The sequence below is a fragment of the Modicisalibacter muralis genome (genome assembly GCF_900102945.1).
GTDB lineage: Bacteria > Pseudomonadota > Gammaproteobacteria > Pseudomonadales > Halomonadaceae > Modicisalibacter > Modicisalibacter muralis.
Window position 1 is genome coordinate 55471 of the sequence record NZ_FNGI01000003.1, and the last position, 115343, is coordinate 170813.

General features: G+C 63.3%; 99 protein-coding genes, 3 tRNA genes and 1 pseudogene (1 of these 103 running past the window's edge). 39 read left to right on the plus strand and 64 right to left on the minus strand.

The annotated features are described in order from the left end of the window. The first annotated feature begins 250 nt into the window (after positions 1-250). On the plus strand, positions 251-418 hold the full coding sequence (locus BLR92_RS19690) for a hypothetical protein (protein WP_175488750.1): 168 nt from the start codon (positions 251-253) through the stop codon (positions 416-418). A gap of 58 nt (positions 419-476) precedes the next feature. Continuing rightward, positions 477-638 carry an IclR family transcriptional regulator domain-containing protein gene (locus tag BLR92_RS07390; RefSeq protein WP_370659221.1) on the plus strand — a complete coding sequence of 54 codons (162 nt, stop codon included), beginning with the start codon at positions 477-479 and terminating at the stop codon, positions 636-638. 13 nt (positions 639-651) lie between these two features. Here BLR92_RS07390 and BLR92_RS07395 read toward each other — a convergent pair whose 3' ends face one another. Further along, complete coding sequence (locus BLR92_RS07395; RefSeq protein ID WP_089727092.1) at positions 652-1353, minus strand: FMN-dependent NADH-azoreductase; 702 nt, start codon at positions 1351-1353, stop codon at positions 652-654. A gap of 143 nt (positions 1354-1496) precedes the next feature. On the opposite strand from BLR92_RS07395, the gene BLR92_RS07400 reads away from it, so the two are divergent. Then, complete coding sequence (locus BLR92_RS07400; protein WP_089727094.1) at positions 1497-2429, plus strand: LysR substrate-binding domain-containing protein; 933 nt, start codon at positions 1497-1499, stop codon at positions 2427-2429. On the opposite strand, the gene BLR92_RS07405 is transcribed toward BLR92_RS07400, so the two are convergent. Together BLR92_RS07405 and BLR92_RS07410 are read right to left on the minus strand one after the other, a co-directional pair. After that, positions 2384-6709, minus strand: a complete 4326-nt coding sequence (locus tag BLR92_RS07405; RefSeq protein WP_089727095.1) for a DEAD/DEAH box helicase — start codon at positions 6707-6709, stop codon at positions 2384-2386. The genes BLR92_RS07400 and BLR92_RS07405 overlap by 46 nt on opposite strands. Positions 6710-6731: 22 nt before the next feature. Continuing rightward, the gene (locus BLR92_RS07410; protein ID WP_089727097.1) at positions 6732-7133 is read right to left on the minus strand and encodes a cupin domain-containing protein; all 402 of its coding nucleotides are present in this window, start codon (positions 7131-7133) and stop codon (positions 6732-6734) included. Positions 7134-7322: 189 nt separating this feature from the next. On the opposite strand from BLR92_RS07410, the gene BLR92_RS07415 reads away from it, so the two are divergent. From BLR92_RS07415 to ftsH, 4 genes are all read left to right on the plus strand, one after another. Further along, positions 7323-8096, plus strand: a complete 774-nt coding sequence (locus tag BLR92_RS07415; RefSeq protein WP_089727099.1) for an ABC transporter ATP-binding protein — start codon at positions 7323-7325, stop codon at positions 8094-8096. Beyond that, positions 8093-9076 carry an ABC transporter substrate-binding protein gene (locus BLR92_RS07420; RefSeq protein WP_089727101.1) on the plus strand — a complete coding sequence of 328 codons (984 nt, stop codon included), beginning with the start codon at positions 8093-8095 and terminating at the stop codon, positions 9074-9076. Before BLR92_RS07415 ends, BLR92_RS07420 begins: the two co-directional genes overlap by 4 nt. Positions 9077-9145: 69 nt before the next feature. Next, on the plus strand, positions 9146-9913 hold the full coding sequence (locus BLR92_RS07425) for an ABC transporter permease (protein ID WP_089727102.1): 768 nt from the start codon (positions 9146-9148) through the stop codon (positions 9911-9913). A gap of 182 nt (positions 9914-10095) precedes the next feature. Beyond that, positions 10096-12033, plus strand: coding sequence for an ATP-dependent zinc metalloprotease FtsH (ftsH, locus tag BLR92_RS07430; protein WP_217636549.1), 1938 nt, complete (start codon positions 10096-10098; stop codon positions 12031-12033). A 47-nt stretch (positions 12034-12080) separates the two neighbouring features. Here ftsH and BLR92_RS07435 read toward each other — a convergent pair whose 3' ends face one another. After that, on the minus strand, positions 12081-12578 hold the full coding sequence (locus BLR92_RS07435) for a DUF3291 domain-containing protein (protein WP_089727107.1): 498 nt from the start codon (positions 12576-12578) through the stop codon (positions 12081-12083). Positions 12579-12751: 173 nt separating this feature from the next. Between BLR92_RS07435 and BLR92_RS07440 the strand changes: the two genes are divergently transcribed. The 4 genes from BLR92_RS07440 (at position 12752) to BLR92_RS07455 (ending at position 17735) form a co-directional block, all read left to right on the plus strand. Continuing rightward, the gene (locus tag BLR92_RS07440) at positions 12752-13468 is read left to right on the plus strand and encodes a YebC/PmpR family DNA-binding transcriptional regulator (RefSeq protein WP_089727109.1); all 717 of its coding nucleotides are present in this window, start codon (positions 12752-12754) and stop codon (positions 13466-13468) included. A gap of 550 nt (positions 13469-14018) precedes the next feature. Next, complete coding sequence (dctP, locus tag BLR92_RS07445) at positions 14019-15173, plus strand: TRAP transporter substrate-binding protein DctP (RefSeq protein ID WP_089727111.1); 1155 nt, start codon at positions 14019-14021, stop codon at positions 15171-15173. Between the two features lie 78 nt (positions 15174-15251). Next, a complete protein-coding gene (locus BLR92_RS19925) occupies positions 15252-16364 on the plus strand; it encodes a TRAP transporter small permease subunit (protein WP_089727112.1) in 1113 nt (370 codons plus the stop codon). A 3-nt stretch (positions 16365-16367) separates the two neighbouring features. Further along, positions 16368-17735, plus strand: coding sequence for a TRAP transporter large permease (locus tag BLR92_RS07455; RefSeq protein ID WP_089727114.1), 1368 nt, complete (start codon positions 16368-16370; stop codon positions 17733-17735). A 27-nt stretch (positions 17736-17762) separates the two neighbouring features. On the opposite strand, the gene BLR92_RS07460 is transcribed toward BLR92_RS07455, so the two are convergent. Together BLR92_RS07460 and BLR92_RS07465 are read right to left on the minus strand one after the other, a co-directional pair. Then, positions 17763-18032 (minus strand): hypothetical protein, encoded by a 270-nt coding sequence (locus BLR92_RS07460; protein ID WP_089727116.1) that lies wholly within the window; start codon positions 18030-18032, stop codon positions 17763-17765. Between the two features lie 44 nt (positions 18033-18076). Beyond that, positions 18077-19396 (minus strand): PQQ-dependent sugar dehydrogenase, encoded by a 1320-nt coding sequence (locus tag BLR92_RS07465; protein ID WP_089727118.1) that lies wholly within the window; start codon positions 19394-19396, stop codon positions 18077-18079. 201 nt (positions 19397-19597) lie between these two features. Between BLR92_RS07465 and BLR92_RS07470 the strand changes: the two genes are divergently transcribed. Continuing rightward, complete coding sequence (locus BLR92_RS07470) at positions 19598-19906, plus strand: hypothetical protein (protein ID WP_089727120.1); 309 nt, start codon at positions 19598-19600, stop codon at positions 19904-19906. Between the two features lie 154 nt (positions 19907-20060). Here BLR92_RS07470 and BLR92_RS07475 read toward each other — a convergent pair whose 3' ends face one another. From BLR92_RS07475 to BLR92_RS07490, 4 genes are all read right to left on the minus strand, one after another. Continuing rightward, a complete protein-coding gene (locus BLR92_RS07475; protein ID WP_089727122.1) occupies positions 20061-21515 on the minus strand; it encodes a catalase in 1455 nt (484 codons plus the stop codon). 427 nt (positions 21516-21942) lie between these two features. Further along, positions 21943-22737 carry a type II toxin-antitoxin system death-on-curing family toxin gene (gene rhuM / locus BLR92_RS07480; RefSeq protein ID WP_217636550.1) on the minus strand — a complete coding sequence of 265 codons (795 nt, stop codon included), beginning with the start codon at positions 22735-22737 and terminating at the stop codon, positions 21943-21945. 395 nt (positions 22738-23132) lie between these two features. After that, positions 23133-23984: a putative RNA methyltransferase gene (locus BLR92_RS07485; RefSeq protein ID WP_089727126.1), complete on the minus strand. Its 852-nt coding sequence runs from the start codon at positions 23982-23984 to the stop codon at positions 23133-23135. A 70-nt stretch (positions 23985-24054) separates the two neighbouring features. Continuing rightward, entirely contained in the window at positions 24055-25035 is a 981-nt protein-coding gene (locus BLR92_RS07490) for an AraC family transcriptional regulator (RefSeq protein ID WP_089727128.1), read from the minus strand. A 168-nt stretch (positions 25036-25203) separates the two neighbouring features. Between BLR92_RS07490 and BLR92_RS07495 the strand changes: the two genes are divergently transcribed. Continuing rightward, positions 25204-26541 (plus strand): tetratricopeptide repeat protein, encoded by a 1338-nt coding sequence (locus BLR92_RS07495; protein WP_089727130.1) that lies wholly within the window; start codon positions 25204-25206, stop codon positions 26539-26541. 249 nt (positions 26542-26790) lie between these two features. Here BLR92_RS07495 and BLR92_RS07500 read toward each other — a convergent pair whose 3' ends face one another. Then, the gene (locus BLR92_RS07500; RefSeq protein ID WP_089727132.1) at positions 26791-27243 is read right to left on the minus strand and encodes a DUF2846 domain-containing protein; all 453 of its coding nucleotides are present in this window, start codon (positions 27241-27243) and stop codon (positions 26791-26793) included. 247 nt (positions 27244-27490) lie between these two features. Beyond that, positions 27491-28363 (minus strand): glutathione-dependent disulfide-bond oxidoreductase, encoded by an 873-nt coding sequence (yghU, locus tag BLR92_RS07505; protein ID WP_089727134.1) that lies wholly within the window; start codon positions 28361-28363, stop codon positions 27491-27493. 260 nt (positions 28364-28623) lie between these two features. On the opposite strand from yghU, the gene BLR92_RS07510 reads away from it, so the two are divergent. Beyond that, on the plus strand, positions 28624-29850 hold the full coding sequence (locus tag BLR92_RS07510; protein WP_089727136.1) for an MFS transporter: 1227 nt from the start codon (positions 28624-28626) through the stop codon (positions 29848-29850). 74 nt (positions 29851-29924) lie between these two features. Here the strand turns inward: BLR92_RS07510 and BLR92_RS07515 are convergent, their stop codons facing one another. Next, entirely contained in the window at positions 29925-30143 is a 219-nt protein-coding gene (locus BLR92_RS07515; protein ID WP_089727138.1) for a tautomerase family protein, read from the minus strand. 55 nt (positions 30144-30198) lie between these two features. Next, a complete protein-coding gene (locus BLR92_RS07520; RefSeq protein WP_089727140.1) occupies positions 30199-30939 on the minus strand; it encodes an SDR family oxidoreductase in 741 nt (246 codons plus the stop codon). 112 nt (positions 30940-31051) lie between these two features. Between BLR92_RS07520 and BLR92_RS07525 the strand changes: the two genes are divergently transcribed. Continuing rightward, positions 31052-32008, plus strand: a complete 957-nt coding sequence (locus BLR92_RS07525) for a LysR family transcriptional regulator (RefSeq protein ID WP_089727142.1) — start codon at positions 31052-31054, stop codon at positions 32006-32008. A gap of 123 nt (positions 32009-32131) precedes the next feature. Here the strand turns inward: BLR92_RS07525 and BLR92_RS07530 are convergent, their stop codons facing one another. Further along, the gene (locus BLR92_RS07530; protein ID WP_089727144.1) at positions 32132-33841 is read right to left on the minus strand and encodes a mechanosensitive ion channel family protein; all 1710 of its coding nucleotides are present in this window, start codon (positions 33839-33841) and stop codon (positions 32132-32134) included. A 212-nt stretch (positions 33842-34053) separates the two neighbouring features. Then, positions 34054-34950: a LysR family transcriptional regulator gene (locus BLR92_RS07535; protein ID WP_089727146.1), complete on the minus strand. Its 897-nt coding sequence runs from the start codon at positions 34948-34950 to the stop codon at positions 34054-34056. 112 nt (positions 34951-35062) lie between these two features. On the opposite strand from BLR92_RS07535, the gene BLR92_RS07540 reads away from it, so the two are divergent. The 3 genes from BLR92_RS07540 (at position 35063) to BLR92_RS07545 (ending at position 37150) form a co-directional block, all read left to right on the plus strand. Further along, positions 35063-35974: an NmrA/HSCARG family protein gene (locus tag BLR92_RS07540; RefSeq protein WP_089727148.1), complete on the plus strand. Its 912-nt coding sequence runs from the start codon at positions 35063-35065 to the stop codon at positions 35972-35974. Between the two features lie 11 nt (positions 35975-35985). Then, positions 35986-36147, plus strand: a complete 162-nt coding sequence (locus BLR92_RS19550; RefSeq protein ID WP_175488751.1) for a hypothetical protein — start codon at positions 35986-35988, stop codon at positions 36145-36147. A 112-nt stretch (positions 36148-36259) separates the two neighbouring features. Further along, positions 36260-37150 carry a LysR family transcriptional regulator gene (locus tag BLR92_RS07545; RefSeq protein ID WP_089727150.1) on the plus strand — a complete coding sequence of 297 codons (891 nt, stop codon included), beginning with the start codon at positions 36260-36262 and terminating at the stop codon, positions 37148-37150. 11 nt (positions 37151-37161) lie between these two features. Here the strand turns inward: BLR92_RS07545 and BLR92_RS07550 are convergent, their stop codons facing one another. Beyond that, positions 37162-37563 carry a RidA family protein gene (locus BLR92_RS07550; protein ID WP_089727152.1) on the minus strand — a complete coding sequence of 134 codons (402 nt, stop codon included), beginning with the start codon at positions 37561-37563 and terminating at the stop codon, positions 37162-37164. A 481-nt stretch (positions 37564-38044) separates the two neighbouring features. Between BLR92_RS07550 and BLR92_RS07560 the strand changes: the two genes are divergently transcribed. Continuing rightward, the gene (locus BLR92_RS07560) at positions 38045-41992 is read left to right on the plus strand and encodes an NACHT domain-containing protein (RefSeq protein WP_089727156.1); all 3948 of its coding nucleotides are present in this window, start codon (positions 38045-38047) and stop codon (positions 41990-41992) included. 150 nt (positions 41993-42142) lie between these two features. Here BLR92_RS07560 and guaA read toward each other — a convergent pair whose 3' ends face one another. Together guaA and guaB are read right to left on the minus strand one after the other, a co-directional pair. Beyond that, positions 42143-43720: a glutamine-hydrolyzing GMP synthase gene (gene guaA / locus BLR92_RS07565; protein WP_089727158.1), complete on the minus strand. Its 1578-nt coding sequence runs from the start codon at positions 43718-43720 to the stop codon at positions 42143-42145. Positions 43721-43895: 175 nt separating this feature from the next. Beyond that, positions 43896-45365 (minus strand): IMP dehydrogenase, encoded by a 1470-nt coding sequence (guaB, locus tag BLR92_RS07570; protein ID WP_089727160.1) that lies wholly within the window; start codon positions 45363-45365, stop codon positions 43896-43898. A 193-nt stretch (positions 45366-45558) separates the two neighbouring features. On the opposite strand from guaB, the gene xseA reads away from it, so the two are divergent. Next, entirely contained in the window at positions 45559-46899 is a 1341-nt protein-coding gene (xseA, locus tag BLR92_RS07575) for an exodeoxyribonuclease VII large subunit (protein ID WP_089727162.1), read from the plus strand. Between the two features lie 34 nt (positions 46900-46933). Here the strand turns inward: xseA and BLR92_RS07580 are convergent, their stop codons facing one another. Then, a complete protein-coding gene (locus BLR92_RS07580; protein ID WP_340148215.1) occupies positions 46934-47557 on the minus strand; it encodes a CGNR zinc finger domain-containing protein in 624 nt (207 codons plus the stop codon). Positions 47558-47656: 99 nt separating this feature from the next. Here BLR92_RS07580 and BLR92_RS07585 point away from each other — a divergent pair, with 99 nt between their 5' ends. Beyond that, positions 47657-48565 carry an alpha/beta fold hydrolase gene (locus tag BLR92_RS07585; protein ID WP_089727165.1) on the plus strand — a complete coding sequence of 303 codons (909 nt, stop codon included), beginning with the start codon at positions 47657-47659 and terminating at the stop codon, positions 48563-48565. A gap of 77 nt (positions 48566-48642) precedes the next feature. On the opposite strand, the gene glrR is transcribed toward BLR92_RS07585, so the two are convergent. The 6 genes from glrR to BLR92_RS07615 form a co-directional block, all read right to left on the minus strand. Beyond that, positions 48643-50010 (minus strand): two-component system response regulator GlrR, encoded by a 1368-nt coding sequence (glrR, locus tag BLR92_RS07590; RefSeq protein WP_089727167.1) that lies wholly within the window; start codon positions 50008-50010, stop codon positions 48643-48645. Between the two features lie 30 nt (positions 50011-50040). Beyond that, positions 50041-50568 (minus strand): hypothetical protein, encoded by a 528-nt coding sequence (locus BLR92_RS07595; RefSeq protein WP_089727169.1) that lies wholly within the window; start codon positions 50566-50568, stop codon positions 50041-50043. A gap of 5 nt (positions 50569-50573) precedes the next feature. After that, complete coding sequence (locus BLR92_RS07600) at positions 50574-52070, minus strand: sensor histidine kinase (RefSeq protein WP_089727171.1); 1497 nt, start codon at positions 52068-52070, stop codon at positions 50574-50576. A gap of 826 nt (positions 52071-52896) precedes the next feature. Continuing rightward, entirely contained in the window at positions 52897-54210 is a 1314-nt protein-coding gene (argA, locus tag BLR92_RS07605) for an amino-acid N-acetyltransferase (RefSeq protein ID WP_089727173.1), read from the minus strand. A gap of 125 nt (positions 54211-54335) precedes the next feature. Then, on the minus strand, positions 54336-55604 hold the full coding sequence (locus BLR92_RS07610; RefSeq protein WP_089727175.1) for an inorganic phosphate transporter: 1269 nt from the start codon (positions 55602-55604) through the stop codon (positions 54336-54338). Between the two features lie 55 nt (positions 55605-55659). After that, a complete protein-coding gene (locus BLR92_RS07615) occupies positions 55660-56340 on the minus strand; it encodes a TIGR00153 family protein (protein WP_089727177.1) in 681 nt (226 codons plus the stop codon). Between the two features lie 101 nt (positions 56341-56441). Here BLR92_RS07615 and BLR92_RS07620 point away from each other — a divergent pair, with 101 nt between their 5' ends. Both BLR92_RS07620 and BLR92_RS07625 read left to right on the plus strand, forming a co-directional pair. Beyond that, positions 56442-57335, plus strand: a complete 894-nt coding sequence (locus BLR92_RS07620; RefSeq protein WP_089727179.1) for a CYTH domain-containing protein — start codon at positions 56442-56444, stop codon at positions 57333-57335. A 26-nt stretch (positions 57336-57361) separates the two neighbouring features. Further along, the gene (locus tag BLR92_RS07625; protein WP_245704135.1) at positions 57362-58249 is read left to right on the plus strand and encodes an ion transporter; all 888 of its coding nucleotides are present in this window, start codon (positions 57362-57364) and stop codon (positions 58247-58249) included. Between the two features lie 55 nt (positions 58250-58304). On the opposite strand, the gene BLR92_RS07630 is transcribed toward BLR92_RS07625, so the two are convergent. From BLR92_RS07630 to BLR92_RS07640, 3 genes are all read right to left on the minus strand, one after another. Continuing rightward, positions 58305-60587 (minus strand): CehA/McbA family metallohydrolase, encoded by a 2283-nt coding sequence (locus tag BLR92_RS07630; protein WP_217636552.1) that lies wholly within the window; start codon positions 60585-60587, stop codon positions 58305-58307. A 160-nt stretch (positions 60588-60747) separates the two neighbouring features. Next, positions 60748-61371, minus strand: coding sequence for an L-threonylcarbamoyladenylate synthase (locus tag BLR92_RS07635; protein ID WP_089727183.1), 624 nt, complete (start codon positions 61369-61371; stop codon positions 60748-60750). 27 nt (positions 61372-61398) lie between these two features. Further along, positions 61399-62280, minus strand: a complete 882-nt coding sequence (locus BLR92_RS07640; protein ID WP_089727186.1) for a PHP domain-containing protein — start codon at positions 62278-62280, stop codon at positions 61399-61401. Between the two features lie 97 nt (positions 62281-62377). Here BLR92_RS07640 and BLR92_RS07645 point away from each other — a divergent pair, with 97 nt between their 5' ends. The 3 genes from BLR92_RS07645 to mnmC are packed head-to-tail and all read left to right on the plus strand — an operon-like array spanning position 62378 to position 65296. Beyond that, positions 62378-62920, plus strand: coding sequence for a septation protein A (locus BLR92_RS07645; RefSeq protein ID WP_089727188.1), 543 nt, complete (start codon positions 62378-62380; stop codon positions 62918-62920). Between the two features lie 28 nt (positions 62921-62948). Then, complete coding sequence (locus BLR92_RS07650; RefSeq protein WP_089727190.1) at positions 62949-63248, plus strand: YciI family protein; 300 nt, start codon at positions 62949-62951, stop codon at positions 63246-63248. Between the two features lie 50 nt (positions 63249-63298). Beyond that, entirely contained in the window at positions 63299-65296 is a 1998-nt protein-coding gene (gene mnmC, locus BLR92_RS07655) for a bifunctional tRNA (5-methylaminomethyl-2-thiouridine)(34)-methyltransferase MnmC2/FAD-dependent 5-carboxymethylaminomethyl-2-thiouridine(34) oxidoreductase MnmC1 (protein WP_089727192.1), read from the plus strand. 19 nt (positions 65297-65315) lie between these two features. Here mnmC and BLR92_RS07660 read toward each other — a convergent pair whose 3' ends face one another. The 15 genes from BLR92_RS07660 to ccmA all read right to left on the minus strand — a co-directional run bounded on the left by BLR92_RS07660 (position 65316) and on the right by ccmA (position 82236). Then, positions 65316-66119: a 3-hydroxybutyrate dehydrogenase gene (locus tag BLR92_RS07660; protein ID WP_089727194.1), complete on the minus strand. Its 804-nt coding sequence runs from the start codon at positions 66117-66119 to the stop codon at positions 65316-65318. A gap of 63 nt (positions 66120-66182) precedes the next feature. Beyond that, entirely contained in the window at positions 66183-67358 is a 1176-nt protein-coding gene (locus tag BLR92_RS07665) for a patatin-like phospholipase family protein (RefSeq protein WP_089727196.1), read from the minus strand. A gap of 148 nt (positions 67359-67506) precedes the next feature. Then, a complete protein-coding gene (locus BLR92_RS07670) occupies positions 67507-67776 on the minus strand; it encodes a YheU family protein (RefSeq protein WP_089727198.1) in 270 nt (89 codons plus the stop codon). After that, positions 67773-69836 carry an NAD-dependent DNA ligase LigA gene (ligA, locus tag BLR92_RS07675; RefSeq protein WP_089727200.1) on the minus strand — a complete coding sequence of 688 codons (2064 nt, stop codon included), beginning with the start codon at positions 69834-69836 and terminating at the stop codon, positions 67773-67775. Before ligA ends, BLR92_RS07670 begins: the two co-directional genes overlap by 4 nt. A gap of 108 nt (positions 69837-69944) precedes the next feature. After that, positions 69945-71357, minus strand: coding sequence for a cell division protein ZipA C-terminal FtsZ-binding domain-containing protein (locus BLR92_RS07680; RefSeq protein WP_089727201.1), 1413 nt, complete (start codon positions 71355-71357; stop codon positions 69945-69947). Between the two features lie 194 nt (positions 71358-71551). Beyond that, positions 71552-75061, minus strand: coding sequence for a chromosome segregation protein SMC (gene smc, locus BLR92_RS07685; protein WP_089727205.1), 3510 nt, complete (start codon positions 75059-75061; stop codon positions 71552-71554). A gap of 4 nt (positions 75062-75065) precedes the next feature. Beyond that, on the minus strand, positions 75066-76307 hold the full coding sequence (gene ccmI, locus BLR92_RS07690; RefSeq protein ID WP_089727207.1) for a c-type cytochrome biogenesis protein CcmI: 1242 nt from the start codon (positions 76305-76307) through the stop codon (positions 75066-75068). Further along, positions 76304-76843: a cytochrome c-type biogenesis protein gene (locus tag BLR92_RS07695; protein WP_245704136.1), complete on the minus strand. Its 540-nt coding sequence runs from the start codon at positions 76841-76843 to the stop codon at positions 76304-76306. Before BLR92_RS07695 ends, ccmI begins: the two co-directional genes overlap by 4 nt. Next, positions 76828-77361 carry a DsbE family thiol:disulfide interchange protein gene (locus BLR92_RS07700; protein ID WP_089727212.1) on the minus strand — a complete coding sequence of 178 codons (534 nt, stop codon included), beginning with the start codon at positions 77359-77361 and terminating at the stop codon, positions 76828-76830. The genes BLR92_RS07695 and BLR92_RS07700 overlap by 16 nt, the downstream gene beginning before the upstream one ends. Continuing rightward, complete coding sequence (locus BLR92_RS07705; RefSeq protein ID WP_089727214.1) at positions 77358-79361, minus strand: heme lyase CcmF/NrfE family subunit; 2004 nt, start codon at positions 79359-79361, stop codon at positions 77358-77360. Before BLR92_RS07705 ends, BLR92_RS07700 begins: the two co-directional genes overlap by 4 nt. A 12-nt stretch (positions 79362-79373) precedes the next feature. After that, positions 79374-79898, minus strand: a complete 525-nt coding sequence (ccmE, locus tag BLR92_RS07710; protein WP_089727216.1) for a cytochrome c maturation protein CcmE — start codon at positions 79896-79898, stop codon at positions 79374-79376. Beyond that, positions 79888-80115: a heme exporter protein CcmD gene (gene ccmD / locus BLR92_RS07715; protein WP_089727218.1), complete on the minus strand. Its 228-nt coding sequence runs from the start codon at positions 80113-80115 to the stop codon at positions 79888-79890. Before ccmD ends, ccmE begins: the two co-directional genes overlap by 11 nt. After that, positions 80115-80867 (minus strand): heme ABC transporter permease, encoded by a 753-nt coding sequence (locus tag BLR92_RS07720; RefSeq protein ID WP_089727220.1) that lies wholly within the window; start codon positions 80865-80867, stop codon positions 80115-80117. Before BLR92_RS07720 ends, ccmD begins: the two co-directional genes overlap by 1 nt. Before the next feature lie 9 nt (positions 80868-80876). Continuing rightward, a complete protein-coding gene (gene ccmB / locus BLR92_RS07725) occupies positions 80877-81575 on the minus strand; it encodes a heme exporter protein CcmB (protein WP_089727222.1) in 699 nt (232 codons plus the stop codon). Continuing rightward, on the minus strand, positions 81562-82236 hold the full coding sequence (gene ccmA / locus BLR92_RS07730; protein WP_089727224.1) for a cytochrome c biogenesis heme-transporting ATPase CcmA: 675 nt from the start codon (positions 82234-82236) through the stop codon (positions 81562-81564). Before ccmA ends, ccmB begins: the two co-directional genes overlap by 14 nt. Before the next feature lie 189 nt (positions 82237-82425). Here ccmA and BLR92_RS07735 point away from each other — a divergent pair, with 189 nt between their 5' ends. Next, positions 82426-82899 (plus strand): LexA family protein, encoded by a 474-nt coding sequence (locus BLR92_RS07735; RefSeq protein WP_089727226.1) that lies wholly within the window; start codon positions 82426-82428, stop codon positions 82897-82899. Further along, the gene (locus BLR92_RS07740) at positions 82899-83513 is read left to right on the plus strand and encodes an IMPACT family protein (protein WP_089727228.1); all 615 of its coding nucleotides are present in this window, start codon (positions 82899-82901) and stop codon (positions 83511-83513) included. The genes BLR92_RS07735 and BLR92_RS07740 overlap by 1 nt, the downstream gene beginning before the upstream one ends. Positions 83514-83518: 5 nt before the next feature. On the opposite strand, the gene BLR92_RS07745 is transcribed toward BLR92_RS07740, so the two are convergent. Continuing rightward, entirely contained in the window at positions 83519-84199 is a 681-nt protein-coding gene (locus BLR92_RS07745) for a GntR family transcriptional regulator (protein WP_089727230.1), read from the minus strand. A 134-nt stretch (positions 84200-84333) separates the two neighbouring features. Here BLR92_RS07745 and BLR92_RS07750 point away from each other — a divergent pair, with 134 nt between their 5' ends. The 6 genes from BLR92_RS07750 (at position 84334) to BLR92_RS07775 (ending at position 90382) form a co-directional block, all read left to right on the plus strand. Further along, entirely contained in the window at positions 84334-85965 is a 1632-nt protein-coding gene (locus BLR92_RS07750; RefSeq protein WP_089727232.1) for a gamma-glutamyltransferase family protein, read from the plus strand. A gap of 2 nt (positions 85966-85967) precedes the next feature. After that, a complete protein-coding gene (locus BLR92_RS07755; RefSeq protein WP_089727511.1) occupies positions 85968-86540 on the plus strand; it encodes a chromate transporter in 573 nt (190 codons plus the stop codon). After that, positions 86537-87067, plus strand: a complete 531-nt coding sequence (locus BLR92_RS07760) for a chromate transporter (protein WP_089727234.1) — start codon at positions 86537-86539, stop codon at positions 87065-87067. The genes BLR92_RS07755 and BLR92_RS07760 overlap by 4 nt, the downstream gene beginning before the upstream one ends. Before the next feature lie 241 nt (positions 87068-87308). Further along, on the plus strand, positions 87309-88301 hold the full coding sequence (locus BLR92_RS07765; protein WP_089727236.1) for a Bug family tripartite tricarboxylate transporter substrate binding protein: 993 nt from the start codon (positions 87309-87311) through the stop codon (positions 88299-88301). A gap of 71 nt (positions 88302-88372) precedes the next feature. Further along, a complete protein-coding gene (locus BLR92_RS07770) occupies positions 88373-88840 on the plus strand; it encodes a tripartite tricarboxylate transporter TctB family protein (protein WP_175488752.1) in 468 nt (155 codons plus the stop codon). Between the two features lie 36 nt (positions 88841-88876). Further along, positions 88877-90382, plus strand: a complete 1506-nt coding sequence (locus BLR92_RS07775) for a tripartite tricarboxylate transporter permease (protein WP_245704137.1) — start codon at positions 88877-88879, stop codon at positions 90380-90382. Positions 90383-90424: 42 nt separating this feature from the next. Here the strand turns inward: BLR92_RS07775 and BLR92_RS07780 are convergent. After that, positions 90425-91822: pseudogene (locus tag BLR92_RS07780) on the minus strand (pyruvate carboxylase subunit B); the annotation flags it as partial. Positions 91823-91974: 152 nt separating this feature from the next. Here BLR92_RS07780 and BLR92_RS07785 point away from each other — a divergent pair. The 4 genes from BLR92_RS07785 (at position 91975) to BLR92_RS07800 (ending at position 96797) form a co-directional block, all read left to right on the plus strand. Next, positions 91975-92955 carry a tRNA dihydrouridine synthase gene (locus BLR92_RS07785; protein ID WP_089727242.1) on the plus strand — a complete coding sequence of 327 codons (981 nt, stop codon included), beginning with the start codon at positions 91975-91977 and terminating at the stop codon, positions 92953-92955. Between the two features lie 211 nt (positions 92956-93166). Further along, complete coding sequence (locus BLR92_RS07790) at positions 93167-94285, plus strand: TAXI family TRAP transporter solute-binding subunit (RefSeq protein ID WP_089727244.1); 1119 nt, start codon at positions 93167-93169, stop codon at positions 94283-94285. Positions 94286-94290: 5 nt separating this feature from the next. Next, entirely contained in the window at positions 94291-94809 is a 519-nt protein-coding gene (locus tag BLR92_RS07795; RefSeq protein ID WP_089727246.1) for a hypothetical protein, read from the plus strand. Further along, entirely contained in the window at positions 94806-96797 is a 1992-nt protein-coding gene (locus BLR92_RS07800) for a TRAP transporter permease (protein ID WP_089727248.1), read from the plus strand. Before BLR92_RS07795 ends, BLR92_RS07800 begins: the two co-directional genes overlap by 4 nt. A gap of 67 nt (positions 96798-96864) precedes the next feature. Here BLR92_RS07800 and BLR92_RS07805 read toward each other — a convergent pair. The 11 genes from BLR92_RS07805 to pobA all read right to left on the minus strand — a co-directional run bounded on the left by BLR92_RS07805 (position 96865) and on the right by pobA (position 108066). After that, positions 96865-96941 (minus strand) — tRNA-Arg (locus BLR92_RS07805). A 75-nt stretch (positions 96942-97016) separates the two neighbouring features. Further along, a tRNA-Arg gene (locus BLR92_RS07810) sits at positions 97017-97093 on the minus strand. Positions 97094-97144: 51 nt separating this feature from the next. Next, positions 97145-97237, minus strand: a tRNA-Ser gene (locus BLR92_RS07815). 75 nt (positions 97238-97312) lie between these two features. Then, positions 97313-97507, minus strand: coding sequence for a carbon storage regulator CsrA (csrA, locus tag BLR92_RS07820; RefSeq protein ID WP_089727250.1), 195 nt, complete (start codon positions 97505-97507; stop codon positions 97313-97315). Positions 97508-97705: 198 nt separating this feature from the next. After that, the gene (locus BLR92_RS07825) at positions 97706-98956 is read right to left on the minus strand and encodes an aspartate kinase (protein ID WP_089727251.1); all 1251 of its coding nucleotides are present in this window, start codon (positions 98954-98956) and stop codon (positions 97706-97708) included. Positions 98957-99042: 86 nt separating this feature from the next. Then, positions 99043-101646 carry an alanine--tRNA ligase gene (alaS, locus tag BLR92_RS07830; protein ID WP_089727253.1) on the minus strand — a complete coding sequence of 868 codons (2604 nt, stop codon included), beginning with the start codon at positions 101644-101646 and terminating at the stop codon, positions 99043-99045. A gap of 168 nt (positions 101647-101814) precedes the next feature. Next, positions 101815-102291 carry a regulatory protein RecX gene (locus tag BLR92_RS07835; protein ID WP_089727255.1) on the minus strand — a complete coding sequence of 159 codons (477 nt, stop codon included), beginning with the start codon at positions 102289-102291 and terminating at the stop codon, positions 101815-101817. 3 nt (positions 102292-102294) lie between these two features. Further along, a complete protein-coding gene (recA, locus tag BLR92_RS07840) occupies positions 102295-103356 on the minus strand; it encodes a recombinase RecA (protein WP_089727257.1) in 1062 nt (353 codons plus the stop codon). A 193-nt stretch (positions 103357-103549) separates the two neighbouring features. Beyond that, entirely contained in the window at positions 103550-104062 is a 513-nt protein-coding gene (locus BLR92_RS07845; RefSeq protein ID WP_089727515.1) for a CinA family protein, read from the minus strand. Positions 104063-104156: 94 nt separating this feature from the next. Next, entirely contained in the window at positions 104157-106685 is a 2529-nt protein-coding gene (locus BLR92_RS07850; protein ID WP_089727259.1) for an AsmA family protein, read from the minus strand. 199 nt (positions 106686-106884) lie between these two features. Beyond that, positions 106885-108066, minus strand: a complete 1182-nt coding sequence (pobA, locus tag BLR92_RS07855) for a 4-hydroxybenzoate 3-monooxygenase (protein ID WP_089727261.1) — start codon at positions 108064-108066, stop codon at positions 106885-106887. A gap of 181 nt (positions 108067-108247) precedes the next feature. On the opposite strand from pobA, the gene BLR92_RS07860 reads away from it, so the two are divergent. Continuing rightward, positions 108248-109129 carry a helix-turn-helix domain-containing protein gene (locus BLR92_RS07860; RefSeq protein ID WP_089727263.1) on the plus strand — a complete coding sequence of 294 codons (882 nt, stop codon included), beginning with the start codon at positions 108248-108250 and terminating at the stop codon, positions 109127-109129. Between the two features lie 58 nt (positions 109130-109187). On the opposite strand, the gene pcaG is transcribed toward BLR92_RS07860, so the two are convergent. The 7 genes from pcaG to pcaDC all read right to left on the minus strand — a co-directional run. Continuing rightward, positions 109188-109823 carry a protocatechuate 3,4-dioxygenase subunit alpha gene (gene pcaG, locus BLR92_RS07865; RefSeq protein WP_089727265.1) on the minus strand — a complete coding sequence of 212 codons (636 nt, stop codon included), beginning with the start codon at positions 109821-109823 and terminating at the stop codon, positions 109188-109190. 15 nt (positions 109824-109838) lie between these two features. Then, entirely contained in the window at positions 109839-110588 is a 750-nt protein-coding gene (gene pcaH / locus BLR92_RS07870; protein WP_089727267.1) for a protocatechuate 3,4-dioxygenase subunit beta, read from the minus strand. Positions 110589-110684: 96 nt separating this feature from the next. Beyond that, positions 110685-111608, minus strand: coding sequence for a pca operon transcription factor PcaQ (pcaQ, locus tag BLR92_RS07875; protein WP_089727269.1), 924 nt, complete (start codon positions 111606-111608; stop codon positions 110685-110687). A gap of 18 nt (positions 111609-111626) precedes the next feature. Next, positions 111627-112919: a TRAP transporter large permease gene (locus BLR92_RS07880; protein ID WP_089727271.1), complete on the minus strand. Its 1293-nt coding sequence runs from the start codon at positions 112917-112919 to the stop codon at positions 111627-111629. After that, the gene (locus BLR92_RS07885; protein ID WP_089727273.1) at positions 112912-113433 is read right to left on the minus strand and encodes a TRAP transporter small permease; all 522 of its coding nucleotides are present in this window, start codon (positions 113431-113433) and stop codon (positions 112912-112914) included. The genes BLR92_RS07880 and BLR92_RS07885 overlap by 8 nt, the downstream gene beginning before the upstream one ends. 14 nt (positions 113434-113447) lie before the next feature. Continuing rightward, positions 113448-114470, minus strand: coding sequence for a TRAP transporter substrate-binding protein (locus BLR92_RS07890; protein WP_089727275.1), 1023 nt, complete (start codon positions 114468-114470; stop codon positions 113448-113450). 320 nt (positions 114471-114790) lie between these two features. Next, positions 114791-115343, minus strand: the end of a protein-coding gene (gene pcaDC / locus BLR92_RS07895) for a bifunctional 3-oxoadipate enol-lactonase/4-carboxymuconolactone decarboxylase PcaDC (RefSeq protein ID WP_089727277.1). Its footprint extends 635 nt past the window's final position; 553 of the gene's 1188 nt are visible here — the last part of the coding sequence; the start codon falls outside the window, past its right edge; the stop codon is at positions 114791-114793.

The window sequence follows — 115343 nt, forward strand, 5'->3', positions numbered from 1 at the left end:
CGAACATAGGTTTGTGATACGAACAAAACTAATCGGGATCGCACCCGTCGTCAAACCCCAAAACAAGCCAAAAGTCGGCCACGAACCCGCCCGATGTCTGCCTGGTCAGCGCTAACGCCATGAAAGACAAGACGTTACGGTCTATTTCAGCGTCCTTGGTGCACGCTAGACTTGGGCATGCCTGCTACCAAGGTATAAGGAAATATCGATGAGGAAAGAATTACGCACAGGCGTTCGCAAGGCGAACACTGTGCTAGAGTCATTGCGTGCATTCGAGCAACGCAACCATTGGGGCGCCACCGCCATGACGACGCAGATGGAGGAAGACATTCTCACGCCTGACGATCGGGACTTCGTGACCGCCCTCGCCGGCGGCCTGGAAGTGATCCTGGCCTTCGACAGCGACAACCGCGCATGACGCTCAGCGAGGTCGCCGCCAGGGTTATTGCATCGTCGATCAGGAGCTCGATCCCGGCCTGCGCTCGCTGGCGGTGCCGACCTTCGACGCCAACGGCAAACTGTTGGGTGCGATCAACGTCAGCACCAACGCCGCGCGCATCGACCTGGCCACGCTGACCGACAAGTTCCTGCCGCTGCTACAGGAGGAAACCCGCCAGATTGCCACGCAGGTCAGCTAGCATCGCGCCGGGCCTATGCCGGCAACGGTGCCTGTGCAGAGGCCGTCTGCGCCAGCAAACGCTCGACCAGACGTTCCACATCCACCAGCGCATCGTTAATGGAGCGGGCCAGGCGATCGCCGCCCTCTTCCTGATATTCGATGGCGATGTCGTGGAAATGGCGGATGCCGATAAATTCCAGGGCCGTGCGCACGCTGGGTTCCAGGTGATTCATGTGCGCCAGCGGGCCGCCCGGCCCGAGGCCGAAGCCGCCTCGGGAGGATAGGATCACCGCGTGGCGGGGCCGGTCCGCCAGTAGCGGCGTGAACGGATCCTCATGGTTCGCCGGGTCGAAACCGACGGTGCGATCCAGGCGCACGATGTTGTCGATCCACGCCTTGAAGGCGGCCGGATAACTGAAGTTGTAGAGGGGCACGCCCAGCACCAGCACGTCCGCCTGGATCAGCTCGTCGACCAGGGCGTCGCTTTCGGCGAGCACGTCGCGCATCCAGGGCTGTTGCTTTTCGGCGGAGGCGAAGGCGGCTTCGATCCACGCCACGCTGGTGAGCGCCGGGGGCGTCAGGCCCAGGTCGCGATGGACGATGGCATCCCCGGGCCGGGCAGCCTGCCATTGCGATACGAAGTGATGGGTCAGCCGGCGAGTGTGGGAGCCGTGTTCGTGGGTGCCGGAACGGCCGGGGCGCGGGCTGGCATCGAGGTGCAGTAGTCGGGTCATGGGATTGTCCTTTCCTGAACGAACTTGAATGAGTTGACATCATCTAGACTTGATGAGCTCATTAAAGCCAAAGGCCCCACATAGCGACAAACGACGATTCTTTCCCGAAAACGAAAAATTAAACTCATCCATTCGAGCTCCATATGACGCCGCGCCGACTGCCCTCCCTATCCGCCCTGCGCGCCTTCGAGGCGACGGCACGCCATCTCAGCGCCAAGGCCGCCGCCGAGGAGCTGTCGGTGACGCCCACGGCGGTCAGCCACCAGATCCGCAAGCTGGAGGAATACCTCGGCGTCGTCCTGTTCGTGCGCAAGCCCCGCCAGTTGGTGCTCACCGGCGCTGGCAAGACGCTGCTGGCGGCATCCAGCGACGCCTTCGACACCCTGGGAGACGCGGTGGCCCGCCTGTACCACGCGCCGGAACAACCGAGCGTGACGCTCTCCACCACCCCGGCGGTGGCCGCCCGCTGGCTACTGCCCTGGGTATGCCTGCTGCGCGAACGTCATCCGGACTTGAACCTGAATATTCAGGTGTCCTACGACTGGGTGGCGTTGGATGGCGTGGCCGCCGACATGGCGATCCGCTACGGTGACGGCCATTGGCCGGGCCTGGTGACGGAGAAGCTGTTCGACAACGTCTTCGTTCCCGCCTGCAGCCCGGCACTCGGCATCAGTCGTCACGCGGACCTGCACCACCACACCCTGCTGCACTATCGGCCGCCGAGCCGCAAGGGCTCGCTACTGAGCTGGCTGTCGTGGCAGAAACTGGCCAACGTGGCGGGGCTGGATATCGACGCCGGCCTGATGTTCTCCGACGAGACGCACACCATCGGCGCCGCGCTGGATGGCCAGGGTGTCGCGCTGATGAGCAAGGCGCTAATCGCCAGCGAACTCAGCGGCGGTCGCCTGGTTCAACCGTTCGGGCCCGACATGCCCGCCGAGCCGTTTCATCTGGTGTATCCGCAAGAGCGCCTGCGGGAGCCGGCGTTCGCGGCGGTGAGGGAGTGGGTGCTGGGGTTGGCGGATCGAGCTCACGCCAGGTCGGACGTCCGCGCCTCCAACGATGCCGGCCGATAGCCGGCGTCGCGCCGTAGCAGTTCCGTCACCTCCCACAGTATCGCGGCGGATAGCGGCTCCAGCGCATGCACCTCGCCATTTTGCAGCACCGCCTCGGGCACGCCGTCGCGGTAGAGCAGGCGATTGCCCGGCACCGCCGGCAGGCGCGAGCCAGGCACCAGGATGCCCAGTAGGTTGAGTGGGTCGGCGGCCGCGACGACGACGCGCGTGCCGTCCGCCTCGCGTTTGCGCAGCGCCTTGAGCGCGCCCACCGCCTCAGGTAGCGCGAACTGCTCGCCGGCGAACTGCTGAACGAAACGCCCGCCGCGGATCTCGCCACGCGCTTCCAGGCGATGGTAGACGTAAAGCAGCTCCCGCCACGGCGGCAGCGCCGGCTCACGCTCCAGCACGCGGCGGAAGACCACGCCGTAGCGGCGCAGCAGCACCCAGGCGATATGCTCGAGGCTCGCCATGTCGGTGGTGATGCGGCGTTTCTCGGCCGGCGCCTCGCGCGGCGGCGAGGATAACCACGACCAGCGCCCCGCCGCGTCCACGCCCGGCGCGTGGCGACGACGACGCCTGCCAGAAGATGACACCGGTGGACGCTTGCTGGCCGGGGCGATCAGCGCACGCAGGCCGTTGAAGGTATCCGAGGTGACCAGTCCCCAGGCCGCCAGCTCGCCCAGCGCCTCCTCGACCTGGGTACGCAGCATGCCGCTCGCCGCCACCAGATCGGTGAAGAACATCGCACCGCCGTCCCGCAGCGCCTCGAGTGCCCGTTGCGCGCCGCCCGATAGCGCAATCTCCGCCGGGGCCGGGCTCGGCGCGACCTCGCGCCAATGGCCCAGCGCGCCGCGCTCGACCAGCGCGATGGGCGTATTGCGCAGCGGCCCCGGCCGGCGCTGGCCACCCTCGGTAGCCGCGCGTGGCGCGACCAGACGCAGCCAGACGAAGTGGCCGCTGGTGAGCAGTTGGTCGAGCCGATCCGGGGCGTAGTCCGCCACCCGCGCCGGCAGCACGTCCCGCTCCCAGGTACCCGCCGCCAGCGGGAAGCCTTCCAGTAGTTCCATCGCCCCGGCCAGCGCCTCCGGGCCTTCCGGTCGCTCAGTCAGGCCGTGCCAGTCGAGCAGGAAGCGCAGGTAATCCTGCACGCTGACCGGCTCGATTTCGGCACGCCGGCGGTCGACGGCGTAACGGTGCATGCGCGCCAGCAACCGCCGTTCGCACCACTCGACCTCGCTCGGGCTGCCGGTGAAGTCACCGCGCAGCACGAAGCCCTCCGTCTCCAAACGCGCCAGCGCCATCGTCGCCCAGGCCAGCGGCACGTCCAGCGAAGCGGCCAGCGCCGCGGCGGTGGTCGGCCCCAGCGCTTCAAGGCGTGAGCGCAGCAGCTCGACCAAGGCCTCGTCGCGGTCGGCGGGCGTCGGTCCCACCGCCTCGATGGACGGCTCGATAGCCGCGTCCGGGTGCAACTGGCGCAGTTCGGCGAGGCGTTCCGCGGCCACCCACAGCGTGGCGTCGGCCACGTTCATCGCCGTAGCGCGTCGCTCGGCAGCCAAGGTGGCGAACCATTCGCGCCAGGCATCGCCCTCGGCGTCGGTGACGAAACCGCACAGCACCAAAGCGTCGTGGAGTTCGTCGGCGTCACGCGGCTCGGGCCAGGCCTCGTCGCGCACCCGCTGGACGATCTCGGGTGCGTAGCGCGCCGATGCCGCCGCTTCCGCCAGGTCCAGCCCCCCGCCGCTGCGCACGCTCAGGGTGCGCCGCTCCTCCTGGGCGCCGTCGTCGAGGAAGGCGTAGGGACGCGCGTTGACAACTTCCTCCGCCAGCGGCGAGGGCACGGCGAGATCGCGCCCACTGACCATGACCGTGCCTTGCGCCAGACGCGCGAGCAGGCGCTCCAGCCCGGCCACGTCCATGGCATCGAGCAGGCAGTCATGCAGGGTCTGGGCGACCAGCGGATGATCGGGAATCTCGCGCGCGCCGGCCAGGTTCTCGGCGCACGCAAGCTGATCGGGAAACACCAGTGAGAGCAGGTCCTCGGAATCCTGGCGCTGAAGCTGCGGCGGGCGCCGGCGGCCGTTGCGACTACGCGGCACGGCCAGGCCGATGGAGGCGTTCCAGCGCCAGCGCAGGCCGAACATCGGCGCGTCGAGCAAGGCCTGGATCAGCACCTCGCGCACCGTGCGGTCGTTGAGGTACTGCCATACCTCGTCCAGCGGGAAGCTGTGGGTGGGGCCCAGCGACAGCACGATGGTGTCCTCCAGCGCCGCCGCCTGCAGCTCGAAGTTGAACTTGCGGCAGAAGCGCTTGCGCAGCGCCAGGCCCCAGGCCCGGTTGAGGCGCGAGCCGAACGGCGCGTGCAGCACCAAATGCATGTCGCCGGCCTCGTCGAAGAAGCGCTCAAGCACCAGGTGGTTTTGGCTGGGCACCACGCCCAGCGCCGTGCGCGCCACGGCGAGGTAGCGGGCGAGCTGCGCGGCGGCACTCGGCGACAGGGCGTAGTCCCGTTCCAGCCAGGCCCGGGCCGTGTCTTCATCGCCCTGCGCCAGTTGCGCATCGATACCGGCGCGCAGTCGCGAGACCGCCGCGGAGAGCTCGTCACTGCGTCCCGGCGCCTCGCCGAGCCAGAACGGCACGCTGGGCGGCGCGCCCTTGGCGTTCTCGACGAACACCCGGCCGGTCTCCACCTTGAGGATACGGTAGGCCATGTTGCCGAGCTGGAAGACGTCGCCGGGCATGCTCTCGAAGGCGAAGTCCTCGTTGACCGTGCCGACCTTGAGCCCTTCGGGCTGCATCACCACGTCGTAGTCGAACTGGTCGGGAATTGCCCCGCCGTTGGTCAGCGCCACCAGTCGCGCACTGCGCCGCGGGCGCAGGCGGCCGTTGACCCGGTCGCGGTGCAGGTAGGCGCCGCGTCGGCCACGCCGCGTGACGTAGCCATCGGCGAGCATCTGCACCACGCCGTCGAAGGCCTCCCAGGTGAGCTTGCGGTACGGCCAGGCCGCGCTCAGGCTTCGATACAGCCCGCCTTCGTCGCACTCCTCGGCGGCGGCGACCTCGGCGACGATCTGCTGCGCCAGCACGTCGCGCGCGCCTTCGGGAATCTTCAGGCGGTCGAGCTCGCCGCGACCCACCGCCTCGAGCAGCGCCGTGCACTCCACCAGATCGTCGCGGGTCAGCGGGAACAGCCGCCCCTTGGGCAGCCGGCCGACACCGTGGCCGGAGCGCCCCACGCGCTGCACGAAGGCCGACATCGAGCGGGGCGAGCCGAGCTGGCAGACCAGGTCGACGTCGCCGATATCGATGCCCAGCTCCAGCGACGCCGTGGCTACCAGGGCGCGCAGCTCGCCGTGCTTGAGGCGTCGTTCCGCGTCCAGCCGGTGTTCGCGGGCAAGGCTGCCGTGGTGCGAGGTCACCGCCGTCTCGCCCAGGCGGTCGGCCAGGTGGCGCGCCACGCGCTCGCACACGCGCCGCGTATTGGCGAAGATCAGCGTGGTGCGGTGCGCGTCGACCAGCGCCGCCAGGCGATCGTAGACCTCGTCCCAGACCTCGTTGGCCATCACCGCGGTGAGCGGCGCGCCGGGCACCTCGACGGCCAGGTCGCGCTCGCGCACGTGGCCGGTGTCGATCACCCGACAATCGCCGCCACCGGTCAGGAAGTCGGCGACCGCCGCCACCGGCTTCTGCGTAGCGGAGAGCCCGATACGTTGCGGCGGGCGCTCGGTCAGCCCAGCCAGGCGCTCCAGCGACAGCGCCAGGTGCGAGCCGCGCTTGCTGGCGGCGACGGCGTGGATCTCATCGACGATCACCGTGCGCACGCTCTTCAACATGGCGCGCCCCGAGGCCGAGGTGAGCAGGATATACAGCGACTCCGGCGTGGTGACCACGATATGCGGCGGGCGCTTGCGCATGCGTTCGCGCTCGCTGGCCGGGGTATCGCCGGTACGCACCCAGGCGCGAATCTCCGGCGTCGGCAGGTCCTGCGCCGCCAGCTGCTCGGCGATGCCGGCCAGAGGCACCTGCAGGTTGCGCTGGATGTCGTTGGACAACGCGCGCAGCGGCGAGACGTAGAGCACCGCCGTCTCGTCGGCCAGTCCGGTCTCTAGCCCCTCGCGTACCAGTCCATCGATAGCGGCGAGAAACGCCGCCAGCGTCTTTCCCGAGCCGGTGGGCGCGGCGATCAGCACATGGCCGCCATCGCCGATCGCCGGCCAGGCACGCGCCTGAACCTCGGTCGGCATACCCAGGTCGCGCCGGAACCAGGCCTGTACGGCGGGATGAAAGGGCGTAAGTGGCATAGGCGCGGAGTGACCTCGACGATCAATCGATGGGACGGTGCTGGGTGTCTTCGCCAGCGGTGATGAACAGCATGCGTGCCGGCTCGCTCACCGTGGCGGTATGCCACGTTCCCTGCGGCACGATGGCGAAGTCGCCACTCGTCTGGAGCTCGAGGGTCTCGGTACCGCCCTCGCGCTCAAGAAGAAACGTCACTGCGCCCGACAGCAGGCAGACGATCTCGTCGCCGTTGGGATGCATCTCCCACATCGTCCAATCGGTCTCGAATGCATGGGAGGTGACGAGGTACTCGTTATGAAAGTTCCCGAGCTGTCCATCGATCAGGCGCTGCCAGAAGCGCTCATCCACGCCGAGCGGCTCGACCGACGCATCGGGGCGCAGGCGCAGATAGGTGGAATCGAGCGTATAGGGGCCGGGATTCGGCATGGCGGGTCTCCGTCGAGTGGTGGAAGTGAAGGAATCGTTGCCCTCAAGTGTAGCTTTCGCGCCGCAGCCTGCCGCCGCACCGATCCAAAACGCGATTGATCATTCGCATGCTTTCTTTTTCAAGAGAAAAGTTATAAGATTTTTAATATCTATTCTTTTATAGAATATAAACTTATTCGGGATGGGCATATGGAGCTGCGTTTCGACCGGGTTGCCAAGACCTTCGGCAGCCTCGAAGTCATCAAGCAATTCGACAACACGATCCACAGCGGCGAAATCGTCGCCCTAGTGGGTCCATCCGGCTGTGGCAAGTCGACGCTGCTGCATATGGTCGCCGGGCTGCAGACGCCGACATCGGGCAGCTTGAGCGCCGATGCCGCGACCATCGAGTCGCCCTCTCCGCAGCGCACCCTGGTCTTTCAGGAACATGCGCTCTACCCCTGGCTGACACTGGTCGACAACGTCGCCCTGGCGCTGGAATTCCAGAACCGGCCACGGGCGGTCGCCAAGAGCGAGGCCCGGCAGTGGCTATCACGCGTTCAGCTCGATGGCTTCGAAGGCTACTACCCTCACCAGGTTTCCGGTGGCATGCGCCAGCGTGCGGCACTGGCTCGCGCGTTTATCGCCCGCCCCCAGGTGCTGTTGCTGGACGAGCCGTTCGGCGCGCTGGATGCGTTGACCCGCATGACCCTGCAGAGCGTGCTCAAGGAGCTTATTTCCGAAGAGTGCCCGACCGTGCTGCTGGTCACCCACGATGTCGACGAAGCGCTCTATCTTGCCGACCGCGTACTGGTCTTCAGTCAGCGCCCTGCCAGCGTGCTCAAGGAAGTTCAACTGGGGCACATTCCCAAGACCCATGATCTCTCCGACTTCGCCGCCGAGCGCCGGGAAGTTCTCGAACTGCTGGGCATCGATGCCGGTTCCAAAGCAAAAAACACCAACGTTGAAGGAGTGAACCTATGAAGCGCTGGATTCTGGCCCCTCTGCTAGCTCTGTTGACCATCCCCGCTTTTGCCGCGGAAGACTTCCGCGTCGGTTATGTCCGGGTCATGGACGATGCTCAGGTCATGCTCGCTTATGAAGCCGGGCTTTATGAAAAATATGGCCTGAATGCCGATCTGATCGAGTTCAGTTCCGGCACCGACCTGATCAAGGCGATCGTCGGCGGCGGCCTGGATATCGGCGTGCTGGGTTTTTCCAATGCCTTCACCTGGGCCTCGCGCGGCGCCGATCTCAAGATCGTCGGCGGCGCCCAGCGCGGTTATCACTCACTGCTGGTGCGTAACGATTCCGGCATAGAGGAAGTCGCCGGTCTGGAGGGCAAGAGCCTGGCCTCGCAGAAGCAGGGCAGCACGGCGGATATCGTGCTCAAGGGTGTGATGCTGGCCGACGCCGGGCTCGAGCCGTCCGATCTCAACATCATGGGCGTGGCGCCGGCCGTCGCCGTGCAATCATTGGTCGGTGGGCGCGTCGATGCCGCCTTCCTGTTCGAGCCCTATGATCGCATCGCACAACTCGTGGCACCGGTCGAACAGATCTACGAGATTGGCGAGGTCTGGCCGTTCCCGTGCATGGTCGTGATTACTTCGGGCGAAACGCTGGAAAAACGCGAAAAAGCCGTTTGGGCAGCACTCGATGCTCAGCGCGACGCCATCCGCATGCTCGAAGAAAAGCCCGCCGAGGCGGCGCCGCTGATTACCGAATACTTTATCGCCGAGCCGACGCTGCAAACACTCGAGCAGGGCGAGGTCTCCAGTGAGGCCGTGATCGAACAGGCCATTACCACCCAGGACTTCAGCTCGAAACTGACCGATCAGGACATCGCGCGAATGAAGGAGCTTGCCGCGATCATGCAGGAGCAGGGCATCCTGCCGGCCAGCGACGAGCCGTTCGATGTCGATGCCCTGCTGGACCTTTCCTGGCAGCAGGCACGCACACTCTAGCCCACCGTTAGCCGGCTCGGTCATAACGCGCCGGCGTTGATTCACTAATCTGAAGGGTTATTCCGATTCATGAGTGCTCAAGCGAGTGGTGTGCGCAGTAAAAGCGCTTACCTGGTCGCCATCGTCATCATCCTGTTCTTCTGGCAGGTGGCGGCGTGGTTCCTGCCCGACTTCCTGATGCCCAACGTGCCCGCGGCTTTCGTCCGGCTATGGCAGGAGCTCAACAGCAGCGAATTCTACGAGGGCCTGGCCAATAGCATGAGTCGGTTGGGTATCGGTTACGGCCTGGCCCTGCTGTTCGGCATCGTCCTGGGCCTGCTGGGCGGCACGCTGAATGCCGTGCGCAGTCCGCTCAAGGCGGCCATCATCATCCTGCAGTCAATCCCCTCGATCGCCTGGGTGCCGCTGTTCCTGATCCTGATGGGCTTCGGCAACCTGCCGATCATCGTCGTGGTCGCCATCGGTGCCTTCTTCCCCACCGCGCTGAGCGTGATGAACGCCACCGAGAGCGTCGAGAAGGTGCACATCTCGGCCGCACGCGTGATGGGCGCTTCACGCTCGCAACTGTTGCGCCGGGTCTACTTCCCGGCGGTGACACCGGAACTGATCACCGGCGCGCAACTGGCCTTCGGCAACGCCTGGCGCGCGCTGATCTCCGCCGAGATGATCGTCGGTTTCAGTGCCGGGCTCGGGCGTTCGCTGGCCTACTCGGGCGAGATCGCCGATATGACCGGGGTCATGACCAACATCCTGGTCATCGCCGTGCTCGCCGCCGTGATCGATCAGGTAATCCTGGAGAGCATCAAGCATCGCTTGCTGCGCTACCAGTACCTCTAGCCATAGTTCCACGCAGCGGGCCGAACACCGGCCCGCTCAGTCTTTCCCATCGCTCAGAATTGCAAGTGGATCTTGCCGTAATGCCGCCCCGTTTCTTCGCGACGACAGGCCTCGCCGCTCACTTGTAATAAGCCGGGCAAGCGACCATGGTCAAAGGACACCCGACGTTACACAGGGGTCTCATGACGCGACGCAAGGACAGGCAGCAACCAGGGAAGCAGCAAACGCAATCCGAACAGCCCTCGCGATGGTCGGCGCCGCAGCAGGCTCCGCAGGGCGGCCCCCGCCAGTGGGCCGTATTTCTCTGGTTCGCGCTGGGGATCCTGCTGCTCTTCTACTACGCCGACACGCTACGCCAGCCTCAAGTCACCCAACTCACCTACAGCGAATTCCTCCAGGCCGTCGACAGCGGCCAGGTCAGCGAGGTGACTCTCCAGGGTCAGCGAGTCGACGGCACGCTCAACGAACAGGGACGCCAGGCCTACGACGACGTGGGCGAGACCGGGGCCTTCGAGACCGTGCGCCCGATCGACACCGGCGAGAGACTGCTGCGACGGCTCGAGAACAACGGCATCGACATCATCGCCGAGCCGGTCGACCCGCCGTGGTGGCAGCGTATCCTGGTCGGCGCCCTGCCGTGGATTTTGATGCTCGCCCTGCTGTTCTGGTTCTGGAACCGCATGCAGCAGCGGGCGATGTCGGGCGGCGGCCCGTTCGGCATGGGCCAGTCGAAGGCCAAAAGAGTCCAGCGCGAGGACACCAGCACGCGCATGGGCGACGTCGCCGGCTCGGAAAATGCCAAGCAGGAGATCAGCGAGGTGGTGGAATTCCTCAGGCGGCCCGAGCGCTTTCGCCAGCTCGGTGCCCGGATTCCCCGCGGCATCCTGATGATGGGGCCACCCGGCACCGGCAAGACACTCATGGCTCGAGCCGTCGCCGGCGAGGCCGAGGTGCCCTTCTTCAGCATCAGCGGCTCGGATTTCATCGAGATGTTCGTCGGCGTCGGCGCCTCGCGGGTACGCGATCTGTTCAAGCAGGCACGCGAGGCATCCCCGGCGGTGATCTTCATCGACGAACTCGATGCCATCGGCCGCTCTCGCGGCGCCGGCATGGGTGGCGGGCACGATGAGCGCGAGCAGACGTTGAACCAGATCCTCTCGCAGATGGATGGTTTCGAGGTCGACGAATCGGTAGTGGTGCTGGCCGCCACCAACCGCCCGGACGTGCTCGACCCGGCCCTGCTGCGCCCCGGCCGCTTCGATCGCAAGATCACCCTGGACCTGCCCCACCGCGAGGCGCGGCGCGCGATTCTCAAGGTCCACACCGAAAGCGTCCCGCTGACTGACGACGTCGAGCTGGCGCGCCTGGCCGAGATCACCATCGGCTTTTCCGGCGCCGATCTTGCCAACCTGGTCAACGAGGCGGCGCTGCTGGCTGGGCGGCGCGAACGCACGGAAGTCGACTGGGCCTGTTTCACCGACGCCCGCGACCGCCTGCTGCTAGGCGAGGTGCGCGAGGCCGGGTTGGTCGAACGCGAGCGGCACGTGGTCGCCTATCACGAATCGGGCCATGCCCTGCTGGCCTACCTGCTACCCCACGCCGACCCGCTGGAAAAGGTCACGGTGATTCCCCGCGGCCGCGCCCTGGGAGTCACCGCCCAGGTGCCCGACGAGGAACGCTACAACTTCCACGAGTCCTATCTCAAGGATCGCATCGGCGTGATGTTCGGCGGCCGCCTGGCCGAGTCCATTGTCTTCGGCGAGGTCAGCAGCGGCGCCGAGGACGACCTGCGCCAGGCCACCCAGCTCGCCCGGCGCATGATCGCCCACTGGGGCATGAACGAACACATCGGCCCGGCCGCCTTCCCACAGAGCGAGCAGCACGTCTTCCTGGGCAAGGAAATCAGCCAGGGGCGCGAGCACAGCGAAGCCACGGCCGCCATCATCGACGCAGAGATCCGCAAGCTGCTCGGTGCCATCGAGGCGCATGCCCGAGAGTTGCTCGAGCGCCATCGAGATCGTCTCGATGCCCTCGCCGCCACGCTGGAGGAGCGCGAGACACTGGAGATCGACGAGATTCAGCGCATCCTCGATGCCCCCGTGAAATCGCACGAGACGTGAGCGGGTGACGGTCGGGGCAATCGCCACTGCTGCACTCCGGCCAGACGTCACGGCGCCGGACAGGGCTCCCCCATATCCGTCGTGCGTTGCACATCGGCCGCGTCCGGCGAGGGAAACGTCGTCTTGAATGTGAAAGCCTGGGCCGTCGGTCCATGTTCGCGTAGCTGGCGCAGTTTCGCCTCGGCTTCCTCGACCGACGGATAATGCCCTGCGGGCACCCACCATAAGACCATGTGCGCTTCGCGCATCTTATGGAACCACTCTTTCTTCCGGCGCATGATTTCGACATGCACGGATCGATAGACGTAATCGTGCAGGGACTCGACATCGTCCCAGACCGTCATGTTGACGATGACGTCGTTACCGAAGTAATCGATGGCGGTGGCGTCACCGTCGTCGGTCTGGAGACGCCAGACGAACCCAGGCGAGCGTTCCGCGAGCGTATTGATGCGATCGAGATTGGCAACGAAATCCGCCAGGGCGGGTGAATCGATAGGCGCCACCAGGTGGGCGATGTTCAGTTGGGCCAGCTTGAAAGAAGACACGTCGCGACTCCCGGTTGTCATGACCGATGCCTGCCAAGTCCAGGCACCATTCAGGGTGTTACTTATCGCGCATTCCAGTACCGGCCTGCAACAGCGCGGCGAATTAACCCTGTTACCGCCCTGCGTTGTTCAGTAAAATTCGTGCTTCGATAACGATTCGATGGGATAGCGACATGGGTAGGGCCTTCCAGAACCGCAAGGAATCCATGGCCAAGACGGCCGATGCCAAAGCCAAGGTTTACAGCAAATACGGCCGCGAAATCTATGTGTGCGCCAAGGCTGGCGGTGTCGACCCGGGAGGCAACCTGACGCTGCGGGGTCTGATCGAGCGCGCCAAGAAGGATCAGGTGCCGTCGCATGTCATCGAAAAGGCCCTCGACAAGGCCAAGGGCGGCGGCGGCGAGGACTTCTCCGTGGCGCGCTACGAAGGCTTCGGCCCCGGCAATTGCATGGTGATCGTCGACTGCCTCACCGACAACCCCAACCGCACCTTCGGCGATGTGCGCTCCTGCTTCACCAAGACCAAGAGCAAGATCGGCACGCCGGGCAGCGTCAGCCATATGTTCGATCATTGCGCGATCCTGTCCTTTGATGGCGAAGACGAAGATGGCGTGCTCGAGGCGCTGATGGAAGCCGATGTCGATGTCACCGATATCGAAAGCGAAAATGCCCAGATCACCGTGTTCGCGCCGCACACCGAATACGCCAAGGCCAAGCAAGCCTTGATCGATGCCTTCGGCGAGATCGATTTCGAGGTCGATGAAATACAGTTTTTGCCGCAGACCACCACACCCATCGAAGGCGACGACGTGGCGATGTTCGAGAAATTTCTCGACATGCTCAACGATCTGGATGATGTGCAGAACGTTTATCACAACGCAGAGGCATAATGGCGCACCGGTAACGCATTAAAAGATGCGTGAATTCGACAAGACTCAATTGTCGGCCCGTGTAATTAATTATAAGGACCCGACAACTCATCCATGAGCCAGCATCTAACCTTCTGGCTCATACTCCCGCCATTACCCCTCGCCCTGTGCCGTCTTGCGGTTATTTTCCCCTTGCTTGCGCTTCCCACACTTAGAAACTATACCGAACTAGAGTTGCCGATCAGACTCGCTCGCCATAACGCGAGTGGCAACGGCCTGATAATAACGACAAGAGTTCAGGAGATACCGTCACGCAAGGGTGAATACACACTTTCCGTCCGATTGTGAAACCGGCTTGAATCGCCGCGTTCGCGCGCGCCGGCACTCGGCATAACGCCGTTGCCGCCAATAGGAAAGCCCTGATTTCACTACCCTGGACAGCCTGTTGTTACAGCGCCATGAAAGTGGCCGGGGACGGTAGCGAAGGAACTCGGCTGGGTGGCTGCGTGCCACGCCTGCGGCCTTCGTGCCAAGTCGCACGATCACCGCCTCGACACAAGAGGACGGCAAGATGAGCGAACGTAAAAAGACCAATCCGACAGACGCAGCCGCGCCCACGGACAATCCCGGCAATACCGGGCGGCGCAAGTTACTCAAGGCCGGTGCCGCATTGGGCGCCACCGCGGCACTTGGCTTCCCCTACATCGGCAATGCCCAGACCGGCAAGACCACGACCTGGAAGATCCAGACCTCGTGGCCGGGTGGCATCGGCCTGAAAATATTCGAGGACTGGTGCAAGACCATCGTCGAAAAGACCGGTGGTGAGCTGGCCTTCCAGGGCTTCGGCGCCAAGGCCATCGTAGGTGACTTCCAGCTCTTCGACGCAGTCAAGAATGGCGTGCTCGACGCCATGAACCCGTTCACCCTGTACTGGGCCGGGCGCATGCCTGCTTCCGTGTTCCTGAGTTCCTACCCGTTGGGGCTGCGCAAGCCTTCGGAATGGGACACCTTCTTCTACAGCCTGGGCGGACTGGAAATCGCGCGAGAGCTGTTCGCGGAGCAGGGCATGTACTATGTGGGTCCGATCCAGCACGACGCCAATATCATTCACTCCAAGGTTCCGATCCGCTCGATCGACGATTTCCGAGGGCGCAAGATGCGCGTACCCGGCGGCATGGTGGCGGAGGTATTTCAGGCCGCCGGCGCCAGGACCACCCTGTTGCCCGGCAGCGAGATATTCCCGGCCCTGGAGAAAGGCACCATCGATGTTGCCGACTACACCGGTCCGGCGGTCAACTACGCCCTCGGCTTCCACGAGGTGACCGACTTCATCGTCACCGGCCCACCCGGTTTCCTGTCGATCTATCAACCGGTCGACCTGATGGACCTGACCGTGGGCATGCGGCAGTGGAATGCGCTATCCGACGAGATGAAACAGTTCGTCGAGATGGAAGTGCATGCCTACTCGGATATCCACCACGCCAAGATCCAGAAAGCGGACATGGAGGCCTGGGTCAAGTTCCAGGAAGCCGGTACCATCGTCACGCGCCTGGGCGCCGAGGACGTGGTGGAATTCACCAAACTCGCCGTGCCGCGCTGGTACGCCTGGGCCAACAAGAGCAAGGCCGCGGCCCGTATCTTCCAGATCCAACTCGACTACATGCTATCCCCACAGACCGGCTATGTGACGCCGGACATGATCAAGGGCCAGTCCTTGAACGTGTGACGTGGCATCCATGCATAATATTCCAGGACACCCGACCCCGGCACTGCCGGGGCCGGGCTCGGTGGAGAGTCGTGCGCCATGCCCAACCTGACTTTCGAGCTGCCCCACTGGATATACTGGGTGGGGCTGATCGTATTCCCGCTGATCGCGCTTTACCTGGTGCACAGGCGTGCCCGGCCCGAAAACGCGCCAAGCGTCACCAAGGGTGTTGCCTATCTATTGCTGGTCACCGGCGGTTTCGTGGGCCTGCACCGCTTCTATCTGCGCAGCGCGCTGGGTGTCGTATTCATTCCACTGTTCCTGGTCATCTTGCTGGCCAATGCCCAGGATCGCGAAGCACGCATCGACGTTTCAGCGGCGCGCAACCAGATCGATATCGCCGAGTTCATGGTGGAGCGCTACGAGGCCAGCGCGGCCACGGGCGATGAGGCCGCCGTGCAACTGGCCGAACAGGCCCGCAGCGAACTTGCCAGCGCCCAGTCCACCCTGGAGCGTAGCACTACCGAATACCGCCGCTGGCATTGGATCGCCAGCGTTTGCGCTGTGATTATCCTGCTGCTGCTGCTGGTGGACGCGGTCAGACTGCCGGGTATGGTGCGCCGCCGAGCCGCTCGCGAGCAGCCTCTGCAGGACCCTGGCTCGGATCGCGAAAGCTACGCAGCCGGGGAGCCGCGCATTCCCGGCGTCAATACGGTTTCGCCGTTCGCCGACCGAATAGACCGCATGAATAGCGTAGTCGGCGAGTTCGTGGCGCTATGGTCGGTCATCGCCGTGTTCGCCTACTACTACGAAGTCATCGCCCGTTACGTGTTCAACTCGCCCACCAATTGGGTACACGAGAGCATGTTTCTGATGTTCGGCATGCAGTACCTGCTCTCCGGCGCCTATGCGCTGCGTGAAGGCTCGCATGTGCGCGTGGACGTGCTCTACAACTACCTTTCGCTGCGCGCCCGAGCCGTCATGGACGTAGTCACGTCGGTTTTCTTCTTTATCTTCGTCGGTACGTTGCTGTGGACGGGCTGGACGTTCTTCCACGACTCGTTCGGCGCGAGCGAAGTGTCGTTCACCGAGTGGGGCATTCAATACTGGCCGGTAAAACTGGCCATACCCATTGGCGCGGCCCTGATCCTACTGCAGGGGCTGGCGGACCTGGTGCGCAATGTCCTGATGCTCAAGCGCGGGGAGGGCTAGCCCATGGGTTGGGAAATCGGTATCGAGTGGCTCACCCTGTGGATGTCGCTGTCGCTGATCGTCGTACTCATGGCCGGCTTGCCGCTGGGGTTCGCCACCGGCGGCCTCGGCTGCATCTTCCTGTTCCTGTTCGGCGATTGGGCGATGCTCAACATCCTGCCCTCGCGCATCTTCCCGATGATGACCAACTACCAGCTTTCGGCGGTACCGCTGTTCATTTTCATGGCGACCATGCTGGAACGAGCGGGAGTGATAGAAGAGCTGTTCGACATGGTCTACAAGCTGCTCGGCGGGCTGCGCGGCGGGCTGGCCACGGCGGCGGTGGTGGCCTCGACCATCATGGCGGCGATGGCCGGCGTGATCGGCGCCACCGAGGTCACCATGGGCATCATCGCCCTGCCCGCCATGCTCAAACGCTTTTACTCGCCGACCCTGGCGTGCGGTGCGATTCTCGCCGGCGGCACGCTAGGCATTCTGATTCCACCGTCCATACTGGCCATCCTGTACGCGGTCATCGCGCAGCAATCGGTGGGCCAGCTCTTCATCGGCGCGGTCATTCCCGGCCTTCTGCTGTCCAGTTTGTACGTCATCTATATCACCATCCGCTGCACGATCAACCCGAGCCTCGGCCCTCCATTGCCGGTCGAGGAACGGGTCAGCGTGCGCGAGAAAGTTCGCCTGCTGCGCGGCATGATCGCGCCGATCTTTCTGGTGACGCTGGTGCTGGGCGTGATCTTCACCGGTATCGCGACCCCGGTGGAAGCGGCGGGCATCGGCACCTTCGGCGCCCTGGTGGTGGCGGCGTTGCACCGGCGCTTGAACCTCATTGCGGTTCGCGATGCCGCGCTGACCACGCTCAAGGCCACCGCCATGGTGCTGTGGATCGTGTTCGGCGCCACCATATTCGTGGGGTTCTACATTCTCAGCGGTGGCCAGGAATTCGTCGCCGACATGCTGCTGAGCACCGACCTTGGGTCCTACGGCATCCTTCTCATCATGATGTTCATACTGGTCCTTCTGGGCATGTTCCTGGATTGGGTGGGCATCCTGTTGCTGACGGTGCCCATCTTCGTGCCATTGATCACCTCGCTGCCCTTCAACGGCGTGTTCGGCCTGCCCGGCGTGGCGCCGGAAGAGGTAGCCCTGTGGTACGGCGTGGTCTACATGGTCAATCTGCAGATCTCGTTCCTGAGCCCACCGTTCGGTTATTCGCTGTTCTACCTCAAGAGCGTGGCACCGCCGGAAGTCACCATGGCCACCATTTACCGCTCCAGCCTGCCGTTCATTGCCCTGCAGGCCACGGGGCTGGCATTGTGCATCGTCTTCCCGGAAATCGCCCTGTGGCTGCCGCGCCAGATCTACAGCGGATAGATGGCATAGATGGCCCGCAAACCAGGGTCACTCCCGATACGGCGCATGAGTGCGCGGGGCGTTCGGCAGTTGTTCATCGAGGGATTGGCGATAGCGGATACAGCCCCGCATGAACTCGGGCCATTCGGGCACCACCGGCGCCAGGTCGCTCGTGTCGGGTAGCAGGGCCCACAGTTGGGGGTGATGCCAGCAGAGATCGTGCCCGCTGCAGTCCCGGTGCTGCCGAATCGCCTCGCGCAGGGCCGTCACCTCCGAGATGAGTTCCTCGCGGGTCATGCCTTTCAAGTCTTCGTCCATTTCCCCACCCCTTTCTACCGCCCTGCCGCCTCGCCATGAAGCGCTCAGCGCGCTCCACTCACCCGCCAGATGATATTGCCGACATCGTCCGCCACCAGCAGTGCGCCGTCCTCGGCAATGGCCACACCCACCGGCCTGCCGAGCGCTTCGCCATCCTCGTTGACGAACCCGGTCAGCACATCGATCGGCTCACCGGCAGGCATGCCACCTTCGAACGGCACGAAGATCACCTTGTAGCCGCTGCGTGGCTTACGATTCCAGGAGCCGTGCTGGCCGACGAACATGCCGCTGGCGAAGCGTTCGGGCAAGGTGTTGCCCTCGGCCGACGTCAGCCCCAGCGAGGCGGTATGCGGCCCGAGGGCATAATCGGGGACGATGGCGCGCTCGACCAGTTCGGGGCGTTGCGGCTCGACCCGCTCGTCCACGTGCTGGCCGAAATAGCTGTACGGCCAGCCGTAGAAGCCGCCCTCCTGAACCGAGGTCATGTAATCCGGCACCAGATCGCTGCCCAGCATATCGCGCTCGTTGACCGCCACCCACAGCTCGCCGCTTTCTTCATCGTTCTCGGTCTGCCAGGCCATGCCGACCGGATTGCGCAGCCCCGAGGCATAAATGCGATGCTCGCCGGTGTCGGGATCGATTTCCCAAATGGCGGCGCGTCCCCGTTCGTTTTCCATGCCGTTTTCGCCCACATTGCTGTTCGAACCCACCCCCACATAGAGCTTGCTGCCGTCGGGGCTGGCGACCAGGCTCTTGGTCCAGTGGTGGTTGATCGGGCCGGCGGGCAGCTCGACGACCGTTTCGCCCGGCGCGGTGATCCGGGTCTGGCCCTCCTCGTAGGGAAAGCGCACCACGGCATCGGTATTGGCCACGTAGAAATCGTTGCCGACCAGCGCCATGCCGAAGGGCGAATGCAAGTCATCGAGGAATACCGAGCGCTGATCGGCCACGCCATCGGCGTCGGTATCGCGCAGCAGGGTGATGCGGTCGGCGCTCTTGCCGCCGGCACCGGCCTTCTTCATGAACCAGCCCATGACCCAGGCCTTGAGCCCGCCCGACTCCTTGGGTGGGCGATTGGTTTCGGCCACCAGCACATCGCCGTTGGGCAGCACATACAGCCAGCGCGGGTGATCGAGCCCATCGGCGAACGCCACCACTTCGGTGCCCGGCGCGGCCCGTGGCTTGCCGCCTTCGGGCCAGCCCGTGGCCGGGGCTATGTTCACCGTCGGGATCAATGACGTATTGGGCGGCGGCAATACGGGATCGGGACCGGTCCCGGCGGATATCGGTAGACGGGCCATATCGCCACAGGCGGTCAAGGTTAGCGCGAGGAATGTGAAAGCAGCCGGACGGTGCAGGGTCATAGCGATATCCTTTTCAAATCATCGTAGCACTCAACTCAGCTTACGTTAGCCGCTGGTGCCCATTGACCCGTCGCTTGAATACGCCCCAAGAACAGACCTGTCCCAGCGGCTGAAATCTTGTATGATCACCTTGTAACATTTCCACATTCGGAGCAGACAACACGATCGATCATTCTTACCAAGCCAGCACGGGAGGTTCTCATGAAGGTATACAGACCCGAATGGCAGTGCACGTTTAACGTAAACGAAGGCGTGGAAGAATCAGCCAGCTTCAAAGAGCGCATCGCCTGGCTTATCCGGGCATTCGCCGACAAGCTGGACGGTAGCGGAAGAACGATCACGATCGATTGCAACGTAACCCCTCAAGTCAGCCGCCAGGATGTCGATATCTGCCTGGGAAAAGGCTTTGAAGTAACCCAGAACCTGCTCACGCAATTCGCCCATCAGGCTGCCTGCGAATACGTTATGCGTGACGCCAAGGCAGAGCTTTTCGAAGAAGAGCAATGGTAATCGGGAATTGACGCACCTGTAGCGACCGTTAAAACGCTCCATCCGGCCCATTGGCGGATGGAGCGTTTTTAGTCAGGCAGGGCAAATTTCAAGTCATAAGACAAAGCCGGCCCGCCAACACCTCGGTTAGCGGGCCGGCGATGAGGCGATACGATCAGCCTTCTTTCACTCCCCTCTCGATCCGTGCACCGATCTCCGGATCGATATTCTTCCAGTACTCGAAGGCCCGCGACAGCACCGGCTCCTTAACGCCGCCCTTGAGGTGGCCGACGACGTTGGAAACCAAGCGAGCGCGCGCGTCCTCGTCCATGACCTTGTTGATCATCGTGTTGGCCTGGCCGAAGTCATCGTCATCCTGTCGCAGGGTGTAGGCGGCACGAACCATGTCGCCACTGGTTTCCCAGGTCGAATCGGCCGGGTAGCGCTCGCCATCGGCGCTCGGGCCGCCCTTGGAGTTGGGCGCGTACACCGGGTCCGAGACGTTGTTGATCCGCATCGCCCCGTCCTTGCTGTAGCTGTGCACCGGCACCTTGGGCGAGTTCACCGGGATCTGCTTGTAGTTGACGCCCAGGCGGTGGCGGTGGGCATCGGCGTAGGAGAAGACACGCCCGATCAGCATCTTGTCGGGGCTGATGCCGATACCCGGCACGAGGTTGTTGGGCTCGAATGCCGCCTGTTCGATCTCGGCATGGTAGTCCGTCGGGTTACGGTCCAGGGTCAGTCTGCCGACCTTGATCAGCGGGTAGTCGCCATGCGGCCACACCTTGGTCAGGTCGAACGGGTTGAAGCGATAGGTTTCGGCTTCCTTGAACGGCATGATCTGCATGTACAGCGTCCAGCTCGGGTGGTCGCCGCGCTCGATCGCATCATACAGGTCACGGGTATGGTAGTCGCCGTCTTCACCGGCCAGCCGGTCGGCCTCTTCCTGGGTGAGGCACTCGACGCCCTGATCGGTCTTGAAGTGGTACTTGACCCAGAACTTCTCGCCCTGCGCATTCGCCCACATGTAGGTATGGCTGGAATAGCCGTTCATGTGGCGCCAGGTCTTGGGAATGCCGCGATCGCCCATCAGCCAGGTGACCTGATGCGACGACTCCGGCGACAGCGTCCAGAAATCCCATTGCATGTCGTGGTCGCGCAGGTGATTATCCGCGCGGCGCTTCTGGGAACGAATGAAATGCTGGAACTTCATCGGATCGCGGACGAAGAACACCGGCGTGTTGTTGCCCACCATGTCGTAGTTGCCCTCGGACGTATAGAACTTGAGGGCAAAGCCGCGTGGATCGCGCCAGGTGTCGGGGCTGCCGCGCTCGCCGGCAACGGTGGAGAAGCGAATCACCGTCTCCGTCTTGGTGCCCGGCTGGAACACCGCAGCCTTGGTGTACTGGCTGACATCGTCGGTGACCTCGAAGTGGCCGAAGGCGCCGCCACCCTTGGCGTGGGGCTGGCGCTCGGGAATGCGCTCGCGGTTGAACATCGCCATCTGCTCGATCAGGTAGTGGTCGTGCAGAAGCAATGGGCCGTCGGGGCCGATGGATAGGGAATGTTCGTCGCTCGCGACCGGAATCCCGGCGTCGGTCGTCGTTGGCTTGCGATTGTCGCTCGTCACGGTGATCTCTCCCTGTGATGGCGTGGTGACAGGGCCACGCGCATTTTTCAAGCTGGCAGGTCGCGACCACGCAATCCGTTTGCGGCCTTGCGTGGCTGACGTTCACGGCGCATGCCTGAATAAACACTCACAGGAATATATAGTTAGAAAACACGATGACTGTCCAACGGCCGGCGGCGCGGATAAGGCGTCCGCTGCCCGCCCTGCATTGCGATACTTCGTGCCCAAGCCACGGCGCAAGAGCCGCAAGGCCCGTGTCATGGGAGCCTGCCGCTGACGGCCCGGCATCGTCATTCGATGGGCCATAGGGTCGGGTTATCCGACCCATCGGTAAATTTCATCGGGTTTCGAGACTCAAGAACGAGCAAGAATAAAAAGGCCAGCCGGTGGGTTTCAGGGCGAGAATCAGTTAAATGGGCTCTCGGTCTCATTCATCGTGGGTCTCGCTGGCCAGCATATTCATGATCAGGCGAATCATCGTCTCCTTGTTGGCCGGGTCGGACTCGGCCACCAGCAGAGTCAACGCCGCGAGCCCCACATCGTTGATTACCTGCCCACCCAGCGCATCGAACAGTCGATCATTGCGATACAGGAAGTCCACGAACAGCAAGGCCGCGCTGCGCTTGTTGCCATCGGCGAAAGGATGATTCTTGACCACGAAATAAAGCAGATGCGCCGCCTTGGATTCCACGCTGGGATAAGCCGGCTCGCCGAATACCGTTTGCTCGAGGTTACCCAGTAACGCATCGAAGCCATCGCCGCGTTCGCGGGCAAACAGCTCCGTGGCTTCACCACGTGCCATCAGTTCGGCCTTGAGTGTCGCCAGCGCCTTTCTCGCCTCGTCAATGCCTGGCAACTGACCGCCCGCTTGGACCTCCGGCTCGGTGAGCAGGCCTTCATCATAGCGTTGCAACAACAGAAAAGTCTGCGCATAACGGGCCACGATATCTACCAGCCCACGCCCGCTGTCGGTATCCAGCGCCGGGCTTTGCGCCGCCTTGCGCACCAGTGCCATGGCCGCTTCCAGCTCGTGGGCGTTGGCTTCGAAGCGTTGCCGGTCGAGCGTCCAGCCCTGGGTCAGGTGCTCGCGCAGGATGCGTGTAGCCCATTGGCGGAAACGGGTACCCTGGTGTGACTTGACTCGGTAACCTACGGATATAATCACATCCAGGCTATAGAGCTCGACCGGTTTGTCTGATTTTGCAATATGCATTTTTTGCATATTGCTTTCTCGCTCGAGTTCTCCCTCCTTAAAAACCTTGCCAAGGTGCCTAGAGATAACTGACTGATCTCGCCCGAATAACTGCACCATTTGGGATTGTGTCAGCCACACCGTATCCCGGCCCGCATCCAGCCGCACATCTACCGACCTGTCGGCATCCTCGTAAATGATAATGGGGTTGCCGCTATCTATAGTCATTCAACTCTCTCCTCCTTGAGCGCCAATCCAATTCAGTGTGGGCATGTGCTGTCTATTTCCGAATCGAGTGCTGAACAAGGATTGGTGCTGTATATAATTACAGCAGTATACATAGACTGGCATCGGCTTGCATCGTGTTCTGTAAAGCAGACAAACCGCCTCGGCTGGTTCTTGAGAACTAAAAAGCTCACGCTGACTCAACCAACCGTATCGCGCACCAAGTGTGTCACTCGCACATCCACGCTGACCGTTAGCGACTCCAATGACGCCACCCTCGCCCGCCCCTCGGCATTGGCGCGGTAGAGATGCGGTGTCATGCTCAGCAGATCGGCAATCTGCTGCGCACCGGTGAGTTCCAGTGGATAGCGAACGGTGTCGGTGGAAAGATGCGTGAAGCCCTGCGGTACCTGGGCATCGCCAGTGCGCTCCGGCTTCAAGGTGGGATAGATAATTTCGCGCAGCTCGCGCAGGTGATCCGGCCCGGCATCGACCTGTAGCAGCAAGCCACCCGGCTTCAGCACGCGGGCAAACTCGCTATATACAGGGAAGCCGAACAGGCACAGCAGGCGGTCGAGCGTACCCGGCTGCACCGGCAGGTTGGCGTTGCTGCCCACCACCCAGCTGGCGCGCTTGTCCTGCTTGGCCGCACAGAGCACCGCCCACTTGGAGATATCCAGCCCCAGCAGAGCCAGTGATTGCCCATCACGGGTCGCTTTCGCCAGCTCACGCAGGTAGTAGCCTTCCCCACAACCGGCATCGAGGCAGTTGGCCGTAGTATCGGCAGGTAGACCTGCCAGCACTGCCCGACTGAGCGCTTCGGCGATCGGCCGGTAATGGCCGGCATTGAGAAAGCGCTGACGCGCCGCCACCATCTCCTTGCTGTCACCCGGATCGCGTGAGCGCTTGTTCTGTACCGGCAACAGGTGCGTGTAGCCCTGGCGGGCGATATCGAAACTGTGGCCGGCGCTGCAGCGCCACACTGTGCCGCTTTGCTGCAACGGATCGCCGTCCAGCGGGCAGGCCAGCGCCTGAAAGGGTGTGATGCTCATGGTCGCCTTATTGGCTTGGGATGGATTTGGCACGCTCCGGTCGCTTGCCCTGGTACTGAATGCGCCGATGTCAGTCGGCCATGGGGGAGTCTGGTGGGTGACGCTGCTCCCTCCGCCAAGTCGCCGGCGGCGCGCCGAAGACGCGCTTGAATGCCTTGTTGAAGGAGGCCTCCGACTCATACCCCGCTTCCAGCGCGACTCGGGAAATGGAGGTCAACGACTCGCGCAAACGGCGTGCCGCCATCTTCATACGTAGCCTGGCCAGATAACGCATCGGAGGAATGCCCACCAGTTCCGTGAAACGCTCGGCGAAGGCCGACCGGGACAACCCGACCTGGCGCGCCAGCATTTCCGTCGTCCAGTGTTGCTCGGGATGGTCGTGCAGATGGGTCAACGCACGACTGACGAACGGATCGCGCAATCCGCCTAACCAGGCACGTTCCTCGGGCGGCAAGCCGGCAAGATAGCGCTGCACGGCCTCGATGAAGAGCAGTTCGGCAAGCCTGGCGAGAAAAGCCGGTGATCGCACATTCCCGGCGGCCAATTCATCGGCGGCAAAGCGGAAGGTGCTCTCGATCCACGACCCCGCCGCGCCCTCCGTCACATCGAACGTCATTACACTGGGCAGGATACCGATCAAGCTATCGCCCAGCATCTCGCTATGCAGGAAACCGCACAGCAGCCGCGTGGTTTCGCCACCACCACCGTATACGATTCGCCCCAGTTCACCGCCGATCATCGGTTGTATCAGGTGATCGACGCTGACAGGGGGACAGCCCATTTCACTACACAGGACATGCGGATCGTTACGCGGCAGGACCACGATGTGCCCCGCCGACGCCATCACCGGCACGTCCTGGTCCACCTGCAGCAGTAGCCGGCCGGCGCTGACGTAATGGTAAGCGAGGATTCTCTCGGGCATTGGGGTGAATGGCCGGCAGTCTTCTGGAGTGACCTGCGCCGCCACACACCACGGCGCCGTGAATTCTGCGTCGAGAAAGACGCCGCCAGTGAAGCGGATCATGCGCAGCACATCGAGCGCAGCATCCATCGATCAATACCTCCATCGCGGCGGATCGGACAACAACGCCGGCGCCTCAACCATTATCGCCCACCGCTCATCCAAGTAGTTTAGCAGCTTGATGAGTGGCCAGACCGCCGCCAGGCGTTCGACACCTCGTCGCCGTCACCCAACTCAAACGTACTGTGGAGTTCTGCCATGCTGACCGACCGTCAAGGAAATCCCCTTCCCGGCGCCACCGCCGAGACCCTGGAGCTTTACAACCGCTCTGTCGATGCCTTCAACCTTTACCGCGGCGACCCTGTCACGCCGCTGGATCAGGCCATCGAGGCAACCCCCGAATTCACCATGGCACGCATCGTCAGGGCCTATCTGCTTGCCCTGGCCACCGAGCCTAACGCCGCCGAGGCAGCCAGGGCCGACGTCGGTATCGCCAAAAACGCACGCCTGAATGACCGGGAGGCCTCTCATGTCGCCGCCCTCGACCACCTGCTGGCCGGCGAGTGGACTGCAGCAGGGATCGCGCTGGATCACCACAATATGCGCTACCCGCACGACCTGATGGCCCTGCAGGCAGGGCACCTGACGGACTTCTACCGAGCCAACACCCGCAATCTACGCGACCGCATCACTCGCGTGCTGCCCAAGTGGTCGCCCGACCTGCCGGCCTATTCGATCGTGCTGGGCCTGTACGCCTTCGGGCTGGAAGAGACCGGTGCCTATGCCCGGGCCGAGGACACCGGCCGGCAGGCACTGGAGCTCCAGCCACTGGACAGCTGGGCGCATCACGCCGTTGCCCACGTCATGGAGATGCAGGGCCGTGCCGAAGACGGTATCGGCTGGATGACGGTGCGTGAGCCCTACTGGTCGGGCGAGGACAATTTTTTCAAGGTCCACAACTGGTGGCACCTTGCCCTCTGCCACCTCGACCTGGGGCAAACACGCGACGCCCTGGCCCTCTATGACGGACCGATCCGACAGGACCGCAGCAGCATGGCGCTGGATATGGCCGACGCCTCGGCCCTGCTCTGGCGGCTGAGCCTAACCGGCCTGGATGTCGGCCAGCGCTGGCAGGAACTGGCGGAAGCCTGGGACAGACATGCCGACGGTAAGCTCTACCCCTTCAACGACTGGCACGCTGTCATGGCCTACCTGGGCGCCGGACGTGACGATCAAGTGGAGCGGTTGCTGACGCTGCTGCGCGATGCCGGTAGCGCCACGGAAACCTCGGCATGGGCCCGGCGTATCGGCCTGCCCCTGTCGGAAGGATTCACTGCATTCTGGCGCGGCGATTACGCCACCGCGATCGACCGCCTGCATCCGGCTCGCTTCATCGCCAACGGTTTCGGCGGTAGCCACGCCCAGCGAGACATCATCGACTGGACGCTGACGGAAGCCGCCCTGCGTGGCGGTTATCCTGACCTGGCCGAGGCATTGGCGAACGAGCGCCTGGCGATCAAGCCGCACAGTCCCCTGAACCGGGCATTTCTGAACCGGGCCAGTACCCCTGACCCCATTGGAAGACAGGTCGCATGAGGTGATGACTCCTAAAGCGACGAGTTGAAGCGCCCCAGCGACTGCTGAGGGAGGGGCCGTCGATAGGGGCAATGCCTCACCTGGAAGGCGTGGCATTGTCCTTATAGTGGATTCTCAAGCATGTAATCCCAGTTGGTGGCCAGGGAGCGGCGGGAGGTGGGAATGACGAGATGAGGGGACGGGCTTTCGCCCCGTCCCGGCAGGCCCGAGAAACGCCCGCCGGGTGGCACTGCCCGGCGGACATTGGGCCTACTGCGAAGCAGCCAAACGACAGCACTCGCGCACCGCGTTCATGCCCTCAGCTTCGTTAACCATCTCCAAACCTGCGCCACCGACGAATACGCCCATCTTGATGTATTGCTCGACGAAGTAATTCTCGCCGGCGTCGGCCACAAACGAGAGCGAGTTATCACTGAACTCAGACTCCGTCGACAAGCTGTGCTCACCCGGTTCGACCACTTCGTAGAAATAAACACCATTGGCTGTTTCACCGAGAAGCTTGCCATCCAGGGAAATCGTTTTCTTCAGTGCCTTTCCCATGAAACTGTCACGGTAAACATACAACCCGGCCATATCCTGCGGCGGCGTGGGGAACTTCTTCAGTGCCAGATCCTCTTCGCTGGACCCCATCGGTACCGAAGCGCATCCCGAGACGACCAGCGCCGCCAACAGCAAGATCCCTGCGATCACATTCCTGAACATCAAAGGTTTCCTTTATTCGTTTTAGTCATTTCTTGTAACGCGTTGCGGCGCACCCGTTGCGGCACGCCACATTGAGGTATCGGCAAGGAGCGAAGGTTATTTAGTAAATTTGAATTATAAAAACAAGTGATTGACTACGGCCTGTATGGCAAGCCGAGTGGGGCCTAGCTGACGCTGGGCCTAGAAAAACAAAAGCCCGACGGTATCGAGGCAATCGATTAACCGCCGGGCCTTGGGGAGTGAAACCTTACTTCTGTGATTCGAGCTTATCCTGCGTCCGCAACTCGAAGTCGCTGGCGTCGTGGCGCTCGTGCAACTGTTCATGCGGCTCGCCGAAGGTGCGATTGACCATGCGCCCGCGCTTCACCGCCGGGCGAGCATCGATCTCGTTGGCCCAGCGCTGCACGTTTTCGTAGGTCTGCACCTGCAGGAACTCGGCGGCATCGTAGAGCCGGCCCAGCGCCAGCTGGCCGTACCAGGCCCAGTTGGCGATATCCGCGATGGTATATTCGTCGCCGGCCAGATAGCGCGTCTCGGCCAGGCGCCGGTCGAGCACGTCGAGCTGGCGCTTGGTCTCCATGGTGAAGCGGTCGATGGGGTACTCCATCTTCTCGGGCGCATAGGCGTAGAAGTGGCCGAACCCGCCACCGAGATACGGAGCGCTACCCATCTGCCAGAACAGCCAGTTGAGCGCTTCGGTGCGTGCGGCGTGGTCACGCGGCAGAAAGGCGCCAAACTTCTCGGCGAGATATAAAAGAATCGCGCCGGACTCGAACACCCGCGTCGGCTCGGGCGTGCCGTGGTCCATCAGCGCCGGAATCTTGGAGTTGGGGTTGACCCCGACGAAGCCGCTGCCGAACTGATCGCCGTCGCCGATTCTGATCGGCCAGGCGTCGTATTCGGCATCGAATCCCTGGGCGAGCAGCTCCTCGAACATCACGCCGACCTTCACGCCATTGGGCGTGGCCAGCGAGTAGAGCTGGAACGGATGCTTGCCGACCGGCAGTTCCTTGTCGTGGGTCGGCCCGGCGACGGGGCGGTTGATGCTGGCGAACTGGCCACCGCTCTCCTTCTCCCAGGTCCAGACCTTTGGGGGTGTGTAGTCGCTATCCTGACTCATGCAGCCTCCTGAACGGATCGATGGCGGGCGGGCCGAGACATGCCGGTGACGCTCGGCCGGCGCGCGTGCCAGGAAAAGATAGCGTGTTAAAGATTCAAGTTCGAGGATAAGGTATCGTGTTATCCAGGAACTCGATGAGACAAGGAACCCGGCTGGATCCCCATGATCGTCATTCACCGCGACACTCACACCACTCAGCCAGCGATCCGCTCCCAAGCTCGTGACAGCGGCTCACCCGCTAGCCGGGCGCCTCGCCACGCATGAGCGACACCCGCCTTTTCCGCTCGTTGCGGATCTATAACTACCGAGTGTGGGCTGCCGGCGCGCTGGTCTCCAATATCGGCACCTGGATGCAGCGCGTCGCCCAGGACTGGCTGGTGCTGACCGTACTCACCGATCACAATGCCAGTGCCGTCGGTATCACCATGGCGTTGCAGTTCGGACCGCAATTGCTACTGCTACCGCTGACCGGCTATGCCGCCGATCATTGCGATCGCCGCCGCCTGATCATGCTGACTCAGGCGCTGCTCGGCCTGCTGGCGTTGGGGCTCGGGCTGGTGACCGTGACCGGCGTGGTCACGCTGTGGCAGGTCTATGCCTTCGCGCTGGGGCTGGGTTGCGTCACCGCCTTCGATGCCCCGGCGCGTCAGACATTCGTCAACGACCTGGTTGGCGAGAGGCACCTGTCCAATGCGGTGGCGCTCAACTCCACCTCGTTCAACAGCGCCCGCATGGTCGGCCCCGCCGTGGCCGGCCTGCTGATCGCCGCCATCGGCACCGGCTGGGTGTTTCTGATCAATGCCGTGTCCTTCGCCACCGTGCTCGGGTCGCTGTGCCTGTTGCGCGTCCAGGAGCTGCACACCACGCTACGCCCGGCACGCAAAGCCGGCGGCCTGACCGAAGGCTTCCGCTACGTGTGGCGGCGTCGCGACTTGAAGGCCATTTTGCTAATGCTCTTCCTGATCGGGACCTTCGGCTTCAATTTCCCGATTTATATCTCCACCATGTCGGTGAGTGTCTTCCATGGCGATGCCGGTCAGTATGGCTTGCTGACCTCCTGCCTGGCGGTCGGCTCGGTGATCGGAGCGTTAATGGCCGCCAAACGCGACCGCCCGCACATGCGGCTGCTGTGCCTCTCGACCCTATGCTTCGGCACCTTCTGCGGATTGGCCGCACTCGCCCCCAACGAAGTTTGGTTTGCCGTTGCACTGATGCTGACCGGCCTTTCCGCGCTGACGTTCAACACCGCCGCCACGGCGCTCATGCAGCTCTCCACGGAACCGACGATGCGCGGTCGCATCATGGCCCTGCGCATCGCCATCACCATGGGCGGCACGCCCATCGGCGCCCCCATCGTCGGTTGGCTTGCCGATTACGCCGGTCCGCGCTGGGCCATGGCCGTCGCCGCCGCGTCCGGCATCGGCGCCGCTGCAGTCGCCGCGCGGCTGATGATCCGGCAGCGTCGGGCGCGCTCCCGCGACGAGTAACTTGGCAGGCCCTCTACACTCCTATAAGAACGCCGCCGGTTTCTGCCGGCGGCGTGGACTTACCTGGGAGCGGGTCACGTTCTCTTAGGCGGCAACCCCATCTTCTCCAGCGTCAGCGTTTCATCGGCGCGCCCCCAGCCGCCATCGGCGACTTCCTCCACCAACACCACGGTGTAGGGGCGCACCTCCTCGCCGAAATACTCGACGAACATGGCGGTGGTGCGATGGATGATCTCTTCCTTGCGGGCATGATCGAGAATGCCCTCGGGGAATTTGTAGTTGGCAAATGGCATGAATCTCTCCTCGGCTCGAAGCGTTCGGGCACAAGCGGTTGCAGGTCGGGTGCGCTTATACCATGCCGCCGTTGACGCGCAGGATCTGACCATTGACCCAACGACCCTGCGATCCGGCCAGAAACGCCACGGCATCGGCGATCTCCTCGGGTTGGCCCAGGCGCTCGAACGGTGACATAGCGGCGATCTTCGCGACCTGCTCATCGCTTTTTCCCGCGAAGAACAGCTCGGTGGCGACCGGGCCCGGCGCCACGGCGTTGACGGTGATCTCGCGGCCACGCAGCTCGTTGGCCAGTACCTTGACCAGCCCTTCGACGCCCGCCTTGCTGGCGATATAGGCCCCGTAACCGGGGAACGACTTGCCCAACACCGACGACGAGAGCGCGATGATGCGCCCGCCCTCGCCCAGAGTCTCGGCAGCTTTTGCCATCACCAGCCAGCTACCGCGCAGATTGGTCGAAAGCGTGCGATCAAAAGATTCGAGGTTGTCGGTCGTGATATTTGCCATCTGCATGACACCGGCGCTATTGACCACCACATCGAGGCGCCCGAAGGCTTCCCGCGTGGCAGTAAACAGATGCTCGACTGCCGCCGCATCGGCGACGTCACCCTGCACCGCCAGCGCGCGGCCGCCAGTGGCCTCGATCTCGGCCACCGTCTCGTTGGCGCGCTCGGTGTTACCGGCGTAGTTGACGGTGATAGCGAAACCATCGGCCGCCAGTTTCAGGGCAACGGCACGACCGATCCCGCGGGATGCACCGGTGACGATGGCGACTCTTTCATTGGCTTGACGCATGTCTTGGTTCCTTCTCGATGGGGTGGGATGCGGGAGCCAGTATCGCGATTCATTTGGGATAAATAATCACTGCTATACTGACAACACCATTCAACCAGCCATAACAATAGCTATGGACCGCTTCGATGCACTGACGCTCTTTACCCGGATCGTCGAGACCAGCAGCTTCACCCGCGCCGCCAACGGCCTGAACATTCCCCGAGCCACCGCCACGCTGGCAATTCAGCAGATGGAAGCACGACTGGGCGCACGGCTGCTGGCGCGCACGACCCGCCAGGTGCATCCGACGCCAGAGGGCCAGGCCTTTTACGAGCGCTGCGTGCAGGTACTGGCCGACCTGGAAGAGGCCGAAGCGGTGCTCAAACCCGTAGCCGCCAATCCGAGCGGGGTATTACGGGTCGAGCTACACGGCGCACACGCCCAACGGATCGTGCTGCCGCGCATCCGCGAATTTCGTAGCCGCTATCCTGAACTCGAGCTGGTGATCACCAGCGGCGATCGGCGAGTCGACCTGGTGGGCGAAGGCATCGACTGTGCGCTTCGCGGAGGCACACCCAATGACTCCAGCCTGGTCGCGCGCAAGCTGGTCGATCTGCCCCAGGTCATCTGCGCCAGCCCCGACTACCTCAGCCGCTTTGGCACGCCCCGGCACCCCGAAGAACTCGGCGAGCATCAGGTAGTGCGCTTCTTCTCCGGCAACACAGCGGTGGACAGCACGCTGGACGTGATGGTGGATGGATCGCCGCAAGCCTTCGCTACCGGCGGCTGGATGACGGTCAACGATGCCACGAGCTACGTCGTCTGCGCGCAGCAAGGGTGTGGGCTGATTCAGCTACCGCGCTTTCATGTGGAGGCGGCGCTGAACAGGGGCGAACTGGTGGAAGTGCTGCCCGAATGGGACAAGCCGACGCTGCCGCTGTGGGTGGTCTACCCGCAGCGGCGACAGCTCTCGCCGCGGGTGCGCGTGTTCATCGACTGGGTAGCAGCGGTTTATGAAGCGCGATTTGGCACCAACCGCCCAACGGCCTCCGCGCCGCGCGTCACACCCGCCTCGCGGAAATCACGCTAACTCTGGTGATGGCCTGGCGCGACAACTCGGCGATCGCCTAGTGCTTACCGTCGACAAGGGCTTATCGGCCCTGATCGCGCTCAACGAATCGTCTCCGTGGAAAGGGGCGATCGCTGGTGGCCTTCATTGGGGCTCACCGGCACCGTTGTCGAGTGGATGTTTGGGCCTTTCGCCGCGCGCGATATCGTGTTCGCTGATGACCGTTACCTCTCTCGGCCACCACTCAGGGTGGTTGTCCCGAATGAAGACCATCAGCCTCTCCCGGACATTCATTTCAGCGACCCAGCCGGCGAAGGGATCCGATGTCATGAGATAGCAAACGACCATCTGGGCTCTCTCGGTTTGCCCCGTTACATAACACGACAGCTTGTGGTGTTCGATGACGTTGTCTTCTTCCTTCGCATACTCCAGGAACTTTCCTCTCAGGCACTGGATATCGGCGCTCAAGTGAAGGGTCATCTCCAGGCTTCTGTACTCCTTCGTACTCTTGATTGACAGGTTCTCGAAGGGTCTGGAGACGAAGTACGTGACCGGCACGATCAAGCGCCGTTCATTCCAGGCTCGCAAGCGGATGAACGTATAGAAGATGCCCTCCACATAGCACCATTGACCTTCGAACATCACCAGGTCGCCAATGCGTATGGACTTCGCCAACGACAACTGAAACGAAGAGAGGATATTACCCAGTACGGCCTGGCCTGCAATCCCCACCAGCACCGTCAGGACACTGGCCGACGCCAGGAGGGATATCCCCAGCGTCTCGAAGAGCTGGATCTGACTCAGCACATATATCGAAACCGCGGTCACCGTGACCAGGATGATGAGCCGACGTGCCGCGTAGAGTGTCGTCAGTAACCTACGCTCGTCCTGGGGCTTGGTGTCATCGATCTGCCCCAAAAGACGCCGCGTCAGTCTCAGCATGAGGGTGTCCACGAGGCGAAGCGCGATCGTACCGGCTCCCCAGGCCAGAATGGCAATCAACAGCACCCGGAAGGAGGTGGTTGCCACGGCCGAGAAGGATACCGCATAGCCGAGCACCGCCTGGGTCACCAGTGACATGACCACGAGCACCACGGGCCCCCTGATCCGGCCGACGAAAATGCTGGGTGCACCGGAAGGCAGCCAGTGTGTCGTCCACCCGACCAGCCAGTAGATTCCCCACCCCATCAGACCAATCACCAGCAGGAAAATCGGAATGGCTAACCATTCCCAGATCTTGAGCATCCCGAACGAGCCCTTGAAACGCTCCGGGATATATTTCTCCAATAACGAGGGACCATATTCCTCATAGAGCACTGGGATAAACGACACGCTGTCCGACATGATCAGCCAGACCGGCTCCTGACCGCCCACCCGATACCGGCCCAGACGAATGTCATAGGTTTCGCCCTTGGCCGTGAGCGATGCCAGCTTGAGGTTCCGGCGCGGCTCTCCTACCTGGGGGTGCTGACCCGACGGGTCTTCGATGGCGGCATCCTGGCGTCCCGAGAGACTGGAAGCGTTGAGCCACTCGCCACGCTTGAGGATTTCGGACAATTGCCTGGCCAACTGGCCCCCTCGCTCTCGCTGCTCCGCCGGGGTCAGCTCGGAAAGGTTGAGAACATGCGCCGCCGCCGCGAAGTCCTTGTTTTCGGTTAGCTCCAGGAAACTTCGGATCGTCTCCCTGGGCGTTATTCGCTTGACCGTCTCGGGGGCCTCGCCCAACCCTGCGTTAAGCGATTCGACGGAGAACCAGCGCGTCTCGTCGCCCTGCGTTTGCGCCACACACAGACTGCAAAACGTGAACGCTACTGCGGCCACCAGCCACAGTCGCCATGAGCCAATTTTCTTCATATGTCCGTTACCGATTCAGTGGGTCATCCATGTATTCCACTACCACCGGATCGATCCCGATCCGGCCGGGCCTGCCCCTGACATCAGGCTACCGGGTCAGTGGCTGCTCGCAGTACAGCGTACCCGCTATTGGCTCGTCCAGTTCTTGGGAATGGTGGCAGGACGGGCCGCACCGCTTAACGACCGCAATTTTCGCAAAAGCGTCTTTAAAGCTATTGTTGCGGATGTTCTGAAACAGACAGACTTTGTGTCATTGATCCCCGTAGAGCCTCCAGCAAGATTCTTGTTATCGCTGATTGGTGCCGGATACGGGGATAAAGCAGAACAATGGGTACTTCCCGCAATGGGTAGTGTTCAAGTACACGAACTAGCTCACCATTATCGATGTACGGCCTTGCCATCCGTTCTGGAACCGAACAGATGCCCAGGCCCTGCAGACAAGCTCCCAGACTGGCATTGATGCTGCCTGCTGCAATCCGCCAACTGCAGCGATAAACCGTTCCGTCCGCAAAATGCCAATGGTTGCGTCGAGCAGCGGCAACGATCGTGGGAAATCCGTCCAGGTCGGCAACAGTTTTCGGCAGTGTTCGCTTTTGTAGGCATTCTGGTGTCGCAACCAACGTCTGCGATGCACTGCCCAGCGTTCTCCCTATCAGCTCCGAATCCTCCGGCTCGCCTAGACGAATAGCGAAATCGACCCCCTCCTTCACGATATCCACCAGTTCATCGCCCAATACCAAGTCGAAACGGAGACCGGGGTAGGATTTGGTCAGACTCCAAATCGCTGGAGCCAGAAAGTTCTCACCAAACATCACTGATGTGCTGATACGAATCAGGCCTGTGGGCAAAGCCTGGTCTTCGCGGATTTCCGTCAGGGCTTCTTCCGCATCATGTACGAGGCCACTGACGCGCTGAAAATGGCGTTGCCCTGTATCCGTAAGCGACAGCGCTCTGGTTGAACGACGAAACAGTGTCGTATGAAGCGCATCTTCGTAGGCCCTCAGGCGTCGGCTTATGGTCGCTTTCGGCAGGTTCAAGCGCTTGCCTGCGGCGGTCATCGAACCCGTTTCAGCCACGGCCACGAAAACTGCCATGCCATTCATATTCATAGGCGACTGTCTCAATAAAGCAACAATTGCGTCTCAAATCCAGCACTTATGTTCCACATTCTAGCGCTATAAGCTGTATATCTCTTCATTCTGCTTTTGTAAGGAGAAGACCATGAAGGATCGCAAACAGACAATTGTCGTAGTGGGAGCCTCGGGCCAACAGGGCCAAGGCGTGGTTGATGAACTGAAAGCCGACGGCGCGTTTCAAGTGCGGGCCATAACACGACAACCCGAACGTTACCGTGGAATGGCAGATGAGGTGATATATGCCGATCTCGATCGGCCGGAAAGTCTGAGCAAAGCCTTCCGGGGCGCTTACGGCGTCTATGCCGTCACTAACGCCTGGCAATCGGGTACCGATGAAATCGCCCAGAGTCGTGCCATGATAGCCGCTGCCAAAGAGAATGGCGTCAGACACTTTGTTTGGTCGACCTTGCCCAACGTAGAAAAGATCAGCAGGGGTCGCTTTGACGTACCCCACTTCACCAACAAAGCCAGAATGGACAAGGAAGTCGCCGCCGCCGGCTTTCGTTATCACAGCTATGTTATGCCAGCATTCTATTACCAGAACTTCATCCAGAATCTGGCAGCACGCCCTCAACCAGACGGCTCACAAGGCTGGTCCCTGCCCATCAGTCCGGATGCGGCTATCGATATGGCGGATATTGGAGAGCTGGGAAAACTGGTGGCCGCGGTATTTCGTCATCCCGAAGAAACGGGACAAGGCGTTTACCTGCTCCATGTGGGAAGCCAGGTCAGCTTCAACGACATCATCGGCGGGTTCAAGCAACAAGGAATAGAGCTGACGTTCTCTCAGGTACCGGTGGAGTCCTTTGCGAAGGTCGTCCCCGGCGGCCATGAGCTGGCACAGATGTTCGCCTGGTTCGAGGCGCATGGCTATTTCGGCGACTATACGCGGGAACGCGCATTGGCAGCGACGCTCATGGGACAAGCACCAACTGAGTTCTTTGAGTGGGCAAAGAGCAACCTGAAGCTCGAAAGGAAAAATGATGAAAGGGCCTGATATGGTGGCCATTGCCGTTGACGGGGCTCGGCGTCGCGCTGTTGCTCGAACGACTCACCGGGCTCGACACGTCGCCCGGACTCTATTTCCCGTATCAGCTACTCGATTCGCAGCGCTATTTCGACCGCTTCCAGCACGCTGGCGGAGAAATCCTGACGTTGGAGGTGCTGTGACGTCTAAAGATACCGCTCGCCCCTCTCACTTTCGGCATCACCACGATAGGCTGATCGACATGACGGTATTAGCGAACGCCTTGCCTACCCACCGCAACAGGGATCGGCGACATTGAATCAACTACTCGCCATGCGGGCTTTCGTCCGCGTCGTCGAAACGGGCTCTTTCAGCCAGGCTGCCAATCATCTGGTGCTGCCGCGCTCGACGGTGAGCAAGCTGGTGTCCGACCTGGAGAGCCATCTCGGCATCAAGCTGCTGAACCGCACCACGCGCGCGGTGGCGGCGACAGCGGACGGGCTGGCGTACTATCCGCGTGCCGCGCAGCTAATCAGCGAGTTGGATGCGATGGATAGCGACATGCGGGGCAACAAACTCAAGCCCAGCGGCCACTTGCGTGTCGATGCGCCCTCCACCTTCGCGACCAGCCTGTTGATACCGGCCCTGGCGGACTTTCAGCGCGAGTACCCTGATATCAGCGTGGCGCTGGGCATCAGCGATCGGGCGGTGAATCTCGTCGGCGAAGGCGTGGACTGCGTGATTCGCGCCGGCCGGCTCGACGAACTGTCGATGGTCGGGCGCCACCTTATCGAACTGGATTACGTGACCTGCGCGGCGCCGGGCTATCTCGAACGCCGGGGAATGCCATTGCACCCCAACGCGCTCGACATCGACCACACGCGACTCGGCTACTTCATCGCGGCGACAAACAAACTGATGCCGCTGGCATTCGAGAAGGGAGATGAGCGATTCACGATGAGCGAGAGCGACTACGCCGCCAACGATGGCAACGGCCTGATGGCGATGCTGCTCGCCGGGCTCGGCGTCGGGCAGCACTTCAAGCGCTGCTTACAGCCGCATCTCGATTCCGGCGAACTGGTACCGGTGCTAACAGAGTGGAGCCGCCCAAGCATGCCGTTCCACATCCTCTACCCGCCCAACCGACACCAGAGCGCCAGATTGAAGGTCTTCATCGAGTGGCTACTGGCGACCTTCGAAGACTAGCCAGCCAAACATCAGGCGATGATCGCCGTCACACGAATCTCGACCCGCATCATCGGCAGGCCCAGCGCCTCGACGCCGGTCTGCGTCCAGATCGGTGAGTGCTTCGGCATATAGTGTCGGTAGAGCCGCGTCATCGTCTCGTTCACCTCCGGCGGGAAACCGCCGACATGGTAGGAATTGACATGGATGACGTGCTCCCAACCGGCCCCGGCGGTCTCGAGCGTCCGCTCGACGTTACGGAACGCCTGCTCGACCTCCTCCACCAGCGACTCTGGTATCTCGAAGTCGTCATTCCAACCGCCCTGCCCGGAAATCTCCACGCGGTTATCGACCCTCACCGCCTGCGAGTAATACAGCAGATCCAGCGCCTTCTCCCCAAAGCCGGGGGTGATGAAAAACTCGGGCTTGCTCATCGATTCAGCCTCTTGCGTCGTTGATGGCTACCGATGCTAGAGCGCCGAAACCGCGAGCAGAAGACGCTAAATCCGACATGACTGTCCATGGGGATGGACAATTAACTTATGCCCGGCATGAGATGTTCCCCGAAAACACGAGTGACTCGCAGGCACAAAAAACCCGCCGATCAGCGGGCTTTGGTTACGGCTTACGTGACTCGCGACGAAGACTCTGCTCCATACGGTGTGAGCTGTGACGGTATTTACCTGACAGTCGGCCAGCACGGCCCGGTCCACTGTCTCGGCGATGGTCTCGTCGCGCTGTTCCTCGTCGAGCAGGGCATCAGGATGTAAGTGCGATTGCCACTGCTTAGACCGCAGCAAGCAAGAAGCCTTCTTTTCGCCGCCAACCACCACTCCAGCAATGCGTCTTCCCCAACGCAACAAATGATAGGCTAGGCATTAGCAGTGGGGTTCAACTGGCCAAGAGAGCGTGTTTGTGAGTTATTTTCGCCGAAAGCTGTGGTTTGCCGACCAAGACGGACAGCACCAATTACAGCAGGACGATCTGCTAATCCGCCGCGAGCCGATCGTTGTACTTGGCGAGCCCGGCATGGGCAAGACTGAGCTGCTCAAGGAGCTAGGCGCGAAAGACGGCAACGCGTTCTGTCGCGCCCACAAGCTGGTCAATCGGGTACGGCCGGAGACGCTCTTGGGAAGCAACCGCCGTCTAGTGGTTGATGCACTAGACGAAGTTTCAGCGCAATCGGACGGCGATGCGGTCGACTTGGTGCTGCGCAAGCTGGGGGAGCTCGGCTACCCGCCATTCATTCTCAGCTGCCGAGCAGGGGAGTGGCGCGCTGCTATCTCATCGCAGGCGATCGCCGACCAATATGACGATGTGCCGCCACTGGAAGTGCACCTTGAACCGCTCGGCGAGGATGAACAGTATGAGCTGCTCTCCCAACTAACCGGCGACGCGAAGCGTGCGCAGACACTGCTTGATCATTTCGTGCGGTTCGGTCTCGACTTCCTCGGAAACCCGCAGACGCTAGAGCTGGTCGCCGCCATGCCTATAGATCGGCCGTTACCGGCAACCAGCGGCGCACTTTTCGAAGACGCGATCGAAACGCTCAGGAAAGAGCGTAACCCTCAGAAAGATGAGCTACCCCATGATGAGGTTCTTGATGCGGCGGGGGCAGCGTTTTCGGCGCTGATCCTGTCCGGCAATGCGCGCATCACCGATCAACCGAGCGGCACGATCGATCCCGCCGACAAGGCGCTGCCACTGGCAGAAGTTGAGGCATTTGGTAACGGCCACGTGAAGTTGGCTGCAAACACAAAACTTTTCGCGACCGATCTCGACGGCCTGACCTACGCCCATCGCCGCATCGGTGAGTTCATCGGCGCACGCTGGCTGGCTGCGCGCGCCGACACGCGGGCGAAGCGGCAACGGCTACTTCAGCAGTTTCAATCATACGGGCTGGTACCTGCTTCACTACGCGGCATCCACGCCTGGCTGGTGCGCGACCCGCACCTGGCATGCGGGGTGATCGATGCGGACCCAATGGGCGTGGTCGAATATGCCGACGCGGAGGCGCTGACGCCCGAGCAGGCGTGGCAACTGTTCTCGGCCCTAGAGCGGCACGCCGTCGCCAATCCGCGCTTCAGCGGCTGGCATGAGCACCGCGCGGCGGCGTTGGTAACACCGCCGCTAATGGATGAGGTTGCACGCGTGATCGGCGACCGTGAGAGCGAGTTTGGACTACGGCTGCTCTTGCTGCAGCAGCTCAAAGGTGCGACAACTGCCGAAGGGCAACGCCCGCTGCTGCGCGAGCGCATGCTTGACGATACCGAGCCCTACGGCATCCGCTATGCAAGCGCGTTAGTGCTAATCGCGCTTGGCGGTGAAAACTGGCCCGTGCTGCTTGAAGAGCTGCGAAGGCAGGTACGCAAGGGCTCCCTTCGACTCGCGCACGAGCTGCTCGATGACATCGGCGTAGATATGTTCAGCGATGAGCAAATTGTCGCGATTGTCCTTGCCCGCGATGGGCTATCGGTGAGCCCGATCGAAGCAGACTCAGAGGGCACCACTGTATTTGGCTTCTATCGCCTTGCTAATCATGTGCCTGTTGAGAGACTTGATGGTTTGCTTGACCTCTTCGCTTCCCATGCAAGCATGCTTCTTCCCGATCATGCAGGGATAGAAGAAAATGACTTAATCGACCTCCAATATGCCCTGATTCTCAAGCGTATCAAGAACGGCGATTCAATCGATCCGCTGCGACTGTGGCAGTGGCTCAAACCATTCGACGCACAAGATTCATATCGACGTGAGCAGGGGAAAGAGATCGGAGCGTGGCTGAAGGCGAATCCGAAAGTACGCTTATCAATCCAACAGCACGTCTTAATCGATAAGGTTGACGATAAAAATATTTGGCAGCGCGCCTGGCCGCTTCAACGTGGCATTATCGACCTATACCCTACACATGCTGAGATTGTAAGCCTGCTTCAAACAATCGATCCGGATAATCACAACGAAGCACATTGGCGCGAGATTGTCGCGCTGGGCCGCGTCTGGGGGGAAGAAGGAAAACCTCTGTGTAAAGCAATCAAGTCCTTAGTCCAGCATCGGCCTGACCTGCTCACCTGGATCGATGGCCTAGCCGATCGAAAGGTTCCAGAATGGGAGCTTGAGCACGAGGAGAAAAAACGTAAGCGTCAAGAGCAGAAAGAAGCCGAAATCGCCGAGCATCGCCGCAACTTCCATGCCAATATCGAAGAGGTTCGGTCAGGCCAATATGGACGAATCCTGCCGCCCGCAAGGGCATACCTCAATCACTTTCGAGACATTAGCGACGACTTATCAGCACACGATCGCGTTGCGGACTGGCTTGGGGAGGAAATCGCAGCTGCGGCTCTCGAGGGCTTCGAAGCATTTCTCCAAGCCAGTCCACCGCGACCTAGTGCTAAAGAGATCGCGCTGAGCTACGCCCAGAGTAAGCTCTGGCCGGCAGTCTATATCATCGTCTCGGCGCTCGCCGAGCGAGTCCGCACGCGGAGCAAACCGTTTGAAGGGGTCAGCAGCGAGCGGCTAGCCGCCGGCCTGTTCGAATGCTGGCATGGGCCCATCGCCGATCACGCCGGGCTGGAAGAACTCGCGCCTAAGATCGAGGCTGAATTGAAGTGGCGAGGGCGCTGGGAGCAGGTGGTGCGGCTCTATATCCAGCCGCAGTTGAGGTTGGGGCGTCAGCATGTGGACCATCTTTGGGCATTCATGAGCAGCAAGGACGGTGGCTTCGGTGCTGATCTTGCTCAGGACTGGTTATTGCATTATCCCGCCATGTCGGATGAGGCAGAGGTTGAGATGATCGACCGATTGCTGCGCTCAAATCGCCGTGACGCGCTTCGAGTACTGGTTGCCGCTCGACAGGAGAGGGAGATTGGCGAGGAACGGCGGCGGAATTGGCAGGCGGTAGCGCTAATCGTAGATTTCGATGCAGTACGTGAGCGGCTGGGAGATACGATTAAACCCGAATTGCTTTGGCATCTCCGAGACCGCGCTGGACATGGTAGGCGTGACGAAGGAACCGGCACGCTCCTGTCAGTTGACCAACTTGCCTGGATGATCACAACCTTTCGCGAGCAATGGCCCGAGGTTAGCCGGCCAAGTGGGGTAACGACAGGCGATGTAAACCCTTGGGACGCATCAGAGTACATCCGGACGCTAATTACTCGCTTGGCAAGTGACGTATCGGCTGAGGCAGTGGCTGCGCTCACCGCCCTACGAGACGCACCCGAGGACAGTTACACATGGATGCTGAGAACGGTCTCTTTCGAGCAAAGGCAGAAGCAGGCTAACGAAGACTATAAACCGCCAACGCTCGACAAGATCAAGATGGTGCTTGATGGCGGGCCTCCGGGCAGCGTTGCAGATCTTCGCGCCATCGTGGTCGAAGAGCTGCGCGAACTGGGCAAAAGGCTGTGCGGCAGTTCAGAGGACGAAATCGACTTTTTCTGGACCGATGATGGTCTCCCGCGCACCGAGAACGAGTGCCGCGACAGGACCGTCTCATTGCTGCGCGGCCACCTTGAGCCCCTATCACTCTACCCCGCCAATGAGGCCGACATGCCTCAGGATAAGCGCGCCGATATTGTCTTCTATCATGGCGGCCTGCTGTTGCCATTAGAGGCCAAACGACACCAGCATCGAGACCTGTGGAATGCAATTGATGGCCAGCTTGAAGCACTCTACACCGGCCACTGGCAGGCAGAAGGACAAGGCCTATTCCTCGTTTTCTGGTTTGGCTCCGACTACCAAGTTCCCGCGCCTCCCAGCGGTGGAGCCAAACCGACCAGCGCCGTCGAGTTACAAAATGAGCTCGACCAGCACTCAGCAGTGAAAGCGGGTCGGGTCGAAGTTGTGGTGCTCGACTTATCGCGCTAAACCTCGCCCTATTTATCAGCACTCGAACATCAAACTAACATCAGCTAGATAACGCCTTGCAACAAAAAAACCTGCCGGTAAGGGCAGGCTTTTGTATGACGCGAGCAATGCGGCGTGGCTAGGCGCCCCTCATCGGTCCTATCCGACCGCTCACTCCCACTCGATCGTCGCGGGCGGCTTGCTGCTGACGTCATAGGTCACCCGCGATACACCGCTGATTTCGTTGATGATGCGGTTGGAGACTTTCTCCAGCAGCTCGTACGGCAAATGCGCCCAGCGAGCGGTCATGAAGTCGATGGTTTCCACGGCGCGCAGGGCGATGACCCATTCGTAGCGGCGGCCGTCGCCGACCACGCCGACCGATTTCACCGGCAGGAACACGGCGAAGGCCTGGCTGGTCTTGTGGTACCAGTCGGCATTGTGCAGTTCCTCGATGAAGATGGCGTCGGCTTCGCGGAGAATATCGGCGTACTCCTTCTTCACTTCGCCGAGGATACGCACGCCGAGGCCCGGCCCCGGGAAGGGGTGGCGGTAGACCATGTCGTAGGGCAGGCCGAGTTCCAGGCCGAGCTTGCGCACTTCGTCCTTGAACAGCTCGCGCAGCGGCTCGACCAGCTTGAGCTTCATGGTCTCGGGCAGGCCGCCGACGTTGTGGTGCGACTTGATAACGTGCGCCTTGCCGGTCTTGCTGGCGGCGGATTCGATCACGTCCGGGTAGATGGTGCCCTGGGCGAGAAAGTCGACGCCGTCAATCTTGGCGGCTTCGACATCGAACACGTCGATGAAGGTGTTACCGATGGCCTTGCGCTTGGCTTCGGGATCATCGATGCCTTCCAGCTTGGACAGGAACTGCTCTTCGGCATCGACGCGGATGACCTTGACGCCCATATGGTTGCCGAAGGTTTCCATCACCTGGTCGCCTTCATTCTTGCGCAGCAGGCCGTTGTCGACGAATACGCAGGTGAGTTGATCGCCGATGGCCTTGTGCAACAGCGCGGCGACCACCGAGGAGTCGACGCCACCGGATAGCCCCAGCAGCACGTGGCGATCGCCGACCTGATCGCGCACGCGGGCGGTGAGATCTTCGATGATCTTGGCCGGGGTCCATAGGCGTTCCGCCTGACAGATATCCAATACGAAGTGTTCGAGAATGCGCTGGCCCTGCAGGGTGTGAGTCACTTCGGGATGGAACTGCACGCCGTAGAAGCGTTTCTCGGGCCAGGTCATGGCGGCGATCGGGCAGCTCGGGGTGGAGGCGGTGACGGTAAACTCGGCGGGTGCTTCGGCGACCTTGTCGCCATGGCTCATCCACACATCGAGCAGCGCCTTGCCGGTAGCTGAGTCGACGTGGTCCTTGATGTCCTTGAACAGGTCATCGTCGCCGTCGATACGTACCTGTGCATAGCCGAATTCACGCTTGTTGGAGCCCGCCACCTGACCGCCCAACTGCTCGGCCATGGTCTGCATGCCGTAGCAGATGCCGAATACCGGCAGGCCCATCTCGAACACGCACTGCGGCGCGCGCGGCGAACCCAGCTCGGCGACCGACTCCGGCCCGCCGGCGAGAATGATGCCGTTGGGCTGGTAGTCGCGAATCTCCTGCTCGGTGATATCGAAGGCGCGAATCTCGGAGTAAACGCCGATCTCGCGGACGCGACGCGCGATCAACTGAGTGTACTGGGAGCCGAAATCGAGGATCAGGATCTTGTGGGCGTGAATGTCGGTCATCGGATGCTCTCTAAATAAGCAACGGCGCCTCTTAGCGCCGCTGACGAACGGTGTCCAGAATCTTTCGAGCGATGCTCAGGCAAGGCGAACCGCGACGAGACAGCGGAGTTTACATGCCGGTAAATGAGCATGTTGAGCCGCGGTTCAACACAGCCTGAGCGAGCGCAGATGATTCTTACCCTACTCGGTAGTTGGGGGCTTCCTTGGTGATCTGCACATCATGAACGTGGGACTCGGCGAAGCCGGCGCCGGTGATCTTGACGAACTCCGGCTTGGTGCGCATCTCGTCGACGCTGCGGCAGCCGGTGTAGCCCATCGAGGCGCGCACGCCGCCGATCAACTGGTGAACGATGGCATTCATCATGCCCTTGTAGGGCACGCGGCCTTCGATGCCTTCCGGCACCAGCTTCTCGGCGCCTTCGGACTTGTCCTGGAAGTAGCGATCCGCCGAGCCCTGGCTCTGCGACATGGCGCCCATCGAGCCCATGCCGCGGTAGGCCTTGTAGGTGCGGCCCTGGTAGAGCTCGACCTCGCCCGGCGCTTCTTCGGTGCCGGCCAGCAGGCCGCCGATCATCACGCAACTGGCGCCGGCGGCAATCGCCTTGGCCACGTCGCCGGAGAAACGGATGCCGCCATCGGCGATCAACGGCACGTCGAACGGCTCGAGCGCGGCGGCGACGTTGGAAACGGCGGTGATCTGCGGCACGCCGACACCGGCGACGATGCGCGTGGTGCAGATCGAGCCGGGGCCGATGCCGACCTTGACGCCGTCCGCGCCGGCTTCGGCCAGCGCTTTCGCCGCTTCCGCCGTGGCGATGTTGCCGCCAATCACCTGAATGTCGGGGAAGTGTTCCTTGACCCAGCGCACCCGCTCGATCACGCCGCTGGAGTGGCCGTGCGCGGTATCGACGACGATCACGTCGACCCCGGCCTCGGCCAGTGCGGCGATGCGATCCGGCGTTTCGGCGCCGGTGCCCACCGCGGCGCCGACCAGCAGGCGGCCATCGGCGTCCTTGGCGGCGAACGGATAGGTGCGCGCCTTCTCGATATCGCGCACCGTGACCAGCCCGCGCAGGCGGAAGGCGTCGTCGACGATCAAGATCTTCTCGATGCGGTGCTTCTGCAGCTTGGACTTGATCACGTCGAGCGAGGTGCCCTCGGGCACGGTGATCAGCTTGTCGCGCGGGGTCATGATCGCTTCGACGCTATCGCTATGATCGGGCTGGAAGCGCATGTCACGACCGGTGACGATGCCGACCAGTGTCTCGCCCTCGACCACCGGGAAGCCGGAGTAGCCGTGCTCGTCGGCCATCGCCAGCAGGTCTTCCAGCTTGGCCTTGGGGCCGACCGTTACCGGGTCCTTGACGATCACGCTCTCGTGCTTCTTGACCTTGCGCACTTCCGCGGCCTGGCCGGCGATGGTCATGTTCTTGTGGATGATGCCGATGCCGCCTTCCTGGGCCATGGCGATGGCCAGGCGCGCTTCGGTGACGGTATCCATGGCGGAGGAGACGAGCGGGATGTTGAGATTCAGGCGGCGGGTCAGGCGGGTCTTGAGGCTGACATCCTTGGGCAGGACATCCGAGTAGCCGGGGACGAGTAATACGTCGTCGAACGTAAGAGCTTCTTGCGCCATACGTAGCATATCGTAAACACCCAATGAGCAGATGGTGGGGATGGGGTGTGTAGAAGTTAATCGACCATTATAGCGGTTAGGGCAAGTTTCGAGCAACGCGCGGCGAGCCACGAAATGCAAATCAAGCTCGTAGCTCGTAGCTCGTAGCTCGTAGCTCGTAGCCAAAATGCTAGACTGCCCCTTTCATCATGGTGAGGCCGGCATGCACGACACTCCCGCCGTTACGCTGAGCGTCAGCGATCTCAACCGTCAGGCCCGACTGATGCTCGAACGCGGCTTCGGCGATTGCTGGGTCGAAGGCGAAGTCTCGGGGCTGGCCAAGCCGGCCTCGGGGCACTGCTATTTCACGCTCAAGGACGACCGCGCCCAATTGCGCTGCGCGCTGTTTCGTACCCGCGCCCGCTTTGCCGCGCTGTTCAGCAATGGCGATCACGTGCGCCTGCGCGGCCGGGTGTCGATCTTCGAGCCACGCGGCGATTACCAGATGATCGTCGAGGCGGTGCAGCCCGCCGGCCAGGGCGCCCTGCTCGCCGCCTTCGAGCGCTTGAAGCAACAACTCGCCGGCGAGGGCGTGTTCGCCAATGCCCGCCCGTTGCCCTGCCCACCGCGTAAGCTGCTGGTGATCACCTCGGCTACCGGCGCGGCGATTCGCGACGTGCTGGCGGTGCTGGAAGCGCGCTGGCCGCTGCTCGATGTCACCCTGCTGCCGGTGCCCGTGCAGGGCCGCGAAGCCGTGCCGGCGATCGTTCGCGCCCTGGCGCTGGCCAACCAAAACCCAAATCTCGATCCACAACGCGACGCCATCCTGATCACTCGCGGCGGCGGTAGCCTCGAGGACTTATGGGCCTTCAATGACGAGCACCTGGCGCGGGCGATCTTCCACTCGCGGTTGCCGGTGATGTCGGCGGTGGGTCACGAGGTCGATGTTACGCTGGCCGATTTCGCCGCCGACGTGCGCGCGCCTACGCCCTCCGCCGCCGCCGAGCAGCTGGTGCCGGATCGCCGCGAGCTTTCCCGGCGCTTGAATGATGCCTTGCTGCGCCTGGCACGCTGCCAGCGCGCGCGGCTCGATACCGAAACCCAGCGCCTCGACCATCTGCGCGCCCGGCTGCGCCACCCTGGCGAGCGTCTGGTCGGGCAGCGCCAGCGTCTCGAGCAATTGCAGGTTAGATTGCAGCGCGCCATGGCTCAGCAACGGCATGTGGCGCGGCAACGCCAGGCGCATCTGGCGCAACGCCTGCGTGCCTGCGATCCCGCCCGGCAGGTTACCGAGGCAAGGGGGCGTCTCGAGCGCGCCCGGCAGCGCTTGCACCTTACCTTACCCCAACATTTGACCACGCAGCGCGGCCGGCTCAATGCACTGGCACGCGAATTGAACGCAGTCAGCCCGCTGGCGGTGTTGGGGCGCGGCTACGCGATTCTCGAAAACACGGAAGGCCATGTCATCAAGCGCGCCGAGGATACCTCGCCGGGGCAAAGGCTCAGCGCGCGGCTGGGCCAGGGGCGTTTGAGTGTTGAGGTGAGGCGGCGCTACAAATCATGATCCCGGCTCTCGTCGCAGAAGCTCGATGCCGAACTCAACGCCTGTGACGCTTGCGATAGGCCGCGACCTTGTGACGATTGCCACACGTCGAGGTGCTGCACCAGCGCCGCCGCCGGGATTTGGTGCGGTCATAGAACCACAGGATGCATTCCGGATTGGCGCAAGTGTGGATGCGCGAGAAATCGGCGCCGACGAGCATCTCGGCAGCCGCTTCCGCTAGCGGCGCCAGTAGTTGCCGTGCGCTGTGCCGTGGCCGCACTCGTACAAGGCTGGGCTCTCGCCCTTCGCCAAGTACCAACTGAGGATAGCTTTCCGCCTCGGCCAGATAGCCGTTCAACGCCTCCAGTGACAGCCGGTCTCCCGCCTTCCGCTGCGCCACCAGCACCTGCACGATGCCGCGCAGGTCACGCGCGGCCATCAGCAATGCTTGATCACCTCGATCCGACTCATCCGAGCCTGCCAGCCACCCCGCACGGACCAGCCAGTCCACGACGTCTGTGTCCGTTTGCCAAAAATCATGCCGCTCCCCCTCATGCATGCATACGGTGTTGAGCATGTCCAACACCGGGTGATCGGCCAGCTGCGGGGGCTCGGGCTTGGTTCTAGTTGGCGAAGTCATGATAGCTGAGAGTTCCATAAGCAGAGAATGCCACAACATTGTAACTTTTAAAAAAACTTTGACAAGTTACAGATAAGTTCACATGATGAATTTGTAACCCAAGAACTCCATTTTAAAAGTTATCAAGAGGAGGTTTGCATGACCGCTCTTTTACACTCCGAGGCACTGGCCACTGTCCACCATCGCTTCGTCGAGGCTGATGGCCTCCGCGTCTTCTATCGAGAAGCGGGATCGCCCCAGGCTCCAGTGCTCCTTCTATTGCACGGTTTCCCAGCGTCGTCCTTCCAGTTTCGCGAGTTGATCCCGAGGCTGGCGTCGCGCTTCCGGGTAATCGCACCCGATCTCCCCGGCTTCGGCTTCACCGAGGTCCCCGAGGAGCGGGGCTACGTTTATACCTTTGACGCGCTGGGCAGAACGCTCGAAGCCTTTGTCGAACAACTCGGGCTCACGCGCTATGCGATGTACTTCTTCGATTACGGTGCGCCCGCCGGCCTGCGTCTGGCGCTGGCACATCCGCGGCGTATTACCGGCATCGTTTCGCAAAACGGCAACGCGTATCTGGAGGGGCTGGGTGATGCATGGGATCCACTCAGAACGTATTGGGCCGAGCCAAGCGCCGAAAATCGCCAGGTGGTGAATGACAACATACTGAATCTGGAGGGAATACGCTGGCAGTACACGCACGGGGTCAGCGACCCGCAGCTCATTGCCCAGGAATCCTATGTGCTGGATACCCTATTGATGGAACGACCGGGCAACAGGACGATTCAGCTCGACCTGTTTCTCGACTACGCCAATAACCTCGAGCTATATCCCGAATTTCAGGCGTTTTTCCGCCGTTATCGGCCGCCGACATTGGTGATCTGGGGAAAGCACGATCCGTTCTTCATCCCACCGGGGGCGTGGGCCTATCAGCGTGACAATCCCGAGGCGGTGGTGGAGCTGCTCGACACCGGGCACTTCGCCCTGGAGACCCACGCGAGTTACATCGCCGATCGCATTCATGAGGTCCTGGGAGACACTACCCGTCAGTCCACCTATATATGAAGGGCATTGGACGGAACCTGCTACTCGACACCGAGGAAAGCAGGTCTCGTCCTTTCACGCCGGCAGGAACTGCTGTCCTAGCCCATTTCCTCGGCGTTGGCGCCGGGCTTGAAGATACCGGGTTCGAGGTCGTGGCGGCCGAGCAGCTTGTAGAAGTCGGTGCGATTGCGTCCGGCGATACGCGCCGCCTGGGTCACGTTGCCCTCGGTGATCTTGAGTACCTTGATCAGATAACTGCGCTCGAAACCGGCGCGCGCGTCATTGAACGACGGCAGCGCGTTCTCCTCGGCGACCAGCGCCTGGGAGACCAGTGCCTCGGGAATGATCGGCGAGCTGGTCAGCGCCACGCACTGCTCGACCACGTTGACCAGTTGCCGCACGTTGCCGGGCCAGGCGCTCGAGGCCAACAGATTGAGCGCCTCGGGCGAGAAGCCCTTGACGAACGGCTTGTGGCGCTCGGCGGCCTGGGTCACCAGATACTTGGCCAGCAGCGGTACGTCCTCGGCGCGCTCCTTGAGCGGCGGCAGGCGCAGGTTGACCACGTTGAGGCGGTAATACAGATCCTCGCGGAAATCGCCCTCGCTCATCGCACGATCCAGATCGCGGTGGGTCGCCGAAATGATGCGCACGTCGATGCCGATCGAGGCGGTCGAACCCAGTGGACGAATCTGGCCATCCTGCAGGGTGCGCAGCAACTTGACCTGCAACGGCAACGGCATGTCGCCGATCTCGTCGAGGAACAGCGTGCCACCGTCGGCGGCCTGAAACAGCCCCTCGTGCTGGCTGATCGCGCCGGTGAAGGCGCCCTTGGCATGGCCGAACAGCTCGCTTTCGAGCAACTGTTCGGGCAGCGCGCCGCAGTTGATGGCGACGAACGGCTTGTCGGCGCGCGAGCTGGCCTGATGAATGGCATTGGCCATCAGCTCCTTGCCGCTACCGCTGGGGCCGGTGACCAGCACGCTGACATCCGATCCCGCGACCATGCGCGCCTGCTCCAGCACGCGTTCCATCTGCGGGCTGCGGGTGATGATCGCCGAGCGCCATGAATCGTCGCCGGCCTCGACGCTACCGCCTTGCGTCTGGCTCAGCGCATCGTCGATGGCGCTGAACAGCTCGTCGCGATCCACCGGCTTGGTCAGGAAGCTGAACACGCCCTGGCGCGTGGCGCTGACCGCATCGGGGATCGAGCCATGCGCGGTGAGGATGATCACCGGCAGGCCCGGCGCGCGCTTCTGCAACTGATGGAACAGCGCCAGGCCATCCATCTCGTCCATGCGCAGGTCGGACAGCACCAGATCGGGGCGTACCTGCTCGAGACGTTCCAGCGCCTGGCGCCCGCTCTCGGCGGTGGTTACCTTGTAGCCGCGGCTCTCCAGACGCATTCCCAGCAGCTTGAGCAGACTGGCATCGTCATCCACCAGCAGAACATGGGCGGCATGCTTCACGATTCGTCTCCCTCGACGTCAAGCGGCATATCAGGGTTCCTGCTGCCGCGAGTTGATACTCTGTTCAATGGCCGTCAGCGCATCGAGCTTTTCGGCCAGACTGTTGCGTTCATTGGCCAGCGCCACGCGCGACGCTTCGCTACTGGCCAGTTCCTCGGCCAACGCACGACGTGCTTCCAGGCTGTTGAGCCACTGGCGCAGCAGCGGCTGCAGGCGGCTGGGTGCCGAAGCGAGATCGGCCTTGTAAATCTCGGAGGCCTGCTGCCATTCACTGTCGTCGGACCAGGAAAGCACCACCGCACGCGCCAGGCGGTGCCTGGTGGAGTCGCCGTCGAGACGCTCCAGCATGTTTTCGCGCCACTCGGGCTCGCCGCGTTGGGCGGCCAGATTGAAGTCGATCCAGGATTCGAGCAGGCATCCGTTGCGCGCCAGGTTGGGCACTTCTCTCTGGCAGCTAGACGCCGTATCAGGGTTCTCCCCGGCATTCCCGGGCAACGCCTGGCAACCGGCCAATAGCGAAACGGCCAGCAGGCTGGCGATGAGTGAATACTGTTTCATCGGATTCAGTTCCTTGCGTCGGTACCAAGAGTAGGCACCGAATGAGACTGTCGGTTGTCGTTTTCGATAACACTATCGCCATTCCATGGCAGTGTCAGGCGAAAACATACCGCCAGGGCATCGTCGTCGACCAGCGCTAAATGACCCTGTTGGGCGAGCGCGCAGTCCGCCGCCACCGAGAGGCCGATCCCCGAGCCCTTCAACGCGCCCTTGCGCCGGGCACGCCCCTGATAAAAGGCCTCGAACAGGCGCGAACGATCGTTATCGTCGATCGGCTCCCCGCTGTTGGCGACTTCCAGCACCAGAGCCTGGGCCTCACGGTAGACGCGAATCTCCAGGCGCCCGCCATCTTCGCCGTAGGCGATGGCATTGGATACCAGGTTATCGAGGATTCGCGCGGTGCGATCCCGGTCGCTGACCCACTCGAGCGGCCGCTGCGACGCGATGACACGCATCTCCTTCTTATCGAGCGCCAACTGGTGCTTGGACAACACCTCCTGGATGACGCCGGAGACATCGAAGCGCTCATAATAAGCGGGCTGGCCATGCTGCAGTAGATTGTAATCGAGCAATTGCTCGATCAACTGTTGTAGCTCCTGGCCGCTGGCATCGATCAGCTCGACGATTTCACGCTGCCGCGGCGTCAACGCGCCGGCCACGTTGTCGGACAACAGCCCAGTGCCCTCGCGCACGCTGGCCAGCGGTGTTTTCAGCTCATGCGACATGTGCCGCAGAAATTGCTGCTTCTGGGCCTCGAGTTCGGCCAGGCGCACCGACAGCCAGTCTATGCGCTCGCCCAGGCTGACCAGTTCCGCCGGCCCCTGGATGAGCTGCGCCGAGGCCGGCTCGCGACCGCTACCCAGGCTGAGAATGCGCCGCTCGATCTGACGAATGGGGCGGATGATCAACCAGGTGAACAGCAACATCAGCACCAGGCTCGCCGAGACCAGCGCCGCGGTCTGTAGCCACAGGCGACGCTGTACCTCGGCGGCCTGCACGCTGATCGCCTCGATGCGGTTGTCGATCTGTCGACTGGTCGCCGTGCGCATGGCATCGGTGTGCTCGGCGAAACTCGCGAACTCGTCGAGCCGCAGGCTCAACTCATCTACCGGCAGGGAGGGAAACGTGATCAACGTCTGGATCTGCTCGCGTAGCGCCTTGATGTTGGGATTGTCCGGTAGCAGGCGTTGCTGGGATTCGAGTAGCTCGGCGAACTCTTGCGCCTTTTCGGCGTAGATTTCCATCAGCCCCGGTTGCTCGACTACCGCATACTGGCGCGCGCTACGCTCCATCTCTATCGCCAGGTTGGACAACGCCCGGGCGCGGCGCGTCTGCTCGACGGCCTGACGCGCGCTGACGTCAGCCAGATTCGAGAGCTCGGACAGGGCTTGGCCTGCCTGGAACATCAGCACGGCAATGGGCAGCATCACCACCAGAAAGGCCAGTAGCACCAATTGCAACAGGGATCGAGGACGCCAGCGGCGTGAGACCTGTGAGGTCATGAAAACCGTTCTATGCAGAAAGAGGGATAACGTCATGATGTCTTATCCGCATAGCATAACAGATTACCGTGTAGCCAAACCCCATCGGCGCCTACTTGCCAAAAAAGAGGGCCGGCGATTGCCGGCCCAAGGTACGCAGGGAACTGAAGGGTCATGTGAGCTCTCGCATTAATCCGCCTGGCCAGACTGTCAATGAGTGCTCGGGGATCGGACCCCCTTGGGGTCCCGAAACCATGAAATCGCTTTAACGCCTGCCAGGGACTGGCGATTTCACACAAGGCGGCGAGCCGCCGGGTTTCGTTCATGAGCACGCCACCTCGGCGTCGTGCTGCTATTAGTTCCCCCGTGAGGGGGAGTGGCATCCATGCCGGGGCATCCTTGCCCTTTAGGTACCTCTCCATGCCGTTAGGCGGTACCCGTCTCATCGCAACCTAAGTCACACATCGCGTGGAGCAGACGCTACTGGCGGATTCGAGATTCATGCACAGGGTAGTGAAGAAAGCTCTGTCTCCGGCAGTCGGGAAGCGATTCGAGCCGTTTGAACCGCTTCCCGTTGCTCACCCTATACATTGCGACAGCCGTGCCAGTTTTTACAGATAATCAATAAATACAATGGGTTAAAATATTGATTTCAGGCCAGGCCAGACTGCGGCCCGAATAATGGCGAAAAAATAGCGTCTCGATGGCAAAAATCGTCGCCAGCTACCGACAACTTCTCGTCGAAAAGCTCAATAATCTTTTCAATCAACGACTTGCGTCGTTGATTTTTAGAGACAGCCCACTCGGAGAATGGTCAGGAAATAGGGCATCATGCCCCTGGAACGCGTCAATCCAGCGACTTGATGAGAATCTTCGACTTGCGCGCATGGTTGTAGGCATCACGCCGCAGCGGTGGCAAGGCATCGATCGTCGATGCGCGAAAGCCGCGCTCGAAGAACCAGTGGGTGGTGTGGGTCGTCAGGGCGAATAGCGATGCCACGTCGTGTCGCCGGGCGCGGCGCTCGGCCTCGGCTAATAGAAGCTCGCCCCTCGCGCCGCCGCGGTAGTCCTTATGCACCGCCACGCAGGCCAGCTCGCCCATGTGCGCGTCGGGAAAGACATGCAGCGCCGCGCAGCCGACGATCATGCCATCGCGCTCGATGACCAGATAATCGTCGATCTCATGCTCCAGACGCTCGCGCGAGCGTTCGACCAGCATGCCGCGCTCCTCGAGCGGTCGCAGCAGTTCGAGCAGACCGGCGATGTCGCCGAGTTCGGCACAGCGCAACTGTTCATAGCGATGCCGGGTGATCATCGTGCCCACCCCATCGCGGGTGAACAGCTCGCCAAGCAAGGCATCGTGATCGTGCCAGGACAGCAGATGGGTGCGCCCGACGCCATGGCGCGCTGCCTCGCAGGCGGCGCCAAGGTGACGTGCCAGCTCGCTACCGGGCACCGAGGCAAGCCTGAGCGGTTCGGCATCGGCGGGCGTCAGTTGGCGCTGCAGCTGGCCGCTATCGTCGTGCAGCCCATCCGCCTCGCCGAGCAGGATCAGCTTGTCGGCCTTGAGGGCAACGGCGGCATGCTGGGCCACTTCGGCGGCATCCAGATCGAATACCTCGCCGGTGCTGGAAAACCCCAGCGGCGGCAACACCACCAGCGCGCCGCGTTCCAGCAGGTCCTCGATGGCCCCGGCACGCACCCGGCGCACCTCCCCGCTGTGATCGAAGTCGATGCCGTGGCGCACGCCCAGCGGCTTGGCCATGACCAGATTGCCCGACACCGCGGTCAGCTCCACCCCGTGCAACGGCGTATTCGGCAGGCCCAGCGAAAGGCGTGCCTCGAGCCACAAGCGCTGTTCGGCGGCGACCCGTTCCACACAGCGCATGATGGCGTGGTCGGCGACCCAACGACCGGCGTGTCGCTGCGGTTCGATACCCTCGGCCGAAAGCGCCTGGTTGACCTGCGGTCGAATGCCATAGGTCACCACCAGACGCACGCCCAGGGTATGCAGCAGCGCCAGGTCCTGTATCAACTGCTCGCCGTGGCCGCTGGCCATGGCTTCGCCCTCGATCAGAATGACGAAGGTGCGCCCGCGATGGGCGTTGATATAGGGCGACGAATTACGGAACCATTCGACGAAGGGAAAGCGCGTGTTCAATGCCTGAACTCCGGCAGCAGCGGGTAAATGATCAGTGTGCTTTGACTATATCAGAGGCCAACAAAAGGCGGGACTCCCTTGGGAAGTCCCGCCTTATTATCACTGCGCCAGCAAATCCGCTGCCTTCAGCTACCGAACATGCCCTTGAACATGTAGAAGAACAGAATCGACAGCAGCGCGCCGGCCGGCAAGGTGATCAACCAGGAGGCGGCGATGGTGCCCAGCACACGCATGTTGAGCGCCGCGATACCGCGCGCCAGGCCGACGCCTAGAACCGCGCCGACCAGCGTCTGGGTGGTCGAGACCGGTAGGCCGGTGCCCGAGGCCAATACCACGGTAGCCGCCGCCGCCAGGGTCGCGGCAAAGCCTCGGCTCGGTGTCAGCTCGGTGATCCCGCTACCCACGGTGGCGATAACTCGATGCCCGTAGGTCACCAGGCCGACCACGATACCACCGCCGCCCAGCACCAGCACCCACCAGGGCAGCGCCGAGGCGCCGCTGACATCGCCATTGGATTGCACCACGCTGATCACCGCCGCCAGCGGGCCAACGGCGTTGGCCACGTCGTTGGAGCCATGAGCGAACGCCATGGCGCAGGCCGTGAACATCATCAACACGGCGAACACTCGCTCGACACTCGAGAAACCGAAGCTGTCGCCTGTGCGCTTTTCGCGATTGATGCGATTCTCGAGCAGGATCCCCAATACCATGACGACCACCCCGATGCCGATGGCGATCAGCAGACTCTGGCCGAAGCTCAGGTCGAGACCGAGATTGGATAGCCCCTTGACCAGCGTGACCATGGCGATGATGAAGCCGACCAGGAAAATATAACCGGGCACATAGCGCTTGGCGGCGGCGAAAGGATCGCGACTGTCGAAAATCAGCACCTGCACCGAGCGAAACAGCAGATAGCCGATGACGCCGGCCAGCAGCGGCGAGACGACCCAACTGGCGGCGATATTGCCGACCGAGCCCCAGTCCACGGCGTCGACGCCCAGCCCGGCAGCCGCGAAGCCAACGATCGCCCCGACGATCGAGTGAGTGGTCGAAACCGGCCAACCCTTGGCCGAGGCAATCAGCAGCCACGTTCCAGCAGCAAGCAGCGAGGCCAACATGCCGTAAACCAGCAATTGCGGATTATCGGCGAGTAGCGCCGGGTCGACGATACCCTTGCGGATGGTCTCGGTGACCTGGCCACCGGCGAGCCAGGCACCCAGAAATTCGAAGACCACGGCGATCATGATCGCCTGTTTGATGGTGATGGCCTTGGAACCGACCGAAGTACCCATGGCATTGGCGACATCATTGGCGCCAACCCCCCAAGCCATGAAAAAACCGAAGACACAGGCGAGAATGATGAAGAGCTCGCCGTGTTGCGCGATGATCGACATAGGCAAGTGTTCTTTTTTAGTGACGTTTATCGAACCCAGAGGCAGGTGCCTGGGTTCAGCGGGCGGTCAGTATCTGCAGACGGCTGCCAACGCGTTCGGCGCGATCGGCAAGTTCGCCGATCCAATCGATGATTTCGTAGAGAAACATCACATCCACCGGCGGCAGCTGCGCCTCGAGGTCGAACAGTTGGCGACGAATGGCAATCTGCTGATCATCGGCCTGGTGTTCGAGTTCGTGCAGTTCGCGGATCAGGTTCTGCATCAAATCGGAAACATTGCGACCGAAACCCGACTCGACCAGATCCTCGAGCTCCTCGAGCGCCTTGCGCGCCTGGGCGACCGTGGCCACGGCGGTTTGCAGATAGTCGCGCATCGGCTGGGCCAACGCCGCTGGCACCTGCATGCGCCGGCCAAGCATGATGCCGGTGATATCGCGGGCCTTGTTGGCGATCTTGTCCTGTACGCTGACCAGCTCCAGCAAATCGGAGCGAGACACCGGCAGGAACAACGTATTGGGCAAATTGAGGCGCAGTTGCGTCTTGAGCTCGTCGGCCTCGTGTTCGAGATGGGTTACCGCTTCGCGGTATTTGATGGCCTCGTCCCAGTCTCCCGCCAGGGTGGCATCGAAGAAAGGCACGAGTTGATTGGCGCACTCACTGGACTTGACGATATGCGCCAAGAGGGGCTGAAAGGGCGAGCGGCCGAACAACGCGGAAAACGGATTGGAAGTCACCATGAGAACATTCATGTGTTGGGAATGGCGCCGCCAGTATAGTGTTTGGGTCCACCATCGTCATGAAAAATTCATGCAGACGTTATCATCAAGGTCATTCTCTTATGCCTAGTGAAGTCGAACTCAAACTGGCGCTGGGCAACGATGGTCCAGCGTTGCTACGCGAGCATCCTTTATTACAGTCGTTATCGAGCACCCGCATCACGCTGGCCAATACCTACTACGACACACCCGATGACGCACTGGAAAAGGCGCGCATCGCCTTGCGCATTCGCCACACACCCACCCAGGTATTGCAGACGCTAAAGACCGCCGGACACACCGGCGCCGGCCTGTCGACGCGTGGCGAATGGGAGTGGCCAATCGATGGCAGTCTGGACATCGCGGGACTCATCGATTTGCCGCCGATGCAGTCGCTCGATTCGACCGTTCTCGAGGCACTCGAGCCGCGTTTCAGCACCCATTTCGAGCGTCGGATCTGGCTCATCGAACGTAACGATGCGCACATCGAGCTGGCGCTCGATCAGGGCGAAATACGCAGCGGTTCGCGTCCCGTGGCCATCGATGAGCTCGAACTGGAACTCAAGCCCGACGGGTGCTCCGACGACCCGGCGACGCTCTGGCAGCTTGCCGCCGAACTGGCCGAGCACGTGCCGCTACGCCCGGCCAACGCCAGCAAGGCCGCGCGGGGCGTCGCGCTACTCAGACAGCGCTGGTTAGTTGACGCATGCGACGAAAGGGACAATCAGCATGGCGATGCCCAGGCGCGCTTCGAGCGGGCCATCGATGCCTTGGATGCCTGGACGGACAGCGGCGATAAGCGCTTTCTCGACCTGGCCCATGCTGCCTTCGAAGCGCTCGCCACCGATGCCTCGCAAGGCACCGCAATACGCCGGCATGCGCATGCCCTGGGTGTCTCGCTTGCCAGGCCAGACTGGCTGACAGCCTCGTTCGGTCGGCATAGCCTGGCCCTGCATAGGGCGTTACAAAACGCCTGACCGTCATGAACCCAAGGAGTCCGCCCTTGCCTTCTTCGTTTCGCCCTGCCGATACCGGCCTGCGCACGCATCTGTTCCAGCTTATCTTCGAATCGGACACGCGCAGCGCCAAGGCCTTCGACATCGCCCTGATCAGCCTGATCCTGATCAGCGTCGCCGTGGTCATGCTCGATAGCGTCCCGCAACTGCATGCTCGCTTTGCCGTGTTGTTCGATGTGCTGGAGTGGGCATTTACGTTGGTCTTCAGCCTGGAGCTGGCGCTCCGGCTGTACTGCCTCGACCGCCCCTGGCGTTATCTGAAGAGCTTCTATGGCGTCATCGATCTGCTATCGATCCTACCGACCTGGCTCGGCCTGCTGATTCCCGGCGCCCAGTCGCTACTGGTGGTGCGCGTGCTGCGCGTATTGCGTGTGTTTCGCGTACTGCGGCTGATGGAGTTCGTCAGCGAGGGGCGCATTCTCATGCAGGCGCTACAGCGCAGCCAGCGCAAGGTCCTGCTGTTTCTGTCCACCATATTGATGCTGGTCGTCGTGTTCGGTTCGCTGGTCTATCTGATCGAACCGCCAGAGTCCGGCTTCACCAGCATTCCCAAGGCGCTCTACTGGGCGATCGTCACCCTGACCACGGTCGGCTACGGCGACATCGCCCCGATCACGCCACTCGGCCAATTCGTCTCCTCGATCGTGATGATCCTGGGCTATGCGATTCTCGCCGTGCCCACCGGGGTATTCTCCGCCGAGATGATCCGCTCGGTGCGCGAGGAACGCTACTCCGACGAAGCCTGCCCCGGTTGCGGGCACGAAGGCCACGAACGCGACGCTCGCTACTGCAGGCGCTGCGGTAGCTGGCTCGATGAAGAGCATCCCGATCCAAACGCGCCAGCGGCCGCGACAGCTTCCGACATGGACACCTGATACAGGAAAGCCGCGTCGGGGGACGCGGCTTCCCGGTCAACTGAACCAATGGCGGCTAGTCGTCGCTCGTCAGCAGTTCCGACTGCGTGAATCGCGCAAGCCACAGTGGATTGCTCCAGGCCACGTCGCCGTCGGCATCCTCGACCTCCAGCGCCACCCAACCCCGGCTGTCGGCGGGAATGGTAAACGCCAGTTCGGCACGCTGACCGGAGAGCTCACGCGTCTCCAACACCTCGCCGCCGCTACCGATCAAGCGCGCTTCGGCCAGGCCATCGACCGCCACCGCCTCGACGCGCCATTCGCCCTCGGCATCGCCCACCAGACGCAACGTATCGCCGAACTTGGCGTTCTTGGGGTATAGCAGCGGCCCCTGCGTGGCGTAGGCATGGCCATCCTCGAGCGCTCGCGCGAAGGCACGTGGCGTCAACTCACCGGGAACCCGTGCCATCATGCGGATGCGACCGGTCAACTGGTTCCAGGCATCGTGGGTATCGGTGCCGGCGGTAAAATAGATCCGTGTTCCGTCATCCCATAACGCATGCGCCTGCGCGATGGTCTCGGCGTTCTCCACCTCGGCATTGAGTTCGAGCAGATCGAAGCGCGGGTCGAAGCCGCCCGGCACCTTGCCGTCGCTCAGATTGCGCAAGTAGCCGTAAGCGTTATAGGGATGATTGAGCGGCACCACGACAGCATTCAGGCGTCGCGCCTCGTCGATCACTTCCTGAACGCTGGCGGTTCCCGGATCGATCTGCAACTCGGCTCCCTGGGTAATCGGGAACGGGTTCATATGCCCCCATGACGCCGACAGCTCGATCGAGGGGATGAATGGCACGCCACGCTTCGCGGACAGCTCGGCGAAGGTTGCATGATTGGCGGTGGAATCGTGATCGCTGATGAACGTCAGGTCCAGGTCGGTCGCCAGTTGCGCGCGCACCACCATGCCGGGCGGCGTGGTGCCCTCGAGTACGTTGGCATGATGATGCAGGTCGGCGCCGTACCAATGCCGGGCGTTGGGATCGGCCTGACGCTGAATGTCCAGGGTCTTGTGCAACTGCTCCCCGGTCTCCAGGCTGACGTCGAACTCCCGGGTCTCGGCGGTAAAACCGGCACCGGCATTCACCGCCAGGCGATAGTCGCCGGGCGCCAGCGACAGCACCGCCTGACCGGCAGGCTCCAGCTTGGTAAAGAAGGTTCGCTTGCCGAGAAACTCCACCGCCGGCTGCTGCCCCTCGACGATGGTCAGGCGTGCATCACGCGGGAGCTCGCTGCCCGCCTCGCGCACGGACAGCGTCAGCGTGCCGGGCCCCTTGAGCTCGGTGAAGTCGACCTGTCGGGTCGCGTCGGCAGCGATCGTCAACTGGCTCGCCTCGCTATTGGCATAGCCTTCGGCGGTGGCGTAAACCCGATAGTCACCGGCGGGCAGCGGCATGCTGAATCGCCCATCGTCGGCCAGCGTCCAGGCGTAGGGATGACCGTTCTTCTCGACCATTACCAGGCCACTGTCGGGCGCCTGGCCGTCGACCGCGCTCAGTCGCCCTTCCAGGGTGCCGGCGGGTAATTCCTTGCGCTCGACCTCCGCCGCCACTATCGGCGCCAGGTCGCCCTCGGGCACCACCTGCAACCAGCCCTCGAAGGTTCGCGACTCGCCCGGCGCCAGCGAATGCTCGAGGTACATGTCGCGCCCTTCGTAATTGATACGATCGAAATACGGCGCGTGCAGGGCCATCGCCCAATCGCGGTCGTAACCGACCACGCGATCGCTGAGCGCCGCCTCGGCCACCGTCTCCTTGGCATCGCCGAGCCCCGGCACGCCAAACAGGTAACCGGTATCCGGCCACAGCGTGAAACCCGAACGAAGTGCCTCGAGCGGCTCGTCGCCGCGATTCTCGAATTGCGTCTCGAGGTACAACTGGTCGCTGCCCGCTTCCAGGGTATAGGTCGTGGTCACCATGGCCTCGCCAAAGTTGCGGGCGATACGCACCACCGCCCGCTCGGGGCTATCCTCGATGACCTCGACGGTCTTGCCATCGTTGGGCCAGGCCGACCAGTTATTGGGAATGAAGTCGGCGAAGGCCACGCGATCGAGATCGATCTCGCCGTCATCGACCGCCGCCAGGTCCACCAGGGTGCCACGCGGCAAGCCCCAGGGCGGGCTCGATTCGACGGCGATAGCGAACGCCAGATGGTCGTTGGTAATGGTCAGATCCTGCGCCGCCGAGGCTTCGCCATCGGGAATGACGGTCGCGCCGCGCGTCACGCTGACCTCTGCCTGCGCCAGAGGAGCGGCGACCACCGCCACGCCGGCGGCAAGCAACCGCCAGGATTGGGAGAGCATCATGCGTTCGACTCCTGTTTTATGATTTTATAATTCCTCTCCATCAGCATGATTTATTTTTATTGTTCGTTCAAATTAATTAAAGCCGAAACGAAGCGGCTGAAAGCAACGAAAAAGCCGCCGGGGAAGGAAGTCCCGACGGCTTGCTTGTCCTGGCGTGGGGTTAGCTCTTGAAGGGAGCGATATCCCCGCGCCCTTCACGCACGATCACCGGTGGCAGATCGCGTAGATCGATGACGCTAGTGGCCTCCAGATGGCACGCCCCGCCGTCGACGATCAGTTCCAGATGGGCGCCGAAGCGCTCGCGGATCTCCTCGGCGTCGGTCATCGGCAACTCTTCGCCGACCGGAATCAGCGTCACGCTCATCAATGGCTCGCCGAGTGCCGCGAGCAGATCGTGAACGATGCGGTGATCCGGCACGCGCACGCCGATCGAACGCCGCTTGGGATGCAGCAACAGGCGCGGGACTTCACTGGTGGCGTTGAGGATGAAGGTATAGGCGCCGGGGGTGTGGGTCTTGAGCAGGCGGAACACCGCGTTGTCGACCTTGGCGTAGGTGCCGATTTCCGACAGATCCGAACACACCAGGGTAAAGTTGTGCTTGTCGTCCAGCGAACGCAGCCATTTGATCTTTTCGATGGCCTTCTTGTCACCCAGGTGGCAACCCAGAGCATAGCCGGAATCGGTCGGGTAGGCGATCACGCCGCCGTTGCGAATGAGCGTCACCGCCTGATCGATCAGGCGCTTCTGCGGATTCTCGGGGTGAATCTGGAAGAATTGGGTCATGCATCCTCCTTGATAGGCAACCTGCCGTCAGGCAGCGAACGCCGCCAGGCGTGGGTGAGTCCATACCGGCGCAAGGGCGGTACGCGGCGCCGGACTCATGCTACCCGGCGCCGACGGCCCACCGGGAAAGTGAAAATCGCTGCCCAGCGAGCCATACAGTTCGCGTTCCTGGAGCTGGCCCGCCAGATCGCGGGTGACATCGGCATTCTGGAAGCCGCTGACCAGCTCGGCGGCCTCGCCGCCGGCCGCGACGAAGGCGTCGAGCAACAGCCCGCGCTTGCGCCGGGTCAGCCCGTAACGCAGCGGATGCGCCAGCACGGCGACACCGCCGGCGTCGCGAATCCAGCCCACCGCCTCGCCGAGATACGGCCAGTGAGACTTGACGTCGCCACGCTTGCCGGCGCCGAGATGCTTCTTGAAGGCCGTCGCCATGTCCGGCACCAGCCCGGCGGCGACCAGCGCGCGGGCGAAATCGGGACGCCCCAGCGGGCGTTCGCTAGCGGCCTGTTCGCGCGCCTTGGCCAAGGCATCGTCGAGGCCGACCGCCTCGAGGCGCCGGGCGATCTCCTCGCCGCGCACCACGCGGGCCCGCGCCTGCGCGGCCAAGCCCTCGACCAGCTCGCCACGCACGCCATCGGGCAACAGCGCCACGACATGAATCGTCACGCCCTGCCACTGCACCGAAAGCTCGGCGCCGGGCAATAGCCTGAGGCCTAACCGCTCGGCCTCGGCGGCGGCCTCGGCCACGCCGCCGATGGTGTCGTGATCGGTCAGGGCCATATGGGTCAGCCCGCGCGCATGGCACAGCGCCACCAGTTCGGTAGGCGATAGCGCACCGTCCGAGGCGGTGGAGTGCATATGCAAATCGAGGCCGGATACACTATCGAGCGCGTCGGGAAGTAAGGTCATTGATTGGCTGACGCCGTCGGGCGTCTTTGTCAGAATAGGCCCATTATGGTGCGCGCCCGACCTCGCCCGGTCAATGCCATCGCTACAGGACTCCGTCATGAAGCTATTGCTGGACTTTCTACCCATCGCGATCTTTTTCGCCGTCTATCATTTCAGCGGCGATATCGTGCTCGCCACGCTGGTGCTGATTCCCGCCACCCTGGCCCAGGTGGCCTTCCTGTGGTGGCGCCATCGCCGCGTCGAGAAGATGCACCTCGTCACCCTGGCCCTGCTGATCGTGCTCGGTGGCGCAACGGTGATCTTCAAGGACCCGGCGTTCATCCAATGGAAGCCGACCGTGGTCAACGCGCTGTTCGCCCTGGCCTTTCTGGTATCGCCGCTGTTCGGTGGCAAGACGCTGGTACAGCGCATGATGGAAAAGGCGGTCGCCCTGCCGACGCCGATCTGGACGCGCTTGAACCTGGCCTGGGTGGTATTCTTCGTCATCATGGCGGTGCTCAACGTCTATGTGTTCAAGACCTTCGACGAAGCCACCTGGGTCAACTTCAAGCTGTTTGGCATGCTCGGGCTGACGCTGGTCTTCGTGCTGGCCCAGGGCGTCTATCTGAGCCGCCACATGACCGCGCAACCCGAGCGCTGATTTCGACTCTTTAAAGGAAAAAAACAACATGCTTTACGCCATCATCAGCGAAGATGTGCCCGACAGCCTCGAAAGGCGCATGGCCGCGCGCCCCGATCACCTCGCCCGGCTGGAAAAACTGCGCGACGAAGGCCGCATGGTACTGGCCGGCCCGCACCCGGCCATCGATACCGAGACACCCGGCGATGCCGGCTTCAGCGGCAGTCTGGTGGTCGCCGAGTTCGCTAGCCTGGATGCCGCCCAGGCGTGGGCCGATGCCGACCCTTACGTGATCGCCGGTGTCTACGCCAGGGTCGTGGTCAAGCCGTTCAAGAAGGTCCTGCCCTGAGCTCGAGCAAACGCGACTCGGCGACCGAGGGCCTGCCGCCGCTGGCGGCAATGCAGTGCGCCACGCTGGACTGGCGCGAGGACACCGCCGGTGAGGCGCCGCACTCGGCGGCCTTCGACGACGTCTACTTCTCGCGCCACGATGGCCGTGGCGAAACCGAGCACGTCTTCCTGCGCAACAATCACCTGCCCGAGCGCTTCGCGGCCTGGCGGGCAACACGCCCCTTCGTGATTGGCGAAACCGGCTTCGGCACCGGCCTCAACCTGCTCTGCGCCTGGGCCTGTTTCGATACTCACGCACCACCCTCGGCGCGCCTGCATTTCGTTTCCACCGAGAAATACCCGCTGCGCCGTGACGATCTGATCCGCGCGCTGGCGGCCTGGCCCGACCTGGCGGCTCGCGCTCGACCGTTGATCGCGCAGTGGCCCGAGCCGGTCGCCGGCGTGCATCGCCTGACACTGGGCGAGCGAGTAACGCTGGATCTGCATTACGGCGACAGCGCCGAGCGGCTTGCGCGGCTCGAAGGGCGTGTCGATGCCTGGTTCCTCGATGGTTTCGCGCCCGCCAAAAATCCCGAGATGTGGCAGGCCGCGCTGTTCGAGGCGATGGCCACGCGCAGCCGTCCCGGCGCGACGTTCGCCACCTTCACCTGCGCCGGCTTCGTCAAGCGTGGGCTCAAGGCGGCCGGCTTCAACTGGGAGAAGGTGCCGGGCATCGGGCGCAAGCGCGACATGCTGCGTGGTCGCATCGATACGCCGCTGCTGGACGCCTCGCGCCGGACTACGCCCTGGTTCACGCCACCGCCAACCGCCCCGGCCCGGCATGTCGCGGTGATCGGCGCGGGACTGGCCGGCGCCAGTGTTGCCGAGGCACTGGCGCGACGCGGCGTGGCGGTGACGCTGATCGACCGCCAAGCACCCGGCGCCGGCGCCTCGGGCAATCGCCAGGGGGCGCTCTACGTCAAACTGGCCGCCGAGACCAACCGGCAAAGCCGCTGCTATCTCGCCGGGCTACTGTACACGCGGCGCTGGCTCGAGCGACTCGACCCCGAACGCACGCTGTGGAGCGACTGCGGCGTATTGCAACTGGCCATGAATGACAAGGAAGCGCGGCGCCAGGCGACGTTTCTCGCCAACCATGCACTACCCGGTAGTGTCGTCGAGGGGGTGTCCGCCGATCTCGCGAGCCAACGCGCCGGCGTGGCGCTCAGCCATGGCGGGCTGGATTATCCAGGCGCGGGTTGGGTACGCCCGGCGGCGCTGTGCCAGCGACTCGCCGAACGCCAGGGCATCGTTTTTCGCCACGCCGAGGTAACGGACCTGACACGCGCTGAACATGGCTGGACGCTACAACTGGCCGATGGTGAAGCGCTGAGCGTCGATCAGGTGGTGATCGCCAGTGCCCATCGGGCGACGCGCTTCGCGCCACTGGCCTGGCTGCCCATCAAGCCGGTACGCGGGCAGGTCAGCGAGTTGCGCCTGCCGCCGGGAGCGCCCGAACTCAAGCGCGTCGTCTGTGCCGGTGGTTACGCCCCACCGGCGCTGGATGGCATTCAGTGCTTCGGCGCCACCTTCACGCCTGGCGACACCGCAACCGAGCCGCGCGCGACCGATCACGCGGCCAACCTGGCCGAATTCGAGAATCTGCTACCCGCTTACGTCGCGGCGCTGCGCGAGGCCGGCGTCGATCTTGAGCCGGTGCATCTGGGCGGACGCGTCGGCCTGCGTGCCACCAGCCCTGACAAGACGCCCTATGCCGGGCCGGTGCCGGACGCTGAACGCTGGCGCAGCGACTACGCGCCACTCGCCAAGGACGCCCGGCGCATTCCCCATGTACCGGGCCGTCATCATGCCGGGCTGTGGGTCAGCGCCGCGCATGGTTCACGTGGGCTGGCCAGCGCCCCGCTGTGCGCCGAGGTCATCGCCTCGCGAATCTGCGACGAGCCGCTGCCGCTAGAGCGCGAGCTGATCGATCACCTGCACCCCGGGCGGCGGCTGATCGTCGATCTGATTCGTGGAAAATCGCTGCCGGTAGCCCGAAAGCGCTAGCCACCGGCGTTGCGTGAGGCTACTGCATGAACCAGCCATGACTGACCACGATCGACTGTCCGGTCAGCGCATTGGAGGGGAAAGTGGCGAGATACAGCGCGGTTTCGGCAACGTCTTCCACGGTCGTGAACTCCTTGTCGACCGTTTCCGCCAGGAACACCTTCTCCACGACTTCCTCTTCACTCATGCCGTGCTCGCGGGCCTGGTCGGGAATCTGCTTTTCCACCAGCGGCGTCTTCACGTAGCCGGGGCAGATGGTATTGGCTCGAATGCCATATTCCGCGCCCTCCTTGGCCATGGTTCGACAGAGCCCCAGCAGGCCATGCTTGGCGGTGACATAGGGCGATTTCATGGCGGAGGCTTCATGGGAGTGGACCGAGCCCATGTAGATAAGACAGCCGCCGTCACCCTGGGTCATCATCTGGCGAAAGGCCGCCCGGGTGGCCAGAAAGCTGCCATCGAGCTGGATATCGGTGACTTTCTTCCAATTGTCATAGGACAGCTTGTGGATCGGCTCGACATGCTGGGAACCCGCATTGGCGATCATCACATCGAGCCGGCCGAAGGTGTCGATGGTTTTCCTGAAGGCGGCTTCTACCTGCGCTTCGTCGGTCACGTTGGCGCCAACCCCCAGGGCCGTGCCGCCCTGCTCATTGAGTTCCCGGGCGGTCGCTTCAGCGGCCTCCAGGTCCAGATCGAGAATCGCGACCTTGCCGCCCTGCCGGGCGAACAGGGTGGCGATTTGCTTACCGATACCGCTGGCGGCGCCGGTAATCAACGCCACCTTATCCTTGAGGCGATCCTGCGCAGGATGCTGTGACATGATGCTCTCCTTGTGTCCTTCATAGGGTGGCGGGTAGCTGCCCTTAGTAATGGGTGACGACACTCAAGCTTCTTCCAGACGACCGTCCGACATGCTGCGATAACTGCAAACATTGGCGCCGATCTCATCGCTGACCGGGTCGCGCTGGCAGGGACATATTTCCAGCGCATTGCTCATGTCGCGATAGCCGGTACGCCAGCGCGCCATGATGGTGGAATAAGAAAAGTCGATATCCTTCTGGACGGTTTCGTTTTCCCGGGCCGGCGCCAGTAAGCGTACGATATTGACCGGTGCTCGGTGTCCCAGAGCCAGGATGGACTGAATCCGTGGGTCGCTCAGGGCCTCGGCCGGGAGATACCGGCCGAGCATTTCGATGGCTTCTCGTAGTTGATGGATCTCTCGAAGGAAATGCAGATTTTCACCGGCACGCGACGCGTACTGGATATCCTTCTCCCGGAGCATGACATCGGCAATCGTGCTGGGCATGGGCCCTTCGGGACTCCAGAGATCGACCACATAGCAATTGATCGGCATATCGCTGCCGGGGCGTTCGTCCTGCAACACGTAATTCATTGGCGTATTGGAGAACACGCCGCCATCCCAATAGGCTTCGCCATCGATCCACACCGGCGGAAAAGCCGGCGGCAGTGCGCCACTGGCGAGAATGTGATCCGCTGTCAGGTGATCGCGATGGCTGTCGAAATAACGCAGTGTCCCGCGAGCGACATTGACGGCCCCCACGCTCAGACGCTTGCCGTCGTGAAAATCGCGCGTGCCAATCACGTCGAAATCCACCAATGTTTCCAAGGTACGGCGCAAGGGTGAGGTGTCATAGAAGCTCGGGGGATCATTGCCGAGGTTCTGCCATAACGGAATGTTCCAAGGTAAGCGCGGGCTGAAAAAGTCCGGTACGCCGTTGGTCAGCGCCAGCATCTTGGCCACCCCCGCCTCATACCCTTCCAGCACCGCACCGTAGCCATGAGACGGCTGGGCGATACGCGTCCAGAACTCTTGCAGTTTAGGGAGGGCGTCTTGCGGGCGATTTCCCGCGATCAAAGCACCGTTGATCGCGCCTACAGAGGTTCCCACTACCCAGTCGGGTTCGATATCGGCGCGCTGGAGCGCCTCGAAGACTCCGGCCTGATAGGCCCCTAGCGCGCCACCGCCCTGAAGCAGCAGGATATTCATCGGTCGTACCATCAAGCCCCCCGCGCCCGCGTTGGCTTGCCACTCGAGCACGCTGACTTCTCGTACCCGTGGGCTATGTATCACCTCACTTTAGGAAATTCCCTGCTGCACCGCAACATTACTGCGTCGCAACTTTAATGCCGAGTCCTGCGTCAATAAGCATCATAGGGAGCCGTAGGAAGGTCGCCTCCTCTTATCATCAGCCTTCCTCGTCGTCGGCGATATCCCGCCCAAAGGCCCGCCACTGGGCGAGCGTCATTACCTCGGTGGTCTCGGTCTGTAGATCGTGGGCGATGATCAGTTCGCTACGCTCGAGCTGGCGCTTGAGGGTCGCTACCCAGCCGCGCATGCCCTCGCCGCTGGTATCGGTGGTGTCGTAACCCTGTCGGGTAACGAAGGCCTCCAGCAGGGCATCGAGCGTCTCACCCGGCAACATGCGGTAAGGGATTTCGACGAAGCGACCGCTCATGATGCCTCCTTGTCCGTATCGTCGTCGCTGGCGTCGCCCGTCTCCCAAGACGCCAACCGGCTCAGAAACGTCTCTTCATCGAGCACCTCGACACCCAATTCCTCGGCCTTGGCCAACTTGCTGCCCGCGCCCGGCCCGGCCACGACAGCGGCGGTCTTCTTCGACACGCTGCCCGAAACCTTGGCGCCCAACGCCTGTAGCCGCGCCTTGCCTTCATCGCGGGTCATGCTTTCCAGGGTGCCGGTGAGCACCCAGGTCTGTCCGGCCAGCGACTGCGGGCGAGCGCTCACTTCCTGCTCGTCCCAGGTCAGCCCGGCATCGATCAGTTGCCGAACGGTCTCACGGTTGTGCGCTTCATCGAAAAAGGCATGCACATGCGCGGCGACGATCGGTCCGATATCCGTTACCGCTTCGAGATCGGCCGGCTCGGCATCGATCAGCGCCTGTAGCGTGCCGAAGTGGCGCGCCAAGTTGCCCGCCGTTGCCTCCCCGACTTCACGTATGCCCAGTGCATAAATGAAGCGTGCCAGGCTGGTCCGCTTGGCTTTCTCCAGCGCGGCGACCAGATTGTGCGCCGACTTCTCGCCCATGCGCGGCAGCTTGGTGAGAGCTTCAGCGCTTAGCTGAAACAGATCGGCCGGTGTCTTGATCCATTCCTGCTCGACCAGCTGGTCGATCAGCTTGACGCCCAGGCCATCGACATCCAGGGCCCGGCGGCTGGCGAAGTGCTTGATGGCTTCCTTGCGCTGCGCCGCGCAGTAGAGCCCAGCCGGGCAGCGAATCGCCGCCTCGCCCTCGATACGCTCCACCTCGGATTCGCACACCGGGCAACGGGCGGGAAACTCGATGGGCCGCGCATCGTCGGGCCGCTGCTGCTCGAGCACCCGCACCACCTGCGGAATCACGTCGCCGGCGCGGCGAATGACCACGCTGTCGCCAATCATCACGCCCAAGCGGGCGATTTCGTCCTGATTGTGCAGCGTCGCGTTAGCAACCATGACGCCCGCCACGTTGACCGGTTCGAGCCTGGCCACTGGCGTGATCGTGCCGGTGCGTCCGACCTGGAATTCGACGTCGTTGAGCCGTGTGGTCTGCTCCTGGGCGGGGTACTTGTAGGCGATGGCCCAGCGCGGCGCACGGGCAACGAAGCCCAACTCGCGCTGCAAGCGCAGGTCGTCGACCTTGAATACCGCACCGTCGATGTCATAGTCGAGCCGCTCGCGTTTCTCGCCCAATCGCCGGCAATAATCGAGCAGCCCGGCGCTGCCCTTGACCACGGCCAGCTCGGGACTGATACGAAAACCGTAATCACGCAGCCGCGCTATCTGCGCGGAGTGCGTCCGATCGGGATCGTCGCCGCGGATGGTCTGGTAGGCGCAGAATTCCAGCGGTCGTTTGGCGGTGATGCGCGGGTCGAGCTGACGCAGGCTGCCGGCGGCGGCATTGCGCGGGTTGGCGAAAACCTTGCTGCCGTCCTCCCGAGCGCGCTGGTTGAGCGCTTCGAAGCCCGATTGCTGCATATAGACCTCGCCACGCACTTCGACCCGTTCGGGTATATCGCTACCGCGCAGCTTGAGGGGAATCGAACGCAGCGTACGCAGGTTGGTGGTGATGCCCTCGCCGGTACGTCCGTCGCCGCGTGTCGCGCCGCTGATCAACCGACCCTGCTCGTAGACCAGCGATACCGCCAGGCCATCGAGCTTGGGCTCGCAGCAGAACGCCAGGTCGTCGATAGTCCGTTCGAGGCGTTCGTTGACACGCCGCGCAAAGGCCACCAGCTCCGCTTCATCGAAGGCGTTGTCCAGCGACAGCATCGGCACGGCGTGTTCGACGGCGGAAAAACCTTCGGCCGGCGCCGCACCGACGCGCTGGGTCGGCGAATCCGGCGTCACCAGATCAGGATAGGCCGCTTCCAGCTCCTGCAGGCGACGCAGGCGACGGTCGTAATCGGCGTCGGTCAGCTGCGGGTCGTCGAGAACGTAATAACGGTAATTGGCGTCGTCGAGTTCGGTGCGCAGGCGCGTCACTTCATCGAGTAACTTGGGGTCGATCTGGCGCATGCAGTCGTGAGTCTCTGTCGGATTACGCAAGCCCATGCAAAACAACCCCGTGAAGACCTCACAGGGTTGTTTTGTTTCTGGCTTCTAGTTAGTCGCTTCTAGCCAAGCCTAGTTGGCCTGATAGCGGTGCAGCCGATTGAGGCGCTCGAACTCCTGGACCCGCTGACGGGCGAAACCGACGGTCTGCGCGGTCATCACGCTGCGATTTTCATCCTTGAGCTCGCCGCCCATGTTGCGCACCAGCACCATCGCGGTTTCGACCATCGCCTCGAAGGCCGCCGCCGAATCCTGCGCGCCGGGCAACGGCATCAGGAAGGTCACGCCGGGCGTGGCGAAATCGTCCAGGGCTTCCAGATCGAAGGTGCCGGGCTTGACCACATCGACCATGGCGAACTGCAGATCGCTCTCGGCGTCCTCCGTTTCGTAGCGCAGGAAGATGCCCATCTCGCTGTAGCGCAGACCGCAGGCCAGCATCAGGTTGAGCAGATCGGGGCCGGAGAAGCCCTCTTCGTTGCGCGCCATGACGCTGATGACGATGACTTCCTCGGCGTGGGCCAGCGTTTCGCGGGCGCGCTGGGCACTGACGTGATGACGGCGAGCCTTTTCCACCACCGGATGCGCCGTGACTTTGTAATCAGCCACATCGTCGTGCGTCGCCGGCAGCGGCCGCTCGTCGGCATGGCTGGCATCCGGCGTCGCAGCAGCGCGCGCCGTTTCGCCCACCGGCTCGAAGGGCGGCTCGAAGGCGACACTCGGCGCCTGGCGTTCAGCGCTGCCCGACCCTGACTTGCCCGCTGAAAGATCGGGAGCGCCACCCAATGAAGGTTCATTGGCATGCGCGACACCTTCGTCGTCGTGACGCTGGAGTGCCGAGGACATCCGCTGCACCGACTGCGAGACACGCTGACTGCCGGAGCGCAATGCCGCCGCCATGCCTGCGCGACTGAAGCGGCTCATCGGCGCTTCGGCGTCGTCGTCATGATGCGCCACTTCGCTATCATCGACGAACGCACGCGGTTCATCGTCGGAACGACGCAGCGGTTGCATTGCCGGCTCGTTGTCTGGGGCATCGCGCTCGGCGCGCAGCGGCTCGGCCGCCGGAGCGGTTGAACGATGGCTCTCGGCTGCTGGCGGCGTCGACTCACTTAGCGCATCCATGTCTTCGCGTTCACGCTCGTGCGCACGCTCTCCTGCGCTTGGCGTAGCCGCAGTCGCGGTATGCTCCATCCGCGAGAATACCTTGGACGGTCCAGGATGTTCCTGACGCTGCAACTTGGGCTTCGGTTCGACCGCCGCCTGTGTCGCAGGCCTGACGACCCGTGCCCCTCCATTAGGCAACTCCCAGTTGATTTCGGCTTGCCTGGCGGCTTCCTCGGGATCGGTCGCCAGGCTGCCATCATCACCCTTGACCTGATCAAGGCGAGGTACTCTACGCTGACGCTGTAGGCGACGCACACCGTCAACGACGATGATCGTCACCAGAACCAGCCCCAGAATGATCAACCACTCTCTTAGTTCCATGGGTCGTCTTGCCTGTTTGCTAAGGCGCCATGCCTGATAAGTTATCGTCAATAGCATAGCGCGATTGCCAAAAAAAGGGCTACTTTTTTCGAAAGTCAAGTTTCCCCTCAGCCCAGCACAATCGCCCTTCTTTTGTCCCTGTTGTTGCCACTAATGGTTGTTGGTAAACCTTTTCGGCATTTCCTGCAAGTTTTCTATGCCTCGGCAAGCTGTGCCGCTTGCTCGACGCCTACCGAAACCAGACGCGAGACGCCGGGTTCCTGCATGGTCACGCCCATCAATCGATCGGCGGCTTCCATGGCGATCTTGTTGTGGGTGATATAAATGAACTGCACCGACGCCGACATATCCTTGACCAACGCAGCATAACGACCCACGTTGGCATCATCCAGTGGTGCATCGACTTCGTCGAGCATACAAAACGGCGCCGGATTGAGTTGGAAGATGGCGAACACCAGCGACAATGCCGTCAGTGCCTTTTCGCCCCCCGACAGCAAATGAATGGTGCTGTTCTTCTTGCCCGGCGGTCGTGCCATGATCGCCACCCCGGTCTCCAGCAAATCCTCGCCGGTCAGCGTTAGCCACGCGGTTCCGCCACCGAAAACCCGAGGGAAAAGACGCGATATACCCTCGTTGACCTGATCGAAAGTCTGCTTGAAACGCGTGCGGGTTTCCTGGTCGATCTTGCGAATCGCCCGATCCAGGGTCTCCAACGCTTCGCTCAACTCGGCATGTTGACCCTCGAGATAGTCCCTTCGTTCCGCTTGCTGATCATATTCTTCGATGGCCGCCAGGTTGATCGCCCCCAGGCGCTTGACCTTTTCGCCGGTCTCCTCGAGGCGCGCCTGCCATGCCGACTCGGTGGCATTGGGGTCGAGTTGCGCTTCCAGCGTCGCCGCCTCATGACCCAGTTCGGCGAGCGTCTCATCCTGGGCGTCGGCCTTGAGCTTGAGCGCCTGCACCTGCATGCGGCCCTCTTCGAGGCGACTGCGGACACCTTCCAGGTTGCGCTCGTGCTGTTGGCGAGCCACCTCGGTTTCGCGCAACAGCTCGGCCAGTTGCTGGGCCTCGTCGCGGCAGGCGTTGAGCGCACGCTCTTCCTCGGCGCGCCGATGCAGCAATTCATCGAGTTCGCCGCGGCTGTCTTCCTCGGGCTCGCGCAGCATCTCGCGCTGTTCCTCGAGTTCGCCGCACTTCTCTTCGAGCCGGGTGCGGGTTTCATCGCTGCGGCCACGCTGCTCGGCAAGGCCGGCGCGCTCGGTGGTCAAACGCTGATGTTCGAGCGCCAACTGCTGGGCGCGCTCCTGCAATGGCCGCTGACGCGAGCGCTGCCCGGCCAGCGACTCCTGGGCCTCGCGGCGAACGCGAGCCAGATCCTCGCGCCGCTGGCTGCTTTCATCGAGGGTCGTCATCGCCGCCTGCCAGCGCTCGCGCGCCTCTTCCAGTTCCAGCGCGCGAGCCTCGCGAGCGGCCTCGAGTTCGCCGAGTTCGGCGTCGATATCCCGCGCTCGCGCGTCGTTATGCTCCAGGCGAGCGGCCAGGTTGTTTTCTTCGAGCGCCACCTGCTGGCGGCGTTGCCCCAGTTCGCGCTCCTCGATCCGGCATCGTTCCAGCGTCTGCTCGCCGGTTGCGTCGCGCTGGCCGGCCTCGGCGAGTCGCGTCGCGTGGTCATCCAGCTGCGCCTCGACGATTTCCAGTTCGGCAGCGACTTCCTCACGCCGGCGCTGCTGAATGAGCACGCTATCGGCGCTATCGCCCGTGCCGCGTCGCCACGCCCAGCCGCGACCGAGCCACAGGCCATCGGCGCTCAGCACGCTTTCGCCCGGCGCCAATCGGTCGAGCAGCGCCCAGGCCTGGGCATGGTCGTCGACACAGCGGATAGCCGCCAATAGCTGCGACGCGGCGCCGGCATGCTCAACGCGCGCCGCCAGGGTGCCCGGTGGCGCCTCGCACGCGGTGTCGACGAGGAGCGTCAACTCAGCGCTGGCGAGTTCTTCGTCGAGCCCTTCACCGAGCAGCGTGTCACGCGCCAGCTCGGACACCAGACGGGCGTTGAGCCACGGGCCGAGCACCCAGGCGACGGCGTTTTCCCACCCCGGCGCGACGCGCATGCGCTCGGCGAGACGCGGCGCCGAACCCAGCCCGTGATGCGCCAGGCGTGCCTCGAGCGCCTCGTCGCTGTCGCTGAGACTGGCCTCGATCAGCGCGTCGAGCGAAGCCAGCTCGCCTTGCAACTGGCTGCGCCGCTGGCGATCCGCCTCGCGCGCGGCCTCGGCGTCGCTGATTGCCTCGCGCGCCCGGTCACGCTCGGCCTGCGCGCGCTCACGCCGCGACTCCAGCGCCTCGAGCTGCAAATCGAGTTCGGCGAGTTGCTCGCCGAAGCCTTCGCGTTGCTGACGCAGTGCGTGCTGGTCGGGCAACTCGTCGCGCTGCTGGCGGCGACGCTGAATATCGCCGGCCAGGGTCTCGATGGCGCGCTCGAAATGGCGCACGGCATCCTGGGCTCGCTCGGCCTGGCGACCGGCTTCACGATCCTGTTCGCTAAAGGCCTCCCAATCGCTCTGGATATCTTCATGGGCCTGCTCGGCCTCTTCGAGGGCGGCTTCGAGTTCGGCCAGCGACTCATTGACCGCTTCGCGCTCCGGGGTCAGCGTTTCCAGCCGCTCGTCGAGATGCCGCAGGCGCTGGTCGTCCTCGTCGCCGAGGCGGTCGAGTTCGGCCAGCTCGCGGCGCGCCGTTTCGAGATCGCGCGCTAGCTGCTGTTCCTGGCTACGGGCATGCTCGAGGCGCTGCTCGAGCCGGGCGATGGCGGCACCGGTGGCGTAGAAGCGTGCCTGGTAGCCCTCGAGCTGCTCGGCGAGCCGGTCATGCTCCAGGCGCGACTGCTCGAGGCGGCTCTCGCACTGGCGACTGCCCAGGATCTCCCGCTCGACCTGGGTTTCCAGTTCGCGGACCCGGCTTTCCTGCTCGCCCTGCTGCGCCCGCAGCCCGCGCCGGCGCAGTAGCGTCAATTCGCCCTTGAGGCGATATTCCTGCTGCTTGAGCGTCTGGTAGCGGCGCGCCGCCTCAGCCTGACGCTGCAAGCGTTCGAGCTGTTTGTCGAGTTCCTCGCGAATGTCGTCGAGGCGCTCGAGGTTCTCCTGGGTACGCCGCATGCGGTTTTCGGTCTCGCGGCGGCGCTCCTTGTACTTGGAGATGCCGGCGGCTTCCTCGAGGGTCGAGCGCAATTCCTCGGGGCGCGCCTCGATCAACCGCGAGATCATGCCCTGGCCGATCAACGCGTAGGAACGCGGTCCCAGGCCGGTGCCCAGGAACAGGTCGGCGATGTCGCGGCGGCGGCACTTCTGGCCATTGAAGAAGTAACTCGACTGGCTATCGCGGGTGACCACGCGCTTGACCGCGATCTCGGCGTATTGGGCGTAAGCGCCGCCCATGCTGCCGTCGCGATTGTCGAAGAATAATTCGATGGATGCCTGGCCCACCGGCTTGCGCCCTGTCGCGCCATTGAAGATGACATCGGTCATCGACTCGCCACGCAGCGTCTTGGCCGAGGACTCGCCCATCACCCAGCGCACCGCGTCGATGACGTTGGACTTGCCACAGCCGTTGGGGCCGACGATCGCCGTCATGTTGCCGTCGAACGGCACCGTGACGGGGTCGACGAACGACTTGAAGCCAGCCAGCTTGATCGACTTCAGGCGCATTCGCTCAGTCCACCACGCGGTCGATGGTGACGGCGATTGGCGCGGCGGCATCGCCGAGCGTGACCGGGCCGGCCTCGCCGACCAGATCGCCGGGCTGCGGCGTGGCCTGGCCGCTGGGCGAGACGCGCACCGTCAGACGCACTTCATCGACCTGCGATAGCCGCGCCATCGGTGCCATGGCATCGCCATCGTCCAGCGTCACTTCGAGCGGCAGATCGGCCACCGTGGCCCGTTCGATGGCCAGCGGCGGCAACTTCCCAGGCACATCGCGCGCGATCACGAAAACCGTGTCGTCGGGCGCCGCCCGGTTGCGTAGCTCCTTGGCGAGTTCGACCGCGACCGTCAGCGCAGGGCCACCAGCACCCGACTGGTCGGTCGCCTCGGGTGCGATGCCCAGACGCTGCTGGGCCACCGCGATACCCTCGCGCAGCGCCGCCGCCGAGCCGGCGTCGCCGAAGCCGGCGATGGCCTCGCGCCAATAGCCGATGGCTTCTTCGTAACGACCGTGATCGAAGGCCTCGATACCCAGCATGCCCAGCACCGTGGGCTGATGCGGCTGCTTGGCCAGGGTTTCGTCGACCAGCGCCTGTACCTCGTCGGTCAGGGTGCGGTTGGCGGCGAAGAACTTGATCTGCGCCAACTGGGCGAGCAGGCCGGGGCGGCGCCCTTGCAGCTCGATCAGCCGCTGCAACGCATGGGTCGCCTTGTCGAACTGGCCGCTGTCGCGATACAGCGGGAACAGCGACAGCCATACCTTGGGGTTGTCGGGTTGCAGCGCCGCCTGATTCTCGAGACCGCCGACCAGCATCGCCAGCGAGCCATCCGGTGAGCTGCGTACCTGCTGATAGACGTTATAGATCGCCAGATCGCCCTGCGCGCCCTCGCGCTGGTACCACACCAGGCTGACCACCACCAGCGTCAGCATTATCAATGGCACCAGCAGGCGGCCCGCGGACGGCGACTTGAGTGGCGAGCGACGCTGACCCTCGGCATCCTCGAGCAGGCTGCGGTCGAGTTCCAGACGGCTATCGTCGAAGCGTGCGGCATCGATCTCGCCGCGCTCGCGCGCGGCTTCAAGCGAAGCCAGACGCTGCCGGTAGACCGTGACGTTCTGCTCGGTGTTACGCCCTTCGGCCTCGAAGGCTTGCTGGGCGGCATGCACGCCACGCGCCTGGCGCAGCGGCAGGAGTAGTAGCCACAGCGCCGGCAGCAACAGCAGACCCAGCGCTAACCAGAGCAGGTTCATTCGGTTCTCTCGCGATTGATCAGGGCATTGAGGCGTTCGCGTTCCGCCACGCTGAGCGCCTGGCCGGCGGCGCGGCGTCGCGCACGCACGATCAGGCCGATGACGAGCGCGCCGAGCACCACCAGGCCGGCCGGCAGCCCCCACAGCAGCCAGGTGCGGCCCGACAGGCGGGGGTTGTAGAGCACGTAATCGCCGAAGCGGCGAACCATATAATCCTGTATCTCGCGATCCGAGCGCCCGTCCTCGAGCAACACGACGACCTGCTCGCGCATGTCTTCGGCAATCGGTGAGTTGGAGTCGCCGATCGCCTGATTCTGGCATTTGGGGCAGCGCAGGTTGTCGGTCAGATCCTGGTAACGCTGCTGGGTGACCGGGTTATCGAAGCGATGAACCTCGATGGCCGCCGATGCCGGACCCGCCAGCGCCGACAGCAACAGCAGACAAAACAGCACGCTCAACACCTGGCTCAGGCATGGGCTCGACCAGGGCCTTGGCCATGCATTCCACAACCGGCTCAGGCTCATTGGGAACGCCATTTTCTCACCTCCGGCAGGATTACCCGTTCGACGTCCTCGGGCGTGATGTAGCCCGTGTGGTGATAGCGAATCACTCCCTCGGCATCGACGATGAAGGTTTCCGGCGCACCATACACACCCAGGTCGAAGCCCAGCGTGCCGTCGGGATCGAAGATATTGACCTCGAAGGGATTGCCGTAGGTGGTAAGAAATTCGCGGGCCTTGGCGCGGGTGTCCTTGTAGTCGATGCCGATCAATCGCACGCCGTGATCGGCGAGTGCCAGCAGTTGCGGCATCTCCTGCTTGCAGGTCGGGCACCATTCGCCCCATACATTGACCACGCTGACCTGGCCCTCGAGCAGCGACTCATCCACTCGCGCCTCGGGGTCGGCCAGCGTCGACAGCTCGAAATCGGGGAATTCGCGAGCCAGCAACGCCGACTCCCGCGCGCTGGGGTTCAGCGACAGGCCCTGATAGAGAAACACCGCCAACAACACGAATATCGCCAGCGGGATCAGCAATAGCAGGCGCCGCTTCATGCATGCACCTCTTCGAGCCCGTTGGCCTTGGCTGCCGAGCCTTGCCTCGCACGCCGCGAGGCCCGCCGATAGCGCCGGTCGGCCACGGCGAGAATCCCGCCGCAGGCCATCAGCAACGCGCCGAGCCACAACCAGCGCACGAACGGTTTGTACTGGATGCGCAGCGCCCAGTCGCCATCGCCCAGGCGCTCGCCCATCGCCACGTACAGGTCGCTGAACAGCCCCGGGCGCAGGGCGACATCGGTCATCGGCATGTTGCGCGCCAGATAGAGGCGCTTCTCGGGGCGCATGATCTCGACCCGCTCTCCCGCGCGGAGCACCTCGATGGTCGCGGTATCGGCGATGTAGTTGGGGCCGCGACGCTCGCTAAAATCGCGCATGACGAAGGTGTAACCGGCGAGCTCGACGCTGTCGCCCACCGCCATGCGCACGGTGCGCTCGACGTTGTAATGCGAAACCACCGTCACGCCGACGATGGTCACCGCCAGGCCCAGATGACCGAGCACCATGCCCCAGTAGGCCGGAGACAACCGCTTGAAACCGGCCGCGAGCGACGTCGCGTTGCGCAACTTGTCGAACACATCGCGCACCAGCGCCAGCACTACCCATAGCGCAATCGCCAGCCCCAGCGAGACCCACAGGTTCCACTCGCCGTCGTAAAGCAGCGGCGCCACGGCGGCGATCGCCAGCGACGCCAGCGCGGACCACAGCAGGCGACGAAACAGCTCGCGCCCGGCCATCTGCTTCCAGCGCGCCAACGGGCCGAGGCCCATGAAGATGCACAACAGCGTGGTCAGAGGCACGAACAGCGCATTGAAGTACGGCGGGCCGACGCTGATCTTGCCCAGCTCCAGGGCATCGAGAATCAGCGGGTAGAGCGTGCCCAGCAGCACCGTGACGGTCATGATCACCAATACGATGTTGTTGATCAGCAGCAGCGCGTCACGCGACAGCCAGCCGAAGCCGACCGTGTGATTGACGCGCGGCGCGCGCAGCGCGAAAAGCAGCAGCGAGCCGCCCACCGTCAGGCCCAGCAACACCAGGATGAACGTGCCCCGAGCCGGGTCGTTGGCGAAGGCATGCACCGAGGTCAACACCCCCGAGCGCACCAGGAAGGTGCCGAGCAGCGACAGCGAGAAGGTGGTGATCGCCAGCAGCACCGTCCAGCTCTTGAAGCTGCCGCGCTTCTCGGTCACCGCCAGCGAGTGCATCAGCGCGGTACCGGCCAGCCAGGGCAGCAGCGAGGCGTTTTCCACCGGGTCCCAGAACCACCAGCCGCCCCAGCCCAGTTCGTAATAGGCCCACCAGCTACCCAGCGCGATGCCCACGGTGAGAAAGGCCCAGGCGACGTTGGTCCAGGGTCGCGCCCAGCGCGTCCAGGCGGCGTCGAGACGCCCACCGATCAGCGCGGCGATGGCGAAGGCGAAGACCACCGAGAAACCCACATAGCCCATATAGAGCATCGGCGGGTGGATGATCAGGCCGAAATCCTGCAACAGCGGATTGAGATCGGCGCCGTCCGCCGGTATGTCGGGCAGCAGCCGCCGAAACGGATTCGAGGTAAGCAGGATGAACAGCAGAAAGCCGACGCAGACCATGCCCATCACGCTCAGCACGCGCGCCAGCATGTCGCGCGGCAGGCGGCCCGAGAACAGGCTGACGGCGAAGCTCCAGCCGCCGAGCATCAGGCTCCACAGCAGCACCGAGCCCTCGTGGCTGCCCCACACCGCGCTGGCCTTGTAGTACCAGGGCAGCATCGAGTTGGAGTTGCTGGCCACGTAGGCGACGCTGAATTCATCGAGCAGGAAACTGGCCATCAAGCAGGCGAACGCCACCAGCAGGAACAGGAACTGCCCCGCCGCCATGGGCCGCGCGAAGGCCATCCACAACGGGCGGCGGGTCGCCGCGCCGGCCAGCGGCACGGTGGCCTGCACGACTGCCATCAACAGCGCCAGAATCACCGCGTAGTGGCCGATTTCGGGAATGATCTTGCTGAGCATGCTGCCTCCCGGTTACTCGACGGTCGTGCCGTAACCGGCAGATGTTTCGCCGGACGCCTGGACTTTACTCGCGGCGGATGTCATGCCGGAAGACTCGATCGCGGCGGGTGTCTTGCCGGATGCCTTGAGCGCGGCGGCGACTCCCGGCGGCATGTAGTTTTCATCGTGCTTGGCCAGCACCTGATCGGCATGCAGCACACCCTCGCTATCGAGCTGACCGATCACCACCACGCCCTGCCCCTCGCGAAACAGGTCGGGCAGGATACCGTTGTAGGTGATCCGCAGGTCATCCTGATAGTCGGTGACCACGAAGGTCACGTCGAGGGTCTCGCCACTGCGCGACACGCTGCCCTGCTTGACCATGCCACCGGCACGAATCTGACGCTCGACCGGCGCTTCGCCGGCGGCGATCTGGGTCGGGCTGAAGAACAGGTTGATGTTGCTGCGTAGCGCGTAGAGGGTCAGCCCCACGGCAATCGCCGCCAGGGCGACCAGCCCCACTAGCACGTACAGGCGCTGCTTGCGTTTAGGCGTCATCGGCTTCTCGTTCGGAAAAGTCCCCGGGAGCGTCGCGCTTTGCGGCACTGCGCTCCCGGCGATTGCGTCGCTTGAGTTCTCGAATCCGTTGGCGACGTTCGGCCCGGGCATGCCATGCGCTGCCGATCAGCAGCGCCGCGGTCACTCCCCAGGCCGGCCACACATAGGGCGCATGGCCACCCATGGCCAATAGCGCGGCTAGCGAATCGAAGGCCATCAGCGCTTGCCTCCGGGCGCTTCATCGGCCAGTTCGCGCACCCAGCGCTTGGCGGACTCGCGCTTGAGTATTTCGCTGCACGTGCGCATCAAGGTCAGGGCGATGAAGAAACAGTAAAAGCCCAGCACCATGATCAGCAATGGCAGCCACATCTCGGGCGGCATCGCCGGGCGTTCGGTCAGCGTGAACGTCGCCGGCTGATGCAAGGTGTTCCACCATTCGACCGAGTACTTGATGATCGGGATATTGACCACGCCGACCAGCGCCAGTACCGATGCCGCCCGGGCGCCGCTATCGCGGCTGAGAAAGGCGCCACGCAGGGCAATCACCCCAAGATACAGGAATAACTGGATCAACATCGAGGTCAGGCGCGCGTCCCATATCCACCAGGTGCCCCAGGTGGGCACGCCCCACACCGAGCCGGAGAACAGCGCGACGAAGGTCATCGCCGCGCCGAATGGCGCGATCACCGCCGCCGCCATGTCGGCGACCTTGATCTTCCACACCAGGAACACCAGCGCCGCCGCGGCCAACGCGATAAAGCACGATTGAGCGAGAATCGCCGCCGGCACATGCACGTAGATGATACGAAAGCTGTTGCCTTGCTGGTAATCCGCCGGGGCGAACGCCAGCCCCCAGACGCTACCGACCGCCAGCAATACCAGCGCGGCGGTCCAGAACCAGGGCTGCAAGCGCATGGCGATGGCATAAAACCATTTGGGCGAACCCAGTTTATGTATAAAGGCCCACATGCCCGTCCCTCAACCGTTGATACTGATGCGCAGCGCGGCGGCGATCGCCCAGGGCGCGAGCATCAGCGCGACCGCCAGCAAGGCACCAAGAATCGCCAGGTGCGGCGCGGCATTACCACCCAGCGTGATGACCTGCACGGCGCCCGCGCCGAAGATCAGTACCGGTATATAAAGCGGCAACACCAGCAACGACAGCAATACGCCGCCGCGCGCCAGCCCCACCGTCAATGCCGCGCCGATGGCGCCAATCAAGCTCAGGCTGGCGCTGCCCAGCGCCAACGACAGCATCAATACGCCATAACCGCCGCTCGGCAGCGACAGCATCAGCCCCAGCAGCGGCGCCATCAGCGCCAGCGGCAACCCGGTCAGCAACCAATGCACCAGCACCTTGGCCAACACCAGCGCCGCCAGTGGCTGGGGCGCCAACAGCAGTTGTTCCAGACTGCCATCGTCGTGATCGCCGCGAAACAGTGCATCCAGCGATAATTGGGTGGCCAGCAGCGCCGCGACCCATAAAAGCCCCGGCGCGATTTCGGCGAGCAGTGCGGGCGCAGGAGAAATGCCCAACGGGAACAGGGTGATGACCAGCGCGAAAAACACCAGCGGATTGATGACCTCGCTGCGTCGCCGCAGCATCAGGGTCAGGTCGCGCTTGACGGTCGCCGCTATTGCGACACCCAGGCCCGCTCTCGGTTCAACGACCCGCATGGAGACTCCCGAGCGCCGGTTCGGCTTGCACGGTCTCGCCGTGGCCCAGCACCACGCTGCGCTGCGCATCGAGCGCGGACAACGCATGATGGGTGGTCAGAATCACGCCACCACCGGCGTGCGCATGCGCTTGTATACGACGCTCCAGGGCATCGACGCCTTGCCGGTCGATCGCCGTGAACGGCTCGTCGAGCACCCACAACGGACGCGGCATCAGCACCAGGCGGGCCAGCGCCACGCGGCGCTGCTGGCCGGCGGATAGCTGCGCCGTGGGAATGTCCTCGAAACCGCCCAGGCCGATTTCATCCAGCGCCGCCAGGCGCTCGGCGTCGCTGCCACGCTCGCCATTCAACGCCTGATACCAGGCCAGGTTTTCGAGCGGCGTCAGCGCCGCCTTGACGCCGGGGGCATGGCCCATATACAGCAGATTGGTGAGAAAGGCCGCGCGCACCCGGCGCATCGGCTCGCCACCCCAGGTCAGCTCGCCCCGATGATCGGAAAGCTGGCCCGACAGAATCTTCAGCAAGGTGGTCTTGCCGCTACCGTTGGGGCCTTCGACGCGAAGCACTTCGCCGGGAGCGACGCTCAGGTCGAGCCCCCTAAACAGCCAGCGATCGTCGCGTTCGCAGGCCAATCCACGTGCGTCGAGGCGGAATGTCACGGCGATTCCCCACCACTCATGATCAGCCCGGCACTGTACACAAAAAGCCCTTGAGCGACCAGCAACGCCGTGCGTCAGCGCGTCGCATCTTCGACGAGGATCACCGCCAGGATGCGACCTTGGTAGCCCATTCTCCGGGCTCGCTGCGCTTGCTATGATGCGCGAGGTTATCTCCATGGGAGTAGGGTCATGCCGCACGCCACACCGCACTACCTGCACCGCCTGCCCAACCTGCCGCTGGTCGATGGCGCCTGGGAAGAAATCGACGCGACCGATCTGGTCGAGGTGCCGCTGCTCGGCCAAGTGGCCGCCGGCATGCCGATCGAGGTCTGCCCCGAGCAGAGCAGCGTGTATATCCCATCGCGCATGGTGCGGCGCAATACCTACGCGCTGAAGGTACGCGGCGATTCGATGATCGACTGCAACATCCACGATGGCGACGTGATCATCATCGAGCGCTACGAAAGTGCCGAAAACGGCGAAACCGCCGTGGTGATGATCAACAACCAGGAAGTGACGCTGAAAAAGCTGTATATCGAGAAATCCGGCGTGCGCCTGCAACCCGCCAATCAGGACATGCAACCCATCTACCTGAAGAACGACGACATCCAGGTGTTGGGGCTGGTAATGGGCGTGATGCGCCAGCCCGCCCACGCGGCCTGATGCACTACCCGATTCCCGCGCTCGATGCCGCTGACATTCACGTCGCCGAGATCGAAATCGAGCGCAGCCGCTTCATTGCCTGGGTCTGCCACGCGCCGCGAGTCGCCGCTTTCGAGGCGCTACTCGCCCGGGCCCGCAAGACCTACCCCGACGCCAGCCACCATTGCAGTGCCTTTATCGCCGGCCCGCCCGGCGAGCAGAACGCGATTGGCTTCTCTGACGACGGCGAACCCGGCGGCACCGCCGGGCGGCCGATGTATCAGGTGCTCGATGGCGCCGGCATCGGTCAGATCGGCTGCGTGGTAACGCGCTATTTCGGCGGCACCAAGTTGGGCACCGGTGGGTTGGCGCGCGCCTACGCGCAGGTCGTGCACAAGGCCCTGGAGAGCCTGCGCCTGGATGACTTCACCGAACGCACGGCGCGGCGCCTCAAGATCGACTTTGCCGGCGAAGCCGAGGCGCGCGCCTGGCTCGGCGAGCGCGACATCCCGGTCGATGCCGCCGACTATGATGCCGAAGGCGTCACCCTCACGGTCGGCTGGCCACTCGCTGACACGCATGACCTGGCGGCGTTGGAATCACGCCTCAAGGGCCAACTGAGCGTTCTCGAATAGCCCGCTCAGCCGGTGCGGCCGACAGCGTCGGCGCAACTGCCCAAAGCCACTTCATAGGACAGCTCGATATGCCTGTCGAGCAGCGCCCTGGCGCCGCCCGCATCGCGCGCCAATGCCAACTCCACCAGCTCGCCGTGCTGTGCGTCCAGCGTGCTGCGAACCGAGGGTATCGGCGGCGCCATGCGTCGGTAGCGGTCGAACTGGTCATGCAACTGCTCGATAAAACGCAGCAGCCATACCGATTGGCACGGCGCCACCAGGGTGCGGTGGAAGTGCGTATGGTGCTGCTCCCATTGATCTAACTGGCTCGGGTCGTTATCGGCGCGCATCAGGCGATGACGAGCGGCCAGCAGCAGCGATTCCCACTCGGCGTCGCCATGGCGAATCGCCCGCTCCAGCGCCATGCCCTCTAGCTGACGGCGCATCTCGGTGATGTCGTCCAGTTCGATGCGGGCCAGGCGCGGCACGCGAAAGCCACGCTGGTTCTCCTGGATCAGCAAGCCATAGGCGGCCAGGCGATTGAGCGCCTCGCGCAGCGGGCTCAGCCCCACCTGATAGTGCTCACGCAAGGCACTGATGCCGAGCTTTTCGCCGGCGGTGAAACGACCGTTCACCAGGTCGTGACGCAGAATATCGAATATCCGACTCGCCGTGGTCGCCCCCTCTTCTTTCGCGTCTTTTGCCATCTTCCCTCCTCACCCTGCAATGACGTCGTCATGCAAGCTTGACGCATCTCGAACCAGCAATCTATATTCTTTCAACAATAATCGATTTTAATTAAAACAAACGATTTAAATTACAAAAATCGTCTGGAGACGGCATGCTAACGCCTTTTTCCCAGCAGAATCCTTATCCCTCCCAACGCAGCGCCACCTATGCCAGGCACGGCATGGTCGCGGCATCGCAGCCTCTCGCCAGCCAGGTTGGACGTGACATCCTGGCCCAGGGCGGCAATGCGGTCGATGCCGCGATTGCCACGGCCGCCGTGCTGAGCGTGGTCGAGCCGACCGGGTGCGGGATCGGCGGCGATGCCTTCGCGCTGGTATGGATCGCATCAAACGACGCTGGCGAGGGAAAGCTGCATGGGCTCAACGCCAGCGGCACCGCGCCCGCGACGCTAACCCGGGAAGCCGTCATCGAGGCCGGCCACACCGGCATGCCCCTTTACGGCTGGACGCCGGTCACCGTGCCGGGCATCCCCGCCGCCTGGGCCGAACTCTCCCGACGTTTCGGCAGGCTCGATTTCACGACGCTACTTGCGCCCGCCATTCGCCTGGCGCGCGAAGGATTCCCCGTCTCACCGGTGATCAGCCTCTTATGGCAGCGCGCGGAGGCGACCTTTCAGCGCCATTTCAGCGAGGCATCGACTCAGGCCTGGTTCGACACCTTCACGCCGCAAGGCCAGGCTCCGCGCCCGGGGGAGATGTTTCGTTGCCAGGCGCAGGCCCGCACCCTCGAAGCGCTGGCCGAGACGCAGTGCGAGAGTTTCTATCGCGGCGAACTGGCCGAAAAGATCGATGCCTTTTCACGGCGCACCGGCGGCTACCTGCGCAAGGAGGATCTCGCCAGTTACCAAACCGAATGGGTCGCGCCCATCTCGGTCAACTATCGCGGCTATGATGTCTGGGAAATCCCGCCTAACGGCCAGGGCATCGTGGCGCTGATGGCGCTACGCATCCTCGAGGGTTTCGAGTTCGACGGCCGCGACGACCCACGGGCCCTGCATCGGCAGCTCGAGGCCATGAAACTCGCCTTCATCGACGGACAGACACATGTCGCCCAGACCGAGCACATGGTGCACAGCGTCGAATCCCTGCTCGGCGAGGACTATGCCCGCACACGCCGCGCCCTGATCGACGACACCGCACTGGACCCGACACCCGGCCAACCCCATGGCGGCGGCACGGTGTACCTCGCCACCGCCGACGCGGAAGGCAACATGGTGTCGTTCATCCAGAGCAACTATCACGGCTTCGGTTCCGGCGTGGTGGTGCCCGACACCGGCATCGCGATGCAGAATCGCGGCCACGGCTTCAGTCTCGACCCGGGCCACGCCAACGTACTCGCCCCCGGCAAGAAGACCTTTCATACCATCATCCCCGGCTTTCTCACTCGCGACGGCGTCGGTCTGGGGCCGTTCGGCGTCATGGGCGGTTTCATGCAGCCGCAGGGTCACGTGCAGGTGGTAATGAACCTGGTCGACTTCGGCCTCAATCCCCAGGCGGCGCTCGATGCCCCGCGCTGGCAGTGGCTGGGCGGGCGCCGCATCGGGCTCGAACACGCCTTCCCCGCGCATCTCGCCCGGGCCATGGCGCAACGCGGCCACCGCATTGAAATCGCCCACGATAGCACCGGCTACGGGCGTGGCCAGATCATCATCCGCGATCCGCAAAGCGGAATTTACTGCGGCGGCACGGAGCCGCGAACCGACGCCAGCATTGCGGTGCTGTGATCATGCTCAAGACTCAGGGAAAGCTCTTCGTCGCCTTTCTGCGCATCGGCCTGCTCGGCTTCGGCGGAGGGCCTTCGATGATTCCCTTGGTCCATCAGGAAGTCGTCAAGCGCCATGCCTGGATGAGCGACGACGAGTTCGCCGACACCCTCGCCATCGGCAATACGCTGCCGGGCCCGATCGCCACCAAGATGGCCGGCACCGTCGGCTATCGCATCGGCGGCCTGTTGGGATGCCTCAATGCGGTGATCGCCGTGATCGTACCGGTCATCCTGGCGATGATCGCACTGCTCGGCCTGTTTACCCGCTATAGCGATCAGCGCTGGATCCAGGGCATGAGCGAAGGCGTCGTGCCGGTAGTGATGGTGATGATGAGCCAACTGACCTGGGACTTCTTCGCCAAATCCCGCATCGGCCTGGGCTGGATCGTCACGCTGCTGATGGGCGCGGTGGCCGGCGCGCTGATCTACTGGCTGGGTATCCATCCGGGGCTGGTCATCGGCGCGGTGCTCGTCACCGCCCTGCTGCGCCCGGAGCGCCGCTCGAAGGCAACGCGCCAGGAGACCGCGAAATGATCTACTGGCACGTCTTTCTGGCCTTCTTCATTCCTAACATCATCGGCTACGGCGGCGGGCCCGCGATCATCCCATTGATCGAAAACGAAGTGGTCGGGCACTACGGCTGGATGAGTTCCCAGGCCTTCGCCGAGACGTTGGCGCTGGGCAACACCCTGCCCAGCCCGATCGCCACCAAGATGGCCGGCTATATCGGCTACGACGTCGCCGGAGTGCCCGGCGCGCTGATCGCCACCTTCGCCACCGTGGCGCCGTCGTTGCTGCTGATGCTGGCGGCGATGGGCACGCTTTATCGCTACCGCGACTCGATCAAGGTGAAGTCGATGAGCCAGTGGGTACGGCCGGTGATCATGGTGCTGATGGGTTATCTCACCTGGACCTTTCTTGTCACGAGCATCGCGGAAGCCGGCATTGTGCATACCGCGGTTATCGGTGGCATCGCCGCGGCGCTATTGCTGGCAACCCGATTGCACCCGGCTTTCGTGGTAATGGCCGGATTGGCTTATGGCGCGGCCTTCCTGGGCTGACGCTGACACACACCACAAACAGGAGCGACCCGGAAAACGCCTTATCCCAAAAAACCTTGGAAGACTTTGAAAAAGGTAGCGAGCGAAGGCCAGGTAAGGCGAAGTCGTCCGAAAAAGCGGAGTTTACAGGCGGTAAATGAGCATTTTGAGGCCGACTTCAACACAGCTTGGTCGAGCGCAGTAGTTTTTCAGGGGCTTCCTCGAACCCATGATGCATGACGACATTACAAGGACAAATCGCATGAAAATCTTTGGCTTCTCTCCAGCGGAAAAATCTCGTGGATGCTTCTTCAGCGCGTTGGCCATCGGCGCCGCGCTGAGTTGCGCCGCCGGGCTGGCCTCGGCGCAGGAAGCGGACTACCCGAACCGGCCCGTCGAGCTGATCGTGCCCTGGTCGCCGGGCGGCGGCAGCGACACGCTGATGCGCATCATCTCCAACAATATCGAGCCCCACCTCGGCGTGCCGATGCCGGTCATCAACATGCCGGGGGTCAGCGGCACCCTGGGCCTGGCTGAACTCGCCAGACGCGAGCCGGATGGCTATACGATCGGCCAGGTTCACGAGGGCCTGCTGACCGCGTTCCATACCGGACTGACCAAGCTGAACTGGGACGATTTCGCACCGATAGCGGGGGCCACCGCCACGCCACAGTATTGGACCGTCAGCGCGGACAGCCCATGGCAAACCTTCGAGGAGTTCGTCGAATATGCCAAGGCGAACCCCGGTGAGGTCCGCGTTGGCGTCACGCTGGGCGGCATCTCGCACGTGCACCCGGCGATGATCGAGGATGCCGCGGGCCTGGAGTTTCGCTATGTCGGTTACGAAGGAACCGGGGATCGCATTCGCGCGCTGGTCGGCGGTCATATCGACGCGGCGATGGGCGATGTGTCCTCGAGCCTGGCATTCGTCGAGAGCGATGACCTGCGCTTCCTTGCCGTGGGTTCCACCGAACGGGTGCCACAGACACCGGACGTGCCGACGTTCGAAGAACTCGGCTACGATTCGCTCGAACTCTCCATTATTCGCGGCATCGTCGCCCCCGAAGGCACGCCCGAGGCGCGCATCGATACACTCGAATCGGCCCTGAAGTCGCTGTCCAAGGACGAGGCTTTCGTCAAGAGCGTCAACAACGTCGGTGTCGAAGTCCAATTCATGGGCACCGAGGAATATACCGACTACCTCGAGAACGCTAACGACACTATCGAACGCCTCTCCGGGAAACTTCAGAAATGACTTCTCAGACATCCCCCACGGCCCGGTCGCCTGACGACCGGGCAGCCAATGGCGCCGCACGGGGAGGCGCCATGGCACATATCGTGTTCAATGGCCTGCTGGCGGCCCTGTTCATTTTTCTGTTCGTGCGCGCCGGCAGCTACCCCTCGTCGATGTGGGAGCCGTTGGGATCGGGTACCTTCCCGCGCCTCGTGCTGGGAATGTTGGTGCTGTTCAATGTCATGATTGTGGTGCAGGAAACCCGGCATTTCCTGCGCGCATCGCCACTGCCCGCAAAGGCGTGTCGGGCCTGGATCTGGCGGCATCGCCTGATGTTCGGCGTGCTCCTGCTATTCGCGCTCCTCGTATTCGCCGTGCCAACGCTGGGATTTCGTTGGTCATCCCTGGTCTTTCTTTTCGTGACGCAGGTCCTGCTAGGCGCTCGTCACTGGAAATCGTTACTAATTGCCGGCGTGATCGCGGTGGCTTTCTCCTTCGGCGTCGAGATCGTATTCCGTGAGGTTTTCCTTATCTCCTTGCCTCGCGGTCTTCTGGATTGACGGTACTCATAATCGTAAAGCTCAAGGGGAAATAGCATGATGGAATCCATCCTGGCCGGCGCCGATCAGATATTCAGCGTCCCGACCCTGCTGACCATGCTGCTGGGTACCATAGCGGGAATAATCGCGGCGGCGATTCCCGGTTTCACGATTACCATGGCGATCATTCTGACCCTGCCACTGACGTTTGGCATGCCACCCCTGCAGGGCGTCGCCACCATGCTGGCGGTCTACGTCGGTGGCTATACCGGCGGGTTGGTCAGCGCAGCACTACTGGGCATTCCCGGCACCCCGTCATCGGTCGCCACAACCTTCGACGCCTTTCCCATGGCACGGCGTGGCGAACCCGGCCGGGCCCTGGCCATCGGTATCTGGGCCTCGTTCTGTGGCGCCCTCATCAGTACCGTCGTTTTGATAATCGCCGCGCCACCGCTTGCATTAATCGCCGTGAAGCTGGGCCCTTGGGAATACTTCTCGCTGATCGTGTTCGCCATGACGATCGTCGCGAGCGTGGCGGGAAAATCCATGCTCAGGGGCTTGATGGCCGGCATGCTGGGACTATTGATAGCCACCGTAGGGCCGGACCCGATCATGGGCGTCCCCCGTTTTACCTTCGATACTTACCTCCTCGAGGCCGGACTCCCCTTTCTGGTGGTATTGATCGGCATCTTCGCCGTCAGCCAGTTACTCAGCGAGGTCGAAGACGTCGACCAGGTCAAACAGGGCGAAGCCTTGATTACCGGAAAGATAGTCTTCCGCCCGCTCAAGGTACTGCGTGAAATACTCGCCTATCCGATCAATCTGATTCGCTCGTCGCTGATCGGCGTCCTGGTGGGCGCGGTACCCGGCGCCGGTGGCAGTATCGCCAACCTGGTGTGCTACGACTATGCCAAGCGCGGCTCCAGGACACCGGAGAAATTCGGCACCGGTACGCCAGAGGGCATTGTCGCTTCGGAATCCGGCAACTCGGCGACCTCGGGTGGCGGCCTGATCCCGATGATCGCCCTGGGAATCCCCGGCTCGGCGGTCGATGCCATCCTGATGGCTTCGTTGATGGTGCATGGCATCGGTGTCGGCCCCCGGCTGATCGTCGATCATGCGGATCTCGTCTATGGCATGTTCATGGCGATGGCCATTGCGGCAATGATGGTGCTGGTGATCTGTCTTTCCAGCATGCGCCTGTTCCTGGGCGTCACCAAGGTGCCCAAATCGGTCATCGTGCCGGTGGTATTAGTACTCTGCCTGATCGGCGCCTTCGCCTTGACCCAGCGCATCGCCGATCTGTATCTGCTGCTGGGAATCGGTATCTTCGGCTATATCCTCAGCAAGCTGAACTACCCGCTGGCGCCCGTGGTACTGGGCGCGATACTGGGCCCTATCGGCGAGTCCAACCTGCGCCGCGCGCTGATGACCAACGAGGACTGGACGCTGTTCTTCACGCGCCCGATATCGCTTGTCTTGCTGGTACTGGCTGTTTTATCGATCGCGTTTTCGGTTCGCAGCCACTATCGCCAGCGCCATGTCACGAGGTCATCGGGTTGACCTCTTGCCTTGCCCGCAAGCGCGACGCTATGGGACCAGCCCAACGGCTTCATGGGCGTCCGCCGCTTGAGCGCGCTGTTTAAGAAAGGCGAGGCCGATTTGTGGAAACAGCGCGTAGGTCAGCACATCGTCGGTTTCGTGTTCGCCTTCCCGTAGGCGAATGCCATCCAGCTTGGCCTGGGCGCGCAGTTCATCCCGCAGGCGCTGCATTTGTGGCGCGATATTGTCCGCCGGTCGGCAGGTGGTCGGTGGCTCGCCTTGCAGCGCCCGCTGTTGAAGGTGCTGGTCGAAAGGTGTCGGCGCGGCGCCGTATTCGCCCCGGAGCAATGCCTGCACCGGTTGGGAAATCGACCGGTAACGTTCGCCGCTCATCACGTTCATCAGCGCCTGGCCGGCGACGATTTGCGCGCTCGGCGTGTCGAGTGCGATGCAGCCGAGATCCTCGCGTACCCTGGCCATTTCAGTCAGTACCTCGTCGAGCCGCTCAGTCGCGCCCTGCGCTTCGAGCTGGCTCTCCAGATTGGCGAGCATGCCGCCCGACACCTGGGCGCGCAGCAGGCGTGAGTCGCTACCCTTGAGCGCGCCCTCGAAAGCGGCGTACTCGTTGCGCAGTTCGCGAAAGTAGCCGGCAATGTCTTCGAGCAGTGCCAGGTCGAGCCCGGTATCGCGCTCACCGTCCCGCATGATCGCCACCAGCGCTTCGGTGGCGCTATGGCTGTAGGTCATCGACATCGCGGAGATCGCGGTATCGATGTTGTCGACACCGGCTTCCACGGCCTTGATCAGCGTCGCGGTGGATAGCCCGGTGGTGGCGTGGCAACGCAGGTGAATCGGAATCGACAAGGCGTTCTTCAGCCGCGAGACCAGTTCGAAAGCCGTGTACGGCGTGAGCAGCCCAGCCACGTCGTTGATCGCCAACGAATGCGCGCCCATCGCCTCGATGCGCTTGGCCAGCTCGACCCAGCTCTCGAGGGTATGCGCCGGGCCGAGCGTGTAGACGATGGCGCCCTGGGCGTGAGCGCCGTTTTCGATCACCGCCTGGAGCGAACGCTCGAGATTGCGCGGGTCGTTCATCGCATCGCAGATGCGAAAGACATCGATGCCATTGGCGCAAGCGCGGGCGACGAAGGCGTCGACCACGTCGTCGGCGTAATGCCGATAGCCCAGCAGGTTCTGGGCGCGCAGCAGCATCTGCTGGCGGGTATTGGGCATGGTTTCCTTGAGCGCGCGAATGCGTGCCCAAGGGTCTTCGTTCAAGTGCCGAAGGCAGGCATCGAAGGCCGCGCCGCCCCAGGTTTCCAATGCCCAGAAACCCACGCGATCGAGCTTGGCGGCGATCGGCAGCATATCGTCCAGACGCAATCGCGTGGCAAGCAGCGACTGCTGCGCATCGTGCAGAACGACGTCGGTAATACTCAGTGAACGGCGGGGCTCACGCATGGCAAATGGCCTTAAGGTTATCCCTGACTGATACAATACGCCGACTGATTGCAAAGCGTTGGCAAGGCAAACATGGCCGGGGCGCGCGCCACATCCACATGACACATCGAAAAGCCAAATTACTACACTCGGGACGCATCGGTCTCGCGCCGATGGAAGGCGTGATCGATGCCGTCACCCGCGAGTTGCTGAGCGCCGATGAAGGGCTCGACTGGGCCGTCACCGAGTTCGTGCGGGTAATCGACGCGCGCCTGCCGGCGCGCGTGTTTCACCGCCATTGCCCCGAACTGCTGCAGCCCGAAGTGGCCACGCCCAGCGGCGTGCCGGTGCACCTGCAATTGCTCGGCTCCGATCCCGTGGCACTGGCCGCCAACGCCCACCAGGCCGTATCGCTTGGCGCCATCGGCCTCGATCTTAACTTCGGCTGCCCGGCCAAGACTGTCAATCGTCACGACGGCGGTGCCTCGCTGTTGCGCGATCCCGAGCGGGTCCATCGCGCAGTCGAGGCCGTATCGCAGGCAGTCGGCCAGCGCGTGCCGGTCACCGCCAAGCTGCGCCTGGGCTTTTCCGACCGTCGCCTGGCATTGGCCTGCGCGCTGGCCGCCGAGGCCGGCGGCGCCCGGCACCTGGTGGTGCATGCGCGGACCCGCGACGAGGGCTATCGTCCACCGGCGCATTGGGAATGGATCGCGCGCATTCGTCATCGGCTAACGATCCCGGTGATCGCCAATGGCGATATCTGGACCCTCGAGGATTATTGGAAGGCACGCAGCCTGTCGGGTTGTGGCGATGTGATGCTCGGTCGCGGCATGCTCGCCGACCCGTGGCTGGCGCGACGCATCCGCCTCTGGCAACGCACCGGCCAATACCTGCCCGAGACACCCTGGTCGGCCAGGGTGGCGATTCTTGCCGCTTACGCCGAGCGCCAGCGTCACACGCTGCCCGAAAAGGTGGTGGTCTCGCTACTTAAACAATGGCTAAACCAGATGCGCGGAAGGGATGCGCAAGCCGCCCGGCGCTTCGCCACGCTGCGTCGCGAGACACGCCTCGATCCGTTCATCGTGGGGTTGAGTGACGGGGCATCGCACTGCGTTGATACGCGTTTTTCATCGACCGGTACTATTTCAGCCTGAGGCCAGGCCGCACCGTCGCCGCGATGTCTCGGATGGGTGCAGCTTAGGTCGTCTTGCGACGCCAGTGGGGGATGAATACGATGCAATACGTGCAATGCCGATCCGCGCGTGGGGTTCCTGCGATCGATGCGCGCGTTGGCTACGCTTTGACGAGTCGCACCGGGCGATTGATTCGCCATCAATAACCACAATCATTCTGTAAGGAACTCTCATGACCATCAGTTCAAGCACCTCCCACTCGCGCCGCAAGGTGCGCCTCGCGCTCGCGGCACTCGCGGTTCCGGCCCTGCTTCTCTCTGCTTGTGGTGACGGCGACGACGCCGAGAAGGAAGGCGAAGGCGGCGGCAACGAACAGGCCGCCAATACCAGCACCAGCGACAATAACGCGGGCAACACCACCGCGCTGTCCATCGCCACCGGCGGTACCGGCGGTGTCTACTACCCGCTCGGTGGCGGTATCTCCACGATGATCCGCAATGACGTCGAAGGCTACGACGCCACCGTGCAGGAAACCAACGCCTCGGTCGACAACATGCTGCTGGTCCAGAAAGGCGCGGCCGACCTGGCACTCGGCGTCGGCGACGTGGTCGCCGATGCCGCCGCAGGTACGGGCTCCTTCGAGCAGCCGCTCGACCTGTGCGCGATCGGCACGCTGTACAGCAACTTCATGCAGCCGGTCACCACCGAAGGCACCGGCATCACCAGCGTGGAAGACATGAAGGGCAAGACCATCTCCGTCGGTTCACCCGGCTCCGCCACCGAGGTCGGCGCGATACGCGTCCTCGAGGCTGCCGGCATCGATCCCGAGGAAGATATCGATCGTCGTCAGCTCGGCGCGGCCGAGACGGTTGCGGCGCTGCGCGACGGCACCATCGACGCCGGCTTCTGGTCCGGTGGCCTGCCGACCGGGGCACTGGTCGATCTTGCCAGCACCGGCAAGATGAAGATCGTGCCGATTGGCGAATACGCCGACGACCTGGCCTCGGAGTTCGGCAAATACTACGTCGAACAGTCGGTACCCGCGAACACCTACCAGGGCCAGGAGCAAGCGGTGTCGGTCATCGCCTCGCCGAACATCCTGGTCGCCAAGACCGATATGGACGAGCAGCTCCAGCAGAACATCACCGCCGCCATCTTCGACAACAAGAAGGAGCTGATCCAGGTCCACCCGGCCGCCAAGGAACTTGACGCCTCCACGGCCGGCAAGATCCCGTTCATCGAGACCTGTCCGGGCGCGCAAGCCTACTACGACCAGGCCGGTCAGAGTGACCAAGCTGACCAAGCTGACCAAGCTGACCAAGCTGACCAAGCCGATCAGACCGGAAGCTAACGCCCTTGCCTAGGCCGGCCATCGCCATTGCGGCGCTCGGGTGCCTGATCGCCTTCGGGGTCGTGGCGCTCGAGCCTGCCACCGAGCAGGACGCAGCCTCGACACCTCAGGCCGTCGTCATCCGTGGCCACACCGGCGATGTGCTGGCCCGCGTGGCCCTGCCGGGGGATAACTTCGCCGTCAGCTATCGCAACTCGATCTATGGCACGCTGGCCGAGGAGCGCTACGTCGTGTCACCCGACGAGCGCTACCGGCTGGTGCAGATCGCCGCCGATCAACTTGCCGTGCTGGAAGAATACTACGCCGTTCCCGGCCCCCCGCGCCGCGCCGAGCCGGCCGATCGCCGCACCTGGGTGGTGCCCCCGGACCCGGCGCACCCGGCCGTCTTCGAGGAGCTTTCGATAGCGGCGACCGATCTTGGCCAGCGCACCCTGCATGTCCCCGGATCGCCGCCCCTTGCGCTTTGGCGGCTAGTCGAAGACAACCATCCGTTCGTTGTGTTAGCTATCGAGGAGACCCCATGACCGAACGACCCAACGAGCGTGCCGGCCTGAAGGCGAGCACGCCTCGCGACGACGATACTATCGACGAGGAAGCGCTACTCGCCGAATTCGAGGCGGAAAAACCCGCTCGCCAGCTCAGCGGGATTCCCCACACGATCGTCAAGGTAATGGGCGTCGGGCTATCACTGTTCGGGCTCTTCTGGGTGTTCAACCCGATGGCCAAGCAGTTCTACCTGCCCGCCTTCCTGATGGTCGGCCTGTCGATGACCTTCCTGGTGTACCGGGGCTGGGGCCGGTCGGACAAGGCAAAGGTGGCCCAGGGTGCGGATAACCCATACATCGTGGATTGGCTACTCGCTGCGATCACGATAGTCCCATTCGCCTATATCATCTCCGATTGGGATTCCTTTTTTCGGCGCGCGATAATCCCCACCCAACTCGATCTGATCATGGGCACCATCGCCATTCTGGTGACGCTGGAAACGGCTCGCAGGACCGTCGGGCTGCTGGTTCCACTGGTCGTGCTGTTCTTCCTCGGCTATGCCCACTGGGGCCCCTATTTTCCGGCGCCATTCGGCACTGCCTCGTACGACTGGGCGCGGCTGATCGGCCATAACGTGATGGGCACGCAGGGTCTGTTCGGGGTGCCCACCGATGTCGCGGCAACCTACATTATCCTGTTCACCATCTACGGCGCGGTACTCACCGCCTCCGGCGCCACGCGCTTCTTCATCGACCTGTCGTTCTCGGCATTCGGGCAATCGCAGGCCGGGCCGGGCAGAACCGTGACGATGGCCGGCTTTCTGCTCGGCACCGTCTCCGGCTCCGGGGTCGCCACCACCGTTACCCTGGGCGGGATCTCGTGGCCGCTGCTGCGCAAGGCAGGCTACCCACAGGAGCACGGCGGCGCGGTGCTTGCGGCCGCTGGTATCGGCGCGATCATGTCGCCGCCCACGCTGGGCGCCGCCGCCTTCATCATCGCCGCCTTGCTCGGCGTGTCCTACCTGCAGGTGCTGATCTGGGCAACCATCCCCACCCTGCTCTACTACTTCGGCATCATCCTGGCGATCGAGATGGACGCCCGACGCTTCAACACCCATAGCGTTGAAATCGACGTCAAGCCCGTCGGCAAGCTGCTGCTGCGTTTCGGCTACCACTTCAGCTCGCTGGTGGCGATCGTGGTGTTCATGGCGCTGGGCATGACGCCATTTCGTGCCGTGGTGTTCGCCACCGCGCTGGCCTTCTTGCTGAGCTTTCTCGACCGCGAGTGCTGGATGACCCCCCGACGCATCTGGGATGCGCTCGCCACCGGCGCCACCGGGGCGCTATCGGTCATACCGGTGATGGCATCGGCCGGCCTCATCGTTGGCGTCATGACGCTGACCGGGCTCGGCCTCAAGCTGGCCAACATCATCGTCATGCTGGCCGGTGGCAACCTGATGCTCACCGCGCTGCTGTCGGCGGTATCGGTGATACTGCTCGGGCTGGCGGTGCCGGTGACCGCCAGCTTTATCATCTCGTGGGTGATCATCGGGCCGGCGTTGCAGGATGTCGGCGTGCCGGCTTACGCGGCAGCGATGTTCATCTTCTACTACTCGGTGCTCAGCGAGGTCTCTCCGCCCACCGCGCTGTCGCCCTTCGCGGCCTCGGCGATCACCGGCGGCAAACCGGTCAAGACCATGTGGCTGACCTGGCGCTACACCTTGTCGGCCTTCCTGGTGCCGTTCATCTTCGTGCTGTCCGGCCCGGGCATCGGGTTGCTGATGCAGGGCGGCGTGCAGACCGTCCTGTTGGCGATGGTGGTCTCCTTCACCGCCGTCGCCGCGCTCGCTGTGGCGACCGGGGCCTGGCTGATCGGCCCCGCCGGGTGGACCGAGCGCATCCTGTGCGGCATCGGCGCCATCGCGCTGCTGGTGATGGAGCCGATCTTCATGGGTATCGGCGCCGTGGCCGTGGTTGCCGGGCTGCTGGTCCACCTCGCTGGGCGTCGCCGGCACAGGGCGACATAACCCACGCCCGAAAATAAACTCCCATAAAGCAAAAACCCGCTCTCCTGACGGAGAGCGGGTTGCAATTTGGCGCGCCCGGGAGGATTCGAACCTCCGACCACCTGATTCGTAGTCAGGTACTCTATCCAGCTGAGCTACGGGCGCTTTTTAGCAAAGCACAACTTAGAACGGCATGCCGCTAGTGATGGACAGACAACCGCGATGTGTTACCGGTGAGAATGGCGCGCCCGGGAGGATTCGAACCTCCGACCACCTGATTCGTAGTCAGGTACTCTATCCAGCTGAGCTACGGGCGCTTTCCGTACCTTTACAGGTATCTTCGCAGCGATACATTCAAGCGAGTTGAATGGCGGAGAGAGAGGGATTCGAACCCTCGATAGGGCTATAAACCCTATACTCCCTTAGCAGGGGAGCGCCTTCAGCCACTCGGCCACCTCTCCCTTAGCGACACGGCGCGTAGGTTACCGATTTCACTACTTCCTGTCCACCCTTGGGCAGGATTTTATGGCTATCGCTCAGCTTCCCGAATCGCCATCGCCATCGACTTTTTCACGCTGGATGCGCTGATATATCTCTTCGCGATGCACGGCGACATCTCTTGGCGCATTGACACCGATACGCACCTGGTTACCTTTTACCCCTAACACGGTCACGGTGACATCGTCACCGACCATCAGGGTCTCGCCGACACGGCGGGTCAGGATGAGCATTTGCTGATCTCCTTTCAGACTTCTTCCAACAGGGCGCGGCTACAGGCGATGCGCATCGCATTATGCGTCATGCATCGGCCCGGGCCAACTCCATTGCGCTATAACGCCTGATAGCCTCGTTGAATGAAAGGCCCTCAAAGCCTTTCGGTATCCCTACACCATCAGCGTAGAACGTGCCGGCGCCATTAAACCACTCTTTCACTCACTTTCCACGCTGTCCTTGTCGAGCCCGAATGCCTTGTGCAACGCGCGCACGGCGAGCTCCATCTGCTTCTCGTCGATCACTACCGATATCTTGATCTCCGAGGTCGAAACCATACGGATATTGATGTTCTCTTCGGCCAGGGTACGAAACATCTTCGATGCCACGCCGGCGTGCGAACGCATGCCCACGCCCACCAACGAAACCTTGGCAATATTGTCGTCACCGCGCAAATCACCGCCACCGAGATCAGGGATCACCAACTCCTGGAGGATCTTCATGGTCTGCTTGTAATCGCCCTTGGCGACGGTGAAGGTAAAGTCGGTGTAATCGCCGGCCGGCGCCACGTTCTGCACGATCATGTCGACTTCGATGTTGGCATCGGCGATCGGGCCCAAAATGCGTGAGGCCACGCCCGGCACATCGGGGGTATTGAGCAAGGTGAATTTGGCTTCGTTGGCGGTAAAGGCGATACCGGAAATCAGCGGCTCTTCCATGGAATCCTCTTCTTCATCTGAGTCAGCGACGATCAGGGTGCCCGGGCCGTCCTCGAAACTGGACAGCACGCGCAGCGGAACATTGTACTTGCCGGCAAACTCCACGGCGCGAATCTGCAGGACCTTGGAGCCCAGGCTGGCCAGCTCGAGCATCTCCTCGACGGTAATGCTCTCCAGCCGCCTTGCCTTGGTGCATACGCGTGGGTCGGTGGTGTAGACGCCGTCGACATCGGTATAGATCTGGCATTCGTCGGCGTTGAGCGCCGCGGCCAGCGCCACGCCGGTGGTATCCGAGCCACCACGGCCCAGCGTGGTGATGTTGCCTTCTTCGTCGACGCCCTGGAAACCGGCGACCACGACGACTTGACCATCGCCGAGATCCTCGCGGATATCGTCGGTCTCGATGCGCTGGATACGCGCCTTGGTATGCGCGCTGTCGGTCTGAATGCCGACCTGCGCGCCGGTATAGGACGTCGCCGCCACACCCAGCTTGTGCAGGGCCATGGCCAGCAGCGAGCAGGTCACCTGCTCGCCGGTGGAAACCAGCATGTCCATCTCGCGCGGGGTGGGTTCTTCATTGATCAGTCCGGCCATCTCGATCAGCCGATTGGTTTCGCCGCTCATCGCCGAGACCACTACCACGACCTGATGGCCGTCGTCGCGGAACCGCTTGACCTTATCGGCCACGGCTTTGATGCGCTCCACCGAGCCCACCGAGGTCCCGCCAAACTTCTGTACGTATAGCGCCATGAGTTTTGCGTATCCGTGTTGAGTTGGTGAGTTGAAGGATGTGTCCATGAAAAAGGCCGGGCGAGTGCAGCCCGGCCTTTTGCTGTCTAGCCTAGCTGGCCCTCGAGCCATGCCGGGACGCTGGCGAGCGCTACGGGAAGCGCCTGAGCATCGTTGCCGCCCGCCTGGGCCATGTCGGCACGACCGCCGCCCTTGCCGCCGACCTGCGCGGCGACATGATTGACCAGATCGCCGGCCCTGACCCTGGCAGTCAAATCGTCGGTGACCCCGGCAATCAGGCTAACCTTGTCGCCGTCGGCCACGCCCAACACCAGAATGCCCGAGCCGAGCTTGTTCTTGAGTTGGTCGAGCAAGCCGCGCAGCTCCTTGCCGGAAACGCCCTCGACCTGCTTGGCCAGGACCTTGACCCCGGCTACCTCGCGGGTTTCGGTGAGCATGTCGCTACCGGCGGCACTGGTCAGCTTGGCTTTGAGGCGCTCGATTTCCTTTTCCAGCCCACGATTGCGCTCGACCAGCGACTCGACACGCTCCTCGAGCTGCTCGGGCTTGGCCTTGAGGCGCTCGCCGATGCGCAGCAAGCGTGCCTCCTGATCGCGGAAGTAATCGAGCGCGCCCTCGCCGGTCACCGCCTCGATGCGCCGCACGCCGGCGGCGATGCCGGTCTCGGCGAGAATATGCAGGCAACCGATATCACCGCTACGCGCCACATGCGTGCCACCGCACAGCTCGATGGAGAAGTCGTCGGCGCCGATGGTCAGCACGCGCACGCTGTCGCTGTACTTGGCCTCGAACAGCGCCGCCGCGCCCTTGGCCTTGGCTTCGTCGAGGGTCATCTGCTGGATGCGGGTGTCGGCGTTGAGCAGGATCTGCTGATTGACGATCGCCTCGACCTCGGCCAACTGCTCGCGGGTCAGCGCCTCGAAGTGGCTGAAATCGAAGCGCAGGCGCTCGGCGCTGACCAGCGAGCCCTTCTGTTGCACGTGACCGCCGAGCACACGCTTGAGCGCTTCGTGCAGCAGGTGAGTCGCCGAATGGTTGCGCATGGTCGCCACGCGCAGGCTGGCGTCGACGCGCGTGGTGATCGACGAGCCCACGCGCAAACGGCCTTCGATCACCACGCCATGGTGCAGGTGATGGCCGCCCTGCTTTTGCGTATCGGTGACCTGGAAGCGCACCCCATCGGCTTCCAGATAGCCGGTATCGCCGACCTGCCCGCCCGACTCGCCATAGAACGGCGTGCGATCCAACACCACCACGCCCTTGGCGCCCTCGTCGAGCTCGACCAGCGCATTGCCGCTCTCGTCGACCAGCGCGGTGACGCGCGCTTCATCCTCGAGACGCTGGTAGCCGGTGAAGGTCGTCTCGCCCTCGAGCTCGAGGCTCGCCGTATAATCGGCGCCGAACTGGCTGGCCGCACGGGCGCGTTCGCGCTGGGCCTCGAGCGCACGCTGAAAGCCGAGCTCATCGAGTGTCACGCCGCGCTCGCGGCAGATATCGGCGGTCAGATCGAACGGGAAGCCGTAAGTATCGTAGAGCTTGAACACCGTCTCACCGGCCAGCACTTCGCCGTCGAGTTCACCCAGCGCCGCCTCGAGCAGGCCCATACCGTGATCGAGCGTACGCGCGAACTGCTCCTCCTCCTTGAGCAGTACCTTCTCGATATGTCCGCACGCCTTGTGCAACTCGGGATAGGCCTCGCCCATCTCGGCGTCGAGCGCCGCGACCAGCTTATGGAAGAACGGCTCGCGAGCGCCGAGCTTGTGGCCGTGACGCACCGCGCGGCGGATGATTCGGCGCAGCACGTAACCGCGCCCCTCGTTGGAGGGCAGCACGCCATCGACGATCAAAAAAGCGCAGGAGCGGATGTGGTCGGCGATCACGCGCAGCGACGGCGTGGCGATATCGTCATGACCAATGACCCCCGCCGCCGCTTCGAGCAGGTTCTCGAACAGATCGATCTGGTAATTGGAATGCACGCCTTGAAGTACCGCCGCGACGCGCTCCAGACCCATGCCGGTATCGATCGACGGCTTGGGCAGCGGATTGAGATTACCCGCGGCATCGCGGTCGAACTGCATGAACACCAGGTTCCAGATTTCGATGTAGCGGTCGCCGTCCTCGTCGGGGCTGCCCGGCGGGCCACCGAAGACCTCGGGGCCGTGGTCGAAGAAGATTTCCGAACATGGCCCGCAGGGGCCGGTATCGCCCATCTGCCAGAAATTGTCTTCGTCGAGCTTGGAGAAGCGCTCGGGGTCGATGCCGATCTCGTCCTTCCAGATACGCTCGGCTTCGTCGTCGCTGATGTGCACGGTGACCCACAGCTTTTCCCGTGGCAGTCCCAGCGTCTCGGTCAGAAAGGTCCAGGCAAGGCGAATCGCATCGCGCTTGAAGTAGTCGCCGAAGCTGAAGTTGCCCAGCATCTCGAAGAAGGTGTGGTGGCGCGCGGTGTAGCCGACGTTGTCCAGGTCGTTATGTTTGCCGCCGGCGCGCACGCAGCGCTGCGCCGAGGTCGCGCGCACGTAGGGGCGCGGATCGCGACCCAGAAAAACATCCTTGAACGGGACCATGCCGGCATTGGTGAACAGCAGGGTCGGGTCATTGCCTGGCACCAGCGAGCTCGACGGCACGATGGTATGCCCCTGCTCCTCGAAGAAGGTCAGAAAGGCCTGTCTGATGTCTGCGCTTTTCATGAAAATACCCGTGATGATGAGCGTTTTGGCGCTACGGGCAGGCGGTCGTCGTCCCTCGTCAATAAATACACGAAGACGTGTTGAATCACGAAAAAGCGCCACCCGGGGCCGTCGCAAGGCGCACTAGTATAACGCAGTTGTCAAGAAATTAACGAGGGAGGGTCGAGCTTAGTGATCGTCCCAGGCGTGGGAGAGGGCGTGACGGACCTGATCGAAGTCGAATCCGCGCCCGGCCAGGAAGCGCTCGCGTCGGGCACGTTCGCGGGGCTCGCTGCCCGGGTCGTCGAAGCGTTTGGCGAGGGTATCGCAAGCGAGAGCGAACCAGTCGACCCCATCCGTGTGCTGGGCATCGTCAAGCGCCGCGCGGATCATCTCGCGGTCGATGCCGCGATTGCCCAGCTCGGCGCGAATCTTGATCGGCCCTTGACCGCGCGCGATGCGCGAGCGCACGAAGGTTTCGGCGAAACGCGTATCGGATTGCAGGCCATCCCTGGCCAGGGTATCCAGCGTCTCGCTGATGGTGGCGTCGGCATGCCCCTTGGTAGCCAGTCGCGCTTGCAGCTCGGCGCGCGAATACTCGCGCCGGGCCAGTAAGCTAATGGCATCGTCACGTGGCGTGCTGTCATTCGTGGCAAGACCGGTCATGGCTTACAGCAGGCCATCCTCGCTGTCTTGCGTCGCCGCTTCTGGTTCGGCTTCCTGCTCCTTGGGCTCCGGTGGGCTCAGTAGCTGGGCACGGATATTGGTCTCGATCTCGTCCATGACCGCCGGGTTGTCCTCGAGGAACTGGGCGGCGTTGGCCTTGCCCTGGCCGATCTTGTTGCCCTGGTAGCTGTACCAGGCGCCGGCCTTGTCGACCAGCTTGCACTGCACGCCCAGGTCGATGACCTCGCCGGCATGGTAGATGCCCTTGCCGTAGAGAATCTGGAACTCGGCCTGGCGGAACGGTGGCGCGACCTTGTTCTTGACCACCTTGACACGAGTCTCGTTGCCGGTGACCTCGTCGCCCTGCTTGACCGAGCCGGTGCGGCGAATGTCCAGACGCACGCTGGAATAGAACTTGAGCGCGTTACCGCCGGTGGTGGTCTCGGGGCTACCGAACATCACGCCGATCTTCATGCGGATCTGGTTGATGAACACCACCATGCAATTGGCGTTCTTGATGTTACCGGTGATCTTGCGCAGCGCCTGGGACATCAGGCGTGCCTGCAGGCCGACGTGGGAGTCGCCCATTTCGCCTTCGATCTCGGCGCGCGGAGTCAGTGCCGCCACCGAGTCGATGACGATCACGTCGACACCGCCGGAACGCACCAGCATGTCGCAGATCTCCAGCGCCTGCTCGCCGGTATCCGGCTGCGAGACCAGCAGGTCGTCGAGATTGACGCCGAGTTTCTCGGCGTAGCTGGGGTCCAGCGCGTGTTCGGCGTCGATGAACGCACAGGTCTTGCCCTGCTTCTGCGCCTGGGCAATGACCGACAGCGTCAGCGTGGTCTTGCCCGAGGATTCCGGGCCGAATATCTCGGTCACCCGGCCCAGCGGCAGACCACCGATACCCAAGGCGATATCCAACCCCAGCGAGCCGGTCGATACCGACGGCATGGTGACGCGTGGTGTATCGCCCAGACGCATCACGGTGCCCTTGCCGAACTGGCGCTCGATCTGCGAGAGCGCCGCACTGAGCGCTTTGGAACGGTTATCGTCCTGTGCCATGAACGTCTCCTGATAAGCACGTGAAAGTTGGCGCGATACCCAGGTGGGCTCGCCTGGCCAGCAGCGGCTGGCGCTACTCGACTATTACCCGCATGACCCGATTACTGTATGGCTGCACAGTATTATGGCGAAAAAATCGCCGCTCGCCTACACCCTCTGGCGTTAAATGATCGCCACCCGCGCCGAGCCGGCATCAGTCACGATTTTCGAGCCGACGAATCAGCCCTTCAAGCGCCATGCGCACCGCCTGGTCGCGTATCGCCTGGCGGTCGCCATCGAAGTGATAGCGTTCGGCCCGCTGCTGCGTCGCATCGCCCCAGGCCAACCACACGGTGCCCACCGGCTTGTCGGCGCTGCCGCCACCGGGGCCCGCCACGCCACTGATCGCCACGCCCAGATCGGCGCCGCTGTCAGCGCAGGCACCCGCCACCATCGCTTCGACCGTCTCGCGACTGACCGCGCCCTGGGTTTCCAGGACTGCCTCGGGCACGCCCAACAGCCGCGTCTTGGCGGCGTTGGCGTAGGTCACATAGCCGGTTTCGAAATAGGCCGAACTACCGGCGACGGCGGTGATCGCGCTGGCCACGCCACCACCGGTACAGGACTCGGCGGCGGTGACGAACACACCCCGCGTCACACAGACCTGCCCGAGACGTCGGCTCAGGGCGAGAGTATCGAGAGTTTCCAATCCAGCACTGGCCAAGATGACGCTCCGAGTGGCGCGATGGCAGCGAATGCCATCGCTTGATCGATGAGGCGACAGCTTAGCAGACACGACCGACAACGAGTCAGTGCGACAATCACTCCGGGTCGGCTTGCGAATGGAATTTTTCGAGCACTTGCCGGCAGCCCGGCCCGACGTTTTCTCCCGTGCCCGGCTCGATCCAGGGCAGAATCGCCAATGGTGGCGCCAGCAGTGCGCCGATCGCCGACAGCACACCACGGATCACCAGTTCCGAGGACGTCACGTCGACCCGCAGGTCGTCCAGTGGGCCCGTCAAGCTAACCGGAGAGTCCGAGGCCAGGAAACTGAAATCCTTGGGGTGGGCCTCGAAAGCCAGCGTCAGGGTCTCTTCATCTAGGTCGATGACACCGCCACCGGTGAAGTTGGAATCCTCTGTGCTCATGAAGAACTGCTCGAGCGTCGCCAGGCCGCCGTCGGCCTTGAAATGGCTATAGGCGCAGGCGATCGGCACCGAATCCGAAGAGTCGACCAAGGCGGCCACCAGCGCCTCGCCGACATCCAAGCCCAAGGCCTCCACGGCAATTACATCCAACTGCCCGCCGGACATGGCCAGTTCCAGCTCGCCGCCCAGACTCGCCATGGCCTCGTCCAGCGAATCGCCATGAAAACGCATCTGCCCTTGCCCACCGATCACCCCAGCCGAATCCGCGGCCACCTCGGACAGCTCGGCGTCGCGCAGCAGCGCCTTGAGATTGACCTGCTTGAGCGATATATCCAGGCTCCCGCGCAGCGTCGTCCCACTGGCGTCGAGCCTGATTCGCGACTGCGCCACGCCACCACCGATACCCACGCTGAGCGGCTCGAGTGTCAGCACACCGTCATCCATCTCCAGTTCAAGGCGCACATCGTTGAGCGGTAAGTCGGGAGCGCTGACGCTATCGGCGCGGTAGCGCACGATGGCATCCATCGTGCGCAGCCCCTGCAAATCCCACGGCTGGTCGGGGAACACGCCAGACTGGCTTGCCTGCTGCCTGGCGCGTTGCTGCTGAGCGGGTGACGCCACGTCCCCGCTTTGCGTATCGGGAGCAGCGCCCACCAGCGGCAGGAAATCGTCCAGGTCGAGTCGCTCGGAACCTAGCGTCGCCCACAGCATGGGGCGCGCTCCCATATGGATTTGCACATCGCCATTCACGTCGCTGTTGCCGAAACGCCCGCGCAGGCCAAGCAGACGCACCAGCTCGTCTTCGACGTGTAGCTCGCCCTGGATTCGATAAGGCGGCAATGCCGGCAGGTTCAGCCCGGTCAGCTCGTTCAGTCGTGCGGGGTTGGGGCCCGACAGCCGGAAATCTCCATCCACCGCTGCTATTTCCAGCGGTTGGCTGATGGTGCCATTCACATACAGGGCGCTATCCCTCGAGGTGATCTCGCCCCGTACCGGATAAGGTTTTTCGGGGTCATCCAGATCCAGCAAGGGCCCCACGACGAGATCGAAGGCGAAGGGCTCACCACGATGCGAGCCATTGCCTTGCAGGTGCACGCCGGGAACCGCTGCGCCGGCGATATCCGCCGTTTCGGCACCAACGCTCAAGGCCAGTTCCTGCGCAGGTGCCCGGTAGTCGAGTTGCGTATCGTCAAGGGCCAGGATGCCTTCGGCGAAGCCAACATGCAGCCGACCGCCCAGCGTACCCAGTTCCCCATACCCCAGCGGCGCCAGCGCCTCGCCAATATCCACCTGCGTCAATTGCGCATCGATGTCGCCGCGCAGCGTGCTCGGGCGCACTTCCAGCCAACCTTCGGCCGTCAGTTCCCCTTCGCCTTGTGCGACATGCAGGCGCTGCAAGTTCAGGCGATTGTCCTGCAACCGCCCAACCAGCGCCACGTCACGCAACACGACGTCAGCATAGCTCAGGCGTCCCACCGACAGATCCAGTTTCGCCTCGTAACGCCGCAGTGGCGCCAGTTGCTCGGCCCAACGCCGATCCCAGGTAATTTCCTCGACGGTCTGCTCGACTTCCTGTTCGACCTCCTTGCGCTCGTCCGCCCTGTCGAGATTGATGATGCCCCAGCGGTCGATATCCAAGCGGTCGGCACTCAGTTGAGCCTCGATTCGCGGTGTCTCCCCCAGCGCCACGTTCACCGAGCCCGTCAGCCGATTTTCCTTGCCTGTCGGCTCCCAATAGGTGACGACGGCACTATCCACGCGAACCCGATCGAGATCGATGCCGGTTCCGCCGCCGCCCGTATCCTTGTCACCGCCCATCAGCCCGGCCCAGTTGGCAGCACCGGTCTCGTTTCGCGCCAGGTGTACGACCGGGTGGCCAAGATACAATCTATCGAGCGCGACCTTGCCCTGCAGCAGCGCGCCGGGCTCGATCGTCAACTCCAGCAGCGCCAGTTGCAGCATCCGCTCGTGCCGTGCCCAGCCGGGATTGGCGACACCGATGTCTTCCAGGCGAACCGTCAGCGGCCAGCCCCAATCGATATCCAGCGTCCCGATCTCGACTGCCCGACCGTTCAGGCGTTGACTAGCCTGATTTTCCAGCAGGCTCTTTGCCCATGGTGATTCCAGCAGCAGCGCGATCGCCACCAGCAGAAACGCCACCCCGCCGAGCGCGAACAACACCAGCCGGAGCGTCTTTGGCACATCGTCTCCTCGATTCCCGAGCCTGCCGCTCGCGTCGAATGTCGTGACCCTTTCTAGGAGAATAGCCGACCCGCCCGCGAATACCGGCAGGAGACCGAACGCCAAGATCAACGCGTTCTAAACAGCCCGGCCAGAGCGCGACGGGCCAGGAGGACACTAAGAGACGTTCGATGCGATGCCCTACGCCGCTATCGTCCTACTAGATCGACTCATAGGGCAGCCCCACGTAGTTCTCGGCAATGGTCGCCAGACCCGCCGGGGAGCCGGTGATGTAATCGAGTTCGGCCTGGCGGATGCGCCGCTCGAAGGCCTCGGCCTCGGGGAAATGGTGCAGGTGGGTGGTCATCCACCAGGAGAAGCGCTCGGCCTTCCAGATCCGCCGCAGGCAGATCTCGGAGTAGCGCGCGATCAGGTCGTCGCGGCCCTCGCGATAGACCTTGAGCAGCATGCGATAGAGCGTATTGACGTCGCTGGCGGCCAGGTTGAGCCCCTTGGCCCCGGTCGGCGGCACGATGTGCGCGGCGTCGCCGACCAGGAACAGCCGGCCGTACTGCATCGGCTCGACGACGAAGCTGCGCAGCGGGGCGATGCTCTTCTCGATCGAGGCCCCGGTGATGAGCTGCGCGGCGACGTCGTCGGGCAGGCGCGCCTTGAGCTCATCCCAGAAGCGTGCGTCCGACCACTCCTCGACTTTCTCATCGGCGCCCACTTGCACGTAGTAGCGGCTGCGCGTCGCCGAGCGCATGCTGCACAGCGCGAAGCCGCGCGCGTGACTGGCGTAGATCAACTCGTCGGCGACCGGCGGGGTGTCGCAGAGAATGCCCAGCCAGCCGAACGGGTAGACGCGCTCGAAGGTCTGGATGCGATCCGCGGGGATCGTCCGCCGCGACACGCCGTGATAGCCGTCGCAGCCGGCCACGTAGTCGCAGTCAAGGCGCTGGGTCTCGCCATTCTTGACGAAGGTGACGTAGGGGCGCTCGGTGTCGAGATCGTGCGGCTGGACGTCATCGGCCTCGTAGATCGTCGTCGCCCCGGCCGCCTCGCGCGAGCGCATCAGGTCGCGGGTGACCTCGGTCTGGCCGTAGATCATCACCGTCTTGCCGCCGGTGAGCCCCTTGAGGTCGACGCGCACGCGGCGGTTGTCGAAGGCCAGCTCGAAGCCATCGTGGCGAATGCCCTCGCGCTCCATGCGCTCTTCCACCCCGGCCTCGCGCAGCAGGTCGACCATGCCCTGCTCCAGCACCCCGGCGCGAATGCGGCCGAGCACATACTCGCCGGAACGCCGCTCGAGAATCACGTTGTCGATGCCCTGACGCTGCAGCAGTTGCCCCAGCAGCAGGCCGGAGGGGCCAGCGCCGATGATCGCCACTTGTGTCTTCATGATGCGTGCCTCGCTGCTCGTGCCTGCGGCGTCGCGTCGCGACGGCACCGATCGATGACTTGTATTTTTCATCGATAGCCGGGCACGATTAAGGCAATATCGTCACGAAGTCTTGGATATTCGCAAGATACGCCCACGACTTTGGTCGACGATCCTCGTCAGCCATTAGGACGACGCCCTCATGAACGACCTGCAACGCGGCTCCGTGCCGGTGTTCAAGCTCTACGGCGAGACACGCCACTGGCCGACACCGGACCTGCTGCACTGCGAATCGATCGCCGAGCGCAGCCGCCTGCACGACTGGCACATCAAGGCGCACCGTCATGCCGACCTGGTGCACCTGCTGCACATCCGCGAGGGTCAGGTGGAACTGCAACTGGAGGGGGCCGAGCGCCGGCTCGAGGGACCGCTGCTGATCGTGGTGCCGGCCATGGCGATTCACGGCTTTCGCTTCTCGCGCGACATCGACGGTCACATCATCAGCCTGGCCCAGCCGCTGGCCACGCAGTTGATCGAGCAGTTGGAGCGCCAGGGCGAGGTCCTCGACCGGGCCGCCCACTACCCGCTGGCAGGGCAGGACGAGGCGGCGACCATCGCCTCGCTGGTCGTGCAGATCGACAAGGAGTACCGCCAACCGGCCGAGGGCCGCGATCCGCTGCTGCACGCCCTGATCCAGGCGCTGAGTGTGCAGGTCGCGCGCCGCGCCGAGCGACGCCGGCCGATCCTCGCCCGGCGCCACGACAAGGGTCAGGCGCACCTGCAGCGCTTCCAGGCGCTGATCGACGCCCACTACGCCGAGCAGCCGACCATCGAAACGCTGGCCGCGCAGCTCGGCATGACCAGCGCGCACCTCAACACCCTGTGCCGGCGCCTGGCCGGGCGCAGCGCCCTACAGCTACTCCACGAGCGGCTGCTGCTCGAGGCCAAGCGCCAGCTGACCTACACCAACATGACCATCAGCCAGGTCGCCGATACCCTAGGCTTCTCCGAACCTGCCTACTTCACGCGCTTCTTCAAGCGTCACACGGGGTTCTCACCCAAGGCATTTCGGCTACGGCAGTGACGTCTCCACAAAAAACCGCTGCCATTCGGGCAGCGGTTCTCCGTGCTCGGCGCAATGCTCAAAAATCGAAGAACACCGTCTCGCCCTCGCCCTGCAGGCGGATATCCAGGCGATAACGTACCCGACCGCCCTCGCCCTCTTCGCGCCGGGCGATCAGCGTCTGGCGCCGCGCCGGCGATTCCACCGCGTTGAGGATCGGGCAAGCGGCGTTGGCATCATGCTCGTCGTCGAAATAGAGCCGCGTGTTGAGCTGAATGTTGATGCCGCGGGCGAACACCGCCAGGTTGATGTGCGGTGCCATGGGCTTGCCGTTGGGCGCCTCGACCCGGCCCGGCTTGACGGTGATCAGCGACCACTCTCCGCCGGTCTCGACGGTGGTGGCGGTGCGCCCGAAGCTGTTGAACAGCTTCTCGAGGTCGAAATCGCACTGATACTCGCCGTGGGCGTCGGCCTGCCAGGCCTCGATGAAGGCGTCGCGCACCAGGTCGCCGTTGCCGTCGATCACGCTGCCGACCACCTCGATGAGCTCGCCGTCGGCCTCCGTCGTGGCCATGCGGTTCCAGATCTCTTCCTGGCGCGGCGGCAGCCCGGCGACGTCCAGCGCCAGGCCGATGTGCACGTAGGGGCCGGCGGTCTGCGAGGCGGTCTCGCGCAGCGGCAGCTCGCTGGTCGGTGTTGAATTCGGCTGTTTCATGGGCGTTCCCCGGTCTCAAACGTTCTCGAAGTAGGTCTGCAGTTCGCCGCGCACCACCAGGTCGAAGCGGTAGGCCAGGCAATCCATGGGGCGGCTGTGGCCCATGTCGAGGCGGCCGATCATGGTCTCGACGGCTTCCTGGCTGTTGAGGGTCTGCACGATCGGGCAGATCGGGATCAGTGGATCGCCCTCGAAGTACATCTGGGTGATCAGGCGCGTGGAGATCGACGGCCCCATCACCGAGACATGGATGTGCGCCGGGCGCCAGGTGTTGATACCGTTGGGCCAGGGATAGGGGCCGGGCCTGACGGTGCGGAAGCGATACCAGCCCTCGTTGTCGGTCAGGCAGCGCCCCACGCCGCCGAAGTTGGGATCGAGCGGGGCCAGGTAGCTGTCCTTATTGTGGCGATAGCGACCGCCGGCGTTGGCCTGCCACATCTCGACCAGCGTCTGCGGCACCGGCTTGCCGAACTGATCGACCACGCGGCCGAACATGATGATGCGCTCGCCGATCGGCAGGCCGTTCTGGCCTTGGTTTTCGCGCCCAGGATTCTCGCGATAATTGAGCAGCAGGTCATTGTCGTGGGGTCCCATACGCAGGTTCGTGAACTCGGGGCCGCTGAGCTCGGAGACACTCGGCGCCTGCAGGCTGACCAATGCCTGGCTCGGCGAGCGCGCCACCGCGGTCTTGTAGCCAGGGGTATAGGCGGCGGGGTGCCAGGTACGGTCGCGCTCGACGAAGCGCTTGTTGTGGTTCAGGGGCATGGCGGGCTCCATCCGTTAGACGGTGTGTTCGGGCCATTGTCGCCGACGCGGCGCGCCTGCCAAGTGAAAAGTCGCCACCCAGGCATAACCGCTGGGTTATGTCAGTGACTCCCGTTCACTTGCCAGGCTGCGCAGCTGCGCGCACAGCCGCTCGGCGGCGGGCGACAGCGCCCGGGTGGCGTTGACGCACAGCCCCACCGAGCCGCCGTGGGCCTCGAGATCGACCGTCAGGCGCACCAGTGATCCCTCGTCCAGGTCGCCGCGCACCGCATCCAGCGGCGCGACCCACAGCGCCGAGGTGCGCTGCACGTAGCGCCGGCTCAGCGCCAGTGACAGGGTTTCCAGGGTGATCGGCGGTGGTGGCCCGCCCTGCTCGACCCAGAAGCGCTCGACCTGCTCGCGCAGCGTGGTCGGCGCCGGCGGCACCACCCACGGGTACTGGCCGAGCGCCTCGGCATCGAGCGGGGTCCGCGCCGCCAGGGGATGGCCGGCGCGCGCCACCAGCACCAGCGGCTCGTGATAGAGGTGCTCGAAGCTTAGTCCGCGGATCTCGCGCGCCTCGCTCATGCGACCCACCACCAGATCGAGCTCGCCCAGGCTCAGTTGCGAGAGCAGATAGGCGCTGGGCCCGGTCAGCACCTGCAGGCGGATCTCCTGCGACTCGGCATGCAGCCGCTCGAGCGCCTGGGGCAGCAGGCCCTCCTCCACCGTCGACAGCGCCCCCAGGCGCACCAGCGCCGCGCCCGTGGCGGGCTGGCGTACCGCCGCCAGGCCTTCCTGCAGGGCATTGAGCGCCGGCCCGGCGTGGCGCATCAGCGCTAGCCCGGCGGGGGTCAGCGTCACCCCGCGCGGCCCACGTTCGAACAGCGCCGCCGCCACCGCCTCCTCCAGCTCGCGGATGGTCTTGGACATCGCCGGCTGGGTCACCGCCAAGCTGTCGGCCGCCCGCGCGAAGCTCTGGCGCTTGGCGACTTCGAGAAAGGCCTGCAGATGGCGCAGCTTGATGCGTGAGTCGAGCATGGGAATCCGTCCGAGTCGCTAGACCGTCAGCAGAAATGTCGACAGCACCGGGAACAGCACCAGCAGCGTCAACCGCACCAGGTCCGAGGCGATGAACGGCGCCACGCCCTTGAATATCTCGCCCAGCCCGACGTGCGGCGCCATCGCCTTGATCACGAACACGTTCATGCCCACCGGTGGCGTGATCAGCCCGAGCTCCACGGTGAGCACGGTGACGATGCCGAACCACACCGGATCGATGCCCAGCGCCTGGATGATCGGGAACACCACCGGCACGGTGATCACCAGCATGGCGATGGAGTCCATGAACATGCCGAGCACGAAATAGAGTAGCAGGATGCCCAGCAGCACCATCATCGGCGACAGCTCCAGCCCGTAGAGCGCGTCGCTGATCGAGAACGAGATGCGCGACACCGAGATGAAGTAGCCCAGCGTCTCGGCACCCACCAGCATGAAGAACACCACCGTCGACAGCGCCAGGGTTTCCTGCACCGAGGTCCACAGCCCGCGTGCGCGCATGCCCTTGGCCAGGGCGTAGATCAGCGTGGCGAACGCACCCACGCTGGCGCCCTCGGTGGGCGTGAACAGGCCGAAGTAGATGCCCAGGATGATGATCAGGAACACGCCGAAGAACGGCACCAGCCCGGCCAGCGAGCGCAGCTTCTCGGACCACGCGGTGGGCTCGCCGGGCACCGCCAGTTCGGGCTTCACGCGCATCATCAGCGTGACCGTCAAGGCGTAGAACAGCAGCCCCATGAGCCCGGGAACGATGCCGGCGATGAACATGTCGCCCACCGACTGCTCGGTGAGGATGGCGTAGATCAACAGCGCGATGCTGGGTGGGATCATGATCCCCAGCGTGCCGCCGGCGGCCAGTGCGCCTGTGGCCAGGCCACGGTTGTAGCCGTGACGCTCCATCTCCGGCAGCGCCACCCGGGTCATGGTGCTGGCGGTGGCCAGCGACGAGCCGGAGATCGCCGAGAAGATGCCGCACGAGCCCACCGCGGCGATCGCCAGGCCGCCCTTCCAGCCGCCGCACAGCGTGCGCGTGGAGTTGAACAGCTTGCCGGCCATGCCCGAGTGTGCCGCCAGCACGCCCATCAGGATGAACATCGGGATGGCGCTGAAGCTGTAGTTCGTCAGCACCTCGATGGGCACCGACTTGAGCATCGAGATCGCAGCGTCCCAGGAGATGATGCGCGAGAAGCCAACCACACCGACGATCAGCATGCACAGTGCCACCGGCACACGCAGGATCATCAGCACCAGCAGCCCACCCAGGCCCAGTGCGCCGATCAGTTCGCTACTCATGGGTGGGCTCCACCGAGTGACCGAATATCCCGCTCAGCACGGCGTGCAGCAAACAGCGCACACCGAGCAGGGCACACAATCCCGACGCCACGTAATAAATGGGCGCCATCGGCAGGCGCAGGTCCTGGGTGATCTCACCGTGCGCGGCGGCGCTCAGCGCGGACTGCCACAAGCCCATGCAGAGCACCGCGCCGAGCGCCACGAAGCCCAACAGGTAGACTCCGGCGATGCGCGCCTTGAGGCTGTCGCCCAGGCCATGACTGAAGGCCTCGACCACCACCTGGCCCTTCTCGACATTGGCAGCCATCGCCGCCAGCAGCGAGAACAGCATCAGATAGCTGACCAGTTCGACGCTGCCCACCACGCTCCAGTCCAGCGCGCCGTCGCTCAGCCGAAACAGGTAGCGCAGCGCCACGTCGGCGATGGTCACCGAAAGCAGGGCGATCAGGGCGACGCCGGCGATGACGCGGCACACGATCTCCAGCCAGCGGCTCAGACGAATAAGTCCGTGCATGCCAGACGCCTCACTTACTGCGCGGGGCAGGACTGGCGCGCATCGAGCGCGGCATCGTAGACGTCACGCGCCTGCTCGAGGCCGCGGCTCTCCAACCGGTTCAGGTACATCTCGATACCGGTCTGGAGCGGCTTCTGCCAGTCGGGATCGTTGAGCGGGTCCTCGACCACGCGGATGGTGTCGCCATCCTCGATCGCCAACTGCTTGCCGGCCTCGTCGAGCGCGTTGAACACCACGCCCGCGTTCTCGGCCCACTGCATGCCCGAGTTGGCGTCGATCACCGCCTGCTGCCCGGGGGTCAGGCGCTGGTAGGCGTCCTGGCTCATGGTGGCGACGAAGATCAGCGTGTAGAACGGCACCTGGGTGTGGTAGTTGGCCAGTTCGTCGAGGCGGAACGTCTTCATGCCCTCCCACGGGAAACTCAGGCCGTCGATCACGCCGCGCTGCAGCGAGGTGTAGATGTCCGGCGCCGGCATGCCAACGGGTTGAGCGCCCATGTTCTCGAGGATGCTGCCGGCCACGGCGGTGGGGCGGCGGATGCGCAGCCCCTCCAGGTCGCTGGGCACCTGGACGTCGGTCTCCTTGGTGTGGATGTAACCCGGCCCGGTGGTGAACATGAACAGCACGTGGCTGTCCTCGTACTCCTGATCGATGTGTCCCGCGTCGTACAGCGTCTGCAGAATGCAGGCGCCCTGGCTCGCCGATTCGGCGACCCCCGGCAGCTCGACGATCTGCGACAGCGGGAAGCGCCCGGCGGTGTAGCCCTGGGCGGTGATGCCGATGTCGGCGATGCCGTTGACGGCGGCATCGTAGGTCTCGTCGGCCTGGCTCAGGGTCTGCGAGGGGAAGTTCTGCACGCGCAGCTCACCGCCCGACTGCTCCTCGACGGCATCGGCCCAGGCCTGGAAGATGTCCTGGTTGATCGCCGAGGCCGCGGGCCAGAAGTGCGACATGCGCAGCGTGGTCTCGGCGTGCGCGGCGGTGGCGGCGCCGGCCACGGAGAGGGCGAGCAGACAGCAGGTGAGCGTACGATTCATGGCGTTGGACCTTGTTGTCGTTGGCGGAAAAGGAGCGGGCCTTGGGGCCATACTCTCCCTTCTGCGGGATGCCGACCATTAGACGAACGTTAGTTCGCATAGCGGCCATCGCTCGTGCGCAGCGCGTCGGCCCGGCTGGCAAAATTGCATTTTCTGTTTTCGATAGGCCAAGCAACAAGGAAAAATCCCGGCAATGCTTGGACTTTCCCAAGATCGACCATCCACTTTGGTCTAACCTCGCGCGACCGGGCGGGGCCTTGAACGCAACGAGGCCGCGCCCCTCGGGACGCGGCCTCGTTGCACCGTGCTCGCCTGGGCGGTTACGCCAGACGCTCGCCCCAGCCGAGCTTCTTGGCCATGGCGAAGGCGTGATTGGCCGCCGGCACTCCAGCGTAGACCGCCACGTGCATCAATGCCTGGCGCAACTGCGCCTCACTGAGACCGATACGCTGGGCGGTCTTCAAGTGCAGCTCGAGTTCGCCGTCGCGACCCAGCGCCGCCAGCACGGCGATGGTGATCATGCTGCGCTCGGTCCGGCTCAGGTCGGTGCTGCCCCACAGCTCGCCCCAGGCCAGCCGGGTGATCATCTGCTGGAACGGCGCGTCCAGGCTGGTGGCGGCAGCGCTGGCGCGGGCGACGTGCTCCTCGCCGAGCACCTGCTTGCGGGTCTCGAGGCCTTCGCTGTAGCTCACGCCGCGCTCGCCGATCTCGCCCCGCGCGGTCCCGAGGTTGCGCAGCACACACTCGGCAACGGTCGCCGGACGCTCCACCGAGGGCGCGTGGCCGACGTCATCGAGGATCTCCAGCGGCGCGTCGGCGCACTCGGCGGCCAGCGCCTCCAGGGTCGCCGGCGGCGTGGCCACGTCCTCGCTG

What these genes read in the sequence shown, in the direction of transcription:
- BLR92_RS07395 (WP_089727092.1), bottom strand. Translation starts at nt 1,353, where the DNA reads ATGACCCGACTACTGCACCTCGATGCCAGCCCGCGCCCCGGCCGTTCC.
- BLR92_RS07400 (WP_089727094.1), top strand. Translation starts at nt 1,497, where the DNA reads ATGACGCCGCGCCGACTGCCCTCCCTATCCGCCCTGCGCGCCTTCGAG.
- BLR92_RS07405 (WP_089727095.1), bottom strand. Translation starts at nt 6,709, where the DNA reads ATGCCACTTACGCCCTTTCATCCCGCCGTACAGGCCTGGTTCCGGCGC.
- BLR92_RS07410 (WP_089727097.1), bottom strand. Translation starts at nt 7,133, where the DNA reads ATGCCGAATCCCGGCCCCTATACGCTCGATTCCACCTATCTGCGCCTG.
- BLR92_RS07415 (WP_089727099.1), top strand. Translation starts at nt 7,323, where the DNA reads ATGGAGCTGCGTTTCGACCGGGTTGCCAAGACCTTCGGCAGCCTCGAA.
- BLR92_RS07420 (WP_089727101.1), top strand. Translation starts at nt 8,093, where the DNA reads ATGAAGCGCTGGATTCTGGCCCCTCTGCTAGCTCTGTTGACCATCCCC.
- BLR92_RS07425 (WP_089727102.1), top strand. Translation starts at nt 9,146, where the DNA reads ATGAGTGCTCAAGCGAGTGGTGTGCGCAGTAAAAGCGCTTACCTGGTC.
- ftsH (WP_217636549.1), top strand. Translation starts at nt 10,096, where the DNA reads ATGACGCGACGCAAGGACAGGCAGCAACCAGGGAAGCAGCAAACGCAA.
- BLR92_RS07440 (WP_089727109.1), top strand. Translation starts at nt 12,752, where the DNA reads ATGGGTAGGGCCTTCCAGAACCGCAAGGAATCCATGGCCAAGACGGCC.
- dctP (WP_089727111.1), top strand. Translation starts at nt 14,019, where the DNA reads ATGAGCGAACGTAAAAAGACCAATCCGACAGACGCAGCCGCGCCCACG.
- BLR92_RS19925 (WP_089727112.1), top strand. Translation starts at nt 15,252, where the DNA reads ATGCCCAACCTGACTTTCGAGCTGCCCCACTGGATATACTGGGTGGGG.
- BLR92_RS07455 (WP_089727114.1), top strand. Translation starts at nt 16,368, where the DNA reads ATGGGTTGGGAAATCGGTATCGAGTGGCTCACCCTGTGGATGTCGCTG.
- BLR92_RS07460 (WP_089727116.1), bottom strand. Translation starts at nt 18,032, where the DNA reads ATGGACGAAGACTTGAAAGGCATGACCCGCGAGGAACTCATCTCGGAG.
- BLR92_RS07465 (WP_089727118.1), bottom strand. Translation starts at nt 19,396, where the DNA reads ATGACCCTGCACCGTCCGGCTGCTTTCACATTCCTCGCGCTAACCTTG.
- BLR92_RS07470 (WP_089727120.1), top strand. Translation starts at nt 19,598, where the DNA reads ATGAAGGTATACAGACCCGAATGGCAGTGCACGTTTAACGTAAACGAA.
- rhuM (WP_217636550.1), bottom strand. Translation starts at nt 22,737, where the DNA reads ATGCAAAAAATGCATATTGCAAAATCAGACAAACCGGTCGAGCTCTAT.
- BLR92_RS07485 (WP_089727126.1), bottom strand. Translation starts at nt 23,984, where the DNA reads ATGAGCATCACACCCTTTCAGGCGCTGGCCTGCCCGCTGGACGGCGAT.
- BLR92_RS07490 (WP_089727128.1), bottom strand. Translation starts at nt 25,035, where the DNA reads ATGGATGCTGCGCTCGATGTGCTGCGCATGATCCGCTTCACTGGCGGC.
- BLR92_RS07495 (WP_089727130.1), top strand. Translation starts at nt 25,204, where the DNA reads ATGCTGACCGACCGTCAAGGAAATCCCCTTCCCGGCGCCACCGCCGAG.
- BLR92_RS07500 (WP_089727132.1), bottom strand. Translation starts at nt 27,243, where the DNA reads ATGTTCAGGAATGTGATCGCAGGGATCTTGCTGTTGGCGGCGCTGGTC.
- yghU (WP_089727134.1), bottom strand. Translation starts at nt 28,363, where the DNA reads ATGAGTCAGGATAGCGACTACACACCCCCAAAGGTCTGGACCTGGGAG.
- BLR92_RS07510 (WP_089727136.1), top strand. Translation starts at nt 28,624, where the DNA reads ATGAGCGACACCCGCCTTTTCCGCTCGTTGCGGATCTATAACTACCGA.
- BLR92_RS07515 (WP_089727138.1), bottom strand. Translation starts at nt 30,143, where the DNA reads ATGCCATTTGCCAACTACAAATTCCCCGAGGGCATTCTCGATCATGCC.
- BLR92_RS07520 (WP_089727140.1), bottom strand. Translation starts at nt 30,939, where the DNA reads ATGCGTCAAGCCAATGAAAGAGTCGCCATCGTCACCGGTGCATCCCGC.
- BLR92_RS07525 (WP_089727142.1), top strand. Translation starts at nt 31,052, where the DNA reads ATGGACCGCTTCGATGCACTGACGCTCTTTACCCGGATCGTCGAGACC.
- BLR92_RS07530 (WP_089727144.1), bottom strand. Translation starts at nt 33,841, where the DNA reads ATGAAGAAAATTGGCTCATGGCGACTGTGGCTGGTGGCCGCAGTAGCG.
- BLR92_RS07535 (WP_089727146.1), bottom strand. Translation starts at nt 34,950, where the DNA reads ATGAATATGAATGGCATGGCAGTTTTCGTGGCCGTGGCTGAAACGGGT.
- BLR92_RS07540 (WP_089727148.1), top strand. Translation starts at nt 35,063, where the DNA reads ATGAAGGATCGCAAACAGACAATTGTCGTAGTGGGAGCCTCGGGCCAA.
- BLR92_RS07550 (WP_089727152.1), bottom strand. Translation starts at nt 37,563, where the DNA reads ATGAGCAAGCCCGAGTTTTTCATCACCCCCGGCTTTGGGGAGAAGGCG.
- guaA (WP_089727158.1), bottom strand. Translation starts at nt 43,720, where the DNA reads ATGACCGACATTCACGCCCACAAGATCCTGATCCTCGATTTCGGCTCC.
- guaB (WP_089727160.1), bottom strand. Translation starts at nt 45,365, where the DNA reads ATGCTACGTATGGCGCAAGAAGCTCTTACGTTCGACGACGTATTACTC.
- xseA (WP_089727162.1), top strand. Translation starts at nt 45,559, where the DNA reads ATGCACGACACTCCCGCCGTTACGCTGAGCGTCAGCGATCTCAACCGT.
- BLR92_RS07580 (WP_340148215.1), bottom strand. Translation starts at nt 47,557, where the DNA reads ATGTTGTGGCATTCTCTGCTTATGGAACTCTCAGCTATCATGACTTCG.
- BLR92_RS07585 (WP_089727165.1), top strand. Translation starts at nt 47,657, where the DNA reads ATGACCGCTCTTTTACACTCCGAGGCACTGGCCACTGTCCACCATCGC.
- BLR92_RS07595 (WP_089727169.1), bottom strand. Translation starts at nt 50,568, where the DNA reads ATGAAACAGTATTCACTCATCGCCAGCCTGCTGGCCGTTTCGCTATTG.
- BLR92_RS07600 (WP_089727171.1), bottom strand. Translation starts at nt 52,070, where the DNA reads ATGACCTCACAGGTCTCACGCCGCTGGCGTCCTCGATCCCTGTTGCAA.
- BLR92_RS07610 (WP_089727175.1), bottom strand. Translation starts at nt 55,604, where the DNA reads ATGTCGATCATCGCGCAACACGGCGAGCTCTTCATCATTCTCGCCTGT.
- BLR92_RS07615 (WP_089727177.1), bottom strand. Translation starts at nt 56,340, where the DNA reads ATGGTGACTTCCAATCCGTTTTCCGCGTTGTTCGGCCGCTCGCCCTTT.
- BLR92_RS07620 (WP_089727179.1), top strand. Translation starts at nt 56,442, where the DNA reads ATGCCTAGTGAAGTCGAACTCAAACTGGCGCTGGGCAACGATGGTCCA.
- BLR92_RS07630 (WP_217636552.1), bottom strand. Translation starts at nt 60,587, where the DNA reads ATGATGCTCTCCCAATCCTGGCGGTTGCTTGCCGCCGGCGTGGCGGTG.
- BLR92_RS07635 (WP_089727183.1), bottom strand. Translation starts at nt 61,371, where the DNA reads ATGACCCAATTCTTCCAGATTCACCCCGAGAATCCGCAGAAGCGCCTG.
- BLR92_RS07640 (WP_089727186.1), bottom strand. Translation starts at nt 62,280, where the DNA reads ATGACCTTACTTCCCGACGCGCTCGATAGTGTATCCGGCCTCGATTTG.
- BLR92_RS07645 (WP_089727188.1), top strand. Translation starts at nt 62,378, where the DNA reads ATGAAGCTATTGCTGGACTTTCTACCCATCGCGATCTTTTTCGCCGTC.
- BLR92_RS07650 (WP_089727190.1), top strand. Translation starts at nt 62,949, where the DNA reads ATGCTTTACGCCATCATCAGCGAAGATGTGCCCGACAGCCTCGAAAGG.
- mnmC (WP_089727192.1), top strand. Translation starts at nt 63,299, where the DNA reads ATGCAGTGCGCCACGCTGGACTGGCGCGAGGACACCGCCGGTGAGGCG.
- BLR92_RS07660 (WP_089727194.1), bottom strand. Translation starts at nt 66,119, where the DNA reads ATGTCACAGCATCCTGCGCAGGATCGCCTCAAGGATAAGGTGGCGTTG.
- BLR92_RS07670 (WP_089727198.1), bottom strand. Translation starts at nt 67,776, where the DNA reads ATGAGCGGTCGCTTCGTCGAAATCCCTTACCGCATGTTGCCGGGTGAG.
- ligA (WP_089727200.1), bottom strand. Translation starts at nt 69,836, where the DNA reads ATGCGCCAGATCGACCCCAAGTTACTCGATGAAGTGACGCGCCTGCGC.
- BLR92_RS07680 (WP_089727201.1), bottom strand. Translation starts at nt 71,357, where the DNA reads ATGGAACTAAGAGAGTGGTTGATCATTCTGGGGCTGGTTCTGGTGACG.
- smc (WP_089727205.1), bottom strand. Translation starts at nt 75,061, where the DNA reads ATGCGCCTGAAGTCGATCAAGCTGGCTGGCTTCAAGTCGTTCGTCGAC.
- ccmI (WP_089727207.1), bottom strand. Translation starts at nt 76,307, where the DNA reads ATGAACCTGCTCTGGTTAGCGCTGGGTCTGCTGTTGCTGCCGGCGCTG.
- BLR92_RS07695 (WP_245704136.1), bottom strand. Translation starts at nt 76,843, where the DNA reads ATGGCGTTCCCAATGAGCCTGAGCCGGTTGTGGAATGCATGGCCAAGG.
- BLR92_RS07700 (WP_089727212.1), bottom strand. Translation starts at nt 77,361, where the DNA reads ATGAAGCGGCGCCTGCTATTGCTGATCCCGCTGGCGATATTCGTGTTG.
- BLR92_RS07705 (WP_089727214.1), bottom strand. Translation starts at nt 79,361, where the DNA reads ATGCTCAGCAAGATCATTCCCGAAATCGGCCACTACGCGGTGATTCTG.
- ccmE (WP_089727216.1), bottom strand. Translation starts at nt 79,898, where the DNA reads ATGACGCCTAAACGCAAGCAGCGCCTGTACGTGCTAGTGGGGCTGGTC.
- ccmD (WP_089727218.1), bottom strand. Translation starts at nt 80,115, where the DNA reads ATGGCCTTCGATTCGCTAGCCGCGCTATTGGCCATGGGTGGCCATGCG.
- BLR92_RS07720 (WP_089727220.1), bottom strand. Translation starts at nt 80,867, where the DNA reads ATGTGGGCCTTTATACATAAACTGGGTTCGCCCAAATGGTTTTATGCC.
- ccmB (WP_089727222.1), bottom strand. Translation starts at nt 81,575, where the DNA reads ATGCGGGTCGTTGAACCGAGAGCGGGCCTGGGTGTCGCAATAGCGGCG.
- BLR92_RS07735 (WP_089727226.1), top strand. Translation starts at nt 82,426, where the DNA reads ATGCCGCACGCCACACCGCACTACCTGCACCGCCTGCCCAACCTGCCG.
- BLR92_RS07740 (WP_089727228.1), top strand. Translation starts at nt 82,899, where the DNA reads ATGCACTACCCGATTCCCGCGCTCGATGCCGCTGACATTCACGTCGCC.
- BLR92_RS07745 (WP_089727230.1), bottom strand. Translation starts at nt 84,199, where the DNA reads ATGGCAAAAGACGCGAAAGAAGAGGGGGCGACCACGGCGAGTCGGATA.
- BLR92_RS07750 (WP_089727232.1), top strand. Translation starts at nt 84,334, where the DNA reads ATGCTAACGCCTTTTTCCCAGCAGAATCCTTATCCCTCCCAACGCAGC.
- BLR92_RS07755 (WP_089727511.1), top strand. Translation starts at nt 85,968, where the DNA reads ATGCTCAAGACTCAGGGAAAGCTCTTCGTCGCCTTTCTGCGCATCGGC.
- BLR92_RS07760 (WP_089727234.1), top strand. Translation starts at nt 86,537, where the DNA reads ATGATCTACTGGCACGTCTTTCTGGCCTTCTTCATTCCTAACATCATC.
- BLR92_RS07765 (WP_089727236.1), top strand. Translation starts at nt 87,309, where the DNA reads ATGAAAATCTTTGGCTTCTCTCCAGCGGAAAAATCTCGTGGATGCTTC.
- BLR92_RS07770 (WP_175488752.1), top strand. Translation starts at nt 88,373, where the DNA reads ATGGCACATATCGTGTTCAATGGCCTGCTGGCGGCCCTGTTCATTTTT.
- BLR92_RS07775 (WP_245704137.1), top strand. Translation starts at nt 88,877, where the DNA reads ATGATGGAATCCATCCTGGCCGGCGCCGATCAGATATTCAGCGTCCCG.
- BLR92_RS07785 (WP_089727242.1), top strand. Translation starts at nt 91,975, where the DNA reads ATGGAAGGCGTGATCGATGCCGTCACCCGCGAGTTGCTGAGCGCCGAT.
- BLR92_RS07790 (WP_089727244.1), top strand. Translation starts at nt 93,167, where the DNA reads ATGACCATCAGTTCAAGCACCTCCCACTCGCGCCGCAAGGTGCGCCTC.
- BLR92_RS07800 (WP_089727248.1), top strand. Translation starts at nt 94,806, where the DNA reads ATGACCGAACGACCCAACGAGCGTGCCGGCCTGAAGGCGAGCACGCCT.
- csrA (WP_089727250.1), bottom strand. Translation starts at nt 97,507, where the DNA reads ATGCTCATCCTGACCCGCCGTGTCGGCGAGACCCTGATGGTCGGTGAC.
- BLR92_RS07825 (WP_089727251.1), bottom strand. Translation starts at nt 98,956, where the DNA reads ATGGCGCTATACGTACAGAAGTTTGGCGGGACCTCGGTGGGCTCGGTG.
- alaS (WP_089727253.1), bottom strand. Translation starts at nt 101,646, where the DNA reads ATGAAAAGCGCAGACATCAGACAGGCCTTTCTGACCTTCTTCGAGGAG.
- BLR92_RS07835 (WP_089727255.1), bottom strand. Translation starts at nt 102,291, where the DNA reads ATGACCGGTCTTGCCACGAATGACAGCACGCCACGTGACGATGCCATT.
- recA (WP_089727257.1), bottom strand. Translation starts at nt 103,356, where the DNA reads ATGGCACAGGACGATAACCGTTCCAAAGCGCTCAGTGCGGCGCTCTCG.
- pobA (WP_089727261.1), bottom strand. Translation starts at nt 108,066, where the DNA reads ATGAAGACACAAGTGGCGATCATCGGCGCTGGCCCCTCCGGCCTGCTG.
- BLR92_RS07860 (WP_089727263.1), top strand. Translation starts at nt 108,248, where the DNA reads ATGAACGACCTGCAACGCGGCTCCGTGCCGGTGTTCAAGCTCTACGGC.
- pcaG (WP_089727265.1), bottom strand. Translation starts at nt 109,823, where the DNA reads ATGAAACAGCCGAATTCAACACCGACCAGCGAGCTGCCGCTGCGCGAG.
- pcaH (WP_089727267.1), bottom strand. Translation starts at nt 110,588, where the DNA reads ATGCCCCTGAACCACAACAAGCGCTTCGTCGAGCGCGACCGTACCTGG.
- pcaQ (WP_089727269.1), bottom strand. Translation starts at nt 111,608, where the DNA reads ATGCTCGACTCACGCATCAAGCTGCGCCATCTGCAGGCCTTTCTCGAA.
- BLR92_RS07880 (WP_089727271.1), bottom strand. Translation starts at nt 112,919, where the DNA reads ATGAGTAGCGAACTGATCGGCGCACTGGGCCTGGGTGGGCTGCTGGTG.
- BLR92_RS07885 (WP_089727273.1), bottom strand. Translation starts at nt 113,433, where the DNA reads ATGCACGGACTTATTCGTCTGAGCCGCTGGCTGGAGATCGTGTGCCGC.
- BLR92_RS07890 (WP_089727275.1), bottom strand. Translation starts at nt 114,470, where the DNA reads ATGAATCGTACGCTCACCTGCTGTCTGCTCGCCCTCTCCGTGGCCGGC.